Origin of the sequence: Novosphingobium bradum (assembly GCF_042646485.1) — a bacterium.
In the GTDB taxonomy this organism is placed as follows: Bacteria; Pseudomonadota; Alphaproteobacteria; order Sphingomonadales; family Sphingomonadaceae; genus Novosphingobium; species Novosphingobium bradum.
The window spans coordinates 6,620-111,183 of sequence record NZ_JBHRTQ010000007.1 but is presented as its reverse complement, the minus strand read 5'-3'; the positions used below and the strand labels follow the sequence as shown (position 1 = coordinate 111,183).

The following is a 104,564-nucleotide window of genomic DNA, read 5'->3' as shown; positions in this document are numbered from 1 at the left end:
CGTGGGTATCGTTGACCTGCTTGAAGTGATCGATATCGATGATCAGCAGGCGCAGCGGCTCGGGGCTGGCCCAGGCCACCACCTGATCGAGCAGGGCGCGGCGATTGAGGAGGCCGGTGAGCGAATCGACATTGGCGAGATGGCGCGCCGCCTGTTCATCGGCCCGCGCCCGGTCGCGTTCGGCGGAAATCAGCTTGATGCGGTAGGACATGGCCAGCGAGGCCAGCAGCGCCTCGCCCCCCATCCCGATCACCAACGAATATTGCACGGCGGGTCCGAACGGGATCAGGTGCAGCGCATAGGCCAGGCGGATGATCGCCGTGACCAGCGGCACTGCCCAGCCGATCGCCAGAACCCGCACGGCCTGGCTGCCGCGGCGCCAGGCCAAGAAGGTGAGCGCCATCACCATGAAGGGCAGCGGCACGAAGCAGTAAACATAGGCGCGATCGGCCAGATAGCGCCAATCGGCCGGCGCCATGGCCAGGCCCGCGCCGCCCAGCAGCATGAGCAGGCCATAATTGCGCGCGACCCACCGCAAGCGCGACGGGATCATTCCGGGCTCGATAACGTCGGTGATGAACTTCATCGTCAGCGCCGCCAGGCAGGCCAGCAGGGCGAAGCTGGTGGCCATGCGCCAATCTTGCGGAATGCCGGGAAAGGTGATCGCCATCATCCCCGAACTGGTCCAGACATAGGCCAGCTTCGTGACCAGCGAGGCGCAGTAGGTCAGCTGGAAGCGTTCGCGGATGGTCAGCCACAGCACGAAGTTGTAGCAGAACAGGCCAATGCCCAGGCCCGCGAATCCGGCGAAGATGGCGGTTGCGGCAAGTTCGTCGGCATGGGTCTGGCGGCTGCTGACCAGGTGGACCGGGCCGATCAGCCCGCGGTTGTTGACCGCCCCGTCAACCCGGAACAGCACTTCGCGCAGCGGCGCCTTGTGGCCTTCCAGTTCCAGGACCACCGCCCCGCCGATCCCCACCATGTGGGAGATGACCACATTGTCGAGATCGCGCGTGACGATCCGGCCGCTGGTGTCGCGGGCGTAGACCGCCAGCATCCGCTGCCATTGCGGCACGAACTGGATCCGGGGCACGCCGTCGTCTCCCGGAGGCGCCCATGACCGGCCCGGCGGCGGCGTCAGACGGACCCAGTAGCTGCCCGGCCCCCACTTCGCCTCCTGGCGGTCGCAATCGAACCGGGAGGGGGCGGCGAGCACGGCTTGCGGGGTGTCGCCCGCGCGCTGCGGGGCCACGCAGGTGGACAGGTGCATCGAATCGGAGGAGCCAACGCGCAGCAAGGCAAGCGTCGCCAGTCCCGCCGCCAGCAACAGCAGCAGGAACAGCACGCAACGCACGACGATTCCCGTGCGGACCGGATCGGTCGACATCCTCATGCGGACGGGATGTACCGTCTATTTGATAACAAGATTTTATGATCGTCACCTCATCCTTGCTTCAACTGGCGGATTGATACGGTTTTTCATGGAAATTCGTGCGGCACGCGCAGAATTTCAGCCCAGGTCGAGATCGTCCAGCACCGCGCGAATCGATTCGGCCGCCGCCGGGAAGCCCAGGTGCGAACAGCGCAGGGCCACCGCCCGGTCGCGCTCGCCCGGCCAGCCGCAGGCCGAACGCGGCGCGATCACGCCATCGGCCGGGCTCCACAAGGCCGTGGTCGGCACCGGCGGCTTGACCGCGAAATCGCCGCCCACCGGCGGCTGGTCGACCGAGTGACCGGTGATCACCTGGTAGGCGCGCCAGGCATTGTTGGCGCGCGGATCGCCGGAAAAGGGCGTGCCCATCGTGATGACCCGCGCCACCGCGCCCGGCGCCAGCTTGGCGATCTCGCGCGCGAACAGGCCGCCCAGGCTCCACCCGACCAGGGCCACCGGCTGCCCGCTCGCCCTGGCGATCCGCCGCACCCGGGCGAGAAGGAAGGCGAAGTTTTCCGGCGATGGCCCGAGATTGAAGCCCAGTCCCCAATCGAACACCAGGTGGCCCGCGCGCTCGATCGCCTCGGCCATCGGCCGCATCCGTGCGGGGTGGGCGCCGAAGCCGGGCACGATCATCACCGGCATCGGCCGACGCGCCGGCGCGACCGGGCCGGCCGGGTGGCGTTTGCCGCCCACCAGCACGGCCAGTTCGCGCAGCAGCAGGCCCAGCGGCGGGGTGGTCACGCCCTCGGGCCGCGGCTCGCGAGCGAGGCGCGCGCGGCGACGCAAGCCCTCGCCCGTGGCCGCCGCCGCATCGCGGATGGCCAGGAGGTTCATCATGCGATCAGTCTTGCCCCGCTTGCCTGTTCCAGGGCTGAACGACCGGCGGGCCATGCGGGTTCCGTCCGGGGACGGGAGCACCAGTCTCGCTCAGGCGGCCAGGCGCCGCGAGGCGGAGCGATAGGGCACCTCGGCGCCAAGGAAGGTGATGAAGCGGCGGTGGAGATGTTCGGCCACGGCCACGTGAAGCGGATGGTCGAACTCGATCCCGGCCTCGTTGGCCTCGCACCAGCGGACCACGCCCGGCAGGCTTTCCAGCCCCGCCGGGCGCAGCAGCACCCGTTCGCCCGCGCGCAGCCGCAGGGCATGGCTGGCGATCCGGCAGCCGCCCGGCGACACGTCGCGGACAACCACGTCCTCGGTGAAGCCGGACAGCATCCGGCACCGCGCCGGCATGGCCAGGGCCAGCCGCCGGGCGCGGCGCTCCTCGGTTTCGTCCCGTGGGCCGGCCTCGCCTGCCATGGTTGACTCGATTTCCGTGTTTGCCGTGCTTGCCATGGGGCTGCTCCTGCCGCGTGTCGCATGACCAAGGACGGCAGCGGCGCGGGCGCTTTCACCTTTTGCACCACGCCGGCAAACACGTGGTTAACGCCGGCTTGACCATCCCCTGAGGGCAGGCGCGAGGGCGTTGCGGAACCAAAGCGGAACGCCCATATTGCCGCCAGCATGAGCGAACTGATCATCCGCCGCGGCCTTGCCGAACCCGACACCAGCGGCGCCTTCGTCCCCCACAAGCCGCAGCGGCCCGAGAAATCGGACGGCGGGCGGCCGTTCCGCATCGTCTCCGACTACGCGCCGGCCGGCGACCAGCCCACGGCCATCGCCGACCTTGTTGCCGGCATCGGCGGCGATGGTGCGACCGAGGGCGAGAAGACCCAGGTCCTGCTGGGCGTCACCGGCTCGGGCAAGACCTTCACCATGGCCAAGGTGATCGAGCAATTGCAGCGCCCGGCGCTGATCCTGGCGCCCAACAAGATTCTCGCCGCCCAGCTTTATGGCGAGTTCAAGAGCTTCTTCCCCGACAATGCGGTGGAGTATTTCGTCTCCTACTACGACTATTACCAGCCCGAGGCCTATGTCCCCCGGTCGGACACCTACATCGAGAAGGAAAGCTCGGTGAACGAGGCGATCGACCGGATGCGCCATTCGGCCACCCGCGCCCTGCTGGAGCGCGACGACGTGATCATCGTCTCCTCGGTTTCGTGCCTCTACGGCATCGGTTCGGTCGAAACCTATTCGGCGATGATCTTCGACCTCAAGAAGGGCGACACGCAGGACCAGCGCGAGATCATCAGGAAGCTCGTTGCCCTCCAATACAAGCGCAACGATGCCGCCTTTGCCCGCGGCAATTTCCGCGTGCGCGGCGACAACCTGGAGATCTTCCCCAGCCACTACGAGGACATGGCCTGGCGGATCTCCTTCTTCGGCGACGAGATCGAGGAAATCGCCGAGTTCGATCCGCTCACCGGCAAGGCGGGGGCCAAGCTCGACAAGGTGCGGGTCTATGCCAATTCGCACTACGTGACGCCGGGGCCGACGATGAAGCAGGCGGCGGATGCGATCCGCTTCGAATTGGCCGAACGGCTGAAGGAACTGAACGCCGAAGGCCGCCTGCTCGAAGCCCAGCGGCTGGAGCAGCGCACCAATTTCGATCTCGAGATGATCGCCGCCACCGGAAGCTGCGCCGGGATCGAGAACTATTCGCGCTTTCTTACCGGCCGCCTGCCGGGCGAACCGCCGCCGACCCTGTTCGAGTATCTCCCCGACAATGCCCTGCTGTTCGTCGATGAAAGCCACCAGACCGTGCCGCAGATCGGCGCGATGGCCAAGGGCGACCACCGCCGCAAGATCACGCTCGCCGAATACGGCTTCCGCCTGCCCTCGTGCATCGACAACCGCCCGCTGCGCTTCAACGAATGGGACGCCATGCGCCCGCAGACGGTCGCCGTCTCGGCCACGCCCGGCCCGTGGGAGATGGATCAATCGGGCGGCGTGTTCGCCGAACAGGTGATCCGCCCGACCGGGCTGATCGATCCGCCGGTGGCAATCAAGCCGGTGGAAGACCAGGTGCAGGACTGCATCAACGAGTGCCGGGCCACGGCCAGGCAGGGCTATCGCACCCTGGTCACCACGCTCACCAAGCGCATGGCCGAGGACCTGACCGAATTCATGCACGAAGCGGGCCTGCGCGTGCGCTATATGCATTCCGACGTGGAGACGCTGGAACGCATCGAGCTGATCCGCGACCTGCGGCTGGGCGTTTATGACGTGCTGGTGGGCATTAACCTGCTGCGCGAGGGACTCGACATTCCCGAGTGCGGGCTGGTCTGCATCCTCGATGCCGACAAGGAAGGGTTCCTCCGCAGCGAAACCTCGCTGATCCAGACCATCGGTCGCGCCGCGCGCAATGTGGATGGCCGGGTGATCCTCTATGCCGACCGGATGACCGGCTCGATGGAACGCGCCATCGCCGAAACCGACCGCCGCCGCGAAAAGCAGCGCGCCTACAACGAAGAACACGGGATCACGCCGGCCACGATCAAGCGCAACATCCACGATATCGTCGCCGATACCGCCAGCCGCGACGGGGTGGTGATCGAGCTGGAAGACGATACGCGGAACAACCTCGTCGGCCACAACCTGCGCGCCTATATCGAGGACCTCGAAGGACGGATGCGGGCCGCCGCCGCCGATCTCGAATTCGAGGAAGCCGGCCGCCTGCGTGACGAGATCCGGCGACTGGAGGCAGAGGAACTCGGCCTGCCCGACGCCGAGCACGGTTCCGGCTCCCGGGCGCCCCGCGTGGGCCGCAGCAACGAGGGCAAGCCGGGAACGCGCAAGACCCGCTATGGCAAGGTGCAGAAGAAGTGGGGGCGGTGAACGCCCGGTTTGCAGCCATGGGCCGTGCAAAATCCCGGGCGATTCGTGGAACCGGCGGGATCCGGCTCTTGCCATCGCCGCGCGATGACTCCAGAACCTGACTGATGTCGGGTCGCAAGCCGCTTATCGCCTTCACGCTCCTGCTGGGCGCCTGTTCGCAGTCGCACAGCCGGGAAGTCGTCGAAACCGCTCCGGTTTCGGGCACCTATCCGGCGCGCCTGGCGCTGGATCAAGGCCCGCTGCCGGTCGAGGCGCCGCCGCCTCAGCCGCAAGGTGGCGCCTGGAGCGCCGCGGGTTCTTCCGCGAATGATGGCGTGGCTTTCGGCATTCCCGGGCAGCCGGCGCTGTTCACCCTCGCCTGCACCCATGATGCCGCCGGCGTGGCCCATCTTGCGATCAGCCGGCATACCCGCGCCGAGGCCGGCGCCAAGGCTCTGCTCGCGCTGATCGGCAATGGCCGGATCGCGCGCCTCCCGGTCGACGCGGCGCTGCCGGGCGAGGCCGGATCGTGGCAGGGCGCGATCCCTGCCACCGATGCACGGCTCGACGTGCTCAAGGGCGGCAACCGTATCGAGGCCACCCTGCCGGGCGGCGGCACCCTGCTGCTGCCGGCCAGCGGCGAGCCGGGCCACCTGCTGGAATCCTGCCGCGCGAGCGACCGCGCGCCCGCCGCCTGAACGGTTCGGCCCTGCCCCGCCCGGGCTGGCCGCATTGCTCCGCCAAAAACGCAAACAGCCCCCGGCCCGGTCTCGGGCGGGAGGCTGCTGGAGCGCGCAAGCGGCCGGACGGCCAGTTGCGCGGCGATCAGGCGCGGATCAATCTTCCGGCGCGATGGTGACGCGGGCGCCGGCCAGGGCGTCGGAAATCTGCACCTGGCACGACAGGCGCGAGTTGGCATTGCGGTTGTCCGAGCTGTCGAGCAGGTCGTTCTCGTCGTCGGAGATGGCCGGGATGTTGTCGGCGGAGACCGGATCGATGTAGACGTGGCAGGTGGCGCAGGAGCAGCAGCCGCCGCACAGCGCGAGCAGTTCGTCAAACCCGTTGTCCCGGATGGCTTCCATCACGGAAATCCCGTTCGCAACGTCGATTTCGTGCTCGGAACCCTGACGATCGACGACTACCAGCTTGGTCATTGCCTTATCCCTGAAAAAGATGATCCTGCCCGCCCGGGGGCCTGGTGGCGGCTGCTACAGCCTGGGATCGGCTTTGGCAAGAATGGCAAGGATGAAGCACGATGGGACTCCGCGCCGGCGATCTGAACCTTGCGCTCGACGCGCTGGCGGCGCGCGAACCGCGCCTTGCCGCGGCGCTGGCCCGGGTCGGCTATCCCGAGCCGCGCATCCGGCCGCGCGGCTGGCGCACCATGCTGCGAACGATCCTCGGCCAGCAGGTCAGCGTGGCGGCGGCTTCATCGGTGTGGCGCAGGCTGGAGGCGGCGCTGGGCGAGGACCTTCCCGCCGAAGCCTTGCTCGCCGCTGATTTCGACAGCTTGCGCGCCTGCGGCCTGTCGCGCCAGAAGCAGGGCTATGCCCGGTCGCTGTGCGAACTGGTCATAGCCGGCGAGCTGGATTTCGGCGCGCTGCCGGCCGACGACGAGGCGGCGATCGCGCTGCTCACCCGGATCAAGGGGATCGGGCGCTGGTCGGCCGAGATCTACCTGCTGTTCGCCGAAGGCCGGCCCGACATCTGGCCGGCGGGCGACCTTGCGGTGCAGGCGGGGATCGGGCGCATCCTGGGGCTGGCCGAGCGGCCCTCGGAGAAGCAGACCCGCGCCCTTGCGGAAGGCTGGAGGCCGCACCGGGGGGCAGCGGCGATCCTGACCTGGCACTGCTACAACAACGCCGCGTTGTAGCACCTCCCCCGATGGGGGAAGGGCTTCAGTACCGTCCCCAGACGAACTTGGAGCTGAGCGCGAAGTTCCACACCGAGCCGAGCACGATGCCGATGATCACGGCCACGAAATCGTGGAACCCCATGGCCTTGAGCGCGGCGGCCGCGCCCACGTTGGTGAGCAGGCCGAGCGAGCAGGTCATCGCGAACTTGGCCCAGCCGCGCAGCAGCGGGGCAAAGCCGCGCAGGCGCTTGTCGGAATAGGTCAGCTCGTTGTTGAGCACGAAGTTGAAGCTCATCGCCACGACGGCGGCCAGGGTATTGGCGACGTTGAAAGTCGTGTTGCTGGTCCAGTGGCCGTAGACGAAGCGTTCGCCCAGCAGCAGGTGCAGCACCAGGAACAGCGTGCCCATCTGGACGAACACGCCCAGCGCGCCCACCGTGCCGAACAGGGCGAAGCGGGTGGGGATGAACCGGCCCAGCCACTTGTCGTAAAGGCCGACGAGGAATTCGAACACCACGGTCTGGTCGAGCTTGCTCTCGCCTTCCGCGCGGGCGGCGAAGTTCATCGGGAACTCCTTGATCCGCAGCGGCTCATCGACCGTGGCGAGGATATCGAGCAGGATCTTGAAGCCTACGCCCGAAAGCCGGTGCGCGTCCTTGCGAAGGGCATCGGTTCGCAGCATGAAATAGCCGCTCATCGGATCCGACAGGGTGACGCCGGTCACCTTGCGGGCCAGCTTGTTGGCGAGGCCCGAAGCCTTGACCCGGTCAGGCCGGCCCCAGGCCTCGGTGCTGGCGCCTTCGGCGAAGCGGCTGGCATAGGACAGGTCGTACTGGCCGCCTTCGATGGCGGCGAGCATTTCGGGCAGCAGCGCCGGATCGTGCTGGTGATCGGCATCCATCACCGCGACCACCGGGGCCGAGGTGGCGCACATCCCCTCGATCGCGGCGGAGGAAAGCCCGCGCCGGCCGATGCGCTGGAGCACACGCACGCGGCGATCCTGCGCGGCCAGCGCGCGGGCTTCATCGGCAGTGCCATCGGGGCTGTTGTCGTCGACGACGATGACTTCCCAGGCGATCCCGGCGAGCGCGGCATCGAGCCGCTCCACCATCGAGCGCACATTGCCGCGTTCGTTGTAGGTCGGCAGGACAATGCCCAGCCGGATCGGGGCAGCCGTGCCTGCGGTGTCTTGCGTGGCCATCGTTCAGAGCCTCTCGAGCACGGCATCGCCGATCGCGGCGGTGCCGAAGGTGCCGCCCAGATCGCCGCCGAACACGCCATCGGCCAGGGCTTGCGCCACTGCCGCCTCGATCCGCTGGGCCTCGGCCTCGCGGCCGAAGGAGTGGCGCAGCAGCATGGCGACCGAGAGGATCGTGGCCATGGGGTTGGCCTTGTCCTGCCCGGCGATATCGGGCGCGGACCCGTGGATCGGCTCGTACAGCCCCTTGGTGCCTTCCGCCATCGAGGCCGAGGCGAGCAGGCCGATCGAGCCCACGCACATCGAGGCCTGGTCGGACAGGATATCGCCAAACAGGTTGCCGGTCACGATCACGTCGAAGGCGCCGGGGTTCTTCACCAGCTGCATCGCGGCGTTATCGACATACATATGGGTCAGTTCGACGTCGGGATATTGCGCGGAAACCTCGATCACCGTGTCGCGCCAGACCTGCGAGGTTTCCAGCACGTTGGCCTTGTCGACCGAGCACAGCTTGCCGTTTCGGCCCTGCGCGGCCTTGAAGCCGACATGGGCGATGCGCCGCACTTCGGCATCGGTGTAGCTCATCATGTCCCAGCCGCGACGGCCACCGTCGGGCAGGGTCTCGATCCCCTTCTCGCCGAAGTAGACGTCGCCGTTGAGCTCGCGCACGATCAGGAGGTCGATCGCGCCGGCCACTTCCGGGCGCAGCGCCGAATGGCCTTCAAGGCCGGCGAAAACCCGCGCCGGGCGCAGGTTGGCGAACAGGCCCAGTTCCTTTCGCAGGCCAAGCACGGCCTGTTCCGGGCGCAGGTGGCGCTCCAGGTGATCGCAGGAAAAATCGCCGACCGCGCCGAACAGGATCGCATCGGCCGAGTGGGCGATATCGAGCGTGGCCTGGGGCAGCGGATGGCCGTGCTTGCGCCAGGCCATGCCGCCGACATCGCCTTCGACCAGGTCCAGCCCGGGAAGGTCCAGCGCCTTGAGCACGCGCACTGCCTCGCGCGTGACCTCGGGACCGATGCCGTCGCCGGCGAAAACCGCAATCCTCATGCCAATGGCCCTGTTCAACCGATCCTGCCAAGCCGATCCCGCAGGATCGCGCGCGCCGCCATAACATCCGATTGGCGATGGGCAAGCGCATAGCGCGCCAGCCGCTCGCCCAGGCGATCAAGCAGGGCCAGTTGCGCGGGGGTATCATCCGGGTCGGGCAGGCGGGCCGGTGCGCCATAGCCCAGTTCGCGCAGGGTGAGCGCCTCGTAGGCCACCAGCCCGGGCAACCAGCCGCGCGCCGAGGGCGCGGCGCAGACCGCATCGAGCAGGGCGGCCAGCGCGCCATGCAGCGCGCGGAACGGCTGGCGTTCGGGCAGGGCAGTGGCGGCGAGCGCAGTGGCCCAGCCGATCGCGGCCGAGGCCAGCGGTTCGCCCAGCCATGGCCCACGGCTGGCGACCAGTTCGAGCCGGGCGAAGGGCAGCTGGCTTTCCGCGCGCGAGCGGATCTCGCCGGCCACCAGGTTGCCCGGGATCAGCACCGGCCGCAGCTGCCGCCCGCGCCCGCCCGCGACATAGGCGCCGACCAGCCCGGCGTCGCGGGTCAGGACGCGCACGATCACCGCCGTCTCGCCATGCGGCGCAACGGCGCAGACGATCCCCGGATCGGCGGTGGTGAGGGCAAGCTGCATCGTGGGCCACGGCTGTGGCGCAGGGGGATGGCTTGAGCAAGGGCGGCGCGCTATCTGGCGGAACATGGGAACCCTGTTCGGAAAGATGGGCCACAGGCCCGGCAGCGGCACGCGTCGTTCATGGCGGCGGCGGATCGCGACCTGGCTGGCCGCGGGCATCGCCGCCTTCATCGCTGCGAGCCTGTTTTTCGTGCTGCTTTACAAGTGGGTGCCGGTGCCGATCACCCCCACCATGATCATGGACCCCAACGGCTTCTCCAAGGACTGGACAAGGCTTTCGCAGATCGACCGCACCATGGTCGCCGCGGTGATCGCGGGCGAAGATTCGAAATTCTGCACCCACAACGGGTTCGATACCGCCGCGATCGAGCGGGCCTGGCAGCGCAACCAGCGCGGCGGGCGGATCCGCGGCGGCTCCACGATCAGCCAGCAGACCGCCAAGAACGTGTTCCTGTGGCAGGGCGGCGGCTATTTCCGCAAGGCGCTGGAAGCCTGGTTCACCGTGCTGATCGAGCAGGTCTGGGGCAAGCGGCGGATCATGGAGGTCTATCTCAACGTCGCGGAAACCGGGATCGGCACCTATGGCGTGGAGGCCGGCGCCCAGCGCTACTATGGCCATTCCGCCGCCCGGCTCGCCACGGTGGAGGCGGCGCGGATCGCGGCAGCCCTGCCCGCGCCCAAGAAGCGCGAAGTGATCGGCGCCAGCGGCTTCACCCGCCGCCACGGCAATGCCATCGCGGCGCGCAGCACGGTGGTCCGCCGCTCTGACTACGACGCCTGCGTCTATGACTGATCAGCCCCGGGGCGACGGGAATTCCCCTAAGCTCCCGCTGACCATGCCGAAAGGCGCCGATGCTAGACCAGTCTGGCCCGGCGCCCTGACGACGCCCAGCCTGTTCCCCCTGCCCCGGCGGCGGACAGGACGCCGGGCAAGCCCCGTCGCCGCAGCCCACGCGCGCGCTTAGCCGGACCGTCCCGATGACCCGCCCGTTCCGCCCCCTGCCGGCCCTGCCGCTTGCACTCGCCTGCGCGGCCCTGCCCGCCCTGGCCCGCGCCGAGGAAACGCCGCGCCCGCTCGACCTGGCCGCCAGCTACGTGGCCGATACGGTGGCCGTCGCCGACGGCCCGGCCCGGGGGACGCGCTTCGTCGATCTCCTGCGCGTCGATGCCGCTGCCGATCTTGACCAGGCGATCGGCTGGCACGGCGCCCGCGCGGTCCTCACCGTCGAGGCCGGCACCGGCGCCCAGCCCAATGCCCTGGCCGGAACCGTGGAAGGGATCGACAACGCCGAAACCAGCCTCAACCGCCCGCGCCTGTTCCAAGCCTATCTCGAACAGGGGCTGGGCGCGCTGGGCGCGGTGAAGCTGGGCTTCGTCGATCTCAACTGCGATTTCTACGCCACAGAGGCGTCCGGCCTGCTGATCGCCCCGCCTTTCGGGATCGGCAGCGAACTGGCGGCCAGCGGCCCCAATGGCCCGGCGATCTTTCCTTCCACCGCGCCCACCGTGTCGCTGCGACTGACCCCGGCGCCTGACGTCTATCTCCTTGCCGCGGCGCTGAATGCCGAGGCCCGCGTGATCGGCGATCCGGGCGGCCCGGCCCCGCTGCTGCGCGAAGGCGCGCTGCTGATCGGCGAGGCCGGATGGACCGCCGGGGGCGGCAAGCTGGCCCTGGGCGGCTGGGCCTATACCCGCCGCCAGGACGACCAGCGCGATACCGATGCCGCCGGCGCGCCGCTGCGCCGCCGGGCCTGGGGCGCCTATGCCCTGGCCGAACGACCGCTCGGCCCGCGGCTGACCGCCTTCGTGCGCGGCGGGATTTCCGATGGCGATACCACCGCCTTTTCGGGCAGCTTCCAGGCCGGCCTGCTGCTAACGCAGGCGCTGCCGGGCCGCCCGGCCTCGCGCCTTTCGGCGGGCTTCCATGCCGGGTTTATCGCGCCCAAGTATCGCGCCAACCTGGCCGACGCCGGCGATTCGCAGCGCCCGGTCGAGGCCGGCTGGGAGGTGACCGGCGAAGACCAGCTCGCGCCGTGGCTCACGATCCAGCCCGACCTGCAATTCATCCGCGACACCACCCGCCTGCCGGGCAGCCGCGATGCCCTGGTGATGACGCTGCGCCTGACCCTGACCCCGCCCGCGCAGGACTAGCCCCACCCGCCACTTCGCCCTCGCCGCCCTCGCCATCCTTGCCGCCAACCGCCCCTTGTGCGAGGACCGCGCGCAAGGAGACACCGCCTGGGCCTGCATCATCACGACCATGATCCCCGGCATGGGCATGGGCATGGCCATGCCCTGGGCCACGGGCACCATCATGCCCCGGCCAGCCATGGCCGCGCCTTCGCCATCGGGGTGGCGCTGAACACCGCCTTCGTGCTGGTCGAGGCGGTGTTCGGGGTGCTGTCCGGTTCGATGGCGCTGGTCGCCGATGCCGGGCACAACCTGTCGGACGTGCTCGGGCTGGTGGTGGCCTGGGGGGCCAGCGTGCTGGCCGCGCGGCCGCCCTCGGCCCGCTTCACCTACGGCTTCAAAAGCTCCTCGATCCTTGCCGCCCTGGCCAATGCCGCGATGCTGCTGGCGGCGCTGGGCGCGATCACGGTCGAATCGGTGCGCCGCCTGCTTACGCCGGAACCGGTCGTGGGCAGCACGGTGGTCGCCGTGGCGCTGGTCGGCATTCTCATCAACACGGCCACCGCCCTGCTGTTCGCCAAGGGCCGGCACAGCGACATCAACCTGCGCGGCGCCTTCCTCCACATGGCCGGCGACGCGGCGGTTTCGGCCGGCGTGGTCGTGGCCGGCCTGCTCACCCTGCGGACCGGCGCGCTGTGGATCGATCCGGCCACCAGCCTGGTCATCGTCGGCGTGATCGCCTGGGGCACCTGGGGGCTGGCCAAGGACGCGCTCAAGCTCGGCCTCGCCGGGGTTCCGCCGGGGATCGACGAGAGCGCGGTGCGCGCATTCCTGGCCGCCCGGCCGGGGGTGAGCGCGGTCCACGATCTCCACATCTGGGCGATGAGCACCACCGAAACCGCGCTGACCGCGCACCTGGTCATGCCCGGCAACCATCCGGGCGATGCCTTCCTCCACGACCTGGCCCACGAGCTGGAGCATCACTTCGGGATCGGCCATGCCACGGTCCAGGTGGAAACCAGCGCCGATGCCAGTTGCGCGCTGGAAAGTGACGGGGTGGTCTAGGTTCAGCCCCCCTTCAGCGCGGCGACCGCCAGCCCCTGCGAGGCCGCGCCGCGCGGGGTGGCGTGGAGCGCGCCGCCATCGGAAATCACCGTGTGCCCGGTCATGAAACCGGACAGCTTCGAGCCGAGGAACAGCGCCGCCCCGGCGGTTTCCTCCACCTCGCCCAGCCGGCCCAGGGGAATCGCCGCGCTCGACCGCGCGACGAAATCGGCCATGCCGGGATTGGCCGGATCGGCGATCTGCCGGGCCAGGCTGGGGGTAAGATGGGTGCCGGGCACCACGCAGTTCACCCGGATGCCATGGGGCGCCAGCTCGATCGCCAGGGTCTTGGTCAACTGGATCACCGCCGCCTTGGCCGCGCCGTAATGGGCCATGGTCGGCGAGGCCTTCATCCCGGCGCCCGAGGAGAAGGTGACGATCCGCCCCGGTGTGCCCGCCCGCGCCATGGCCAGCGCCTCGGCCTGGCAGCACAGCATGGTGGTGGTCAGGTTGTTGCGGATGGGAATGTCCCAGTCCTCGTCGGTGAGATCGAGGAACGGCCTGGGCTTCTGCCCGCCCAGCCCGCCCACCACGTTGACCGCCACCGCCAGCGGGCCAAGCCGCGCCTCGACCGCGGCAACCATGGCGAAAACTTCCGCGCGGTCGCGCATATCGGCCACCAGGTGGATCGCCTCGCCCCCGGCTGCGCGGATCTCGGCCGCGGTCGCCGCTTCATCGGCTTCCACGATCCCGCAGCAGGCCACCCGCGCGCCCGCCCGGGCATAGAGCAGCGCGGTGGCCTTGCCGATCCCCGAGCCCGCCCCGGTGACCAGCACCACTTCGCCCGCAAGGCCCAGCAATTCATTCATCGGCATTCCCTTCCCGGCCGGCCGCGCCTCAGGCGTGGATCACCACTTCGCAGGCATCGTTGAACACGATCTCGCGCGTGACATGGGCATTGCCGTGCGGCCCCCCGCCCCACGGCACCATGACCGTGGAATAGACCCCGCTGCCGCCGGCCACCAGCACCAGCACGTTGTCCGCGCTGGCGATCGCCGGCACGAAGCGATCGGGATCGGGCGATGGCCGGCCGGTGCGGGCGCGGCTGATCGCCTCGGCGCTCTGCCCGGCGCGGCGCACCAGGGCATCGATCACGCCCGCCCGGTCCAGCCCTTCGCGGGCCAGCGCCTGGGCATGATCGGGGTTGAGCACCACGACCACGGTCCCATGGGGAAAGCTGACATTGTTGTTGCCGATCCCGGCGATGGTGGCAGCGAGGCAATCGAGCAGCCGGTCGGCCATCGGCTCGCCATCGGGGCTGGGCGGGACCAGCACCGAGATCGGCGAACCCACGCAGGCCACCGTGACCGCGCTGGCTTCGGCGGCGAGGCCCAGGCTGGCGTGGAGCGGGGGAAACGGGCTGGCCTCGGCATCCTCGCCCAGGCAATAGGCGATCGAGCCGGGCTGGCCGAGCAGCGCCATGGCCGAAGCCCCGGGCCAGACCCCGCCCAGGTTGATCAGGCACAGCCGCACCGCGCGGCCGATGGCCAGGTTGGCGCGGTGGCCATAGCCCAGCGCCCCGAAGCCACTGGCAATCGCCAGGTCGCGCACCGCCGGGCCGCTTACCAGCAGCAGCGGGGCGACCTGGTGCGTGGTCACCTGCATTTCGGTGACGTCCATCCGCGGATCGCACAGCGCCGAAATCGCCGCCAGCACCACCGGGAAATGCTCGGGCAGGCAGCCGGCCATGACCGCGTTGACCGCGATCTTCTCCACCGTGGCGGCGCCCAGGTTCGGCCCGATTTCGCCGAGCAAGAGGTCGGCATCGTAGCCGGCATAGGCCGCCACCTCGATCATCGCCCGCACCCGCTCCTCGGTGGGCAGGATCACCGGCAGGCCATCGGTGGCGCGCAGGCGATAGAGTTCCTCCTGCAAGGCGTCTTCGCTGGCGCCGGTCAGGCGATTTGAAATCAGCTCAGGCTGCATCGGCCAGTGCTCCCTGCCAGGTGGCGATCAGGCGCGGCGCGGCTTCGCGGGCGATGGCCGCGATGCGCGCCGCGCCGGTCCCGGCCACCGGATGGGGCAGGCGCACCCGGGGCACGTCGGGCATCCCGACCGAGCGGGCAACGAAGTGCGAAGCCTCGTAGAACTTGTCGCTGATGAGCGTGCCCACCGGCAGGCCCGCCCGCGCCAGGTTCACCGCATCGCGCGTGGCGCTGGAGGTGCAGCTCCCGCAATGGCCCAGCGCGGTCACCGCCACGTCGTTTTCCGAGGCCACCCGGGCGATCAGCTCCGGCTCGGCGATCAGCGAGGCATTGGGGCATTCATAGAGCGAGACCCGCGCGCCGGGCAGCAGCTCGACCAGCACCTCGCCCAGGGCGCGCAGCAGGTTGGTCGCATCGAAGAAGCAGTTGGACAACAGCCCGATCCGCAGCCCATCCCGGCGCGGATCGCACGCCAGCGCATAGGGCGTGACCGTCGGCCCCCCCTGCCCGCGCGGATCGAGAATGGTGATGGTCATGCTGCTCTCCCGGCATGGGCCGCCTGGCGCGGCCTCGCTGGGGCAAGGGTAGCATGGCGCCATGGCCGGCAAAGAGCAAAAGCTGCCGCCGATCGCCCGCGCGATCTGCCAGGACGGCGGCCCGTCCGCTGCCCGGGTGGTGCGGCGCCCAATGCAAGACCGCCCCGGAAGCGGAGTTCCGGGGCGGTCCTGGTGATCTGGTTTCAGGAAGCGGGGATCAGGCCGCCTGTTCCTTGGCGCCGTGGACCCGCACCGGTTCCTTGCGGCCTTCCACTACGTCCTTGTCGACCACGACTTCGGAAATGCCTTCCTCGGTCGGGATATCGAACATGGTGTCGAGCAGCAGGCCTTCGACGATCGAGCGCAGGCCGCGCGCGCCGGTCTTGCGTTCGATGGCCTTCTTGGCGATCGCTTCGAGCGCATCGTCGGTGAAGGTGAGCGTCACGTCTTCCAGTTCGAACAGCTTGGCGTACTGCTTGACCAGCGCGTTCTTCGGTTCCTTGAGGATCTTGACCAGGGCCTCGATATCAAGGTCGTTCAGGGTCGCGATCACCGGCAGGCGGCCGACGAATTCGGGGATCAGGCCGAACTTGAGGAGATCCTCCGGCTCGGCCTTCTGGAGCAGTTCGCCCACCCGGCGCTTGTCGGGATCGGCTACGTGCGCGCCGAAGCCGATCGAGCGCTTCTGCAGGCGGTCGGCGATGATCTTCTCGAGGCCCGCGAAGGCACCGCCGCAGATGAACAGGATGTTGGTCGTGTCCACCTGCAGGAATTCCTGCTGCGGATGCTTGCGCCCGCCCTGCGGCGGAACCGAGGCCGTGGTGCCTTCCATCAGCTTGAGCAGGGCCTGCTGCACACCCTCGCCCGACACGTCGCGGGTGATCGAGGGGTTTTCGGCCTTGCGGCTGATCTTGTCGATCTCGTCGATGTAGACGATCCCGTGCTGCGCCTTTTCGACGTTGTAGTCGCTCGCCTGGAGCAGCTTGAGGATGATGTTCTCCACATCCTCGCCCACGTAGCCCGCTTCGGTGAGCGTGGTGGCGTCGGCCATGGTGAAGGGCACGTCGAAGGTTTTCGCCAGGGTCTGGGCGAGCAGGGTCTTGCCCGAGCCGGTCGGCCCGACGAGCAGGATGTTGCTCTTGGAAAGCTCCACCTCGCCGCCCTTGCCGCTGTGCTTCAGGCGCTTGTAGTGGTTGTGCACCGCCACCGAGAGCACGCGCTTGGCCCGGTCCTGGCCGATCACGTAATCGTTCAGGGTCTCGAAGATATCGCGCGGCGAGGGGACGCCGCCGTCCTTCTTGCCGGCGATGCCGGCCTTGGTTTCCTCGCGGATGATGTCGTTGCACAGCTCCACGCATTCATCGCAGATGAACACGGTCGGGCCGGCGATAAGCTTTCGCACCTCGTGCTGCGACTTCCCGCAGAAGCTGCAGTAGAGGGTGCTCTTCGCGTCTGATCCGCTCAGTTTGGTCATGCCTTTTCCTGTACGCCCGCCTGACGCGGAGACTCGCCGAGTCTAACCTCGCGAGAACGATAATCAATCCTGCGCTTCGAGACACCTGTCCTTGCGGATGCCTGAAGCGCCCTGCCTGACCAGATGCCTGCCCCGGCTAATGGTTTCTACCCGGTGACCCGTTCACCGCGGCAGCCCATCAGCCCGGGCGCTCACTCACCCGTCGCCTCGCCGACGGCGTCGGTCGCGGGACGGCTTTCGAAGACCTTGTCGACGAGGCCGAAGGCCAGCGCCTCCTCGGCCTCGAGGAAGGTATCGCGATCCATCGCCTTCTCGATCTCGTCAAGGCTCTTGCCGGTATACTTCACGTAGAGATCGTTGAGGCGCTTTCGCATCCGCAGGATCTCGCGCGCCTGGATCTCGATGTCGGAGGCCATGCCGCGCGCCCCGCCCGAAGGCTGGTGGACCATGATCCGCGCGTTCGGCAGCGCGATCCGCATCCCCGGCTCGCCGGCGGCCAAAAGGAACGAGCCCATCGAGGCGGCCTGGCCGATGCACACGGTGGACACGCGCGGGCGAATGTACTGCATGGTATCATGGATCGCCATGCCCGCCGTCACCACGCCGCCGGGCGAGTTGATGTACATCGAGATGTCCTTCGAGGGATTCTCGCTCTCCAGGAACAGGAGCTGGGCCACGATGACCGAGGCCATGTGATCCTCCACCTCGCCGGTGACGAAGATGATCCGTTCGCGCAGCAGGCGCGAATAGATGTCGAAGCTGCGTTCGCCGCGGCTGGTCTGCTCCACCACCATGGGCACGAGCGCGCCGGTGACGGGATCGACGGTGAACTTACCCTGCGCGCCGGCGGCGCCGAACAGATCGAGCATGAAGGTCCTCATTCGGTTGCCGGGCCTATGTCGCGTGATGGGGCGCGATGTTCAAGGGCATTAACCGCGAAAAACGGGGGAACCCGCGAATCCGGCGCGGATCGGCCACCATCGCCCCCAGCCCTCCGACCGGTCCGCTCCGGAACAATGCGACCCGCCTCGCCCCCCGAGTTCCACAGGGTCACCCTATCGCGCGATAGGCGGCTGGCGGCAACGGCGGGCGGACTGTTCCGATGTGGAGCGGTCATCTTGGGTGCAATGCACAAACCGGCGTAAACTGCCGCTTTGCAAGCATCACAGCGGAGATCGGGCATGGCCACCTTGGGCACCAGCGGCAACGATACCATCGTCGGCACGGCCGGCAACGACACTGTTTTCGCGGGCGGCGGCGGCGATGCCGTGGTCGGTTCGGCCGGGACCGACCAGATCTTTGGCGGCGACGGGCACGACACGATCTTCGGCGGCGCCGACAAGGATGTGATCAGCGGCGGCGCCGGCAACGACCAGCTCTATGGCGGCGGCGGGGACGACGTGATCGCCGGCGGCGAAGGCAACGATCTCATCAACGGCGGCGTGGGCGCCGATATCATCATCGGCGGCACCGGGGTCGACAAGCTGTGGGGCGGCGATGACCGCGACGTGTTCACCTACATCACCCGCGGCGATTCGGGGGTGGGCCTGGGCGCGCGCGACATCATCGCCGATTTCCAGCACGGGATCGATCGGATCGACCTGGTCGCGCTTCACCTTACCGCCGGGATGGTCAGCCTCTCGGCCTCCTATGGCGGCAGCTCGGCGGCAACCGCCTATGCCCAACTGCTCCAGGTCGATTTCGACGGTAACGGTTCGGTCGATTTCGAGGTCCAGCTCAATGCCTCCCACGGCGCCGTGACCCTGGCCGACCTCGTGCTCTGACGGCAGCGGGGCCACGGCCCCGCCCAAATCGCGCCAGCAAACGACGGCCAGCCCCAACGAAAAGGCCCCGGATCGCTCCGGGGCCTTTTTTCTGTCTGGCGATGGGCCGCTAGCGCCCCCAATCGCCCGGAGTCAGCCCTCAGGCCTTCTTCTTGGCCGGGGCCTTCTTCTTGGGTTCAGCTTCGGCTGCCGGGGCTTCATCAGCCTTCGCCGCGGCCTTCTTGGCCGGAGCCTTCTTCGCCGGCTTCACCTCATCGGCAGCCTCGGCGGCGGGCGCTTCGTCGGCGGCTTCAGCCTTCTTCTTGGCCGGAGCCTTCTTCTTGGCGGCAGGCTTGGCGCCGTGATCGTGGCCGCAGTCCGGGCCGTGGACGTGGCCCGACCCGGTGCCTTCTTCCGCCTCGATCGCGGCCTGGAGCTCGTCCTTGGTCACGGTCCGCTCGGTCACTTCGGCCTTGTCGAACAGGAAGTCGACGACCTTGTCCTCATAGAGCGGGGCGCGCAGCTGGGCGGCGGCGAGCGGCTCGGAGCGGACATATTCGAGGAACCGCTGGCGGTCTTCCGGGCGATACTGCTGGGCAGCCTGGCTGAGCAGCATCGACATTTCCTGCTGCGAAACTTCCACGCCGTTGGCCTGGCCGATTTCCGACAGCAGCAGGCCCAGGCGCACGCGGCGCTCGGCGATCCGCAGGTAGTCGTCCTTCTCGGCTTCCAGTTCCTTGACCGCGGCCTCCGGGTCTTCCTCGTGGCTGGCCTCGTGGGTGAGCTGCTGCCAGATCTGGCTGAACTCGGCCTCGACCATCGAGGGCGGCACGGCGAAGTCGTGGCCCTCGGCCAGGATGTCGAGCAGCTGCCGCTTCATCTGGGTGCGGGTAAGGCCGGCCGTTTCCTGCTCAAGCTGGCCGCGCAGCAAGCCCTGGAGCTGCTCGAGGCTTTCGAGGCCGAGGTTCTTGGCGAACTCGTCGTCGATCGTGGTCTCGCCGGCAACCTTCACCGCCTTCACGGTGACGTCGAAGGTGGCTTCCTGGCCCTTGAGGTTCTCGGCCGGGTAGTCTTCCGGGAAGGTGACCGTGATCTGGCGCTCCTCGCCGGCCTTCACGCCGACCAGCTGCTCCTCGAAGCCGGGGATGAAGCGGCCCGCGCCCAGTTCGAGCGCCACGTCCTCGGCCGTGCCGCCATCGAACGCCACGTCGCCGACCTTGCCGACGAAGTCGATCACGACCTGGTCGCCGTTCTCGGCCTTCTTGCCCTTCTTGGCATCGGTGAAGCTCTTGGCACCGGCGGCGATCCGCTCAACCGCTTCGGCCACGGCCTCGTCGCTCACCGGAACGACCAGCTTTTCCAGCTTCAGGCCTTCGAGCGAAGGCGCCTCGATCACGGGCAGCACTTCGAGCGTGATGGTCAGCTCGGCGTCCTGGCCCAGGTCATAGCCCTCGCCCAGGGTCACCGCCGGCTGCATCGCGGGACGCAGGCCATTGTCGGCCACCAGCTTGTCCATCGCCTCGCGGATCACCGCCTGGAGCGCATCGTTGTGCAGCGCCGGGCCGTGCATCTTCTTGACCAGGTTGGCCGGAACCTTGCCGGGGCGGAAACCGGGCATCCGCACCTGCGGAGCGATCTTGCTCACCTCGCCCTCGATCCGCTCGGCGATCAGCGTCGCGGCGATGGTGACCGTGTAGCCGCGCTTCAAACCCTCGTTCGTGGTCTCGACAATCTGCATGGTGATAAATGCCTTCTCAACAACGCGTTGCGGCTTCGCACGGCGCGGGAGACCCTGGGGAACTGGTGCGGGCGAAGGGACTCGAACCCCCACATCTTGCGATGGCAGGACCTAAACCTGCTGCGTCTACCAGTTCCGCCACGCCCGCGATCGACGAAGCCCGAATTCCAAGAGCCGTGGCCCGTAGCGATGTCGCGCGAAAAGGGCAAGCGCTGGCGGGAGAGCCGGCCTATATTGGGGGCAAGTCGCCGGATTCGTCCGGCACCATGCCGTTCCAGGAGACACTCATGGCCACCCAGCCCCCGCCCCGGCCCGACCAGGCCGACCCGATCGACCCCAGCCTGCCCGGTGAACTCCCCCCGGCGATCACCCCCGACGAGATGCCCGACGAACCGCAGGGCGTGCCCGAAGTTGCGCCGGATTTCGACCAACCCGACACCGGGCCAAGCGAGGTGCCCGAATACTGAGGCGGAGGCCTGGACCAGCGAAGCGGATGCCGCGCTGATTCACCGCACCAGCGCGGCCAGCCCGGCCCACCAGCCCGTGGGCGAAACCGTCGGCTGCGCCACCGGCAGTGCCGGACAGGCCAGGCACAGCGCCTGCGCCCCTTGCGCGCCCATCAGCCGCTCGGCCATGGTCATGGCCGAGCCCAGCCGCCCCTGCTGGAGCCGCGCAAGGCGGGCGACCGCATCGGTTTCGGGCGCGGCGCCGTCGTCCGATCCGGCCAGCCTTTCCAGCAGCGAGGCATAGGGATTGGCGTTCTCGCCGAGGTAGACCGGGTGCCAATCGCCCTTGCCCAGTTTCGCCTGGCCCGCGACCCATGCCAGCGCATCGTCAAGCGTGCCGAACTGGTCGACCAGCCCCAACTGGCGGGCGGTGCCCCCGTCCCACACCCGCCCTTGCGCGATCCGGTCGATCTCGGCGAAGCTCTTGCCGCGCGACCTGGCCACCAGGCCGACGAAGCGGGCATAGCCCGATTCGATGCCGGCCTGGAGCATCCCGTCGATCTGGGGCGTGAAGCCGCCCAGCACGTCGGGCTGGCCCGATAGCGGCGTGATCCGCACCCCGTCCGATTTTACCCCGATCGCGGCAAGCGAACGCTCGAACGAGGGCAGCACCGCGAAGATCCCGATCGAGCCGGTCACCGTGCCGGGTTCGGCGAAGATGCGGGCGGCGGGCGTCGAAACCCAATAACCCCCGCTCGCAGCATAGTTGGCCATCGAGACGGCCACGGGAATGCCCCTCGCCTTCGCCCGCACGATCGCCTTGCGGATCTGTTCGGAGGCCATGACCGAGCCGCCCGGCGAATCCACCCGGACCACCAGCCCGGCAAGGTCCCTGCCCTCCTTGCCGTCGATCAGGGCGGCCACCCGGTCGCCTCCGGCGGCGCCCGGCCCGGCCGCGCCATCGACGATGTCTCCGGCGATGGTCAGCACGCCGATCTTCCTGCCGCCGGTGGGCAGCGGATGGGCGGCCAGCAGGGCCGCCGCGCTGGAATGGGCGAACCGACCCGGCCGGTCGTCAACCGCGTCCTTGCCGGCGATCGCGGCGACGCGCTGGCCGAATTCCACCCGGTCGCCGATCCGGTCGACCAGCCCCGAGGCCAGCGCCGCGCGCGCCGGATCGCCGCCGGAGCCCTTCATCCAGCCAACCGGGTCCTTGATCACCAGATCGAGCCGCGCTTTCGGCCGGGCCGCGCGCACGTTGGCCTGCCACTGGCCGAACACCGCCTCGACCACCGCGGTGCGGGCCTGGCGCGAGGCATCGGACATGGAATCGCGCTCCCACGGCTCGATCGCGTCCTTGAAGGTGCCGACCTTGTAGACGTGGACAGTGATCCTGAGCTTGTCGAGCAGCGCCTTGAAATACTGCTGCTGCCCGCCGGGGCCGAGCACGTAGAGCGCGCCCATCGGGTTGATCCAGGCCTCGCTGGCATGGGCGGCCAGCAGCACGGCGGCATCGTCGTAGCCGGTCGCATAGGTCAGCACCGGCTTTTTGGCGGCGCGCACCCGGTCCATCGCCGCACCCAGTTCGGCCATGTGGACGAAGCCGCCGCCGGTGAAGTCCGACAGGTCGAGCACCACCGCCTTGATCCGCCGGTCGGCCACCGCCGCATCCAGCGCGCGAACGAGGTCGCGGGCGCGGTATTGCGGGCTGGGCAGGCTGCCGGACGACAGCACGGCAAGCGGTTCGGGGGAGGCGGGTTCTTCCACCACCGGCCCCTTCAGCCGCAGCAGCAACGCCCCGTCGGTCACCGCCCCCGGCCCCGGCCGCATCGCCAGCACGGCATAGAGCAGGCCAAAGAACAGCAGCATGAACAGCAGGACAAGGCCGTCCTTGATGCCTACGAGGAGGTGCCAGACCTTGCGCGCGAATATCATTATGAAGCCCGTCATCCCTCGTTCGGACCAGTCAGCCTAGCAGCCAGGACCACCACCGCAAGACAGCCCGGCCAACGAACCGGGGTGCTGGTCCGCCACTCCCAACTGGCGACGGGTCGGGTGCGGCAGACCGGCGAAACTCCGTCCATCCCAAATTGACACGGCTTCCCCGGCGACATTGACTAGGTTAAATGCGTAGGTATAAATCTCTAAGATAAACGTGCTTAATGGGCTGCACATTTTCCAAGTTGCCTGCATAGGGGATGATGGTCATGGCCGTGACAACAAGCATGACCCCAAGCTATCTTGGATCTGTTGGCGATACGGGCGTCTATTCACTCAGCCTCGGCGGGATCGGCCTGTCCACCATCCAGTCCATCACGATCCGCGATGACAACATCGTGTCCGGCGGGACCGGCGCGGCAAGCGGCTTCGACCTGGACTTCATCAAGCTGTCGAGCACAAGCACCACCAGCGCCTCCACGGCCTCGAGCCTGGCCGGCCTCGCGGTCTTTGACTTCGTGAGCCGGGTTTCGTTCCAGCGTGGCTTCGAGCAGGCATGGTCGGTGGGCGACACGGCGTCGTGGAACCGCTCCTACCTGTTCGGAACCAGTTCGGCGGGGGCGTTCCTTCCGGGCACAGCCTCACTCGCCGCGCTCGATGGCTCCAACGGCGCCGAATTCGGTGCGGTTTCGCTGGGCGAGGGCGGATACATCACGTTCACTTTCGCCCAGCCGGTCAGCACCTCTGGCCTCTATCTCTACTTCGGCGATGTCGGCGGCGGGAATGACGGCGTCTATGTCGTGGCCTCCGATGCCACCAGCACGACATCGGGCAGCGGCATTACCGTGACCGGGACGAGCGGAGCCGACGATATGCGGTTCGGCGTCGGCTTCAATGCGACGATCGGGGCCGGCGACGACAACATCTCGGGATCGGGCGGAAACGATTCGATCGGCGGCGCGGCTGGCAACGACACCCTGGCCGGCAATGCCGGAAACGATGTGATCGACGGCGGCACCGGCATCGACGTGGCTGCCTTCGGGTTTGCCCGATCCCTGGCAACGATCACCCATTTCAGCAATGGCGCCTTCCAGGTTTCATCGAACGCGGAAGGGATCGATCAGGTGACGGGCGTGGAGCAATTCCGCTTCAGCGACGGCCTCTACTCGTTCCAGTACAAGTCGCCAGGCGGTGTCGCCCTGGCCAATTTCGCCGCCGGAGCCGGCGGCTGGAGCAGCCAGGATGCCTATCCCCGCCACCTCGCCGACATGAACGGCGACGGCTATGGCGACATCGTCGGCTTCGGCATTGCCGGGGTCCTGGTATCCTATGGCGGCGCCGGCGGCACGTTTTCCCAAGCCAGCGTGGCCGTGGCCAATTTCGGCCAGAACGCCGGATGGACATCCGACAACCAGTTTCACCGCGAACTGGCTGACATCAATGCCGATGGCCGTGCCGATATCGTGGGCTTCGGCATCAGCGGGGTCTATGCCTCGCTGGGCAGCGCCGGCGGGTTCGGCAATGCCCAACTGGTGCTCGCCAACTTCAACCCCGGCAACGGATGGTCAAACCAGGACAGCTACACCCGCCTGCTCGCCGACGTGAACGGCGATGGACGCGCCGATATCGTCGGTTTCGGCCAGGCCGGCACGCTGGTCGCGCTGGCCCAGGCCGGCGGCACCTTCGGAGCCGCCAAGCTGGTCCTTTCCGACTTCGGCGCCGCTCAGGGGTGGACCAGCGACCGCACGTTCCACCGCGTTATGGCCGACGTCAACGGCGACGGGCGCGCCGATATCGTCGGCTTCGGCCAGGCCGGGGTCCTCGTGGCGCTGGCCGATGGCGCCGGCGGCTTCTTCGCGTCCAAGCTGGGTCTGGCCAATTTCAACCCCGGCTCCGGCTGGGCGAATCAGGACGCCTATCCCCGCCTTGCCGCCGACGTGAACGGCGACGGCAAGGCCGACATCGTCGGTTTCGGCCAGGCCGGCGTGCTGGTCGCCTTCTCGAAGGGCGACGGTACCTTTTCCGACGCGTCGCTCGACCTTGCCAACTTTGGCCAGGCAAGTGGTTGGAGCAGCGATGGCACCTACCACCGCGAACTGGCCGACATGAACCATGATAACCAGATCGACATCGTCGGATTTGGCCAGGCCGGCGTTTACATCGCCCAGCACGACATCATCCTCTAGCCCGCCGAACCTTCCCGCCCGCAAGGCGACAGGCCTTGGCCATGCGAAATCCAGCCAATCGGTGGACATCTTGCCACACCGCGCTTGTGACTGCGCCAGCCTGTCCCTAAGGCACCGTCTTCAATGACATCCGCGAAAAACCCCATGGGTGCGGGCTCCGGGCGCTATCCGGCCGGGAGCCTTGCCTTTCCCCATCGCAACCTGCTGGGCCTCGCCGGCCTTGCACCCCACGAGCTGTTGTTCCTGCTGGATGAGGCTGAACAATGGGTGGAACTGAACCGCCAGCCCAAGAAGCGCGCGGATCTGCTGCGCGGCCTGACGATCATCAACGCCTTCTTCGAAAACTCCACCCGCACCCTGCTCAGCTTCGAGATCGCCGGCAAGCGCCTGGGGGCCGACGTGGTCAATATGCACGCGGCAACCTCCAGCGTGAAGAAGGGCGAGACCCTGATCGACACCGCGCTGACGCTCAATGCCATGCGCGCCGATGCGATCGTGATCCGCCATGCCAGTTCGGGCGCGGTGCGGCTGATCGCCGACAAGGTCGATTGCCCGGTGCTCAACGCCGGTGACGGCCAGCACGAACACCCCACCCAAGGCCTGCTCGACGCGCTCACCATCCGCCGCGCCCTGCGCGCGCGCGGCGAGACAGAGGAAACCTTCAGCGGTCTCAAGGTGGTGATCTGCGGCGATATCCTGCACAGCCGGGTCGCCCGCTCCAACATCCACGCGCTCACCACGCTGGGCGCCGAGGTGCGGGTCTGCGCGCCGCCCGCGCTGATGCCGGAGGGGATCGAGCAGCTGAAGGTCAAGGCCTTCCACGATTTCGACGCGGCGCTGGCCGGAGCCGAAGTGGTGATGATGCTGCGCCTCCAGCTGGAACGGATGCAGGGCCAGTTCGTCCCCTCCCCGCGCGAATATCGCCACCTCTATGGCCTCACCCTCGATCGGCTCGGCAAGGCGGCGCCCGGCGCGCTGGTCATGCACCCCGGCCCGATGAACCGCGGCATCGAGATCGACAGCAACGTGGCCGATCTTGTTGGCGAGGTGGGGGCCATGCAATCGCTCATCACCACCCAGGTCGAAATGGGCGTGGCCATGCGGATGGCCTGCCTCGACGTGCTGACCCGCAAGGCGCGCGCCATGGAGGGCTGGGCATGATTTCCACCCCGCTGACCATCGTCAATGCGCGGCTGGTCCTCCCGGCCGGCGTGCCCGTTGCAGGCGCCTTGCGGACCGAGGGCGATCGCATCGTCGCGGTCGGCCCCCAGGTTGCCGCCCAGCCGGGCGATCGGGTGCACGATGCCAAAGGCCTGCTGGTCACCCCGGGGCTGGTCGATCTTGGCGTTTTCGCGGTCGACAAGCCGGCCTTCCACTTCGGCGGGATCACCCGCGCCGGCCTCATGCCCGACCAAGGCCCGCCGCTCGACCACCCGGCCCGCGTCCGCTTTGCCGCGCAGTCGGGCAAGCCGGGCCTGTGGGTCCACCCGCTGGCCGCCGCCACCCGCGCGCTGGAAGGCGCCGAGATCGCCGAGATCGCCCTGATGCGCGAGGCCGGGGCGCGGGCGGTCAGCACCGGGCGCGGGTGGATCGCCGATTCGGGCACCATGCTGCGCCTGCTGCGCTACTGCGCGATGCTCGACATGGTCGCCGTCACCCATGCCGAGGATGCCGGCCTTGCCGGCAGCGCGGTTGCGACCGCCGGCGAGATGGCCACTCGCCTCGGCCTGCCCAGCGCCCCGGCCGAGGCCGAAGCGCTGGCCGTCGCGCGCGACATTGCGCTGGCCGAAGTGGCCGGCGCGCGGCTGCATATCCGCCAGGTGACCACCGCCGCGGCGCTGGATCTCGTCCGCGCGGCCAAGCGGCGCGGCGTGGCGGTCACCGCCGGGGTGACGCCAGCCCATTTCATGCTCTCGGACACCGCGCTGGCCGATTTCCGCACCTTCCTGCGGCTCTCCCCGCCCTTGCGCGGCGAGGCGGACCGCAAGGCGGTGATCGCGGCCATCGCCGACGGCACGATCGACGTCATCGCCTCGGGCCACGATCCGCGCGGGCCGGAAGACAAGCGCCTGCCCTTCGCCGATGCCGAACCGGGCATGGCCGGCGCCGAAACGCTCCTGCCGATGACCCTCTCGCTGGTCCGCGACGGAGTGATCGATGTCGCCCGCGCGCTCGACCTCCTCGCCGCGACACCGGCCCGCCTGCTTGGCGTTGAGGCCGGCCGGCTGGAGGCGGGCTGCGAGGCCGACATCGCGGTGATCGACGCCGACCGGCCGTGGATCGTCAATTCCGACAAGATGGCGGCAAGCGCCGGCAATACGCCGTTCGACCGGCAGGGCGTCCAGGGCCGCTGCGTGGCGCTGTTCAAGGGCGCCGCGCAGGTCGCCTGAGGCCGGCGGGCGCTGCCGCCAGGCTGGCGCGCTACCAGCCGCGCCGCCAGCCGCCGTGGGCGGCGCCGTCCATCCAGCCCTGGATACGGTCGAAGCGCTGGGCGATGGACCAGATCGCCCGGCGATCGCCCTCGTCGCACTCGTCGCGCGAACGGTCTTCCAGGCGGTCGATGGCATCGTGGATCCGCTCGGCCGTGTCGGGGTCGATCTCGCCCTCGCGCTGCTCGTGGCGCAGCCGGCCTTCCAGTCCGCGCGCGCGCTCGCCCGAGCAGACCGAACGCATCGCCCAGTCGCCCCCGCCCGGCCCCGAGCCGAGCCATACGCCCCAGCTCTGCGCCTGGCCCGCCGTCGCGGTCATCAGCGCGCCGGCCGCCACGGCCAGCGCCATTCCCTTGTGCATATATTTCTCCTCACCTTCGCGTTTTCGCCCCGGAGAGATGGATATGCGCGGGATTTTGGAGCGAGCCTGAACAGGCCGGTCGGCAAGCGTTCAGGCAAGCGCCCCAAACAAGAGCCCCGCCGGTTTCCCGGCGGGGTCTGCAAGGTCGTTTCATGCAAGGCCCATCATGGGGCCGGCTTGCTGAGAAATGGTTAACGGCGCGCCCGTTGCGGCGCGCTCACGTCGCGGCCGGGCGCTGCGGGCAGCGGCAGGGGCCGGCTGGGCAGGGCATAGGCGAAACAGGCGCCCCCGCGCGACCTGACCTCGGCACACAGCCCATTGGCGGCAAACCGGCCGGACAGGCCACCGGCGGCGACCCGCCAGAGCTGACGGCCCTTGACCACGGCCGGCACGATCACCGGGCGGTAGGCTGCAAGTTTCGGGTTCTGGCGGGTATAGATGGCCCAGGCGCGGCGGGCGTTCTTCTCGCTCCCGAAGGCGCCAAGCTGGACCACGTGGTTGGCCCCGGTCAGCGGCCGGGCCATGATCGCGGCCACTGCCCGGGTGCGGGCCGGGGCGGTGACGGGCGCGGGCCGGAACCGGTTCGCCTGGAAATCGCGCGCAGTGAAGGCCTGGGCCACGCTCGCCATGGTCGGCGCATGATGCACCGCCACGGCCGGCGCCGGCGAAGGCGCCGACTGCGCGGCCAGGTTGGTCGCCACGCTGCTCGGCACCGGTGCGGCGGGGGCCGCGTCGGCCAGGACGGGGGCCACGGCGGGCAGTTCGCCGGCGGGCGCGGCATCGGCGGTGCGCGGCGCGGCGGCCCCGGTATGCAGGGCCAGCGCCTCGGGCTGGCCGGGGTCCATCCGCACCGGTGCGCCGATCAGGCCGGCCACGCGGTCGCGGTTGCGATCGGGCAGGGCGGAAATTGCCCAGATCGCCAGGCGGCGGTCAAGCTGGTCGGCGGGAACGTCCTGCGCGGCCAGCACCTTGGCCTCGGCCCAGCGGCCATCGAGCGCATAGGCATAGGCCAGGTTCTGGCGCAGCTTGGGCGTATTCTCGCCCCCGCGCACCGCATCGGCCAGGATCGCCACCCCGCGCGAGGTCTCGCCGGCCAGGGCCAGGGCCAGGCCCAGATCGCCGGCGGGAATATCGCCGCGGTGTTCGTCAAGCACGGCCACCGCTTCGCGCAACTGGCCGCCACCGATCCGGGCGAGCGCATAAGACAGCGCGGTGCGCCCCGAACCATCGCCCAGCGCCATCGCATCGCCCAACGCGGTGCCGGCGGATTCGAACCGGCCTGCCGCCAGGTAGGCGCGGCCCAGTTCGGCGCGCACAGCGGCATCGTCGGGCGTGCGGGCCACGGCGGCTTCGGCCTTGGCCACGGCGCGTTCGCCGCGCGCGGCCTCGGCGGAGAACTGCCGGTCCGCGGTTGCCGCGCTGGCCGAGCGGATCGCCCCCTGCCCGGTGCAACCGGCCAGCAGCGAGAAGGCCAGCGCCGATCCGACCGCCAGCGGCAGGCGGACACCCGACTGGCGGTTGCGGTAGAGCGGCTCGCGGTGAAGCGTGGCGTGGTAGGGGGTCGAGGCCATGGGGTTAACTCCTCGCAAAATTGTCAGGCTTTGGCCGAACGCGGCTTGCTGGCGCGCTGGCCAGCGCGCTGGCTCGCGGCATCGCTGGCCAGCGGTTCGAGATCGGGCATGGCCGCCAGCAGGCGATCGAGTGCGTCGGTCACCAGGGCCTGGGCGCTGCGGGCGTCGAGCGCGCAGGCCAGCCGCAGCCGCAGGTGCCGTTCGGGATCGAGCCGCAGGGTGAAGGCCGCCTTGCGCGCGCCCTCCCGCCGATCGCCTCGCGCCTGCGCGGCAGCGGCGCCGGACACCTTGGGCGCTGCCTTGGCAGCCCGCTTGGCGGCGGATCCGCTGGTGATCGAGACCACGCGGTTCGCGTCATCGGCTTCGGGACCGAAATCGTTCCAGCCCAGGTCATCCTCGGGAATTTCGCCGTAAACGGCTTCGAGCGCGGCAAGCTGCTGGCGCATGGCGGGCCTGGCCGCGCCCTTGCGGGCGAGCAGGGCGGGCTTGAGCGAGGCGAAGGCTCCCGGCCCGTCGATCGAGCGGCCCACGATCAGGACCCCGCCACCCGGCGGCCGAAGCCACCGACCGGGCGGGCCAGCCCCTGGGCCTGGGCCGGGCTCTGCGGCACGGCGAACACCGTGCGGCGGAAATTCTTTTCGAGCCGGTCGGCGATGTAGTTCCACAGCGCGGCGACTTCCATCGAAGACCGGCCGTTGGGATCGACCTCCATGACCGTGCGGCCATCGATCATCGAGGCCGCGAAATCGGTGCGGTGATGCAGCGTGATCGGGGCCACCGTGCCATGCTGCGAGAGGGCGACCGCCGCCTCGCTGGTGATCCGCGCCTTGGGGGTCGCGCCGTTGACCACGAACAGCAGGGGCTTGCCAGCGCGTTCGCACAGATCGACCGTGGCGCCCACGGCGCGAAGGTCATGCGGGCTGGGGCGCGTGGGGACCACGATCAGCTCGGCCACCGCGATGACCGACTGGATCGCCATGGTGATTGCCGGCGGGGTATCGATCACCGCCAGCTTGAAGCCCTGCTGGCGCAGGACCTGAAGATCGGCGGCCAGCCGCGCGACCGTGGTCTGGGCGAAGGCGGGGAAATCGTCCTGCCGCTCGTTCCACCAGTCGGCGAGAGAACCCTGGGGGTCGATGTCGATCAGCACGACCGGCCCCGCCCCGGCGCGCTGCGCCTGGACGGCAAGGTGGCCGGAAAGCGTGGTCTTGCCCGATCCGCCCTTCTGCGATGCAATTGCCAAAACGCGCAAAGTTCATTCCCCCGCCAAGATTGCGCCGCCTTTGCCCCTTCCCGGAAATCTGCCCCGGGAACGCGCATCAACTCGCGGCAACCAAAACATATGGTCCCTAAGATCGGGTTAACGCCGGACCGCCGGGTTACTTCCTGGAAGCTTGTTTTCACCGCCGCCGCTACCGGCGAACACTTTGCCCGGCGCCAGTCCTGTGGCACAAGCCGGCCCGGGGTCGCATCCGCATGGACGCAGGGGACATGATGAGGGCAACAGCTATCTGGACCGCGATTTCGGCAGGGACATTGCTCGCCGCCGGCATGGGAGCCGCGCCGGCAATGGCGGAGTTGAAACCCATGTCCGACGTCAAACCCCTTTCCGACGTCAGGGCCGGCGCCGATGCCTGGAGCCGGGGCGACTATCCCGGCGCGGTGGCGCAATGGCAGGGTCCGGCCGCCGCCGGCGATCCCGACGCCCAGTTCAACCTCGGCCAGGCCTATCGCCTGGGTCGCGGGGTGGAGCGGGACCTTGCCCGCGCCGAGGACCTGTTCGGCAAGGCCGCGGCCCAGGGCCATGTCCAGGCGGCCGACAACTACGGCCTGCTGATGTTCGATCGCGGCGCCCGCGCGGCGGCCATGCCCTATGTCCGCGCCGCCTCGGATCGCGGCGATCCGCGCGCCCAGTACCTGATGGGCATCGCCCACTTCAACGGCGACCTTGCGCCCCGGGACTGGGTTCGAGCCTATGCCCTGATGACCCTGGCGCAAGGCGCCGGCCTGCCCCAGGCTGCCCCCGCGCTCCAGCAGATGGACGGATTCATCCCGCTGGACCAGCGCCAGGAAGCCGCGCGCCTCGCCCCGCAGATCGCCCAGGCCGCAGACACCGCCCGCGCCACCCAGATCGCGGCGGGCGATCTTGGCGGACCGCCGGCCCAGCCCCTGCCCCTGCCCCTGCCCCTGCCCCAGCCCACCCCGCCACGGCCGGTCGCCGTGCCCGGGCAAGGGGCGGCCAGCGCCGGGGCTGATTATGCCCGCGCCGGCAATGTCCCGCCGCCGGGACTTCCCGCAGCGGCCTTCGCCCCGCCACCGCCCCGCCCCGCCCCGGCCGCGCCCACCGCCTCCGCCCACACCGCGCCTGGCGGCAGCCCGGCCACGGCCGGGGCGGACTATGCGCGCGCCGGCAATGTCCCGCCCCCCGGCCTTCCCGCCGCAGCTTTCGCCCCGCCGCGCCCCCGCCCGCCGGTCGCCGCCGCGCCAGCCCAACCTGCCAAGCCGGCCACCGCACCTGCCCCCGCAGCGAAGCCGCCAGCCGTCGCCGCGAAGCCCCAGCCCGCCCCCCATGCCGCCGCCAGCAGCCCGTGGCGGGTCCAGCTTGGCGCCTTCGGGGTTCCAGCCAATGCCGATGCGCTCTGGGCCAAGGTTTCGGGCCGCCCCGAACTGGCCGGCCATGCCCGGATCAACGTCAAGGTGGGCCGGGTGAGCAAGCTCCAGGCGGGCGGGTTCGCGAGCCAGTCGGCCGCCGCCGCGGCCTGCGCGGCGCTGGCCCGCTCCGGCCACACCTGCCTGCCCGCGCAGGACTGAGGCCTTGGACGCAGCCACCGGGCTGCTCTCCCCGGCTGGCGAGAGGCAGCGCCTCGCCAGCCTCGACCTGCTGCGCGGGCTGGCCGTTCTGGGCATCCTGGCGATCAACATCGGCGGCTTCGCCGGGCCGATCGCGGCCACCCTTTCGCCCAACCAGCCGGTAGCCGGCACCCTGGCCGACGAAGCCGCCTGGGCGCTGGCCCTGGTGGTGTTCGAGGGCAAGATGCGGGCGCTGTTCACCCTGCTGTTCGGCGCCTCGCTGCTGCTGTTCATGGACCGGGCGGAAAGCCGCGGCCGCAATGGCGAACGCCTGCAATTCCGCCGCCTCGGCTGGCTCGCCGTGGCCGGCTATCTCCATTACCTGCTGCTGTGGTGGGGCGACATCCTGTTCACCTATGCCCTGGCGGGCCTGTCCGCCCTTGCCTTCCGCCAGGCTCCGCCCCGCGCCCTGGCCACGGCGGCCCTGGTCCTGTTCGCCGGCTGGCACCTGACCCTGGCGGCCGCCATGGTGCCGCAGGTTGCCCGTGAGGACCGCGTGCTTGCCGGCCAGGCTCGCCCGGGCGAGGCCGCCGCCTATGCGGCCGACCGTGCCGAGGCCGAGGCCAAGACCACCCGCGAGCTCGCCCGCGACCGCGCGGGCCTGGCCGCGCAAGCCGCCGCCAAATGGCACGAAGCGCCCGGCGAGCCGATCGAGGCCGCGCTCACTTGCATGGGCGAAACCCTGCCACTGATGCTGCTGGGCATGGCGCTCTATCGCGGCGGCTTCTTTTCGGGGCGCTGGCCCCGGCCCGCTTTACGCCGCCTGGCCATTGGCGGGATCGCCACGGGCGGCGCGCTGACCATCGGCTTCCTCGCCTGCGCTTGGCCGCGCCATTTCCCGCCCGACCTGATGCAGGCCGCCCTCGCCTATGGCCTGGCCGTGCCCCACCTGCTGATGGCGCTGGGCTACGGCGCCGCCCTGCTCCTCGCCCTGCCCGCGCTCGCCCCCACGTCGCTGGGCCAGCGCCTGATCGCGGCCGGGCGCATGGCCTTCACCAACTATATCGCGATGAGCCTGGTGATGGGGCTGGTCTTCCAGGGCTGGGGGCTCGACCTGATCGGCACGGTGCCGGAGCGCTGGCAAGGCCCGTTCGTGGCGCTGGGTTGGGCGCTGATGCTGGGCTGGAGCAAGCCATGGCTCGCCCGCTTCCGCCATGGCCCGCTCGAATGGCTGTGGCGCTCGGCCACCTGGGGACGAATCCAGCCCTTGCGGCGTTGATCAGGTGATTGCCACCCCTTGTTATTGCGATCCATTCGCAATATCTAGGACAGGAACCCTGGACCGGAGCCATCGATGTTCATCTGCATCTGCAATGCCATCCGCGACTACGAGCTGCGCGACGCGGCCCTGCGCTGCGACGGGGATGCCGAGGCGGTCTATGCCCTGCTCGGCAAGGTTCCGCAGTGCCGGCAATGCCTGGAAGAGGCCGAGGAACTGATCGCCGAGGAACGCGCCCTGGCTGGCGTTGCGGGCGAATTGCTGGCCGGCTGACCGCCCCTGCCACGCGTGCTCCCGCAGGTCATTGCGAAATCGGCGCGCGCGGCGCATCATCCCGCGCGGGCGGGGGTACAAAGAGGAGTACCCGACGATGCAGGGCGATCCGCAGGTCATCGATTTCCTCAACAAGGCGCTGCTCAACGAGCTGACCGCCGTCAACCAGTACTGGCTGCACTACCGGATGCTCGATAACTGGGGCGTGCAGCGTCTGGCCGAGTTCGAGCGCCGCGAATCGATCGACGAGATGAAGCACGCCGATCGCCTGGCCGAACGCGTGCTGTTCCTTGATGGCCTGCCCAATTTCCAGGCCCTGGGCCGGCTCAAGATCGGCGAGAGCGTCGAGGAGATCCTGCGCGGCGACTTCGCCCTCGAACACGAGGCCATCCCCCTGCTCAAGGAAGCCATCGCCCATTGCGAGGCCGTGCGCGACTATGTCAGCCGCGACCTATTCGCCGATATCCTCGAGAACGAAGAGGAGCACGTCGACACGCTGGAAAAGCAGTTCGACATGATCGCGCGGATGGGCCTGGCCAACTACGTCCAGCTCAACAGCAAGCCGGTCGGTGAATAGCCCGCAACCGGAAATCCGGGCTTCGGCCCGGCATAGAGAAGTTTGCTCGCCATAACTCCACCAAATACGTAGAGATATTCCATCGCGCCGGTCCGCTCATGGCCCGGCGCGATCGCGGCTTTTGATCCTGTCAGCTTGCTCCGCGTCACCAACGGCTAAAGCGCACGAAGCCTACGCGACCGCGCGTGTTTTCGTGTTCCCTTCACGGAGAAGACGAAATGGCCCTGCATTCCCGATCACCCGCTTCCACCGCCGATGGCCACCGCGATGTGCGCCTGCGCCGCCGCGAGCCGCAGCCCGCCGCCATCCGCCTGCCCCACCCCTCGTGGCGCCGCGCGGTCGGCGGCCTGCCGGAAACCGGCGCCCAGCGCCTTTCCAGCGCCAGCGAATTCTGGGACCGGCTGGGAATCTGAGGGCAGCCGGCGCTACTTCTTCGTGGCGAAGGGGTTCTTCGGGCTACGCAAGGTCAGGCGGATCGGCACGGCCTCGAAGCCCAGCTCCCGGCGAATGCCGTTCACCAGGTAGCGCCGATAGCTTTCCGGCAGCATATCAAGCCGGGTGCCGAACAGCACGAAGCCCGGCGGGCGGGTTTTCGCCTGGGTGATGTAGCGCAGCTTGATCCGCCGGCCGCCGGGCGCGGGCGGAGGATTGGCGGCCAGGGCATCGTCGAACCAGCGGTTGAGCGCGGCGGTCGGCACGCGCTTCGACCAGGCGTCGCGGATGTCGAAGGCGGCCTGGATCATCGTGTCCAGCCCCTTGCCGGTCCGTGCCGAAACCGACAGCAACGGCACCCCGCGCACCTGGGCCAGCCCTTCGTCCAGCGCGGCGCGCACGCCGTTGAACAGGCCCGAGGCATCCTCGGCCACGTCCCACTTGTTGATCGCTATGATCAGGGCGCGGCCTTCTTCCAGCACGAGGCTGGCGATCTTGAGATCCTGGTGCTCCAGCCCGCGGGTCGCGTCGAGCAGCAGCACGACCACTTCGGCAAAGTCGATCGCGTGGCGCGCATCGGCGACCGACAGCTTCTCCAGCTTGTCGACCACCTGGGCCTTCTTTCGCATCCCCGCCGTGTCGATCAGGCGAACCGGGCGCTCGGCCTTGGTCTTGGGGTCGGTCCAGGTCCAGTCAACCGCGATCGAATCGCGGGTGATCCCGGCTTCCGGCCCGGTCAGCAGCCGGTCCTCGCGCAGCAGGGCATTGATCAGGGTCGACTTGCCGGCATTGGGCCGGCCGACGATCGCCAGCTTGAGGATCGCCTGGGGATCGTAATCCTCCTCCTCCTGGCTGGCCTCGACTTCCGCCTCGTGCTCGGCCTGCTTGTCGTCGAGGTGCGGCAGCAGCGCCTCGAACAGGTCGGCCATGCCCTGGCCGTGTTCGGCCGAAAGGGCTACCGGCTCGCCGAAGCCGAGGCTGAAAGCCTCGTAGATCCCCGGGTCGCCCGACCGGCCTTCGGCCTTGTTGGCAAGCAGCACGATCGGCACGGTGCTGGTCCGCAGATAGCGGGCGATTTCCTCGTCGAGCGGGGTGATCCCGGCGCGCGCATCGATCACGAACAGCGCCACGTCGGCACCCTTCAGCGATGCCTCGGTCTGCTGGCGCATCCGGCCGGGCAGACTGGCCGCGTCCTCGTCCTCCCAGCCGGCGGTATCGACGATGGTGAAATCGAGCCCCAGCAGGTGCGCTTCGCCGAACCGGCGATCGCGGGTTACGCCCGGCTGGTCATCGACCAGCGCGAGCTTCTTGCCGACCAGCCGGTTGAACAGCGTCGACTTGCCGACGTTGGGACGCCCGATGATGATGACCTGGGGGAGCATGATCTGCGCGCAGTGCCGGTTTTGCAGCGCTTGTGCAAGCGCGGTGGCCACGCGGGGGGCATGACGGGAGCCGGGGCCGGCTCATTGCCAACCTGTTGTTAACCATAATGGCAGAGGCTGCATTAACCGCAGATCACCAATGAGTTCGGACCATGAGGTGGAAATCCGCCCCCCTTCTAGCCCTGGCACTCGCTGCCCTGACGGCGCCCGCGCTTGCCGATACCGTGGTCGATACCGACCACCTGCTGGGCGGCGGCAGCGCCAGCCTGCCGCCCTATCTCCAGTGCGTGCCCTATGCCCGGGCGGTTTCGGGCGTGAATCTCTTCGGCGATGCGCGGACGTGGTGGGACCAGGCGGAAGGCCGCTATGCCCGGGGCTATCGCCCCAGGGTCGGCGCGGTGATGACCTTCAAGCCCTATGGCGCGATGGCCCTGGGCCATGTTGCCGCGGTCAGCCGGATCATCGATTCGCGCACCGTGCTGCTGCGCCACGCCAACTGGAGCCCGATCAACGGTCGGCGCGGCCAGATCGAGAACGACGTGGCCGCGGTCGACGTTTCGCCCGGAAACGACTGGAGCGAGGTGCGCGTCTGGTTTGCGCCCCTGCAGGACCTGGGCACCACCCACTGGCCGGTGCAGGGCTTCATCTATCCCAACAAGGCCGGGAAGGCGCAGCCCGCCACCAGCCTCGCCACGGTCGGGGTCGGGGTCGGGGTCGGGGGCGGAGTCGGGGCAGACCCGATCGGCGCGATCATCGCCGCGCGACTCAGGCTGCGCTGACCGCGATCAGGCCTTGGCGACCGGCGCGTCTTCGCCCAGGTCTTCGTACCAGGCTTCGACCGGCCCATTGAGCTTGATCGTCAGCGGCTGGCCCTTGCGGTCCATCGACTTGCCCGCCTGGACCCGCACCCAACCCTCGGAAATGCAGTATTCCTCGATGTTGGTCCGCACCACGCCCTTGAAGCGGATGCCCACGCCGCGACGCAGCTTGTCGCCATCGAAAAAGGGGCTGCGCGGGTTGATCGCGAGGTGATCGGGGGGCACGTCCGGCCCGGATGCGGCGGGGGAAACGGTTTCTTCGCTCATGCCCGGGCCTCTAGGGCGCTTTGCCCGCTTGTCAACGCGCGCGAAGGCCTCTAAGGGCGCCTCTCCCGACGGAATGGGCGCGTAGCTCAGTGGTAGAGCACACCCTTCACACGGGTGGGGTCGCAGGTTCAATCCCTGCCGCGCCCACCATTCCGGCGAAGCATCCCCTCCATTTGGCGTCATCGCCCACCTCGCCCTGGTGCTTGACCGGCATCAATGCCGGAGCGATCCTTTCGTCGCATCGTGGGGGCGCAGCGCTCTTGCGAGCGGCAACGGAGAGGACGGATCATGTTCAAGACCAATGTGGGCGGAATTGATCGCGTGTTGCGGATCGTGGTGGGCCTGGTGCTGATCGCGCTGGTGTTCATTGGCCCGAAGACCCCGTGGGGCTGGATCGGCATCATCCCGCTGGCCACCGGCTTCCTGCGGACCTGCCCGGTCTATTCCCTGCTCGGGCTGAATAGCTGCCCGCGAGAATAAACTTCGATAAATTCGATACTTGAAGGGTAATATTGGCATCTTCAAACTATCGAACGCAAACTCGTTTCGTCATTAACCAATTCACCAAACATAGGTGATACCCCTTATCCTCGCCAAATCAGGCGGCGCGGGTGCTGTTGCGCCCGCCCCTGCCGGACAGGCTGTTTGGGTAAATTCGGGGGTATCGTGATGACATTCGAGAACAATGTGGGAGGCACCGAGCGCACCGTGCGTATCGTGGTTGGTGCCGCGCTGATGCTGTTGGCCTTCGTCGGGCCGAAGACCCCGTGGGGCTGGCTGGGCATGATCCCGCTCGCCACCGGGTTCCTGTCGTTCTGCCCGCTCTACCACCTCACCGGCAAGAGCTCGATCCCGGCGGATACGACTGATGGCGAATAACGGCGCCGGCGAGTAATCGCCCCATGCTTGCGCTGCGTCCGTGCCTGCGGCATGGCGCAGCGCCATGCATGATATCAAGCTGATCCGCGAGCATCCTGAAGCATTCGACGCCGGCCTCGCCCGCCGCGGCGCCGAACCGCAAGCCGGCGCCATCCTCGCGCTCGACAGCTCCCGCCGCGCGGTCGCCACGAAAATGCAGGAAGTTCAAGGCCGTCGCAACGAGGCGTCCAAGGCGATCGGCGCGGCCATGGGCCGAGGCGACAAGGATGGGGCCGAGGCGCTCAAGGCCGAAGTGGCCAGTCTCAAGGATGTCCTTCCGCAGCTTGAGCAGGAAGAGCGTGAGCTGACCGCGCAGTTGCAGGATGCGCTGGCCCGCTATCCCAACCTGCCCGCCGCCGAGGTGCCCGAAGGCGCGGATGAGGCTGATAACGTGGAAGTTTCCCGCTGGGGAACGCCGCGCAGCTTCGATTTTTCGCCGAAGGAACACGCCGATCTCGGCCCGGCGCTGGGCCTCGATTTCGAGACCGGGGCGCTGATTTCCGGCGCGCGCTTCACCTTCCTACGCGGGGCAATGGCGCGTTTGCAGCGCGCGCTCGCCCAGTTCATGCTCGATACGCAGACCCTGCAAGCGGGCTACACCGAGTGTGCAGTGCCCCTGCTCGTCAAGGACGAGGCCGTGTTCGGCACCGGGCAATTGCCCAAGTTCGCCGAAGACCTGTTCCGCACCACCGATGGCCGCTGGCTGATCCCCACGGCCGAGGTCAGCCTCACCAATTCCGTGCAGGGCCAGATCCTCGCCGAAGCCCAGCTGCCCCTGCGGCTGACCGCGCTTACCCCCTGCTTCCGCTCCGAGGCGGGCGCGGCCGGGCGCGATACGCGCGGCTATATCCGCCAGCACCAGTTCGAGAAGGTGGAGCTGGTCACCATCTGCAAGCCGGACGACAGCGCGGCCGAGCACGAGAAGATGACGGCCGCCGCCGAGGCAATCCTCCAGGCGCTGGACCTGCCCTATCGCAAGGTCCTGCTCTGCGCCGGCGACATGGGCTTCACGGCGCGCAAAACCTTCGATCTGGAGGTCTGGCTGCCCGGCCAGGCCGCCTACCGCGAGATCAGCTCGATCTCCAACTGCGGCGATTTCCAGTCCCGCCGGATGAACGCGCGCTACCGGCCCGACGGCCAGAAGGGCACCGAATTCGTCCACACCCTCAACGGTTCGGGGCTGGCCGTGGGCCGCACCCTGGTGGCCGTTCTGGAAAACTACCAGGAAGCCGATGGCTCGGTCACCGTTCCGCCAGCGCTGCGGCCGTGGATGGGCGGGATCGAGCGGCTGGTCCCGGCCGCCTGATGCGTATCCTGCTCACCAACGACGATGGCATCAATGCCCCGGGCCTCAACGTGCTGGAACGCATCGCCCGCCAGTTTTCCGACGACGTGTGGATCTGCGCCCCGTCCGAGGAGCAATCGGGCGCGGGCCATTCGCTCACCCTCAATCGCCCGGTGCGCCTTACCGAACACGCCCCGCGCCGCTTCTCGGTCAGCGGCACCCCCACCGATTCGGTCACCATGGGCCTGCGAAAGGTCCTGCCCGGCCCGCCCGACCTGATCCTCTCGGGCGTGAACCGCGGCGCCAACCTGGGGGACGACGTGACCTATTCGGGCACGGTCTCGGCGGCGCTGGAAGGTTCGCTGGCCGGCATTCGCTCGATCGCGCTGAGCCAGGTCTATGCCAGGGAGGGCATGGGCCACGACGTATCGTTTTCCGCCGCCGAACAATGGGGCGCCAAGGTCATCGCGCCGCTGCTCGATGCGCCGTTTGCGCCGCGCACCCTGGTCAACGTGAACTTCCCCGCGCGGCCCGGCGGCGAGGTGCGCGGCGTCCGCGTGGTGCGGCAGGGCTTCCACGATTACGGGCGCGGCACGCTGGTCGAATCGGTCGATCCGCGCGGCTTTCCCTATTTCTGGTTCGGCCTTGACGGGATCGAACATACCCCGGCTCATGAAACCGATCTCGAAGCCATCCAGGACGGCTATATCGCGGTGACCCCGCTCCAGCTCGATCTCACCCACGGCCCCTCGCTGGCCGAACTCAAGGCCCGCTTCGGCTGATGCGCGGCGGCGCGCGGCGGGTGGTTCTGCTGGCGGGGGCGGTTCTCGCGCTGGCCCTGGCCCCGCCCCTGTCGGCCCAGGCGGCAAAACGCCCCGCGCCCGCCACGGCCGACGACGCCGATCCCGCCCGCGAAACCCGCCACACGGTGAAGCCCGGCGAGACGCTGGGCGGCATCGCGGCGCGGGCCGAGGTGTCACGAGTGCTGATCATCGAGGCCAATGGCCTCCAGCCGCCCCATGGCCTGCGCGCGGGCCAGGTGCTGGTGATCCCGCGCCGCCGCCAGCACGTGACCCGGCCCGGCGAGACCGGTTTTGCCATCGCCATGGACCATGGCGTGCCGTGGAGCGCGATCGCCGCGGCCAATGGCCTTGATCCGCAGGCCCGGGTGCGCGCCGGGCAGAAGCTGATCATCCCGGTCCTGACCAAGGCTCCGCCGCCGCCCGCCACCGGCCCCGGCCCCGCCAGCGCCGACCGCGAGGAGGATGGCGACCGGTCCGCCGCCGCGACCACCGCCGCGTCCGCCCCGGCCGACCAGCCCGCGCGCTTTGCCTGGCCGGCGGCCGGCAAGGTCCGCCGCGGCTTTGCCCCGCGCCGCGCCGGCGCCAGCAGCCGCGAAGCGGCGGCGCCACAGGGCGCGCGCGGCCCGCATGACGGGATCGACATCGCCGGAAACAAGGGCGATCCGGTCCGCGCCGCCGCGCCGGGCCTGGTGTGGTATGCCGGCAAGGAGCCGAACCTCTACGGCAACGTGGTGATCATCGATCACGGCAAGGGCTGGTTCTCCGCCTATGCCAAGCTTTCAAAGGTGACCGTGACGAAGGGCGAAACGGTCCGCGCGGGCGAACGGGTGGGCCTCGTCGGCAACACCGGCTCCACTCCCACCACCGAACTGCACTTCGAGATCCGCCGCAAGACCATCCCGGTCGATCCGCTGAAGCTGCTGCCCCAGCGCAAGTAACCGCCGGCCAGAAGCCTCACCCCAAGGCCCAGAACACCGTACCCATGGCGAGGAAGCTGACCAGCCAATAGCCCGCCTCCACCAGCGCCACGCGGCGGCCCTGGCCAAGCCGGGCGTGGTTCAGCCACAGGGCGGGCACGATGAAGAAGGCGGCGATCCCGCCGGTCTGCATCCAGTAGAGCCAGGGCTTGAGCGCGAGGGTTTCCGGCCCGATCCGCGCCAGCGCATGGCCGATCATCAGCGCGGGCAAGGCCAGCAGGATCAGCCCGCCCAGCGCGCTGCGGACCGGCCCGGCGCCGGGCTGCATATTGGCCTGGAACAGGGCGAAGGGCGGCAGCCCGCCGAACAGCGGGCCATACCAGACGAGCGCAATCGCCTGCATCAGCACCGGCGATAGCACCACCGCCGGCCAGTTGATCGGACCCATCGCGCATCTCCTCAAAAACCGTTCGCCGCGCGGTGGTAGCGAAAAGGCGCCATGCGGTGTAGGGGCGCGGGCCTATGGTCCCCGAAAATTCCCCGCTCGAGATCCCTTCTCCCCGCAAGGTCGGCATGGTCAGCCTGGGCTGTCCCAAGGCGCTGGTCGATTCCGAACGCATCCTCACCCGGCTGCGCGCCGACGGCTATGCGATGAGCGCCGACTATGCCGGGGCCGACGTGGTCCTGGTCAACACCTGCGGGTTCCTTGATTCGGCCAAGGAGGAAAGCCTGGCCGCGATCGGCGAGGCGATCGCGGAAAACGGCCGGGTGATCGTGACGGGCTGCATGGGCAACGAGGCCGAAGCGATCCGCGCGCGCTTCCCCGATGTGCTCGCGGTGACCGGCGCGCACCAGTACGAGGCCGTGGTCGAAGCGGTCCACGAGGCGGCCCCGGCCAGCCTTGGCCCCTATGTGGATCTCATCCCCCAGGCCGATCCGGGTGATGTGAAGCTGACCCCGCGCCACTACAGTTATCTCAAGATTTCCGAGGGCTGCAATCACGCCTGCGCCTTCTGCATCATCCCGCAACTGCGCGGCAAGCTGGCCAGCCGGCGGATCGATGCCGTGCTGCGCGAGGCGGAAAAGCTGGTGGCGGCGGGGACCCGCGAGCTGCTGGTGATCAGCCAGGACACCTCGGCCTATGGGGTGGACCTGCGCCACGAGGAGCGGCTGTGGAAGGGCCGCCCGGTCCGCACCCACATGACCGACCTGGCCCGCGAATTGGGCCAGTTGCGGACCCCCGATGGCCGGGCGCCCTGGGTGCGGCTGCACTATGTCTATCCCTACCCCCATGTCGATGCGGTGATCCCGCTGATGGCCGAGGGCTTGCTCACGCCCTATCTCGACATTCCCTTCCAGCACGCCAGCCCCAAGGTGCTCAAGGCGATGAAGCGCCCGGCCAACGAGGCCAGGGTGCTCGAACGGCTGCGCTCGTGGCGCGAAGTGTGCCCGGACATCGCGATCCGTTCCTCCTTCGTGGTCGGCTTCCCCGGCGAGACCGAGGAGGACTTCCAGTACCTGCTCGACTGGCTCGATGAAGCCCAGCTCGATCGCGTGGGCGCCTTCCGGTTCGAGCCGGTGGCCGGCGCCGCCGCCAACGATTTGCCCGGCCAGGTGCCCGAAGCGGTCAAGGAAGATCGCTATGCCCGGATCATGGCAAAGACCGAGGCGATCAGCGCGGCCAAGCTGGCCGCCAGGATCGGCCGGACCCTGCCGGTGATCATCGACGAGGTGGGCGAGCCCGACGAGGATGGCGACGTGGGCGCCACCGGCCGCAGCCAGGCCGATGCCCCCGAGATCGATGGCGCTGTCTACCTGCGGAATGTTCCCGCGGGCCTTGCGCCGGGCGCCATCGTCGATGTGGTGGTCGAGGATGCCGATGCCCATGACCTCTACGGGGTCATTGCTGGAAACTGAACCGAAAGTTGCATTTCATGCAACTCACGCGCCCTTTTTCGCACTTGCAGCAAAACCGATTCGCCAGCACATAGGGGGTGCCTTTCAGGCATCCTCTCCCAAAACTTCAAAGGCCCGGTCGGCAACGACCGGGCCATTTTTTTGCCCTGCGCGGGGGCAGTTCTTGCCCTGCGACACGCCAGGCCCGGCAAGCCCCTCCCCGGCGGGGAGGGGTTGGGGTGGGGGGCCGAGGCAAGTGCCACTGGCGCAACCCGGGAGCGATGGCCCGCGCGCGGCGGTTCAATCCTCGTTGCGGGGGATGCGTTCGGTGATGATCCGGTCACGCGCGGCGCGCAAGTCGCCCGATTCGACCTGCAGGGCCAGCCGCTCGCGGTCGCGCGCGCGGTACATGGTTTCGGCGCGGTTGATCGCCTCCAGCCCCAGACCGCCATCCTCCAGCGCGCGGCGGGCCATGGCCACGGCCGATTCCAGCACCTCGCGCACCACCTTTCGCACCGGCGCCTGGCCCAGCGCGATCACCGCGCGCCGATCATAGGCGCGCACATAGAGCGCGGCCCGCGGGAAGGCTTCGTGGACCGCTTCGAGGAATTCGGGCGAAAGCTGATCGCCATCGAGGCAGAACAGGATCATCTCGGCCTCGGCCGCCCCGGCCTGGCGCAGCACGTCGAGCCGGGTGCCGTCGCCGAAATAGACCTTGGACCCGAAGCTTCCGGCAAGGTCGATCATCTCGATGTCCGAATCGATCAGGGTCACTGGCACGTCGCTGGCCATCAGCATCTGCGCCGCCGTCTGCCCGAAGCGGCCATAGCCGACCACCAGCGCATTGGCCCCATCGCCCGAGGGGCCTTCGGGGGTGCCCGCCGGCCCGGCCTCGGCCTCCTCGCGGAAGCGGCGGGTGGCCGCCATCAGGAACGGCGTGGTCGCCATCGACAGGGTGACCACCGCGCCGAACAGGCTGGCCGCCTCCGGGTCGATCAGCAGGGCACCCTGGGCCTGGGCAAACAGCACGAAGCCGAACTCGCCGCCCTGGCTGAGCAGCAGCCCCAGCCCCAGCGCCGGGCGCGTGGCCATGCCCGCTGCCCGCGCGATGCCGAAGATCACCAGCGCCTTGATCGCGATCAGCGCCAGGGCCACCCCGGCCACGAACAGCGGCCGTTCGGCAATGGCGTGGAGGTTGAGCATCATGCCCACGGCGAGGAAGAACAGGCCCAGCAGGATCGAGCGGAACGGCTCGACATCGGCTTCCAGCTCATGGCGATAAGGCGAATCGGCCAGCATCACGCCGGCGATGAAGGCGCCCAGCGCGGTCGACAGCCCCAGCAGCTCCATCAGCGCGCCTGCGCCCACCACCGTGAACAGCGCGGCGGCCACGAACATCTCGCGCTCGCCAAGGTTGCCGATCAGGCGGAACAGCGGGCGGATCAGCCAGCGCCCGGCCAGCACCAGCCCGACGATCGCGCCCACCGTATACAGCCCCAGCAGCCAGCCCGGCGGGCCGCCCTGCTCGGCCGGATTGCGGCTCAATGCGGTGATGATCGTGATCAGCGGGATGATCGAGAGGTCCTGGAACAGCAGGATCGCGAAAGTCCGCTCGCCAAAGGGCGTCCGCAGCCGTCCGGCCGATTGCAGCATCGGCAGGACCTGCGCGGTGGACGACAGCGCCAGTGGCAGGCCCAGCGCGATTCCCGCCGCCCAGGTGAAGCCCAGCCCCAGCGCGACGAAAGCAGCAATGGCCAACCCGCACACCGCCACCTGCGCCAGCCCCAGCCCGAAGATCTCGCGCCGCATCCGCCAGAGCCGCCCGGGGTTCAGCTCCAGCCCGACGATGAACAGCAGCAGGGTGATCCCCAGCTCGGCAAAGCCCAGCTTGCCCTCGGCATCGCCCACCAGGTGCAGCGCCTGCGGGCCGACCACGGCGCCGGCCAGCAGGTAGCCCAGGGTGGCGCCGAGGCCGAGCCGGCGGAACAGCAGGACGAAGCCCAGCGCGAAGCCGAGCAGGATGACCCCGTCGCGCAGGAGCGAGGCATGGGCGGCGGGATCGGTCATGGCAGGCTCATGGCAGGGGCGGCGGATCGCGCGAATCGCGCGGCTCCACGAAGACCCGGGTCACGATCGGGAACTGCGCCCCGACCTCGCGCTGGATCGCGGCGACGATCCGCTCGACCGCGCGGGCGCTGATCGTGTCGTCGAAATCGGCGCTGATGATCGCGGTCACCATCTCGGGGGCGAGATGCAGGGTCAGCACCCGGTGGACCTTGACCACGCCAGGATGGGCCTCGGCGCTGCGCGAGATGGCCGCGACCAGGGCGGGATCGGCGCTTTCCCCGATCAGCAGCCCCTTCGCCTCATAGAGCAGGACCACGGCCAGCACCCCCAGCACGAGGCCGATCAGCACCGAGGCCAGCCCGTCCCAGAACGGATTGCCGGTCACCAGGCTGAGCGTCAGCCCGAGGGCCGCCACCGCCAGGCCGACCAGGGCGCCGGCATTTTCCAGCAGCAGCACCAGGGTGGAGGTATCCTTGCTCTTGCGGATTTCCGCCCAGATCGAGCGATCCCCCCGGGCGCGGTTGAAATCGGCCAGGGCGGCGAGCGTCGACCAGCCTTCAAGCCCGGCGGCGATGGCCAGCACCACGAAGGCGACCAACGGATTGCTGGCCGGTTCCGGCTCCAGGATGTGCAGCACGCCCTCGTAGACCGAAACCCCCGCGCCCAGCGCGAAGACCAGGATCGCCACGATGAAGCTCCAGAAATAGAGCTCGCGGCCATAGCCGAAGGGGTGCTGGGCATCGGCCGGGCGCAGGGCGCGGCGGCGGCCGTGGAGGAGGAGCAGCTGGTTGCTGGAATCGACCAGACTGTGCACGCCTTCGGTCAGCATGGCCGAGGAACCGGTGATCGCGGCGGCGGCGAATTTGGCCGCGGCGATGCCCACGTTCGCGCCCAGCGCGATCAGGATGGTCTTCGTGTTTCCGCCGGCCATGCGCTTACCCTCCCGTCACAGCCAGCCGATCCGCCGGAACCGCCACCACAGCCCGCCGCAGACCGCCGTGATCAGGCCAATCGCGGCGAAATAGCCGAAGCGCCAGTGCAGCTCCGGCATGAACTCGAAATTCATCCCATAGATCCCGGCGATGGCCGTGGGCACGGCAAGGATCGCGGCCCAGGCGGCGAGCTGGCGGGTCATCTCGCCCTGGCGGTGCTGTTCGAGCAGGCTGGCGGTTTCCACGATGGAGGCGAGGGTTTCCTTCAGCCCGTTCATCCGCGCCAGGGTGCGGCGGACGTGGTCGAGCACGTCGCGGAACCAGATATGGGCGGCCGGATCGATATTGGGCAGGTCGGTCGTCGCAAGGCGCTCGCACACCTCGTGCATCGGCCCGGCAAGGCGCTCGAACCGGCGGATCTGGCGGCGCAGGCGGAAGATGCGGCGGATGGTGGAGGGTTCGGGGAACGAATCGATCGCCCGCTCCTCCATCGCCTGGACCGCGTCCTCGAAGCGTTCGAGAATGGGCACGAAGCCATCGACGATGAAATCGAGGATGGCATGGGCCACATAGTCCCCGCCCTCGGCCAACCGCTCGCCATTGGCTTCCAGCCGGTTGCGGACCGGATGGTGGGCGCGGCTGGAGCCGAAGCGCACCGTGACGAGGTAATCGGGACCAAGGAACAGCGCGGTCTGGCCATAGGCGATCTTGTCGCCCACATCGAGTTCGGCGGTCCGCGCGACGATGAACAGCAGGGTGCCGTAGACGTCGATCTTGGGGAGCTGGGTGGGGTTGAGCGCATCCTCCACGGCCAGCGGGTGGAGGCCGAACTGGGTGCGAACCAGCTCCATCTCGGCCGGGCTGGGCTCGCACAGGCCGATCCAGTCGAACCCGTCGGCCATCGGCGTGCGGGGCGCGCCGTCAAGCGCGAGGGCGGCTTCCTCGGTGGTTCCGGCACGATAGCGGCGCGCGGCGATGATCGTCATGGCGGTGGTCTGGCAGGGTCGGGCGCGCAAGGCAACGCGCCGATGCGGAGGGCCGCCATACGGGCCTGCGATCACCCTGCGCTTCGTCCCCAAGGGCCATGCTTGCCCGGCGGCGCAGACCGGCCTAACCAGCCCTCCATGTCCCAGGCCACGCCCCCGTCCCGCATCTGGACCGCCGCGCTCATCGTGATCGGCGACGAGATCCTCTCCGGCCGCACCCATGACAAGAACATCGCCCAGGTCGCCGCCTGGCTTGGGGTCCAGGGCATCCGCCTGAAGGAAGTGCGGGTCGTGGCCGACGAAACCGCCGCCATCGTCGAGGCGGTCAACTCCCTGCGCGCCCGCAACGACTATCTGTTCACCACCGGCGGCATCGGCCCCACCCACGATGACATCACGGTCGATGCCATTGCCGAGGCGCTGGGCGTGAGCGTGGTGGTCCACCCCGAGGCCCGCGCCATCCTGGAAGGCTACTATGCCACGCGCGGCGGGCTGACCGAGGCGCGCCTGCGGATGGCCCGCGTGCCCGAAGGCGCCGAACTGATCCCCAACCGGATAACCGGCGCCCCGGGTATCCGCCACGGCAACGTGTTCATCATGGCCGGGGTGCCGGGCATCACCGCGGGGATGCTCGACCGGCTGTCGGGCACGCTGGAAGGCGGATTGCCGCTGCTCTCGGCCACGGTGGGCTGCTGGGTGGGCGAAAGCGAGGTGGCCGACCTCCTGCGCCAGACCGAGCAGGACCATGCCGCCTGCCAGATCGGCTCCTACCCGTTCTGGCGCGAGGGCCGGACCGGCGCCAACTTCGTGATCCGTTCGGTCGAGCTGGCGCAGCTCGAAGCCTGCACCGAGGATCTGGTGAGCGGCCTGGCCACGCTGGGCCGCGAGCCGGTGCGGGGCGGCATTTGAGCCGAGCCGCGCTTCCCGCCGGCGCCTTTGCCATGCTGGCCCTGGCCACGCCGCCGCTGGTCGGCTGCGCGCCGGTGCCGCCCGCGCCAGCCCGCAGCAGCAGCCGCTCGCCGGCACCCGAAGCCGATGCCGCGCTGGCCGAATTCGAAGTGGTGCTGGCCGCCAACCCCAGCGCGACCGCGGCCCTCGAACAATGGTGCGCGCGCCGGGGCATCGCTCCCGAGGCCGAGGTCCGCGCAACCATGATCACGGCCGGAGCCGACCGCGACGAGGCCGCCGCCCTGGCCAGCGCCGCGCGGCTGGCCCTTGGCCTTGGCGCCGACGAACCGCTGGGCTTTCGCCACGTGCGGCTGGATTGCGGCGGCGTGGTGCTCTCGGAAGCCTACAACTGGTATGCGCCGGCCCGGCTCACCCCTGACATGACCCGCGCCCTGGCGACCAGCCGGATTCCGTTCGGCAAGGTCGCCGCCCCGCTTCGCTATCGCCGTGAACTGATCGAAAGCCGGCGCGGCAGCGCGGGGGAATGCCCGCCGGGCGTGATCCTCTCGCACCGCGCCCTGCTGCGCCTGCCCGACGGGCATCCGCTGTCCCTGCTGGTGGAATGCTATACCGGGGCGAACCTGGGAGGGTAGAGTCGACCCCACGGAAGCGGAAACGCCTTTGGTGCGCGATGACATTGCGTTGAAGCGCAAAGCCCTTCCCCGTTGGGGAAGGGTTGGGATGGGGGTTGCCCGCCTGCGCGGCATCCCCACCCGCGGTACCCCCACCCCCAGCCCCTCCCCAATGGGGAGGGGAGACCGGCGCCTCAATCTCATGTCATCGGATTCTAGCGCCCGGTCCTTCCCATCATCCCGGTTCCGCCCCCGGTTGCGCTTCCATTGCCCACCAGTCCCTGCCCCTGCGGCACGATGGCCACGCGCCAGGAACGGTTCTTGCGGAGGAACTGGGCGGCAAGCGCCTGCATCGCGGCGGGCGTGGTCACGGTATAGTCGGTCAGGATCGAACGGAGCGCGGCGAAGCGGCCCGGATCGCCGGTGGCCCCCTCCAGCTGGTACATGAAGAAGGCGCTCGAGGTCGCCGCGCGGCTGATCTGCTGCTTGAGCGGCTCGGTGACGCGGGCCAGTTCGTCGGCCGTGGGCGGATTGGCGACGAGGTCGGCGGCGATCTCATCCGCCGTCTGGAAGAACATCGGCACGTCGCCCGGCTGGAGCTGGGCCAGCGCGGTGATCGAGCCGCCGCTGTCGAGATCGACCGGCCACGACGAAACAACCTGCGGCGCGTAGCTGGCCCCCATCTTCTCGCGCATCCGATCGAGCAGGCGGTTGGTGAACAGGTTGGTGAGGATCTCGAGCTGGCGGCTGGTCCGCAGGCCCGCGGTGCCCCCGCCGGTCGGCCACGAAACCAGCGCGGCGGCCTGGTTGGCATCGCCGCGATGGGCGATCACCACCGGCGCGCCGCCGCCGTCCGGAACCTGGGCCTGGGTGGAGGCGGCGACGGCGGGCGCCGGTTCGCGCGGGGGCAAGGCGCCGAAGGTGCGGCCCAGCGCCGCCACGGTCGCCGCCCGGTCGATATCGCCGAACACCTGGACCTCGACCGGCCCGGCCGCCAGCACCGGCGCCCAGACCTGGCGGAACCCCTCGGGCGTGGCGGCATCCAGCTCCTGCGGGGTGGGCGTGCGGTAGCGCGGATCGCGGTTGTGCTGGAGGAACTTGAGATCGCGGCTCAACACGCCCTGCGGGCTGGTGGCCAGGCCATCGTACTGGAGCCGCGCCGCCGCGCGGGCGCGCAGCACCGGCGCCGCATCCCAGCGCGGCATGGCCAGCTTGGCGGCGAACAGGTAGAGCTGGTCGGCCAGGTCCGCCGACCGGGTATCGGCCGAGAAGGTGAAATCGGCATCGTCGATCTTGAAATCGAAGCCCATCTTGCGGCCGGTGGAGATGCGGTCCAGCTCCTCCTGCCCCAGCGGCCCGACGCCCGAACCCACCAGCGCCGTTTCGCCCAGCGCGATATAGGGCGCATCGCCCGAGGCGAAGGCGCGATAGCCCGCGCCGAACCGGACCTTGACCGTGACCCGCCCCGGCTCGTCGGCGCTCGGCCAGATCAGCGCTTTCACCCCATTGGCGAATTCCACCTGCTCGATCCCGCCGATCCCGGTCTGGACATCGGCCGAAACCTTGCCCGGCTCGCCGATCGGCGGCAGCTCGGCGAAGGATACCGCCTTGGCCGACAGCCGCGCCGTGCCATCGGCGACGACCGGCGCGGCCAGCGCGGCGCGCAGGTTCGCATCGGTGGCATCCTGGCGCGGCGTGATCATGACCGCGCGGGTCACCGCCCCGGCAAACAGGGCGCGGGTATGCTCCAGCACGGCCTCGGGCGTGATCAGTGGCACGGTGCGGCGGAAGATCGCCAGCACGGCCTCGGGATTGGCGACCGTTTCGCGGATATCGACCGCGGTGGTGATATCGTCGGCCAGCCGCGCGCCGGGCAGCAGGGCGCGCTGTTCGACCTGGCTGGCGAAGGCCACGTCCATTTCGGCGATCTCGCGGGCGATCTCCTCGGGGCTGGGCGCGCTGGCCTGGGCATCGGCGATGACGGCGCGCACGTCCTTCACCGCGGTCTGCCAGTCATCCGTCAGCGGGGTGATCGCCACGAAGGTCACGTCGGCCGAACGCGAGACGTCCTGCTGGTTGACCTGGGCCACCAGATAGCTGCCCCCGGCCCGCGCCCGGGCTTCCAGCCGGCGGTTGATCACCGCCTGGGCCACCTGGTCCATCATCAGGCCCTGGTTGTAGACCACGGTATCGTTGACCTGCCGCCAGGGCCGCAGCGTGGCCCAAGTGATCGAGCGCGGCAGATCGGGTTCCACCGCTACCCGCGCCGCACCGATCGGGGTTTCGCCAGCGGGGCCGGCCCCGGCGGGGCGAAGCGCATCGGCCGGCGCCACCGGATCGCCGAAGCTGGGCGCGGGCACGCGCGGCCCTTGCCCGGTCCAGCCGGAAAACCACTTCTTCACCAGCGCGGCCAGCTCGGCCGGATCGCGGTCGCCGGCCAGCACCACCACGGTGTTCTCGGGCCGGTACCAGCGGGCATGGAAGGCGCGCACCGCATCCTGGCGCGCGGCGGTGAGCGAGGCCTCGGTGCCGATCGGGGCGCGGGTCGCCAGCGGCTGGCCGGCATAGAGCGCCTCGCGCAGGACATCCTGCGCCCGCGCCGCCGCGCCGCCGCGCTCGCGCATCTCGGCCAGCACGATCGGCAGGTCGGAGCGGATGTTCTGGTCAGACAGGGTCGGAGCGGCGACCATGCCCGACAGATACTTCATCGATTCGTCGAGGCCCGCGTCGGTCGCCTCGGGCAGGTCGATCTTGAAGGTGGTCCCGGTCGGCGTGGTCTCGGCATTGGTATCGGACCCGAAGGTCGCCCCCAGCCGCTGCCAGGCCGGGATCGCCTCGCCATCGCCGAGATATTTCGACTGGCGGAAGACCAGGTGTTCCAGGAAATGGGCAAAGCCGCGCTCGCTCTCGCTCTCGTTGAGCGAGCCGGCATCGACCCGGATGCGGATCGCCACCTGCCCGGGCGGCACCCCGTTGCGGCGCACCGCATAGCGCAAGCCATTGGGCAGTTCGCCGAAGACCCATTCCCTGTCCTGCGGCACGTCGCTGCCGCGATAGAGCCATGGCCCGGCAAGGGCGGCCCTGACAGGCGCGGCGGCGGCGGGCCTGGCCGGCTTGCGGGGCCTGGCATCAAGCGCGGGCGCGGCCAGCACGAGCAGCGGAAGGGCGAACAGGGCGGCGCGGGCATAGGCGGTCATCGCCGGCCGGTATAAGGGCGCCCTGCCTGAAGGGCCAGTGAATAGCCCCGGGCCACGGCACCTGCGCCTGCGCGCCTTTCGCCGGTAATGCTTGACCGGTGCCCACCCACCCCCATATCGGACCCATCATGTTCATCGAGACCGAAGCCACGCCCAACCCCGCCACGCTCAAGTTCCTGCCCGGGCAGGAAGTGATGTATGCCGGCACCCGCGAGTTCACCTCGCCCGAAGCGGCCGAGGCCTCGCCGCTGGCCCAGGCGCTGTTCGATCTGGGCGAGGTTACCGGGGTGTTGTTCGGGCGCGATTTCGTCTCGGTCACCGCCGCGCCGGGGGTGAGCTGGGCCGCGCTCAAGCCGCAGGTCGTGGCCATGCTGCTCGATCACTTCGTCTCGGGCGCGCCGCTGTTCGCGCAAGGGACCGCCGGCGCGATCAGTGTGGCCCCGGAGGACGACACCGATTTCGGCGACGATCCCGCCGATGCCGAGATCGTGGCCCAGATCCGCGACCTCATCGAAACCCGGGTGCGCCCGGCCGTCGCCAACGATGGCGGCGACATCGTCTATCGCGGCTTCCGCGAGGGTGTGGTCTACCTCTCGATGCAGGGCGCCTGTTCGGGCTGCCCCTCTTCCGCGGCGACCTTGAAGAACGGCATCGAAAGCCTGCTCAAGCACTACGTCCCCGAAGTCAGCGAAGTCCGCGCGGCCTGACCAGCGGCCGGATGACGCCGCCGGGCTCCCCCGATACGCTGGTGATCGACAGCGCGACCGAGGCCTGCTCGGTGGCGCTGGTGCGCGCCGGTGCCCAGGGCGACCAGGTGATCGCCGGCTCGTGGCAGATGATGGGGCGCGGCCACGCCGAGGCGCTGGTGCCGCTGATCGGCGCGCTTCCCGGCAAGGGCCGGGCGGGCCGCATCGCCGTGGCGCTCGGGCCGGGCAGCTTCACTGGCGTGCGGGTGGGCCTTGCCGCCGCGCGCGCCCTGGCCCTGGCCTGGGGGGCCGAGCTGGTCGGCTATCCCACCCTCGCCCTGATCGCGGCCCAGGCGCGCGCGCAAGCCGGCGTCCGGGCCAGCGCCCAGCCAGTCACCGTCGCCACCACCGGCGGGCATGGCGAATGGTTCGTCCAGGAATTCACCGCCGATGGCCTGCCCGCCGGGGCACTGGCCTCGCTCAGGCCCGAAGCCGCCGCCCTGGCCGCGCGCACCGCGCTGGTCGCCGGGAGCCAGGCCGAGGCGCTGGTCGCCGCGCGCGGCAGCGGCCATGCCCTGCCGCTGTGGAGCGATGCCCGCGCCTTCGCCCTGCTCCCGCCGGCGCTGCTCACGGCGGACACCGCGCCGCTCTATGGCCGCGCGCCCGATGCGAAACTGCCCGGGGGCGCCGGAGCCACGCCCCGGTGAGCCTGCCGGGCGACGATGTCGACCGGATCATGGCGGTCATGCACACCGCCTTCGATCCGGAATATGGCGAGGCCTGGTCCCGCCGCCAGGTCGAGGATGCGCTGATCCTGGGCAATTGCCACTATCTGCTGGCGGGCGAGAATGGCGAGGCACCGCCGCCCGATGCCCCCGCGCGCGACATCGCCGGCTTTTCTCTTTCCCGCAGCGGATTTGGCGAAGAAGAACTGCTGCTGTTCGGCGTGGCCCCGCGGTTTCGGCGGCGCGGGGTAGGCCATCGCCTGCTCGAACGCTTCGCCGCGGCGGCGCATGGGCGGGGCGCGCATCGGCTGCTGCTTGAAATGCGGCGCGGAAACGAAGCCGAGTCGCTGTATCTTCGCCACGGTTTCCGCCCGGTGGGACTACGCCGCAACTATTACCGCACGCTCAGTGGCCCCCGGATCGACGCCATCACTTTCGCCCGTGACGACGAGAATTGACCTTCCGGCACCAATAACCCCAATTTCGCGCCCGGAATCGGTTCCAATACCATTTTTGCGCTTGTTTCCGGGAACCAGCGGGAGCAAAGCTGATTAGCGCTGGACAAGACAAGAATTTGTCCGGCGTCCAACAAGAATAACGGTCGCACGAATTCAAGGAACCCCCACGATGGAAAATGCACAGAGCGACATGAACGAGACGCTCATCACGCTTACTTCCGACATCGTTGCCGCTCACGTCAGCAACAACAGCGTGTCGGTGGGTGATCTGTCCACGCTCATCACCAACGTCTACGGCGCGCTGGCTGGCCTTGGCCAGGCGGCCACCGTTGTGGAATCGCCGCCCGAACCGGCGGTCTCGATCCGCTCGTCGGTCAAGTCCGATCACATCGTCTGCCTGGAAGACGGCAAGAAGCTCAAGATGCTCAAGCGTCACCTGATGACCCATTACAACATGACGCCCGAACAGTATCGCAGCCGCTGGAACCTTCCGGCCGACTACCCGATGGTCGCGCCCGACTATGCCGAGAAGCGCCGCGAACTGGCCAAGAAGATCGGCCTCGGCCGCAAGCCCGGCGCCAAGGCGGCCCGTGGTCGCGCCAAGACCCCGGCCTGAACCGGGATAACCGGACCGGCCTCGGGGCTGGTCCGGCAGACACCGCTTGCGCGGTTGCGAAAAGGCCTCGTCCGGTCCATATCGGCGAGGCCTTTTTCACGTCCGGCACCCGGCTGCGGCGTGGTATTTCCCTGACTGCCCTGCGACGGACGACACGTGCACCAACCCATCGACATCGAAGCGCTCTGCGCCGAACGCGGCCTCAGGATCACGGACCAGCGCCGGGTGATCGCCCAGGTCCTGTCCGAGAGCGAGGATCACCCCGACGTCGACAAGCTGCATGAACGCGCGGCCGCGATCGATCCGGGCATCTCGATCGCCACGGTCTATCGCACCGTGCGCCTGTTCGAGGAGGCCGGCATCCTCGATCGCCACGATTTCGGCGATGGCCGCGCCCGCTATGAAGCCGCTCCCGAAGCCCATCACGATCACATGATCGACGTGGAGACCGGGCGGGTGATGGAATTCGTCGATCCCGAACTGGAAGCGCTCCAGCGCCAGATCGCCGAACGCCTTGGCTATCGCCTGGTCGATCACCGGATGGAACTGTTCGGGGTCCGCATCGGCGCCGAAAAGGCCGAAGGTGACACCGACACCTGATCCGGCCGCGCTGACGCCGCCGCCCACCCCTGCACCGGCCCCACCCGCTTTGGCCAGTTCCGGTCAATCCGGTTCCGTCCAGTCCGGCTCCGGCCCTGCGACGCCGGTCAGGGCGACGCGGATCGGCCTGGCGGAAAGCCTGCGGATCCAGGGGCGCCTCGCGCTCATCATCCTGGTCGTGCTCGCCAGCCTGCCGCTGCATTACCTGTGCCGCGCGGTCTCGCGCCATTCGCCGATGCCGCGCCTTGTCCTGCGGGCGATCGCCAGGATCGTGGGCGCGCGGGTGCGGGTGGTCGGCACCCCGCTGCGGCGCGACGCGTTCCTGCTGGCCAACCACGTCTCGTGGCTGGATATCCCGGCACTTGCGGGGGCCAGCGGGACGGCGTTCGTCGCCAAGGCCGAGGTGGCCCGCGTGCCGGTGGTCGGCTGGCTGGCGCGGCTCAACCACACGGTTTTCGTCCAGCGCGAGGCGCGCCTCGGCGTGGCCGCCCAGATCAACGCCCTGAGCGAGGCGCTGGCCGACAATCACGCCGTGGCGATCTTCCCCGAAGGCACGACCACCGACGGACAGTCGCTGCTCCCCTTCAAGACCGCGATGCTCAAGGTGCTCGAACCAGCTCCGCCGGGGATCTTGGTCCAGCCGGTGCTGATCGACTATGGCCCGATGGCCCCGATCATCGGCTGGGTGGGCGACGAGCCGGGCCTGGCCAATGCCCTGCGCCTGCTGGCCCGGCCAGGCTCCTTCCCGGTCGCCATCCACTTTCTCGAGCCCTTTTCGCCCGATGGCCACGCCGGGCGCAAGGCGATCGCCGCCGAAGCCCGCGCGCGGATCGAGGCGGCACTCGAACTGGCCCTGGGCCGGCCCCCGCGCCCCTTCGCCCTGCCGGTCGAGGCGGTGCGCTACGTCCCGCCCGCCGAAGCCCACGACCGCGCCGCGGGCGAGGACTGAACCCGCGCCAGCGCCAGCGCCAGGTGACAGGCCAGCCAGTGGGCAGGCAGCGCCGCGCACCGCGCCCGCCGCATCGAGACTCGAACAGCCGCCCGAAATCGCCTATGGGCGCCCCCCATGGCCACCACCCCCGCCCCCAAGACCTACCGCGTCAAGAGCTTCGGCTGCCAGATGAACGTCTATGACGGCGAACGCATGGCCGAACTGCTCGGCGCCCAGGGCATCGCCCCCGCGCCCGAAGGCGAAGAGGCCGATCTCGTCGTCCTCAACACCTGCCACATCCGCGAGAAGGCGGCGGAAAAGGTCTATTCCGACATCGGCCGCCTCAAGCGCGAGGATGGCTCCAGCCCGCTGATCGCGGTGGCCGGCTGCGTCGCCCAGGCCGAGGGCGAGGAGATCATGGCCCGCGCGCCCGCCGTGAAGATGGTGGTTGGCCCCCAGGCCTATCACCGCCTCCCCGAGATGATCGCGGAGGCCAGTGCCGGACGCCGCGCGGTCGATACAGATATGCCGGCCCAGGCCAAGTTCGACGCCCTGCCCGCGCGCCGCAAGGTTGGCCCCAGCGCCTTCCTCACCGTGCAGGAAGGCTGCGACAAGTTCTGCACCTATTGCGTGGTGCCCTATACCCGCGGCGCGGAAATATCCCGCCCGTTCAGCGCGATCGTGGCGGAAGCGGAGAGGCTGGTCGAAGCCGGCGCCAAGGAACTGACCCTGATCGGCCAGAACGTCAACGCCTGGACGGGCGAGGATGGCCAGGGCCGCGCGGTCGGCCTTGACGGGCTGGTGCGCCACCTTGCCGAGAACCCCGACCTGGCGCGCATCCGCTACACCACCAGCCACCCCAACGACATGACCGAGGGCCTGATCGCCGCCCACGGCGAAGTGGCCAAGCTGATGCCCTTCCTCCACCTGCCGGTGCAAGCGGGCAGCAACCGCATCCTCAAGGCAATGAACCGCTCGCACACCGCGCAATCCTATCTGGAGATCCTCGATCGCGTGCGCGCCGCGCGGCCCGACATCGCCCTGTCCGGCGATTTCATCGTCGGCTTCCCCGGCGAGACGGAGGAGGATTTCGCCGAGACGCTGTCGCTCGTGGCAGCGGTTGGCTATGCCCAGTGCTTCAGCTTCAAGTACAGCCCGCGCCCCGGCACCCCGGCCGCCACGATGGACGGCCAGGTTGCCCCCGAGGTGATGGACGAGCGCCTCCAGCGCCTCCAGGCCGCGCTGAATGCCAGCCAGCAGGCCTTCAACCAGGCCTCGGTCGGCCGGCGCTGCCAGGTTCTGGTCGAACGCAAGGGCCGGCACGACGGGCAGTGGCTGGGCAAGTCCCCCTGGCTGCAATCAGTCCATTTCGCGGGCGAGGCGGCGATCGGCGATCTGGTCGAGGTCGACATGGTGGAGGCCGGGCCGAATTCGCTCAGCGGGCGGCTGGTGGCAACGGCGACGGCCTGAGATCTTTTCCACATCGCCGCATCGCAGCGTGGCTTGTTTGCGGGGCGCACCGGCCTATCTTTCCTGTCGGGACTCGCCATCCGGCGGCCCGCATGAAAGGAGCGCCCTCAGCACCTTATGGCCCGCAAAACCGCTCGCGCCTCCGAGGGGATGGCGCATCCGTGGTCGTCTGATGCCCGCCGGGAAAGCCCGCGGCGCGCCAGGGCTGAACTGGAATTCGACGAGCCCACCGTGCTGGGCGCCCTGTTCGGGCAGTTCGATTCCAACCTCGTGCTGATCGAGAACCGGCTGGGGGTCTATATCGCCGCCCGCGGCAACCGCATCCAGATCGAAGGCGGCGAGGATGCCGTGGCCCGCGCCCGCGACGTCCTCAAGGGGATGCACCAAAGGATCATGAGCGGGCAGGAGATCGACGCCGGCGCGGTCGAATCGCTCATCGCCATGTCGAACGAGCCGACGCTCGAAGGCATCATCACCGGCGGCACCGATGCGCCCCCGATCATGATCCGCACCCGCCGCAAGACCATCGTGCCGCGCTCGGCCACCCAGATCGACTATATGCGCTCGCTCGCCCGGGACGACGTGATCTTCGCGCTCGGCCCGGCCGGCACCGGCAAGACCTATGTCGCCGTGGCCCAGGCCGTTTCGCAGCTGATGAGCGGCTCGGTCCAGCGCCTGATCCTCTCGCGCCCGGCGGTGGAAGCGGGCGAGCGGCTGGGCTTCCTGCCCGGCGACATGAAGGAGAAGGTCGATCCCTATCTCCGCCCGCTCTACGATGCCCTCTATGATTGTATGCCGCCCGAACAGGTGGAACGGCGCATGGCGAGCGGCGAGATCGAGGTGGCGCCGATCGCCTTCATGCGCGGCCGCACGCTGGCCGATGCCTTCGTGATCCTTGATGAAGCGCAGAACACCACGCCCGCCCAGATGAAGATGTTTCTCACCCGCTTCGGCCAGAACAGCCGGATGGTGGTCTGCGGCGATCCGCGCCAGGTCGACATTCCCGGGGGCGACAGTTTCAGCGGCCTGGCCGACGCGGTGAAGCGGCTCGAAGGGGTGGATGGCATCTCGGTGGTCCGCTTCAACGCGGCCGACGTGGTGCGCCACCCGATCGTCGGGCGGATCGTGGAAGCCTATGAAGGCAAGGATAGCTGATCCTGACCTCCCCGCCGACCGCCCCGCTTGCGCCCCATGTCCTCATCATCCACGAGGTGGCGGACTATCCGGCGTGGAAGGCGATCTTCGACGGGGCGGCGGAAATTCGTCGCCAAGCCGGCGAGATCGCCTATCAGGTGCTGGCGTTCGACACCGATCCGACGCGCGTGGTCCATTTCTCCCGCTGGACCGATCTTGCCTCGGCCCGGGCGTTCTTCGAATCCCCCGAACTGGTTGAAATCCGACGAAAGGCCGGCGTGCGCGCCCCTGAATTCCACTATCTCAACCAGTTGGAAGCGGGCATCCTCGCCTAAACGCGAAGCGATGCCCTTGCCGAAGGCGCCGCGCTGGCTTAGCCCGATGCCATGCTGTCGCTTGAAATCGAGATCGAGGATCCCTGGCCCACCGCAACGGACTGGGCGGACCTGGCCGAGGCTGCTGCACAGGCCGCCGCGGCGGTCGCGCCGGAGTTGGGGAACCCGCGCCTGTCCGCCTCGGTCCTGCTCACCAGCGATGCCGAGGTCCACGTGCTCAACCGCGAATGGCGGGCCAAGGACAAGCCGACCAACGTGCTCTCCTTCCCGATGATCGGGCGCGAGCAACTGCTGGACCTGCCGCGCGATGGCGCGCCCGAAATGCTCGGCGATCTCGCCCTTGCCTGGGAAACCTGCGCGCGCGAAGCGGCCGACAAGGGCATCGCGGTGGAGGCCCATGCCGCCCACCTGATCGTCCACGGCCTGCTCCATCTCGCCGGCCACAATCACGAGCTGGGCGAGGCCGAGGCCGAGGCGATGGAAGCGCTCGAAACAAAGGCGCTTGCGAAGATGGGCCTGCCGGACCCATATCAAGCCTGAAACAGCCCGCCCCGAGGCACCTTGGGGCGCGGGGCAGACACAAGGATAGCGAACCCGATGGCCGAACATGGCCGCAACGGCGATGGCGCCGGCTCAGAGGCGGACAGTAGACGCAGCCTGTGGAAGGGCCTGCGCCGGCTGTGGACGGGCGAGCATGACCAGTCGCTGCGCGCCGCGCTCGAAGAAGCGATCGACGAGCACGAGGGCGAGGACGACGCGGCGGCGGGCGATCTTTCCCCGCTCGAACGCCAGATGGTCCGCAACCTGCTCCACTTCAGCGAACACGATGCCGATGACGTGGCGATCCCGCGCGGCGAGATCGTCGCCGTCCCGGCCTCGGCCTCGTGGGAGGAGCTGGTCGCCATGTTTGCCGAACACGGCCACAGCCGGATGCCGGTCTACCGCGATTCGCTCGACGAGATCGTGGGGATGATGCACCTCAAGGACGTGTTCCCCTTCCTTGTCGCCGGCCGCGGCGGAGCCAAGGCGCCCCCGCGCGACTGGACCGTGCTGATGCGCCAGCCGCTGTTCGTGCCCCAGGCGCGCGGCGCGCTCGACGTGCTGGCCGATATGCGCGCCAGCCGCGTTCACCTGGCGGTCGTGATCGACGAATATTCGGGCACAGACGGGATCATCACGATCGAGGACCTGGTCGAGGAAATCGTCGGCGAGATCGAGGACGAGCACGACGACGCGCCGACCGACCTGCTGGTGGCGCTGGATGACGGCACCTGGGAAGCCGATGCCCGCGCCGAGCTTGACGATGTGGGCGAGCGGATCGATCCGCGCCTTGCCGAGGTCGAGGAAGATATCGACACCATTGGCGGGCTGGCCTTCCTGCTTGCCGGCCAGGTTCCGCCGGTCGGCGCCCGCCTGGCCCATTCAAGCGGCTGGAAACTCGAGGTCACTGCGGGTAACGAACGCCATGTCACCCGCCTGCGCCTGCATCCGCCGGGCGCACCGGAACCGCAACCAGCCTGAAACCAGCCCGCCCCGATCCTGTTCGCCCGAAATCCGCCCTTCCCCGCCCCTCCCCAGCGAGTAAGCCCTCTGTCCATGCGCCGCCTGCCGCCCCTCCGTGCGCTCGAAGCCTTCGTGCGGGTCGTCCGCCTCGGTTCGGCCAAGGCCGCGGCGGCCGAGCTGGGCCTGAGCCCCTCGGCGCTCTCGCGCCGGGTCCAGGCGCTGGAGGATTTCACCGGCAAGAAGCTGTTCCACCGCCAGCACCAGGCCATGCGACTGACCGAGGACGGGCAGGCCTTCTTCGATGCGGTCAGCCCCAGGCTCGACGAACTGGCCGAGGCGGTCGAAAGCCTGGTCGATACCGGGCAGGTCCTGCGCCTGCATCTCGGCGTCATGCCGCTGTTCGGCAGCCAGCGGCTGTTCCCGCGCCTGGCCGAACTCCGCAAGCTGCATCCGCGCCTGCACATCGATATCGATACCAGCCCCCACCAGGAAGCCCGGGTGGGTGATAGCCTCGATGCCGCGATCCTCCTTTCAAAGGCGCCCGATCCCTCGCTCTACGCGGTGCGGCTCGATCACAACCGGGTCTATGCGATCACCTCGCGCACCGTGGCCGAGGAACTGGGGCCGGTGCCCGATCTCGGCAAGCTGTCGAAGCAGACCTTCCTCATCCACCATGACCTGCCCGACAGTTTCGTGGCCTGGAAGGCGGCGACCGGGATCGGCGATTTCACCCCGGCGGCGGTGGACCAGTTCGATTCGGGCCAGCTGATGCTGGAAGCGGCGGCCAATGGCCTGGGCATCGCGATCATGCACGATGACCACTTCACCCGCTCGGGCGACGAGCGGCTGGCCCGGCTCTATGATTTCGAGGTCGAAAGCCCCTATTCCTACTGGTTCGTGTGCAAGCCCCGCGCGCTGGAAACCCGGCCGGTGCGCTTGTTCCACGATTGGCTGGTCAAGGCCGGGCTATAAGGGCGAATCCTTAGGCGCCCCTTGGCAAAGCCTTGGGCGGAACCGCGCCACGATCGGGCGATGACCCTTGTCGACAAGTCCCTGTTCACCGCCACGCCGGTGTTCCGCGCCCGCCGCCGCAAGCTGACCGTTCGCGTGCAGGTGGCCGGCGGCACCGGCGCCGCGCTCGATGCGATCGCCCGCGATGTCTCGCCCCAGGGAATGAGCGCCATCGCGCAAGGCAGCCCGCCGCCCGCCGGCGAGGTGATCACGGTCGCCCTGCCCGATGGCAGCAGCCTGTGGGGCGTGGTGCGCTGGGCCGAGGGCAAGGCCTTCGGCGTGGAATTCGATCCCGGCTCGCACGAAGCCCCGGCGGCGGGCCTGCTCGCCCCCTGATCCCGCCCCCTCAAGCCGCCACCTGAGCCCCGCGAACCCGTGGCAACCAGCGCGCCCACGAAAAAGGGGGCGGATCGCTCCGCCCCCTCCTGTCTGTCCGTCGTGGCGACAGGCTTCAGCCTTCCGACACGGCGGCCTTGACGATCTTGCCCGGCTCGCGCGGCGGCTCGCCCTTGGGCAGGGCGTCGACGTGTTCCATGCCTTCGACCACCTGGCCCCAGACGGTGTACTGGCGATCGAGGAAGGTCGCATCGTCGAAGCAGATGAAGAACTGGCTGTTGGCCGAGTGCGGATAGGAGGTGCGGGCCATCGAGCAGACGCCGCGCACGTGCGGCTCGGCGTTGAATTCGGCCTGGAGGTCGGGCTTGTCCGAACCGCCGGTGCCGGTGCCCTGCGGGCAGCCGCCCTGGGCCATGAAGCCGGGGATCACGCGGTGGAACTTGATCCCGTCGTAGAAGCCTTCGCCCACCAGTTCCTTGATCCGGGCGACGTGGCCGGGGGCAAGGTCGGGGCGCAGCTTGATCTTGACATCGCCACCCTGGCCATTGCCGGCATCGAGGGTGAGGGTGAGGAATTCGTCGGCCATCGGGCGGTCTCCTTGGGTCTTGGCGTTGGTCGTCATCCGGGGCCGATATAGGCCGGCGGGGGACAAAGTCACGCGCCGCGCGCACAATCGCCTTCGCAAGGGCAAGGCGCGGTTGCAATTGCGAACGAGGGCAATAGACCGGGCCGATGACCGTCGAGGATCGCGCCCCCGAACTGCTGGAGCAGGCCACCGCCGTTGCGGGCACGGAACCCTTGCGCGAAACCTCCGAGCGGACCGGCGAGTCCGACCGGCTCGATGGTGAAAACCGCCTGAAATCAGACTTCGTGCGCCGGGTCCGCGACGCACTGGACGAGGGCGAGCGCGACCAGGTCTACGATCTGGTCGAACCGCTCCACCCGGCCGACATCGCCGACCTGTTCGAACTGCTCGACGGCGACGAGCGCCCGCTGCTGGCCCGCGCGATCACCGACCTGCTCAGCGCCGACGTGATCGCCGAGCTCAACGATCACGTCCGCGAGGCACTGGTCGAGGACCTGCCGGCCGAAGACATCGCGCTCATCGCCGAACAGCTCGAGACCGACGACGCGGTGGCGATGCTGGAAGACCTCGACGAGGAAGACCAGCAGGCCGTCCTCGCCGAGCTTGACCCGGAAGACCGCGCGGCGATCGAAAGCGCGCTGTCCTTCCCCGAGGAGAGCGCCGGCCGCATCATGAGCCGCGATTTCATCGCGGCGCCCGAATTCATGCGCGTGGGCGACCTGATCGACTACCTGCGCCGCGACCACGACCTGCCGACCGAATTCTGGGAAGTCTTCGTGGTCGACCAGGGCCACCACCCGGTGGGCACCTGCGCGCTCTCGTGGATCCTGCGCGCCCCGCGCGACGTGGCGCTGGCCGACGTGATGAAGCGCGACCAGACCCTGATCCCGGTGGCGATGGACCAGGAAGAGGTCGCCCTGCGCTTCCAGAAATACGCGCTGATCTCGGCCGCGGTGGTCGATGATGCCGGGCGGCTGGTCGGTCAGATCACGGTCGACGACATCGTCCACATCATCCAGGAAGAAGCCGGCGAGGACGCGCTGCTGCTTTCGGGCGCCGGCGATGGCGACATCAACGAACCACTGCCGGCCACGATCCGCACCCGCCTGTGGTGGCTGTTCATCAACCTGGGCACAGCGATCCTCGCCTCGGGCGTGGTCGCCGCCTTCGAGGGCACGATCACCCGCCTGGTCACTCTGGCCGTGCTGATGCCGATCGTCACCGGCATGGGCGGCAATGCCGCCACCCAGACCATGACCGTGACCGTGCGCGCGCTGGCCACCAACCAGCTCACCAGTTCCAACACCTGGCGCATGATCGGGCGCGAATGGTGGATCGCCTCGGCCAATGGCCTGGGCCTGGGCCTGCTGATGGCGATCGGCTGCCAGGTGGTCTATGGTGACTGGTGGCTCAGCTTCGTCCTGCTGCTGGCGATGATCCTCAACAGCCTCAACGCCGGCCTGTCCGGCGTCCTGATCCCGGTGACGCTCAACCGGATGCGGATCGATCCGGCGGTCACCTCCACGGTCTTCGTCACCACGATGACCGATACGCTGGGTTTCTTCTTCTTCCTCGGCCTGGCCGACCTGTTCAAGCTCAGCGCCTGAGGCGGGCCGGATGCCGCTCAACATGACCAAGGTCGCCTTCGGCGCCAAGTCGCTGGAGGAGGTCCATGGCTGGTTCGCAAGCCGCGGCGAGACCCACCTGCTGACCACCCGCTACCTTCCCAAGCGCCATGCCGAGATGATCGGCGGCTCGGTCTACTGGATTCTCAAGCACCAGCTGGTCGCCCGCTCCGAGATCCTCGGCTTCGAGGAAAGCGAGGGCGGGCGCACGGCCATCGTCATTTCCGGCACGCTTATCGACGTGCACCCCAGGCCCCGCCGCGCCCACCAGGGCTGGCGCTATCTCGAACAGGCCGATGTCCCGGCGGACCTGGCCGAGGGCGAGGCCGGCGCGGTCATCCCCGGCCATCTCGCTCATGAACTGGGCAAGCTCGGCCTCCTCTGAGCGCGGCTTGTCCTCGGCCGCCCGGCTCGCCTAGACTGAACCGATGACCACCCTGCCCCCGCAGCTCAAGCTCAAGCTCCAGGTCTATTGCGGCGCACAGATCGCCATGGGTCCGGGCAAGGCCGACCTGCTCGAGGCGATCGACCGCACCGGCTCGATCTCGGCCGCCGGGCGCCTGCTGGGCATGAGCTATCGCCGGGCCTGGCTGCTGGTCGATACGATGAACCGCTGCTGGGACCAGCCGCTGGTGGCCACCCGGCCCGGCGGCGCGCCAGGCAGCGGCGCGGCCCTGACCGAGAGCGGCCGCCGCATCCTTGCCCACTATCGCGGCTTGCAGCAGGCCGCCGCGCACGCCGCGCACGGGGCCGACTGGGCCGCGCTGGCCGGTGCCCTGCGCGACAGCCCGCGCGAAGGCTAGGCCGCCGGTCGCCGGGTCAGTGGCCAGCCTGCATGGCGACAAGCGGCCGGGGCCGCGGCGCCAGCCACACCAGCCCCAGCGCAAGCAGCCCGGCAATGCCCGACAGCATGAAGGTATGGTCCATCGCCAGGGTCAGCGCCTGCTCGTCGACCAGGTTGTTGACATAGCCGCGCACCATCTCCGGGCTGAAGCCCACGCCCGACAGGGTATGCACCGTGGCATCGGGATTGAGCGTATCGGCAAAGCCGTTGTGCTTGATCCGCTGCTCGTTGCCCCAGTCGGTCAGGATCAGCGAGGTCGCAACGGCGACCGCGATGGTCCGCAGGAAGTTCTGCAGGCCGGCCGCCGCGGCCACTTCGCGCGGCTCCACCGCGCCCAGCGCCATCTGGGTAAGCGGCATGATGAAGAACGACATCCCGAAGCCCTGGATGATCTGCGGGCGCGACAGCGACCAGAAATCCATGCCCGTGACCCAGCCGGAGCGGTTGAAGCACTGGATCACGAACCAGACCGTGCCGATCGAAATGAGCAGGCGCAGGTCCACCTTGTCGACAATCCGGGGCATGAACACGGCGGTCAGGATCGAGGTCATCGCGGTCCAGGCGGTGACCAGGCCCGCGGTCTGGGCCGAATAGCCCTGGCTGGACTGCAGCCATTGCGGCAAGACCACCACGCTGCTGAAATAGGCGCCGAACATCACGGCCAGGGCCACGACCCCCACGGCAAAGCCGCGATGCCGGAAGATCCGCAGGTCGACGATCGGATGGTCGTCGGTCAGCTCCCAGATCACGAAGGCAACGAAGCCGATGCCCGCGCCCACCGCCAGGGCAACGATCCTCCAGTCCCCGAACCAGTCATGATCGCGGCCGATGTCGAGCATGATCTGGAGGCAGCCGATCCAGAACACCAGGAGGCCCAGGCCAACCGCGTCGATCGGCATCCGCTCGGTCCGCGTTTCCACCGGCCGCAGGACCATCCCGCCCACCACGGTGCATCCGATCGCGATCGGCACGTTGATCAGGAAGATCCACTGCCACGAGAAATTGTCGGAGATGTAGCCGCCCACGATCGGCCCCAGCGCTGGGCCGAGCAGGACGGTCATCGACCAGCCGACCATGGCCTTGGCCCGCCGTTCGGGCGGGAACACCCGCAGCATCAGTGCCTGGGTTATCGGCATGATCGGCGCGCCGCACAGCCCCTGGCCGATCCGCGCCATGACCAGCACCCCGAGGCTGCGCGACAGGCCGCAGACCAGCGAGAAAGCGCCGAAGGCCAGCATGGCCACGATGAACACGCGCACCGTGCCGAACCGCGCGGCCAGCCAGCCGGTCAGCGGCACGCAGATCGCCTCGGCCACGGCATAGGAGGTGATGACCCAGGCGCCCTGGTCAAGCGTGATCCCGAGATCGCCGGAAATGTGCGGCAGCGAGACATTGGCCACCGTCAGGTCGAGGATGACCATGAAATTGCTCAGCGCCATGACCATCCCGGCCACGACCTGGGCGCGGCTGGACAGCATCACTGGCTGGGCCGGGCCTGATCCGGGTTCGCCTGGCTGGGCCGTGGCCGCGTTCGCCATCGTCCCGGCCTAGTTGGAGGAAATGTCGATCTCGACCTCGGTGGACAGGCCCACGCGCAGCGGGTGCGCGGCCAGCTCCCGGGGGTCGAGCGCGATGCGGACCGGCAGGCGCTGGACCACCTTGATCCAGTTGCCGGTTGCGTTCTGCGCCGGAATCAGCGCCATCGACGAGCCGGTGCCGCCGGAAATGCCCGCGACGCGGCCGTGATAGACGACATCCCCCCCATAGATATCGGCCGTGACCGTGGCCGGCATCCCGACGCGAACCCGGCGCAACTGGCGTTCCTTGAAATTCGCGTCGATGTAGAGCTGGCCGACCGGCACGATGGTCATGATCGAGGCGCCCTGGGCCACGCGCTGGCCAACCTGGACCTTGCGCTGGGTGACCACCCCGTCCATCGGGGCGCGGATCACGGTGTTGTTGACGTCAAGCCGGGCCTGCTGGACCCTGGCGATGGCCGCGCGCACCGCCGGATCGGTATCCTCGGTCGATCCGGCGACGACCGCGACGCTGGCCTGGTACTGGCCCTGGGCGGCGCGCTGGGCGGCAATGGCCTGGTCAAGCCCGGCGCGGGCCTGGGCCACGGCGGCCTGGGCCGATTCGAAGGCGCGGCGGGCCGTGGTCAGCTCCTCGCCGGACACGGCGCCGCTGGCGGCGAGCGCCTGGCGGCGGGTCCAGTCGGTCCGGGCCTTGTCGAAATCGGCCTGGGCCGAGCTGACCTGGGCGCGGGCGCGGGCAATATCGGCATCCGAAGCGCCAACCTGCGCCGAAGCGGCCCCGGCGCTGGCCTCGGCCTGACGGAAGCGGCGGCGGGCGGCGGCGAGATCGGCCTCGGCCTGGGCCAAGGCGATCTGCGGCGTGGCCGGATCGAGCACCACCAGCACGTCGCCGCGCTTGACCGGCTGGGTGTCGCTGACCCTGACCTCGGTCACGGTGGCGGAGATTTGCGGCGTGACCTGCGCCATTTCCGCGCTGACATAGGCATTGTCGGTGCCGACATGGTTGCGGCCGAACAGGAGGTACCATCCGGTCCACAGCGCACCGACCACGGCGATGGCGATGGCCAGGCGGGTCAGCCACAGCCGGCGCGCCGCCGCTCGCCGGAACGCCGCTTCATCGGCGCTGCTGTCCGCGCTCGCTGCGATCGGCTCGGAAACGGCGGCATCAGCCATGGACTTCGTCTTTCATGCTTGCGGTCATGCCGGAAGAAGCGGCGGCGGCGCCGGCCGGCGCATAGCCGCCGCCCAGCGCGCGAACCAGGCCCACGTCGGCATTGCGGGCGGCCTGTTCGAGCAGGGCCACGGCAAGCTGCGCGCGCAGCAGCCGGTCCTGGACCTGGAGGACATCGAGATAGGTGACCAGCCCGCCCTGATAGCGCAGGTTGATCTCGCGGAAGCCCAGTTCGGCGGCTTCGCGCGCGATCCGGGCATCGGCCAGGCGCTGGCCGACCAGGCGGGCGGTGGTCAGCGCGTCGGCCGCCTCGCGGTAGCCGGCGAGGACCGCGCCGTTGTAGGCGGCAACCGCCCCATCGTAGTCCGCCCGGGCGCCGCGATAGCGCCCGGCCAGTTCGCCGCCGTGGAAGATCGGCAGGCTGAAGGCCGGACCGGCGAACCCGGTCTGCGAATTCCGGTCAAACAGCAGGTCCAACCCCACCGTTTGCAGGCCATACATCGCCGACAGGCGCAGGGCCGGGAAGAAATCGGCCCGCGCCACCTTGATCCGGCTGGCCGCCGCTTCCACCCGTTCGCGCGCGGCGACGACATCGGGGCGACGGCCGACCAGATCGGTGGTCACATCGTCGGGAACGCCGCGCGCCGCAGGAATGGCAAGCCGGGGGCGGGTGATCGCCAGCCCACGATCGGGGCCGGCGCCGACCAGCGCGGCCAGCTGGTTGCGGCGCAGGACCACGGCTTCCTCGGCCGAGCTGAGCGCGATCCGCGCCTCGGCGAGATCGGCTTCCGACACGGCGACGCCGCCGCGCGTTTCCAGGCCATTGGCCTGCCGCTGGCCGAGCAACTGGCGCGCCCTGGTGGCCGTTTCGAGTTGGCCGGCGCGCACCTCGCGCTCGGCCTCGAGGCGGGCGAGATCGACATAGGCCGAGGTGACCGCCACGGCGAGCACCAGCCGGGCCTGCTCGGCATCGAGCGCGGCAGCGCGCCGTTCCGAGGTGGCCGCCGCCAGGGCCGCGCGATTCTTGCCCCACAGGTCGAGATCGAACCCGAGATTGACCGACAGCTGGCCGACATCCTGCCAACCATGCGGGAACAGGTTGGCGAAGGTCGAGGGCAGGCCGATGTTGGTGCTGTTGCGCTGTTCGCCCGCCTGGCCCTGAACATCGACCTTCGGCAGCAGCGGCGCGCCGGCCTGGCGGGCCAGGGCCGCGGCGCGATCGAGCCGGGCCTGGGCCGCGGCGACATCAGGCGCTTTGGCCAGCCCTTCGGCGATCAGGGCATCGAGCTGGGGATCGCCATAGGCGCGCCACCAGCCTTCGGTGGGCCATTGCGCGCCGGGCGTGGCGGGCAGGCTCTGCGCGGCGGCCACCTGCGCCGGGGCCAGCGGCTCCGGCCGGGGACCAAGCCGGGGCACGGCCGCGCAGCCCGCGAGCAGCAGCGCCGCGCCAAGCGCCACGGCGCCCGCGCGCCGGGCCGATGGGGAGCAAAGTGCTGATCGGGAAGGGTGGGAGACGGTGCTTGCCATGAAAAGTGTACTGGTTGGTATGGATTGTGCAGATGCAACGCCGGCCCGTCATTGTCAACCGCCAAACCGTACCCTATAGTACGGTTGCGATGAATGGCCTGACCGCCCCCCCCTGTTGCCCGCCGCTGACCCGGCGCGAAGCCCGGCGCGAGGAACGCCGCGAGGCGATTCTCGATGTCGCCACGCAATCGTTCCTCGAACATGGCTATGCCGGAACGACCATGTCGGGAATCGCCGCGGCCCTGGGCGGATCCAAGGGAACGCTGTGGAACTACTATGCGTCGAAGGAACTCCTGTTCAGCGACGTGCTGGAACGCGCCACCCGAGAATTCCGCGAACAACTCAGCCTCGCGCTCAACCCGGACGAGCCGGTGGAAGTGGCCCTGCACAGCTTCTGCTCGCGCTATCTCGAACGGCTCACCCTGCCCGAAGGCATCGCCCTGCACCGGCTGGTCATGGGCGAGGTCGTGCGCTTTCCCGAGGTGGGCCGGATCTTCTACGAGCGTGCGCCGCTGGGCGTTCAGCGGCTGCTGAGCGAATTTCTCGATCAGGCGATGGAGCGCGGCGACCTGCGCCGGGCGGATCCGTTCGATGCCGCCCAGTTCCTCACCGCCCTGTGCATGGCCCGCTCGCACGTGAAGATGCTGGCCGGGGTCATTCCGGTGCTTGAAGCCAGCCAGGCCGAGGCCGATGCCCGCGCCGCGCTCGAGGTGTTCCTGCGCGCCTACGCCTGAGCCGATCCCCGCGATTCGCCGCCCGGCCCCTCCCCGATGACGGCGATTCACCGCCCGGCCCTTGCTCCGGCGAGGAAATTGGGCAAGGGAGCGCTCGAGATGCGGCAGCGCGCCGGCGCGCCGCACACTATTGGACAAGCCAGCGCCATGACCACCACCGAAACCCTCGCCCGCCCCGCGTCCGCACCCCAGGCTCCCGCCTTGCCGCCCGTGCGGACCGACTGGACCCGCGCCGAAATCGCGGCCCTGTTCGACCTGCCCTTCACCGAACTGGTGTTCCGCGCCGCCGAGGTCCACCGCGCCCACCAGGCCGCGGGCGAAGTGCAACTGGCCACCCTGCTCTCGATCAAGACCGGCGGCTGCCCCGAGGATTGCGGCTATTGCGCCCAGTCCTCCTCCGCCGAGGCGGGCGTGAAGGCCACCAAGCTGATGGACGTGCGCGAAGTGCTCCAGAACGCCGCCCAGGCCAAGGACAACGGCAGCCAGCGCTTCTGCATGGGCGCCGCCTGGCGCAATCCCAAGGAGCGCGATATGCCCGCGATCGTCGAGATCGTGAAGGGCGTGCGCGCCATGGGCCTGGAAACCTGCATGACCCTGGGGATGCTCACCCCGGGCCAGGCCGAACAGCTCGCCGAGGCCGGGCTTGATTATTACAACCACAACATCGACACCGCGCCCGAACGCTATGCCGAGGTGATCACCACCCGCACCTTTGAAGACCGGCTGGAAACCATCGCCAATGTGCGCGCCGCCGGGATCAACGTCTGCACCGGCGGGATCGTGGGCATGGGCGAAAGCCGCGAGGACCGGGTCGGCTTCGTCCACGCGCTCGCCACCATGGCGCAGCATCCCGAAAGCGTACCGGTCAACGCGCTGGTCCCGGTCAAGGGCACGGTGCTGGGCGATATGCTGGCCGATACCCCGCTGGCCAAGATCGACGACATCGAATTCGTCCGCACCGTGGCGGTCGCCCGGATCACCATGCCGCTCTCGATGGTGCGCCTCTCGGCGGGCCGCGAATCGATGAGCGAGGCGACCCAGGCCCTGTGCTTCCTGGCCGGTGCAAATTCGATGTTCACCGGCGACAAGCTGTTGACCACGCCCAATGCCGGCGACGATGCCGATGCGGCCATGTTCGCCCGGCTCGGCCTCAAGCCGCTGTCCGGTCCGGAACCGCTGCGCGCCGGCTCCTGCGGCAGCGGCTGCGGCTGCGCCTGACGCCGGAGCGCATGGCCACCTTCGATGACCGGCTGGCGGAGGCTCTTGCCGCCGTCCGTTCGCGCGGGCGCTGGCGCGAACTGAAGCCGGCAGCGCTGGCCCCGGGCGGGCGGATCGTCCGCGATGGCCGGGCGCTCGTCGATTTTTCCAGCAACGACTATCTCGGCCTCGCCAGCCATCCGCTGCTGGCCGAGCGCGCCGGCGAATGGGCGCAGCGGCTGGGCGCGGGCGCGGGTGCCTCGCGGCTGGTCACCGGCACCGGCGACGCGCACCTTGCCGTGGAGGCGCGGATCGCCGCGTTCAAGGGCACCGAGGCCGCGCTCCTGTTCGCCTCGGGCTGGCAGGCCAATGCCGCCGTGCTGCCCGCCCTGCTGGCCGCCCTGCCCGGCGCGGCGGTCTTCACCGACCGGCTGGTCCATGCCTCGATGCACGCCGGCCTGGCCGGGGTCCGCCAGCACCGCTTCCGCCACAACGATCTCACCCACCTTGCCGAACTTCTCGAACGCCATGGCCAGGCGACCCCGGCCCGGCTGATCGTGGTCGAAAGCGTCTATTCGATGGACGGCGACCGGGCCGACGTGGCCGCCCTCGCCCAGCTCGCCCGCCAGCACGACGCCATGCTGATGGTCGACGAGGCCCATGCCACGGGCGTCCTGGGCGATCGGGGCGCGGGCCTGTGCGCCGGGGTGGCCGGTGTCGACGTGGTGATGGGCACCTTCTCCAAGGCGTTCGGCGGCTTCGGCGCCTATATCGCGGGATCGGCGGCCTTGCGTGACTGGCTGGTCAACGCCGCCTCGGGCTTCATCTTCTCCACCGCCCCGCCACCAGCCGTGCTGGGTGCGATCGACGCCGCGCTCGATCTGGTGCCGGCAATGGATGCCGAGCGCGCCCACCTGGCCGCCCTTGGCGATCGCCTGCGCGCGGGCCTGGCCGCGCAGGGGTTCGCTTGCGCCGGTTCCTCCACCCAGATTGTCCCCGCGCTGGTCGGCGGCGAGGCCGATGCCCTGGCCCTGGCCGAGCGGCTGGCCGCGCACGGAATGCTGGCCGCCGCGATCCGCCCGCCCACAGTTCCCGCCGGCACCAGCCGCCTGCGCCTGGCCCTGCGCGCCACCCATTCCGCCGCCGACATCGACGCCCTGCTCGCCGCCCTGCCCGCCGCCAGCGCCGCCGGGCGCGCACCATGAAGATCGCCCTGTTCCACGGCTGGGGGTTTGACCGGAGCATCTGGGATGCGGTGATCCCGCTGCTGCCCGGCCACGACTGCGAGGCCGATAATCGCGGCTATTTCGGCACCCCGGCCACGGCGGGGCCGGCCGATCTTGCCGTCACCCACAGCCTCGGCACCCTGCGCGCGCTGGCCGCGCCGCCGGCGGGCTGCCGCGCCCTGCTCGCCCTCAACGGGTTCGACCGCTTCGCCGCCGGGGCCGATTTTCCCGCCGGCGTGCCGCTGCGGGTGATCGACCGGATGCTGGCCAGGCTGGACGCCGCGCCCGCTGCCGTCGTCGGCACCTTCCGCGAAACCTGCGGCGCCGATGCCGGCCCGCCGATTGCCGATCCCGCCCGCCTGCACGCCGATCTGGCCCTGCTGCGCGATGGCGACGGGCGCGGGTGCTGGGCCGGGCCGCTGGTGCTGCTGGAAGGGGCCGAGGATCCGATCGTCTCGGCCGGGCACCGCGCGGCCTGTTTTGCCGACCGGCCCGACGCCCGGCGCCACGTGCTGCCCGGCCACGGCCATCTCCTCCCGCTGACCGCGCCCGAGGCCTGCGCCCGGGCTATCGCCGCCCTGGCGGAAAGCCTGCGATGAGCGCCACCGAAAGCCTTGCCCGCCGTGCCCGGATCGGCGCCGCCTTTGCCGCGGCCGGGGAATACGACCGCCATGCCCGCGTCCAGCACCAGGTGGCCGAGCGGCTGGCCCTGCGGATCGGCGCCTGCGCCCTGCCCCGCCGTCCCCGCGTGCTGGAAATCGGCTGCGGCACCGGCTTCCTCACCGCGCAACTGGTCCGCCACCTCGCCGGCGGCTCGCTGCTGGTCACCGATCTTGCCCGCCCGATGGTCGAGCGCTGCCGCGCGCGGATCGGCGAGGCGCCCGGCCGCACCTTTCGCGTGCTCGACGGCGAACATGGCGAGCAGCCGCCCGAAGCCCCCTTCGATCTCATCACCGCCAGCCTCGCCTTCCAGTGGTTCGACGACCTGGCCTGCGCCCTCGCGCGCCTCGCCGGCTGGCTGGCGCCGGGCGGGGTCCTCGCCTTCACCACCCTGGCCGACGGCACTTTCGCCGAATGGCACGAAGCCCATGCCGGGCTGGGCCTTGTCGCCGGAACCCCGGCCTTTCCGGATGTCATGACCCTGTCCGCGATGGTGCCGCCCGGCCTGCGCCGCGAGATCATGCTCCAGACCATCACCGAGCCGCAGGGGTCGGCCCGCGCCTTCCTCCACGGGCTGAAGGCGATCGGCGCCGGAACGGCCGCGCCGGGCCACCAGCCCCTGGCACCGGGCGCCCTGCGCCGGGCCATGGCCCGGTTCGAGAAAGCCGGAGCCATGGCGACCTACGAAGTGGCCAGTTGCGTGCTGGTGCGGGAGGAATCATGACCGCGCCCGCCCGCACCCTGATCGTCACCGGAACCGATACCGGGGTCGGAAAGACCGTCTTTGCCGCAGCCCTCGCCGGCGCGCTGGGCGCGCGCTACTGGAAGCCGGTCCAGTCGGGGCCGGACGACGAGGGCGGGAGCGATTCCTTGCGCGTGGCGCGCCTCGCCGGCATCCCCGCCCACCGCATCCATCCCGAGGCCTATCGGCTCACCCAGCCGCTCTCGCCCCACCGTGCCGCCGAGCTTGATGGCGTGGCGATCGATCCCGCCCGCCTCGCCCTCCCGCAGGAAGATGGGCCGCGGGGCGATGGGCCGCTGGTGGTCGAAGGGGCGGGCGGCGTGCTGGTCCCGCTGACGCGCGACTGGCTCTATGCCGATCAGTTCGCCCGCTGGCAGGCGCCGGTCGTGGTCGTGGCGCGCACCGGCCTTGGCACGATCAACCACACCCTGCTCAGCCTGGAGGCGCTGCGGGCGCGCGGCGTGCCCGTGCTGGGCGTGGCCTTCGTGGGCGAGGCCAATGCCGACAACGAGGCCACGATCTGCGCCATGGGTCAGGCGAAACGGCTCGGGCGGCTGCCGATCCTGCCCGCCATCACCCCCGCCGCGCTGGCCGCAGCCTTCGCCGCAGCCTTCCGGCCCCAGGATTTCCTCGGGGAGGACATCGCATGACCACCTCAGCCATCTGGCATCCCTTCACCCAGCACGGCCTGGCCGAACCGATCCCGCTGATCGAGCGGGCTGAAGGCGCCTTCCTGTTCGGCACGGACGGGCGGCGGTGGATCGATGCGATCTCCTCGTGGTGGGTGACCACCCACGGCCATTGCCACCCCAAGATCATGGCCGCGATTGCCGAACAGGCGCAGCGGCTCGACCAGCTGATCTTCGCCGGCTGGACCCACGAACCGGCCGAAAGGCTTGCGGCGGGCCTGCGCGCGCTTCTGCCCGAGGCGCTGACGCGGGTGTTCTTCTCCGATTCCGGCTCCACCAGCGTGGAAGTCGCGCTCAAGATGGCGCTGGGCTACTGGCGCAACATCGGCGTCGATCGTCACCGGATCGTGGTGATGGAGCATTCCTACCACGGCGATACCATCGGGGCGATGTCGGTCGGCGCGCGCGGGGTGTTCAACCAGGCCTACGAGCCGCTGCTGTTCGATGTGGCCACGGTGCCCTTCCCCGCCGAGGGCCGCGAACAGGCCACGCTCGATGCGCTGGAAGTGGCTTGCCGGGCCGGCGCAGCGGCCTTCATCGTGGAGCCGCTGGTGCTCGGCGCGGGCGGGATGCTGGTCTATTCGCCCTCCGTGCTGGCGCAGATGCGCGCGATCTGCACGGCCCACGGGGTGCTGTTCATCGCCGACGAGGTGATGACCGCCTGGGGCCGCACCGGCACCCTGCTGGCCTGCGAGCAGGCCGGCATCGTGCCCGATCTGCTGTGCCTGTCCAAGGGGCTGACCGGCGGGGCGATCCCGCTGGCGGTGACCATGGCCAGCGAGGCGATCTGGGCCGCGCATTATTCGGCCGATCGTTCGCGGATGTTCTTCCATTCCTCCAGCTACACCGCCAACCCGATCGCCTGCGCGGCGGCCAATGCCAACCTGGCTATCTGGCGCGAGGAGCCGGTGCTGGAGCGGATCGCCACCCTGACCGCCCGCCAGGCCAGGCGGCTGGAAGGGCTGGAAAACGTCGAAAATCCGCGCCTTTGCGGGACCATCGCGGCGGCCGACCTGCCCGGTCAGGCCGGCTATCTCGCCGACATGGCCCCGCGCCTGATGGCCACCGCGCGCGAGGCCGGGGTTCTCCTGCGTCCGCTGGGCAACACGGTCTATGTGATGCCGCCCTATTGCGTGGACGAGGCCGCGCTCGACGCGGTTTACGCAGTGATTTCACAGTTTTAGATAACCCAACGGGAATGGGAGAAATCAGGCGTTGCCCACCACCCAGCAGGCCAGGGCCATGAGCAGGCCGGCAAGGCGGTTGGCGCGGAACCGGGCAAGGGCGTTGTCGGCATCATCGGGCTTCAGCGTGGCGACCTGCCAGACCAGGTGGCCCGCCATGGGAACCAGCGCCAGCAGCGCCACGCCGTCGGGCCGCAGCAGCCAGAAAGCCAATGACCACAAGGCGATGGCGGCAAGATAGAAGGCGGCGACCCCGCCTGTGACATGGGCGCCCATCGCCCGGGCGCTGGAGCGGATGCCGACCAGGGCATCGTCCTCGCGGTCCTGGAGGGCGTAGATCGTGTCGTAGCCGATCACCCAGCAGATCGATCCGGCATAAAGCGCTGCCAGAACAGCAAGATAATCGCCGCGCAGTTCCACCCAGCCGACCAGCGCGCCCCACGAGAAGACCATGCCGAGCCAGGCCTGGGGCCACCAGGTCAGGCGCTTCATGAAGGGATAGGCGGCCACCGGCAGGACCGATCCCAGCGCCACGGCCTGCGCGGCGGGCCGCAACTGCAACAGCACTGCAAGGCCGATGCAACACAGGAACACCAGCCAGGCCCAGGCCATGCGCTGGCCGATCCGGCCAGATGCCACCGGACGGGCGGCGGTGCGCGCCACCTGCCGGTCGAGATCGGCATCGACCAGATCGTTGTAGACGCAGCCCGCCCCGCGCATGGCCACGGCGCCGACCAGCAGCCAGGCGATCAGGCTCCAGCGCCCTTCGCCGCCGGCGAGCAGCACACCCCAGGCGCAGGGCCAGAACAGCAGCCACCAGCCGATCGGCCGATCCAGCCGGGCCAGTTGGGCAAGATCGCGCGGAACCTGCGGCAGGCGCGCCACCAGTCCGCGATGCTCGCTATCGGGAACGATCTGGGCGGAGGCAGGCTCGGGGCGCATCGGCGCGGCATAGCGGGCCGGCGCGTCATCGGCTAGGCTGGAGCGATGTCTGCCCACCATCACCCCATGACCCCCGCCTGGCCGCCCCGGTCTGCCCCGCGCCTGTTCGTCCACGTGCCGCTGACGGACGGCGTGCCCGTGCTGATCGAAGGGGCGCAGGCCCATTACCTTGTCCGGGTGATGCGGATCGCGGTGGGCGATGCGGTGATCCTGTGCGACGACCTGACCGGCGAATGGGCCTGCCGGGTCAGCGAGGCGGGCAAGCGCGAGGTGGTGGTGGTGCCCGAGCTGCACAGCCGGATGCGCGAGGCGGTGCCCGATTTCCTGCTGGTCCCCGCCCTGCTCAAGAAGGACCGGTTTGACCTGGTGCTGGAAAAGGCCACCGAACTGGGCGTGGGGCGGATCCAGCCGGTGATCACCCGGCGCTGCGTGGCCGACAAGCTCAATGGCGAGCGGGCGCGGACCATCGTGGTGGAAGCGGCCGAGCAATGCGCGCGCACCGCCCTGCCCGAACTGGACCTGGTGGTGAAGCTGGATGTCCTGCTCAGGGACTGGAACCCGCACCGCACCCTGTTCTTTGCCGACGAGACCGGGGGCGAGCCGGCGATGGCAGCCTTCGCCGCCCATTCCGGCCCGGCGGCGCTGCTGACCGGCCCGGAAGGCGGGTTCGACGAGGCCGAGCGCGCGGCGATCCGCGCCCTGCCCCAGGCGGTGCCGATCTCGCTGGGTCCGCGCGTGCTGCGCGGCGAAACCGCGGCCATCGCCGGGACGGCGCTATGGATGGCGGCGGCCGGAGACTGGAAATAATGGTGGCGCGCGGCGCGCCGCTCACCTAACTGGCCCGCCATGTCCACCCGGCAGGCCTCCGACAAGAACGATCCGGTGATCGAATCCCGCGACCAGCTGGTTGCGCCCATGGCCGCCGGCGAAAAGCCGCGCGCGGCCTGGCGGATCGGCACCGAGCACGAGAAGCTGGTCTACCGCACCGCCGATTTCCGCGCGCCCAGCTATGACGAGCCGGGCGGCATCCGCGACCTGCTGCTCTCGCTGCGCGAATTCGGCTGGGAGCCGATCGAGGAGGGCGGCAAGGTCATCGCCATGGGCGGGGCCGATGGCACGGTGAGCCTGGAGCCGGCCGGCCAGCTGGAGCTTTCGGGCGCGCCACTGGAAAACCTGCACCAGACCTGCGCCGAAACCGGACGGCACCTGCAACAGGTCAAGCAGATCGGCGACAGGCTGGGGCTGGGCTACCTGGGCCTGGGGATGTGGCCCGACAAGCGCCGCGACGAGCTGCCGGTGATGCCCAAGGGCCGCTACGACATCATGCTGCGCCATATGCCGCGCGTGGGGACCATGGGTCTCGACATGATGCTCCGCACCTGCACGATCCAGGTCAACCTCGACTATGGCAGCGAGGCCGACATGGTGCAGAAGTTCCGCACCAGCCTGGCCCTGCAACCGCTGGCCACCGCCCTGTTCGCCAATTCGCCGTTCACCGAAGGCAAGCCCAACGGGTTCCTTTCCTATCGCAGCCACATCTGGTCGGACACCGACCCGCACCGCACGGGGATGCTGCCCTTCGTGTTCGAGGACGGCTTCGGCTACGAGCGCTATGTCGACTATATGCTCGACGTGCCGATGTATTTCGTGTTCCGCGAGGGGCGCTACATCGACGCCGCCGGGCAGTCTTTCCGCGATTTCCTCGATGGCCGGTTGCCGGCCCTGCCAGGCGAGAAGCCGCTGGAATCGGACTGGATCGACCACCTGTCCACCGCCTTTCCCGAAGTGCGGCTCAAGAGCTTCCTTGAAATGCGCGGGGCCGATGGCGGCCCGTGGAACCGGATCTGCGCGCTGCCCGCGCTGTGGGTGGGCCTGCTCTATGACCAGGGCGCGCTCGATGCGGCCTGGAACCTGGTCAAGGACTGGGACATGGCCGGGCGCGAGGCGCTGCGCGCTTCGGTGCCGAAGCTGGGGCTGGATGCGCCCATACCGGGCGGTGGAACCCTGCGCGACATTGCCGGGCAAGTGCTGGCGATCGCCCGGCAAGGCCTGAACGCGCGCGGCCAGCTCAACGCGGTGGGTGACAACGAGGCCGGGTTCCTCGGCCCGCTCGATGACGTGGTGGCGAGCGGCAAGGTTCCGGCGCAAGTGCTGCTCGACAAGTTGGGCGGCGCCTGGGGCGGCGATCTGGCGCGGGTCTACGACGAGCATTTCTGAGGCACGACATGACGGCGATGATTCAACCGGGCGCCGCCTTCGCGGACAATCTCCGGCTCCTGCCGCCAATTGACGGGGTGGCGCGGATCGACCTGATCGATGCGGGCGGCAGCGTGGTGGCGAGCATTCCCAACCAGCCGGGCAAGCAGGGCTCGCTGGCGGTCTACGCCTATCTCGCGCAGGCCTTCGGCACGGTGGACCGAACGGCCGCCGAGCATGGCCTGGCCATTTTTGCCGAACACACCGCCGATGCGCGTGCCCGGCCGGGGGCGCATCCGAATGTCGACCTGTTGCTGGCGATCGTGGCCGGCGGTCCGGCGCTGGAAATCGCGGTGGTGCGCTGAAGCCCACGCCGTCCCGTTCCTCTCCATATTTGCCGCAGGCACAAATGGGGAGGTGGCAGGCGCCGTCAGGCGGCTGACGGAGGGGCAATCGCACCGTCCTGCCCCTCCACCACGACGGCTGCGCCGTCGCGGTCCCCCTCCCCATTTGCACTTCGTGAAAATGGGGAGGATCGTGCGGAACTTACTCCGCTGGTTGCAGCGCCGGGCGCCGCCGTGCCGCGCCGAGCAACCGGCCAAGCGCCCGAGTCAGCGTTGGTGCCTGTTCCATCCACGCGTGGTATTCGCGGTATTTCGGGTCTTCGGCCAGGAGGTGGGCTTCCTCGGTTTTCGCCCGCCAGAAATAGACCGCGCTGACCAGAGCCATGATCGCGGTGTTGCGGACCGCATCGTTGACGTTGTGGGTGGTTACCAGGAACGGCAGGGTGGAAAGCCACCAGAACAGGTTCTTCGACAGGTAGGCGGGGTGGCGGGTCCAGCGGTATGGGCCGTTGGTCAGCGTACCGCGCCAGGTGAGGTTGGAGAAGCGCAGGCCGAAGGCCACCGTCGCCCAGGCATAGACGGCGGTCAGCGCCACCAGCACCCCCCCCCACAGCCACAGCAGCGGCGCGGGCCAGCCCGCCAGCCAGACCGACCAGTCGGCCGTGCCATAATGGTAATCGAGCGGGCTGCCCGGCCCCATCAGGATGAACGGCGGATAGCAGACCAGCGCGGCCACCCAGCCGGCAAGGTGGGGATTGGCGCTGCGGATCTGGGCATCGAGGGGTTTGCACGTCAGCAGGTAGCCGACCATGGCGATCTGGACATCGACCAGGAACAACAGTTCGGTGAGCCAATGGGTCATGGCAAAGGGGCTGGCGAAGACCTCCGCCCAGTCGAGCCGGGTGAGTTCGGCCCAGCCAGGCGGGAGGATCGAGATCATGAAGGCGCAGAAGAAGCCCTTCACCGCCCAGGCGCGCCAGTGAATCCTGACCTGTTCGGGATCGCAGGCCTCGCGCCCGATCAGCATGGCGCCGAAGTGCCAGGCGCCATCGCGTGGATCGACCAGCACCCGATCGAGCCACAGCACATAGGGCACCGAGAGGACGAACAGCGGCAGCATGGCGGCGCCCAGCACCTCCATGGCGAAGACATATTGGCCCTGCCAGTACCAGCGCGCCACGCAATAGGCGAAGCCGATGACCGCCCAGGTGGCCCACAGGCCGGCGATCTTGGTGATGGAAATATCGATGACTTCATCGAGCGGGCGGGGCCTGGTCCAGTCGATCCCGGTGGAGGGGCGGCGGTGGACCTTGTCGACCAGCACCGACCAGAGGGCCATGGCAAGGCCGGAAAACAGCACGGCGGCCAGCGCGGCAGTGGGGCCGGAGAGCGGTTCGAGCGGGGTGGCGAGGCCGAGGTGGAAGGCGATGGCCGGCCAGGCGCGGCAAACCGCCAGCCACGCGAACAGCCCCACGAGGCCGGCAAGGCCGACGCCGGCGGAAACGTCGCTTGGGGGGCGCGAGGGCGCGGTCATGCCCGCCGGATTAGCGCGCAAGGGTGAGGAAAGGGTGAAAGGGAGGCGGCCCCTTGCCCCCTCCCCGTTCCGGTTGGCGTGGTCGCGCCCTTAGCGGAAGGCGCTGATCTTGCCGCCGTCATCCAGCACGTAGAGCGTGCGGCCAGCGACCACCGGGGCCAGGCTCACGCCCTTGCCCAGGCGGGTGGATGGCCGCACCGAGCCATCTTCCACCGCGGCCGATAGGACCTCGCCCCGGCTGTTGGCGATCCACAGGCGGTTGCCGGCAAGCACCGGGCCGGTCCAGAAGATCGCGTTCTTCTTCTTCTTTTCGTTCTCGAAACGGGGAAGCTGGGTGGACCAGCGGGCGCGGCCGGTGGCGCGCGCCAGGCAGATCAGCTTGCCATCGTCGGTCAGGGTGAAGATCCACTCACCCGCGATGGCCGGGGTGGAAATGCCGGCCAGGTTCAATTCCCAGATGCGCTGGCCGGTGACCAGTTCATAGGCGGCCATGCGCCCGCCCTGGCCCAGAGCGAAGACCTGGCCGCGATCGATGATCGGATCGGCGTCGATATCGGTGAGCACGCCGACCGAGGTGGACAGCGAAGTGCGCGCAAGGGCATCAGACCACAGCGTGCGGCCGTTTTCATAGCGATAGGCGACCAGTTCGCCGGTGGAGAAACCGGCAACCAGGGTGCCCTGGCCCACGGCCGGGGCGGCGACGCCGAACACGCCGGACTGGCCAGTGGAGGCCGAGACGTTCCACAGGACCGAGCCATCCTGGGCGTTGAGGGCCAGGACCTGGTTGTCCTGGGTCATCGCGTAAACCGCGTTGAAGGCCACGGTGGGCGAGCCGCGCAGCGGACCGGCGGGCTTGACCCGCCACAGCAGCTTGCCGCTGGCCGCTTCGAGCGCGGCGACTTCGCCAAGGCCGGTGGTGACATAGAGCTTGTCGCCATCGAAGCTGGCGCCGCCGCCGAAGACCGCGGCCGCGCTATCGCCCTTGATGCGGAAGGCCTGGGTCCACTGCGCCCGGCCGCTGGCGGCATCGAAGGCATGGACCACGCCATCGGTATCCATCACGAAGAGCCGGCCCCCGCCGATCACCGGCGAGGCGGCAAGGCGCTGGCGCTTGCTGGAGCCGGTGACCCCGGCGCTCCACGCGCGGACCGGCGCATCGGCGAGACCGAGGTTGCCATAGGACTTGCCCGGCGTGTTGCCGGCCTGGGGCCAATCGGCATTGTCGATCGCCGGGGGGACGATGACCGCGACCTGGTTCAGCGCCGGATCGACCTTGGCGCCGCTTTCCACGCGCGAGAGGATGGGCACGCGATTGCCCAGCGTGGGCGTGGTCGGCCCCTTCTTGCCGCCGCAGGCCGAAAGCGCGAGGGCAAGGGCAACCGGCGCGGCCCAGAGCAGGGCGGCGGCGGCACCGGAGGCGGTGGGGCGACGGAGCGAAAGGGTGGTCATGCGGGGCATCTCTCCTGGCCGCTCAGCGGGCCGGTGCGGCGGCAGCGGGGGCTTGTTCGGGCGCCGGGGCCGGAGCCACGGCACCGCCCGTCTGGCCATTGGCGGCGGCGTTCACATCATCGACCGCATCGACCCCGAGCAGGCCCGCCATCTGGCGGGCGCGGCGACGCAGGGTTTCGGGCACGGTCTTGTCACGCGCGATCGCGGCGAACAGGGGGCCGGCCAGATCGGTGCGGTTCTGCTTCATGTAGGCGACGCCCAGCAGTTCGCCGGCATTGCCGAAGAAGGGCTTGCCCGGGACCGCCAGCGGCTTCAGCCGGGCGACGACCTGATCGGCCGGCAGGGCATCGAAGCCGAGCGCAATCTCGCGGATCGCGGCGAGATCGCGGTAGGGCTGGGGCGCCTTATCATCGGCGGCGACGGCGGCGAAGGCCTGCTTCGCTTGCGGCACCTTGTTCTGTTCGACGAGAATGCCCGCTGCCAGCATCTGGGCGGCGGCGCTGACCCCGTCCTTGCCATCGGCCAGCCTGGCAAGATCGGCGCGGGCGGCATCGAGCTTGCCGGCTTCCACCTGATCGAGCGCCAGGGTGAGCTGTTCGCCGCGTTCGCCGGCCTTGGCGGTCTGCGCGTGTTCCCACCACAGGTAGCCGGCCAGGACCACCAGGAACAGCACGATCGCGGAGGCGGCCAGCTTGCCGTAGCGCCGGAAGGCATCGAGCATTTCCTGTTCGCGCAGGGCATCGTCCACCTCGCGCAGGAAGCCCTCGCCCTGGGGGGCGCCCTGGGCGCCGCCGGGAGCGGCAGGAGCGCCGGCGGGGACCGGGGTGCGGGGACGGTTGCTGTGCGGACGCAGGACCAAGTTCGCAGGCTTTCTGTGAGGACTGGCGCGGTAAGTTGCGAGGTTGCCGGGTTCTTAGCGGATGGCGGGTGCTTTTCAACGGCAATCGTGGTGAAGCCCGCCTGAATGCCGGGCACAACTGTGCCTCAGGGGAACGCCGCTCGCCCCAGGGCGTGGGCATAGGCGCGGGCATAGGCGGCGAGCATGGCCTGTTCGTCATATTCGGCGCGGGCCTTGGCCCGGTTGGCCGCGCCGATCCGGCCGCGCATGGCCGGATCGGCGGCAAGGGCGAGGAGCGCATCGGCCAGCGCATCGTCCCGGCCCGGCGCGACGATGAACGGCGCGTTTTCGGGCGCGACCATGGTGGCCACGTCGCCCACGGCGGGCGAGGCCACGGCCAGGCCGGCGGCCATCGCTTCCACCACCGAGATCGGGAACTGCTCACTGTCGGACGAGAGCGCGAACAGATCAAACAGGCCAAGCACGGCGGCGGGATCGGCGACGAAGCCGGGCAGGTGGACGCGGTGGCCGATCTCCAGCGCGATCGCCGCCGCGCGGATCGCCTCGCGCTCCGGCCCCTCGCCCAGGATGACCAGGTGCCAGTCATCGGGCAGGGCGGAAAAGGCGCGGACCAGGCGCGGCAGGTTCTTGACCGCGCGCAGGCCGGCGAGCGTGCCCAGCCAGCGCTCGCCCGGGCGCTTGATCACGCGCGGCAGGGCATCGGGGCGCGGGGCAGCGGCGCCTTCCCCGGCATAGGCGTCAGTGGGAATGCCGTTGGCGATGCGCCGCACCCGCCAGCGCGGCTGGTGCCACACCTCCAGCGCGATCCGTTCGAGCCGCGCGGAGGGCACGATCAGCCCGGCGGCGCGGCCAAGGCCGATCCGGCGATACCAGTTGCGTAGCGGCTTGAGCCGCTCGGCCTCGTCCTCGTTGAAGCCATCCTCGTGGTGGACCAGCGGGGGCAGCCCAAGCCGCTGTCCGAACAGGGTGTGGGCCATGACCGCGTCCATCGCCCCCCAATTGTAGGTGAGCACCAGGTCGTGGCCGGCCATGGCCCGGGCCAGGGCGAGCAGGCGCCCCGGGCGCGGCGGCCCGGCAAGCGCGGGAAAATCGGCCGGATAGGCCACGCTGATCCCCGGATCGACCGCCGCCGCCGCGCCGAAGGCGCCGGGCTGGGCGGACACCACGGCATGATCGAGCGCGGGACCGAACAGGTTCATCAGCCGGACCGCGCGCAGTTCCTTGCCGCCGGCATCGAAGCCGGAATGCAGATGGAGGACGCGCAAGGGCGCCGGCCCGGCCACGCGCGCGCCGATCAGCCGCAGCGGTCGAGCAGGCGCTCGATCGCGGCGGCCGCTTCCGGCTCGTCGAGCGTGGGGGCATGGCCGCGCCCGACGACCGTGACCACCTCGGCCTCGGGCATCCGCCGGGCCATTTCCGCCGCCGTTTCCGCCGAGAGCAGGTCGGACAGTTCGCCGCGCAGCACCAGCACCGGCCGGCCGGCCAGGGCCGCGAAGGCGGGCCACAGATCGACCCCGGCCTCGCCGCCGGGCTGGGAGAAGGGCTCGGCGATCTTCATGTCATAGTCGAAGGCGATGCGCCCGTTCTGGCCCACGGCCATCATCCGCTTGGCCATCCGCAACCAGTCGGTTGCCATGAAGCCGGGATAGGCGGCGGCGTGGGTTTCCTCGAGCGCGCGGGCCGCGTGCATCCAGGTGGGAAAGCTGCGCCCGGTGCCGACATAGCCGCGGATGCGGGCCAGCCCTTCGGCCTCGATCACCGGGCCGACATCGTTGAGCACGGCCCCGGCCAGCCGGCGCGGATCGCGCAGCGCCAGCAGCATGGTGACCAGCCCGCCGAGCGAGGTGCCCACCGCGACGAACCGTTCGATCCCGGCTTCGGCCAGCAGCGCCTCGACATCCTCGACATATTGGAGCGGGTTGTAGGTGGCCGAATCCTTCGCATAGGCGCTATCGCCCCGCCCGCGCATATCGGGGCACAGCACCTGGCGGGCTTGCGCCAGGCGCGGCGCGAGATCCTCGAAATCGCGGGCATTGCGGGTCAGCCCGGGCAGGCACAACGCCGGGGCGCGGCCCGGCTGGGCCTCGCCATAGGCGCGATAATGGAGGCGCAGCCCATCGGGGCTGGTCCAGTGACGGTCCTCGAATGCGGTCATTTCGCCTGTTGGCTTCCCTCGGTTGGGGCGTCGGCGACCTTGCGCCCCGGTTCACGAGCCCGCACTATTGCCCGATGTGCACCGAACCGCAAGCCGGCGACTATCGCCCCGATCCGCAGATCCTTGCGCTCGCCCCCTGGCTGGCCGACCCGGTGCGACCCGCGCCCTTCCCCCAGGCGATCCTGCGCTTCCGCAACGACCGCTGGGCGCCGGCGGTCGGGCTGGGCGGGCTGACGGACGGGGCATGGATCGACCGCTTCGCCCGCTTCGCCCCCCTGCCCGACAACCTGCCCGAGCCGCTGGCCCTGCGCTATCACGGCCACCAGTTCCAGGCCTACAATCCCGAGATCGGCGATGGCCGGGGCTTCCTCTACGCGCAGCTGCGCGGCAGTGACGGGCGACTGCTCGATTTCGGGACCAAGGGATCGGGTCAGACCCCGTGGTCGCGGTTCGGCGACGGGCGGCTGACCCTGAAGGGCGCCATGCGCGAAATCCTCGCTACCGAACTGCTCGAAGCGCTGGGCACCAATACCAGCAAGACCTTCTCGGTGATCGAGACCGGCGAGGCGCTGGAGCGCGGCGACGAACCCTCGCCCACCCGCTCGGCCGTGCTGGTGCGGCTCTCCCACGGGCATATCCGGATCGGCTCGTTCCAGCGCCTGCTCGCGCTGGACGAGCCGGAACACATGGCCGAGCTGGTTGGCTATTGCCTGCGCCTCTACCCCGGCCCGCCCCCGCCCGCCGATGCGCCGGGCCGCGAGGAGCCGGCGGTGATCCTGCTGCACCAGGTAGTGGAGCGGCTGGCCGACATGGCCGCCGCCTACATGGTGGCCGGCTTCGTCCACGGCGTGCTCAACACCGACAACATGAACGTGACCGGCGAGAGCTTCGACTATGGCCCGTGGCGCTGGCTGCCCCGCCACGATCCCCAGTTCACCGCCGCCTATTTCGACCATTCGGGGCTCTATGCCTATGGCCGCCAGCCGCAGGCGATCCAGTGGAACTGCGGGCAGCTGGCCGTGGCGCTGCGCGCGCTGGCCGAAGCGCCGCCGCTGATCGCCGCGCTGGAGCGCTTCGCCCCGCTTTACCGCGCGGCCCTGGCGCGGCGGTTCTGCTGGCGGCTGGGGATCGCGGGGCACGAGGAGGAGGCCGACCTCGCCCTGGTGGTGGCCGCGCAGGAGCACATGGTGGCCGCCGGCCTTTCGCCCGACATCCTGCACTTTCGCCATCGCGGCGGGCGGGCCGCGCCGGACGACGGCTTTGGCCGGATGCTCGCCGCCCGCACGCCCCTGCCCGGCGCGACCGATGATCCGCTGTGGGCCGAGGCCGGCCCGCCCACCAACCATATCGACGTGGTGGAAGACCTGTGGGCCGCGATCGACCAGCGCGACGACTGGGCGCCGCTTCACGCCCATGTTGCCGCCATCCGCCGGCTGGGCGCGGCGCTGGGCGAGCCGCCGATGCCGGCGGGGCACCTTTAAGCCCCTTTGCCGGCAATCTTCGCCATTCCGGAGGCGATGGGATTGTGAGATCGGTTGCGGCGGCCCTATGAAGACCGGGAATCCGCAGCCGGACAAGCCATGGCAAACCGCACCCGATGAACGAACAGATCGTTTCCATCGCCCCCGCCTCGGGGGAAGAGCTGTGGCGCGGCCCGCCCGGCGACGTGGACGATTGCCTTGAACGGGCGCGCCGGGCCTGGCCGTCATGGGCCGCCCAGTCGCTGGCCAACCGGATCGAGCTGACCCGCCGCTTCGCCAACGAGGTTCGCAAGGAAGCCGAAGCCCTGGCCGAACTGGTCGCCCGCGAAACCGGCCAGCCGCTGTGGCTGGCGCGCGGCGAGGTGGATGGGGTGATCGAACGGGTGGAGCTGGCCGTGCGCGGCTATGCCGAACGCTCGGCCCAGCGCCGGCTCGACAATGCACTTCAGGGCACCAGCGCCCTGCGCCACAAGCCGCACGGGGTGGTGGTGGTGCTTGGCCCCGCCTCCTCGCCGCTGGCCGTGCCCGCCTCGCACCTGATCCCGGCGCTGATCGCCGGCAATGCGGTGATCCTCAAGCCCAGCGAGAAGGTGCCGGCATCGGCCGAAGTGCTGGTGCGCTGCCTGCACCGTGCCGGGGTTCCGGCCAATGCCGTGCAGGTCTGCCCGGGCGGGCCGGACACCGGCCTCGCGCTGGCGCTCCACGAAGGGGTGGACGCGGTGCTGTTCACCGGCTCCTCGCACAACGGCATCGCGCTCAATCGCAAGCTTGCCGCCACGCCGAACAAGCTGGTGGCGCTGGAGATGGGCGGCAACAATGCCATCGTCGCCTGGGACACGCCCAAGCTGGCCGATGCGGCGGCGCTGATCGTGCAATCGGCCTTCACCTGGTCGGGCCAATCATGCGCCAATGCCCGCCGCCTGATCGTGCGCGACAGCCTGTTCGATGATCTGGTGGGCGAAGTGAAGCGCCTGGCGGACCGGCTGATCGTCGGCGGCCCGCTTGATGATCCGGCCCCCTTCATGGGTCCGGTGATCGACAATGCCACCGCCGAAGGGCTGACCGAAAGCTTCGTCTACCTGCTCTCCAACGGTGGGCGGCCGATCAAGCACATGGTCCGCACCGTGCCCGGTCGCCCGTTCCTCTCGCCCGCGATCATCGAGACCACGGGCATGGCCGAGAGGCCCGATGTCGAACTGCTCGGCCCGCTGCTCCAGGTGATCCGCGTGCCCGATTTCGACACGGCCATCGCCGAGGCCAATGCCACCCGGTATGGCCTGGTCAGCGCGCTGATCGGCGGATCGCCGCAGGATTACAACCGTTTCTGGGCCAATGTCCGCACCGGCGTGGTCAACTGGAACCGGCCGACCACGGCGGTTGCGCCGGGCGCGCCGTTCGGGGGAACCGGGCTTTCCGGCAATCACCGCCCGGGTGGGTTCTATGCCGCGGATTTCTGCGCTTACCCGGTCGCCTCGGCCGAACTGGAGCAGCCGCGCGCGACGATCGGGCTGGGCCTGGCCGAAGGCTGAACCGGCGGCGCCTCACAGCCCGCTGGTGACGAGGTCCACTTCACTGAGGCCATCCTCGCGCGCATGGATGATGGCCGCGCCCGCGCGCCGGCCCGCGCGCCCGGCGATCACGTGGTCGGCGCCCGCAAGGCGATGGTCCGGGGCAAGGCCGGCGCGGCGGGCCATGGCCCAGTAGAACCCGGCCAGCTCCGCCGCCGGCACCGGGCTGACGAAATTGACCACGCGCAAGCCGCAGCCATCGCGGTCGGTCCCGGCGGCCTGCTGGGCATGGCCGCGCGGGTAGATCGGCATGGCCGCGGGCAGCCGCGCGGCCCAGGCGAAGCCGGGTTCGAGCTTGCCCGCGCAGGCCCGCGCGCCGGGGCCGAGCGCGGCCACGGCGGCCAGCGCCGGGCTGTCGCGCCGGGCGGGCGCAAGCGGGGCGGCGGCCGCCGGCGGAGCCACGGCCTGAGCCGGGGGGACCAGCCGGGCGGCATCGGCGCGGGCGCGGGCCAGAGCCTGGGGTGAACGGTCGTCCAGCGGAATCCGCGCGGACGGCGGGCCGCCGCCGGCCAGGACGCGGTTTTCGGGGTTGATCCGGGCGAGATCGGGATCGGTCATCAGTTGCTCGGCCAGGGCGGCGGCCACGGCCGGGTCCTGGTCGGCCCGGCGATCGGCCGGCTTTTCGCCCGAGCAACCGGCCAGCGCCGCCGCCAGCAGCAGAGCGGGCAGCGCCATGCCGCGCGCGGCACAACCGGAAAGGGGGTGAACCATGGCCTGTCCTAGCAAGCGGCCGGGCGCGCGCCAATCCGGCATGGCGGCGCTCACCTCCTGCCCCAATCGGCCCCGGTGAAGGAACCGGCTTGCCGCGCCGGCCATTGCCCGGCCATAAGCCCTGCCATGGCCCCAGAAAATCGCGCAGTGACCCGCCCATGAGTGCAACCCGCCTGTTCTCGCGCGCCGTGGTGCGGCTTTCCCCCGAACCGGGCGAGGATGCGGTCGGCTTTCTCCAGGGGCTGGTCACCCATGACGTGGCCGGGCTGCTCCCGGTGTGGTGCGGCCTGCTGACCCCGCAGGGCAAGGCGCTGTTCGATTTCATCGTCTGGCCTTCGGGCGCCGACCTTCTGCTCGATTGCGAGGCCGATGCGGCCGACGCGCTGGTGCGGCGGCTCTCGCTCTACCGGCTGCGCCGCAAGATCGCGATCGGGGTGGACCGGGACGTGGCCGTGCACTGGCGCGGCCACATCGGCGACGGCGCCTCGTCCGACCCGCGCATGGCCGCGCTGGGCGAGCGCTGGGTGGCGCCGCTCGATGCCGACGATGCCGAAAGCGCCGATGCCGAATGGCTGGCCCACCGCCTGCGCCTGGGGGTGACCGAGGGCCGCGCCGAACTGGGCGACGGGCAGACGCTGTGGCTCGAATGCAATGCCGCCGAGCTGAACGGGGTGAGCTTCACCAAGGGCTGCTACGTTGGCCAGGAAAACACCGCGCGGATGAACTGGCGCCAGAAGGTGTCCCGCCGCCTGCTGGTGGTCCCCCTCGCCCGGTCCGATCCCGAGCGTCGGCGCATGGCCTATCCCGAACTGGGGCTGGCGGTCGATCACCTGCGGGTGGCCGACGTTGCGCCCGAATGGCTGCCTGCGTGGCTGCGATCGGGTGAGGAAAACTAGAAGCCGGCGGAAAGCGTCAGCGCGGGGCCGGAGCCGGGATGGGCGCGGCCGGCAATGCGGAAGCGCCAGTCCGCCTCGAGGCGGGCGCTGGTCGTATCGCCCAGTGAAACCCTGACGCTGGCGACCGGGCCGACATCGAGCCGGGCGGCGCCGCGCTGCTTCGCGCCCCAGGCGCCGGCACCGGCGCGCAGGTCCAGCCCGTGCCCTGTCATCACCCCGCGCTCGGCCCGCACCAGGCCATCGACATAGGCCGTGGCCGCACGCCCGCCGACCCAGCCGGCCTGGACATAGGCCTCGCCGGTGAAGCCCAGCGGCAAGGTCTGCGGCGCGAGTTCGCTGACCAGCGCAACGGCCGGGCGGGCGGACAGCCCCTGGCCATCGCGGGTGGCGCGCAGTTCGGCCATGGCCGCCACGGGAAGGCGCGGCATCAGGCGCGCCGAGGCGCCCAGCGCCACCTCCTGTTCGCGCGTGCCGTTGAGCGCGCCCGCGCCGCGCAGGTAAAGCGCCGGGCGGTGGGGGCTATCGGGCGCGATGCGGTAGCGCAGGACCGCGCCCATCTGGCTGGAGCCATAGTTGCCGCCGCCGCTGAGCCGCGGGAAGGTGATCGGATCGCCGCCGCCGCGCCGCAGGAACACCCAGCCATCGGCCGACCAGCGCGGCAGGCCGGCCCCGCGCGGACCGGGGCGGCGGACGGTCGGCGCGGCGAGATCGGCCGGCATCGGCAGCATGGCCGCCGCCGCCAGCCACAGCATCTGGTGGCCGCCGGCCGCCATCATGCGCCGGGTGGCGGCAGAGGCGGGAGCGACCGGGCCGGCCAGTGTTCCAGAGGCCAGCGTTTCGGGAGCCAGCGGCACTGGTTCGGGAAGCGGGCGGACGGCCGGCACGGGCGTGGCGACCGGCGCCAGCGGCGTGGCGTCGCGCTGCCAGGCCGGCGGCAGGAGCGCGGGCGCGGCCGGCGCCTGCGCGACCGGATTCGCGCCATGAGCCTGCTTGTGCGGCGCGGGTTCGGCAAGGTGCGCGGGCTGGGCCGGCGCCGCGTCGGGCACGGCCGCCACCACGGCATATTCCGGCGCGTCGGGCAGCAGGTTCCAGGCCAGCGCCCGCGCGCCGATCCAGCCGGACAGCAGCACGGCCAACACCAGCAGCGGCTGGCCCCGGGCGCGGCCATGGGCCATCAGGCGCTGGCCGTGGTGGGCAGGCGCAGGGCCGGGTGGCCGTGATGCGCGGTCTTTTCCCAGCGCACCGCGCTGCCGGCAAGGCTTTGCACATAGGCGGTGATGGCGCGCCGCCCGGCAACGATGGCGATGATATTGGCCACCGGGATCCGCAGAACCGCCAGCAGCCCCTCCTTCGCGCCATATTCGCGGGCGGTGAACACGAAGCGCATGGCCATGCGCCAGCACAGCCCGGCCAGGCACAGCACGATCAGCGCCCTGAGCTCGGGCGGCTGCGGCAGGGGCCGGACCAGCCCGGCCACTTCCGCCGCGGCCAGCACCCCGCCGGTCACCACCAGCACATAGGCGACGAACAGGACCAGCGCGACCAGCGGCCCGCGCCGGTCGCGCGCGGCCATCCACAGGTCGACCGCGCGGCCGCCCCAGCCCAGCCGGTCCCAGCCCTGGAAGGCGATGCCATGGACCCAGCGCGCCTTCTGGCGCACCGCCGCATCGATCGTGGCGGGAAAGTAGGAGCGGGTGGCGATCAGCTGCCCCTCGCCATCGCGCAGGCGCAGGAACCGGGCGACATGGCCGCCGCGCGCGATCCGCCAGCCCATCTCGTAATCCTCGGTCAGGCATTCGGAGGCGAAGGGGCCAGCCTGTCGGGTGAGGATCACCCCCTGCTCGCGGGCCAGTTCGCTCTTGCGCTCGCGCGCCAGGTCCGTGAGCACGTTGCGGGCGATCGCGCAGCCCACGCCCGCGGCCGGCAGCGCGGCGCCCAGCGCATCGCGCACCACCATCGCCTTGGCATGGCTTTCGGTGAACTCGTCGCCATAGTGCCCGGCCACCCAGCGCGAGCCGCGCTGCGGTTCGGGACGCACCGGCAACTGGACGAAGCTGGCCTCGTGCAGCGCGGCATCGAGCACGAACAGGGCGGCGGGATGCACCATGTCCTCGGCATCGTGGAGCACGACCGAGCGGGCGCGCTGGCCCTGGCGCAGTTCATCCTCGCACAGCGCGCCGTAAAGCCGGTTGAGGCAATCGGCCTTGGTCGTCGGGCCATCGCGGTCATGGACCACCAGCCGCAGCCGGGAATCGCCGCCCGCCGCCGCCATGACCGCCGCCACCGTGTCCGGATCGTTGCGGTAGCAGCCGACATAGAGCCTGAGGTTCGCCTGAGGCCAGGCTTCAAGCGCATGGGCGACGGTGGCCCCGATCACGCCGGCTTCCTGCCAGGTGGGGATGAACACCGCCGCGATCCCGGCCAGCTCGCGCCGGGCGAGGCCATCGGCGAGGCGCGGCGAGCGGACCCGGCCGCGCAACAGCAGCCAGCCCCAGACGGCATCGACCGCCATCTCGTCGGCCATGCCGACCACGAACCAGAAGCCCGCGAACAGGGTGAGCTCGTACTGGACGACTTGCAGCCACGGCAGCGCGCCCACGGCGAAGGCAGCCGCGGCCAGCGGAACCGTCACCAATGCATGGGCCGCAAAGGCCATGCCACCAACCCCCTGTAAAAACCCCTAGAGCGGACCGTAATCCATTGCAGACTCCTTGCAAACCCTTAACGCCTCCACCATGACGGCACGATGATCAGGCACCGCCGGCATATTCTTTCGCGCAGCGCGACCCGGCTGATGGTTCTGGCGGGTGGCGAGGCCGGGGCCGGGCTATTGCTGATCGCGGCGGCGGCGGCGGCGCTGGCCCTGGCCAATTCGCCACTGGCCCATGGCTACCACGCGCTGTTTGCCGCACCCCTGCCGTTCAGCCCGATCCCCAGGCTCGCCACGCTGGACCTGTGGATCAACGATGCCTTGATGGCAGTGTTCTTTTTCGTCGTCGGCCTCGAAATCAAGCGCGAGGTGCTGGATGGCGAACTGGCCACGGCGGCGCGGCGGCGCCTGCCGGTGCTGGTGGCCGGGGCGGGCATGGCCATGCCGGCGCTGGTCTATCTCGCGCTGGCGGGCGGCACGCCGGGGCTTGGCGCCGGCTGGGCAATTCCCGCCGCCACCGACATCGCCTTTGCCGTGGGCGTGCTGGCGCTGGCCGGGCGCCATGTTCCGCCCGCGCTGCGGCTGCTGTTGTTGACCGTGGCGATCGTCGACGATCTTGGCGCCGTGGCGATCATCGCGCTCGCCTATACCCCCGCGATCCAGCCCGGCTGGCTGCTGGGCGCGGCGGGGGTTCTGGCGCTGATGGCGCTGATCGGCCGGCTCAGGGTGGATCACGCCCTGCCCTTTGCCCTGCTGGGCGCGGTTCTATGGTATTGCACGCTGTGTTCGGGCGTCCATGCGACGGTGGCCGGGGTGCTCGCCGCCTTCACCGTGCCGCTCAGGCCCGGCCGCTGGCGGGGCGACAGCCTGCTCCTGCGCTTCGAGCATGGGCTGGCGCCGTGGAGCGCCTACCTGATCGTGCCCTTGTTCGGCCTGGCCAATGCCGGGGTGGCCCTGTCGGCCACGGGCATGGCCGGGCCGCTTTCCTCCCTGCCATTGGCGGTGGGCGCGGGCCTGTTCCTGGGCAAGCAGGCGGGCGTGCTCGGCGCGCTGGCGCTGGCCCGCGCCACCGGCCTTGCCGCCCTGCCGGCGGGGGCAAGCTGGCTTCAGCTCTGGGGACTGGCCGCGCTGTGCGGGATCGGCTTCACCATGAGCCTGTTCATCGCCACGCTCGCCTTCCCCGCCGCGCCGGCGCTGGTCGAACAGGCCAGGCTGGGCATCCTGGGCGGATCGGCGCTGTCGGCCCTGCTCGGCTACGGCCTGCTGCGGTTCAGCCGGCCGCGCTGATCACCAGGCGCCCACGTTGGGCAGCGAGGCCCAGGGCTCGGCCGGGGCCAGCCGCTCACCGGCCTGGAGCAGTTCCACGGAGATCCCGTCGGGCGTGCGAACGAAGGCCATGTAGCCATCGCGCGGAGGGCGGTTGATCGTCACCCCGCCATCCATCAGGCGCTGGCAGGCTTCATAGATATTATCCACCCGGTAAGCGAGGTGCCCGAAATTGCGCCCGCCGGTGTAGGCCTCGGGCGCGGAGCCATCTTCCGGCGGCCAGTTCCAGGTCAGTTCCACCTCGGCCTGCCCGGCCTGGCCCGGCGCGGCGAGGAAGATCAGGGTGAAGCGGCCCTTCGGGTTATCGTTGCGGCGCACTTCCTCCAGCCCGATCAGCTGGAAGAAGCGCACGGTGGCCTCGGGATCGGTCACGCGGATCATGGTGTGCAGGTAGTGGATCATGGCAGGCTTTCCGGGATGGCGGGGGATCAGAAGGCGACCGAGAGGGTGCCGACCAGCTGGTCGTCGGTCACTCCGGGCAGCGACGGTCCGCTGGTGCCGACATAGCTGGCCCCCAGGGTCAACCGGCCCAGCACCGTGGCGCTGGCGCCCACCGACCAGTCCCACCCGTGGCGCTGTGCGCCGCCGCTGGCCAGCCACGCCCCGGCCAGCGCGCCGTCCTGCCAGCCCAACCGGGCGTTGAGGGTCAGCGGGGTGGAGGGGATTGCCGCATCGGCGCTGCCATAGAGGTAGACATTGTGCCGGCCCGCCAGGCTATCCTGCGGCCAGGCATAGTTGACCCCCAGCTTGAGCCGCGCCGGGCCATAGGTGGTGGCGAGCGAGCCATAGGTTTCGAAAAAATCGGCCTTGCCCAGGTGGCCGCCGGGATAGGCATAGAAGCCCAGCCCCAGGTCGGCGGTCAGCCCCGAGGCGATCTCGCGGCTCCAGCCGGCGGTGAGGTCCAGTTCCTGGCTGCCATAGACCGCGCTCGCCCCCAGCCTGGAGAAATCGATCGAGCTTGACCAGACCGCGGCATAGATTCCGCTCTGGTGGGTGGCGGTGATCCCGCCCTGCACCGCCGCATCCCCGCCCGACTGCGAAACGCCGCGAAACCGGTAGTCGCTGACCAGCGCGACATTGCCCGACCAGGTGAGCGCCGCGCTCTCGGGCACGTCCTGGGCCATGGCGGCGGCGGGCGCGAGCAGAGTGGGAAGGAGCAGGCAGGCAAGGCGGTTCATCGCGGAGTTCCAATGGTGCATCGGCGCCTGTCTAGCCTGAGCGCCGCGCCGCACAAGCCCGCGTGGTTGCCGCCAGCCGTCGCCGCCCTACGCAGTTCCACCCGGGCGGTTGTGCGCTTGGCCTTGGCTCCCTATACCGCACCGCAACGCCCGACCGCCAAGCTGCCCATTTTCATGCTGAACGCCCTCAAGACCTTGCTGCGCGCCCAGCCGGAGCGCCGGAGCGCCGCCGTTCCCGCGGGCCAGCGGGCCTATGCGCTGGGCGACATCCACGGCCGTGCCGACCTGCTGGAGCCGCTGATCGCCGCGATCGAGGCCGATGACGCCGCCGCCGGTCCGGCGCAAACCACCGTGATCCTGCTGGGCGACCTGGTCGATCGCGGGCCGGACAGCGCTCGCGTGATCGCCCTGGCGCGCGAATGGGCCGGGCGGCGGCCGGTGCGGTTCATTGCCGGCAACCACGAGGAAATGCTGCTCCAATCGCTCGGCAGTGTCGACGTGCTCCGCACCTTTCTCAAGCACGGCGGGCGCGAGACCCTGTTATCCTACCCGGTGAACGCCGAGGCCTTCCAGGCGGCCAGCTTCGAAGAGGTTCAGGGGCTGATGGCCGAGGCGATCCCACCGGCCGACCTCGCCTTCCTCGCCGGGTTCGAGGACTGGATCCGCCTGGGCGACTATCTGTTCGTCCATGCCGGCATCATGCCGGACGTGCCGATCGAGCGGCAGCGGCAGGGGGACCTGCGCTGGATTCGCGAGCCGTTCCTCAGCCATCCCGGCGATCACGGGGCCATCGTGGTCCACGGCCACACCATCACCGACGAGGCCGAAGTCCTGCCCAACCGGATCGGCATCGATACCGGCGCCTATTTCTCGGGCCGTCTCACCGCCCTCGCGCTTGAGGGCACCACCCGCCGCCTGATCGAGGCGCGCGAGGAGGCGGGTCGCATCGCCATTCACACACGGAGTATTGCATGAAGATCGCGATGGTCGGATCGGGCTATGTCGGCCTGGTCTCGGGGGCGTGCCTGGCCGATTTCGGCCACGACGTGGTCTGCATCGACAAGGACCCGGGCAAGATCGAGCGCCTCGATGCCGGGGTCATGCCGATCTACGAGCCGGGGCTGGCCGAACTGGTGTCCAGCAACGTCAAGGCCGGGCGCCTCTCGTTCACCACCTCGCTGGCCGAGGGGATCGACGGCGCCCAGGCGATCTTCATCGCGGTGGGCACCCCCAGCCGGCGCGGCGATGGCCATGCCGACCTGTCCTATGTCTATGCCGTGGCGCAGGAAATCGCGGAGAACCTGAAGAACCCGGCGGTCGTGGTCACCAAGTCGACCGTGCCGGTCGGCACCGGCGACGAGGTGGAGCGGATCATCGGCGCAGCCGGGCTGCCGCACCGGGTCTCGGTCGTCTCCAACCCCGAATTCCTGCGCGAGGGCGCGGCGATCGGCGATTTCAAGCGCCCCGACCGGATCGTGATCGGCGCCGAGGACGAATTCGGCCGCGAGGTGATGCGCGAGGTCTACCGCCCGCTGTTCCTCAACCAGGCGCCGCTGCTGTTCACCAGCCGCCGTTCCTCCGAGATGATCAAGTACGCGGCCAACGCCTTCCTCGCCACCAAGATCACCTTCATCAACGAGATCGCCGACCTGTGCGAGAAGGTGGGCGGCGACGTGCAGGACGTGGCGCGCGGGATCGGCCTCGACAACCGCATCGGCGCCAAGTTCCTCCACCCCGGCCCCGGCTATGGCGGCTCGTGCTTCCCCAAGGACACGCTGGCCTTGCTCAAGACGGCGGAGGACTACGACAGCCCGCTGCGGATCGTGGAGGCCGTGGCCAAGGTGAATGAAACCCGCAAGCGCGCGATGGGCCGCAAGGTGCTCGAAGCGCTGGGCGGCGCGGAGGCGGCGCGCGGCAAGAAGGTTGCCCTGCTCGGCCTGACCTTCAAGCCCAACACCGACGATATGCGCGACGCCCCCTCGATCGCCATTGCCCAGACCTTGCAGGATGCCGGCGTGGACGTGGTCGCCTATGATCCGGAAGGCATGGACATGGCCGCCCCGCTGATGCCCGGCGTGGCCATGGCCCAAAGCACCTACGAGGCGGTGACCGGCGCCGATGCCGTGGCCCTCGTCACCGAATGGGACGCCTTCCGCGCCCTGGACCTCGACCGGGTGAAGACCCTGGCGAGGGCGCCGGTGCTGGTCGATCTTCGCAACGTCTACCGGCCCGACGAAGTGCGCGCCAAGGGCTTTGCCTACAGCAGCGTCGGGCGGGTCTGACGCAAAGGGAGCAGGAACCATGGAAGCAGATGGCGGATGCTATTGCGGGGCGGTGCGCTATCACCTCTCGGGCGAATTCCTGATGAAGATGCTGTGCTATTGCCGCGAGTGCCAGCACGCCTCGGGCGGCGCGGGCACGGTGGCGGCGGTCGTGCCGCAAAGCGCCTTTGCCTATACCCGGGGCGAGCCGGGCCGCTTCACCCGCTCCGACATCGCCGCCCCGGTGACGCGCGAGTTCTGCCGCGATTGCGGCACCCCGCTGCTCAGCCGCTCGCCCCAGGTGCCGGGCGCGGTCATCGTCAAGGCCGGGACGCTCGATGATCCGGCCCTGTTCGGCCAGGCCGATTCGGTGATCTTCGCCGGCGAGAAGCAGGTCTACCACGCCTGCCCGGAAGGCGTGCCGGTGTTCCAGACCGTCCCCTCGCGCGGCTGAGGAGCGCGGCGGCGCCGATGGCTTCAGCCCAGCCCGCGCACCACCACGTAGGCGCCGACCGCCACGACCAGCAGGGCGAAGCCGATTTCCATCGCCCGCTTGGCGCCGGCCAGCCGCTTGCCCGCGGCAATCCCGATGAGCGCGCCGGCGAGGCCGCCGGCCACCAGCAGGGCCACCAGCCCCCATTCGACATAGCCCGAGAGGGCATAGGAGGCGGCGGTCGTCAGCCCCAGCGCCGCGACCGAAACCAGCGAGGTGCCGACCGCGCTTCGCAGCGGCATCCCCGTGGCCGCGATCAGCGCCGGCACGATCAGGAAGCCGCCGCCGATCCCGAAGAACCCGGCCAGCAACCCCACGCCCAGCCCGGCCGGGACCAGCCGGGGCAGCAGGCTGCCGGCACTGGCCCGGGTCAGGCGGACGTCGGGATTTTCGGGCGACCGGCGCGGGCGCAGCATGGCCAGGCCCACCACCACCATCATCGCCCCGAACAGGGCCAGCAGGCGCTGGCCGTCCATCGCCTTGCCCAGGTGCGCGCCCATGGTGGCCCCCGCCACCCCGGCCAGCGAAAAGGTGAGCGCACAGGGCCACTTGACCGTGCCCGCCCGAGCATGGCCGGCCAGCCCCGCCAGCGCGTTGAGCGCGACCGCGACGGCCGCCGTGCCGATCGCCGCATGGGGCGAGGCCACGCCGACCAGGTAGACCAGCAGCGGCACGGCGATGATCGACCCGCCGCCGCCCACCAGGCCGAGGACAAGACCGATCGCCGCGCCGGCGGCGAGCCCTGCGGCGATCATCTGCGGGTCCATCGGCTCACCCCGACAGGCCCCGGCGGTTCCATGGCATCAAGGCCAGCAGGCGGGCCATGCCGCACCAGCCGGTCAGGCCGGCCACGAGCAGCCCCGCCCCCACGAAGGCCGACAGGCCGAATCCGGCCGGCGACACGGTCAGGCCGAGCAAGACTCCGAGAAGCGCAAGGGTGCCGGCTCCGATCTGCACCTGGCGCATGATCTCCAGCGGCTGCCCGCGATCGACGCGGCAATCGAGCCCGGCCCGGCGCCAGGCATCGAGGCCGCCTTCCATGAGATAGACCGGGGCGTCGGTACAGGCGGCAAGGGCCTGGGCACTTGCGGTCGTCCGCATCCCGGAGCGACAATGAAAGATGACTTCCGGCGCATCCTCGATACGTCCGAGCCGGGCGAGCGGAACATTGCGCGCGCAGGGAATGTGCACACGGGCATATTCGTCCGGATCGCGGATATCAACCAGCAGCGCGCCGGCTTCGATGCGGCGGCGCGCTTCGTGAGGTGTTAGGGTGGTGGGCACGGGCAAGTCTCCTGGCACTGTGGGCGGTCCTCCCGCCCCGCATTTCAATAACTGTTTGCTAATTTAGGTTATACGAATATAAAGTCAACGGCCGCACAGGAGGATTTCATGCCCGCCCAGCCCTACATCCAGGCCTTCTTCGACGAGGCGACCTTCACCGTCAGCTACCTGGTCGGCGATCCGGCCACGCGCCAGGCCATGGTGATCGACCCGGTTCTGGACTTCGAGCCCGCCTCGGGCCGGATCGAGACTCGCTCGGCCGATACGATCCTGGCCGCGGCAGAGGCCGGGGGCTGGCAGATCGTTCTGGTCGTCGAAACCCATGCCCATGCCGATCACCTGACCGCCGCGCCCTGGCTCAAGGCACGGACCGGGGCCGAGTTGGGTATCGGCGACCGGATCGGACTGGTCCAGGATGTGTTCCGCCCGATCTTCGCCATCGCCGATCTCAAGCCGGACGGCGGCGATTTCGACCGCCTGTTCGCCGATGGGGAGCGCTTTGCCCTGGGCGAACTGGAGGTGGAGGTGATCGCCACGCCCGGCCACACCCCCGCCGACGTCAGCTACAAGGTGGGCGACGCGGTCTTCGTGGGCGATACCCTGTTCATGCCCGACTACGGCACGGCGCGGACCGACTTTCCCGGCGGCGATGCGGCCACGCTCTACCGCTCGATTCGCCGCCTGCTGGCGCTCCCGCGCGAGACCCGCCTGTTCATGTGCCACGACTACAAGGCACCCGGGCGCGACCACTATGCCTGGGAGACCACGGTCGGCGAGCAGCGCGACCACTCGGTGCAGGTGGCCGACGAGGTCAGCGAGGAGGCATTCGTTGCCATCAGGCAGGAGCGCGATGCCGGGCTTGCCGCGCCGCGCCTGCTGCTGCCCTCGATCCAGGTGAACGTGCGTGCGGGCCGGTTTCCGCCGGCCGCGCCCAACGGCACGCGCTACCTGCTGATCCCGGCGCGCCTTGATCCCGCGCTCGACCGCGCGATTGGGGATTGAAGCGCCGGAACAGCCGCGCCAAATTCCGATTCAATCTAGTTCCCGTGCGGCACCACTTCGGCCGGTTGTCCTGGCTGGAGCAAGCCCTGTTCAACGCCCGTCGGACGCTGGCCAGTGGCACTGCGGTAAGTCCAGTACGTGAAATAGAACGCGCCTGGCGTTGCTACCGCCGTCTTCTCCAGTGGGCGGAACGGGCCGACGTTGATCCAGCCTGCCTGCGGGACGAGGTTGATATCGGTGCCTCCGCCCAGCGTGTGCGGGATGGCGTGGCCGCGATGGTACCCTTCCGGCCCGCCCAATGGCGCGCCGGCCATGCGCGAGGCAGGGCGCGGCTCGGTATTCTTGCCGCTGCTCACGCCCCAGGCCGCGATCAGACGCTGTGCTGCAATGTCGAAGAGGTAGGAGAACCCTTGGTTGGTGGTTTCCACCACCTCGCCACCGGGCGAATAGGACCCGTAGTCGAGCAGCCACATATCGACCAGGGCATCGACCACGGCCTGCCACTGATTCGATCCGGCCGGCATCTGGGTCACCAGCGAACTGACGTGAACGTAGGACAGCAAGAGCCTCTCCTTTTCAAATCCGCAGTTTGGCGCGACCCCTGGCGTTGAAAAAGGACTATACCCTAGCCCGGCGGCAAACAAGGCGCACCGATTGTTCGCTGCGCGCGCTGCGCTGGCCCATTCTCGAAATCCTAACGCCAGGGAGCCTGTAAGCCGGGTTCTGTCCCGCCGACGGTATCCCATGAGAGACCGTATCGGCGGGGGCAGCCATTCCTCTAGGCGGCGCATTGCTGCGACGCTCAAGCGACCAACCCGGGCGGTCCGGCGCGAAACACGCCTGTCCCCGAAGGAACGCGCCGCCCCTATTCGGTCTTGCTCCGGGTGGGGTTTGCCATGCGGGCCTTGTTGCCAAGACCCCGGTGCGCTCTTGCCGCACCCTTTCACCCTTGCCTGTGGTCTTGCGACCCATCGGCGGTCTGCTCTCTGTGGCACTTTCCCTTGCCCCGGATTGCTCCGGAGCCGGCGGGCGTTACCCGCCACCCTTGTTTCGTGGAGCCCGGACTTTCCTCGTCCCCCAACCCGCTCATCCTGAGCTTGTCGAAGGACGCGGCTGCCCGGCCCCCTGGCGCGGCCTCGCCCTAGCACGCGCTAGCGCGCACGTCCAAGATCGCGTTCGAGCAGGAGTTCGAACAGCAGGGCACCGCATTCGCCGTCGATCTCGCCATCGATCAGGCGCGGGCGGAAGCGGCGCTGGAAGGCGCGGACGGCGGCCGTGGCATCGGTGATGTCATACCCGAAGCGTTCGAGCGCGAGGGTGAAGGCGCCGGGATTGTCGAACATCAGGCGCATCTTGAGCGCCGGGACCGGCAGGGCCAGGCGCAGCCGCGCGAGGCGCTCCCACGGGAACAGTTCGCCCGGATCCTGCTTGCGCGCCGGGGCAATGTCGGAATGGCCCACCACGTTGGCGCGCGGCACGTCGTGGCGCTTGACGATATCGGCGAGCAGCGGGAGCAGCGCCTCGATCTGGGCTTCGGGAAAGGGGCGGTAGCCGAATTCGTGGCCCGGGTTGACCAGTTCGATCCCCACGCTGGCCGAGTTCACGTCGGTCGTCCCGCGCCACCACGACTTTCCGGCGTGCCAGGCGCGGTGGTCCTCGTCGACCAGCTGGGTGACCGTGCCATCCTCGTCGATCATGTAATGGGCGGAAACCTCGGCGGCCGGATCGCACATCCGCTCCAGCGCCTCGGCCGCGCTTCGCATCCCGGTATAGTGCAGCACCACCATGCTGACCGGCGCCCGGCGCGCGTTGAAATTGGGCGACGCGACCTCGCGGTGGACGAGCCAGCGGCGAAGGTCCACGCCCGGCCGCCTACCGGATCGGAAGGACCGCGCCCAGCAGGAGCGCGTCTTCGGTGAGGATCGACTGGACTTCGCCGCCCAGCCCCCGGGCGAGCTGGCGCAGCATGGCGGCCGGCGCCGTTTTGCTTGACAGGTCGGCCGGGGCGAGCGTGCCCTGGAGCGCCTTGCCGACCAGCGGATCGAAGGCGAGGCGCGGGCCGGCGGCGCGCACCACGATCTCGCTTTCGCCTTCCCTCAGTTCGGCCCCCAGATCGAGCGTGCCACCGCGCACCAGCGCCTCGATCCCGATCAGCGCGAGGTTGAGCAGCGTCTTGATCGCCGGCTTGGGCAGCATCCCGCCATCCATCGCCCAGCGCGCCTCGATCCGGCCGTTGTTGCCGACCAGCGCATCGATCACGCCGCGCGCCTCATCGACCGGGACCATGTCGCCGAAGCCGCCGGCGGCGCCGAAGGCAAGACGGAAGAACTTGAGCTTGTCGGCGCTGGCCTTGGCGCTCTGTTCGAGCAGGTCGACGATGCGGCCGCGCATATCGGCGTCCTTTTCGTCGGCCAGCAGTTCCAGGCCGTTGCTGAGCGCCCCCACGGGGCTGAGCATATCGTGACACAGGCGCGAACAGAGCAGAGCGGCCAGATCGAGCGAGGCATCATTCATCTGGAGTACGGCCCTGCTGAACAAGTTGACGAAGTTGACACGGTTCAAGGGCCGAATTGCGCCCCCTTCGCGGGGGTGCGGCTTCCCGCCCTGCCTGCCCGCCTTAACCGCCCTCTGCCGACTAGGAAAGCGCCGCGAAACCGTTCGGCCCGTCAACCCACAGGCTGATCGCTCCATTTGCGACGATTGCCCAGGCCCGGCCATCGCCACAGGCATGGGCGCGGTCGGTATCGGAGGGCCGCGCCAGGCCATTGGGGTGGGAATGCCAGTAGCCCAGCACCTGCGGCCCGCCACCCCGCGCGGCCTTGTGGGCGGCAATGAGCGCGACAGGATCGATCTCGAAATGGCGCAGGGGTTCGGGGTGGACATTGGCGGCCCGGGTGGCGGCAAGGATGCGCGCGCCCTCGCCCAGCAGCAACCCGCAGGCTTCGCGCGGGTGCGCGGCGCGGGCGGCGGCGAGCATGGCCTGTGCGGCGGCGGGGGCGAGGGAGAGGGGCATGGGCGGCCAATGTGCTCGTCGCAGGGGGCTTCGACAAGCTCAGCCTGAGCGGAGTCAAAATCGGATTCCGTCCTCCGCTCGGCCTGAGCTTGTCGAAGGCCCACGCGCGGCATATCCCCTGCCCCATGGCCTTCTATGCCTACCTCCTGCGCTGCGCCGACGGATCCTACTACGCTGGGCATACCGACGATCTGGAGCAGCGCATGGCCCAGCACGCAACCGGTGCGCTTGGCGGGTACACGGCGAAGCGGCGGCCGGTGGCATTGATCTGGTCGGACAGCTTCCAGACGCGCGATGATGCCTTTGCCGCCGAGCGCAAGCTCAAGGGATGGAGCCGGGCGAAGAAGGAGGCGCTGGTCGCGGGGGACTGGCAGCGGATTTCCGACTTGGCAAAGTCGCGTTCGGGGCCATGATTGGGGGAGGCGTGGCTCGTGGGCCTTCGACAGGCTCAGGCCGAGCGGAACTTGGCTAGACCCGAATTTCCGGCGCCGGACTGTGACATTCGCGCCACTTGCGCGCTCCGGAAACCTCCCCATATGGCCGGAACAATGGGGGGACAGGACAGCATTCTTGATGGCGTGATCGCCACCGGCGGGCAGCGGCTCGACCGGGCGCTGGCGGACGCGACCGGACTGAGCCGCGAGCGGGTGAAAGCCCTGCTCGGCGAGGGCCGGATCACGCTGGGGGGCAAGGTCGTTTCGCAGGCCTCGCTCAAGCCCGATGCCGGCACCGCCTTTGCCATTACCGTGCCCGAGGCAGTGCCGGCCGAGGCCGCCGCCCAGGACATTCCGCTGGCCATCGTGTTCGAGGACGAACACCTGGTGGTGGTCGACAAGCCGGCCGGGCTGGTGGTCCATCCGGCCGCCGGCAATCTCGATGGCACGCTGGTCAACGCCCTGCTCCATCACTGTGCCCAGAATGGCGGGGGCCAGCTTTCCGGCATCGGCGGGGTGGCGCGGCCCGGGATCGTCCACCGGATCGACAAGGATACCAGCGGCCTGCTGGTGGTGGCCAAGAGCGATGCCGCGCACGAGGGGCTGGCCCGGCAATTTGCCGACCATTCGATCGAGCGGGCCTACCTGGCGATCACCGCCGGGGTGCCATCGCCCCTTGCGGGCACGGTGCGCGGCAACATCGGGCGGTCGGATTCCAACCGCAAGAAGATGGCGCTGGTGGGCGACAATCGCGGCAAGCACGCGGTCACCCATTACAAGGTGCTCGAAGGGCTTGGCCCTGCGGCGCTGGTCGAGTGCCGGCTGGAGACCGGGCGAACCCACCAGGTGCGCGTTCACCTTGCGTCAATCGGCCATGCGCTACTGGGCGATCCGGTCTATGGACGCACACCTTCGCGATTGCGCCCCCTTCTCGGCAAGCTCGGCTTCCAGCGGCAGGCGCTTCATGCCGCCACACTGGGGTTCATCCATCCGGTTACCGGCACGCCCCTGCGGTTCACCAGCTCTGTCCCTTCGGATATGCGGGAACTGCTGCGGCAACTCGGCAGTAACCGATCAGAGTGATCATGTTTTCCATTGCCCCGAAAGGTGGCCGGAACCGTCGATGCCTGCTAGGGTCGACCCCTCCGGCCGACACGGAAAGGACGGGTTGGTACAGTGAGTAAGCAACGCAATCTTCCGGTGGTTCCGGCACTGGGCGGCGAGGCCAGCCTCAACCGCTACCTGTCGGAAATCCGCAAGTTCCCGGTGCTGACCGCGGAACAGGAATATATGCTGGCCAAGCGGTTCTCCGAACATGGAGACACCGATGCCGCCGCCCAGCTGGTGACCAGCCACCTGCGGCTCGTCGCCAAGATCGCCATGGGCTATCGCGGCTATGGCCTGCCGGTGTCCGAGCTGATCAGCGAGGGCAACATCGGCCTGATGCAGGGCGTCAA

General features: G+C 69.6%; 109 protein-coding genes, 2 tRNA genes and 1 other RNA gene. 64 read left to right on the top strand and 48 right to left on the bottom strand.

The features are described from left to right. The 3 genes from ACFOD9_RS06465 to ACFOD9_RS06455 all read right to left on the bottom strand — a co-directional run. Window positions 1–1,387, bottom strand: a 1,387-nt coding sequence (locus ACFOD9_RS06465; protein ID WP_379509272.1) for a 7TM diverse intracellular signaling domain-containing protein, incomplete at its 3' end; no start/stop codon positions are given. A 123-nt stretch (window positions 1,388–1,510) separates the two neighbouring features. Beyond that, on the bottom strand, window positions 1,511–2,272 hold the full coding sequence (locus ACFOD9_RS06460) for an esterase/lipase family protein (RefSeq protein ID WP_379509271.1): 762 nt from the start codon (window positions 2,270–2,272) through the stop codon (window positions 1,511–1,513). A 90-nt stretch (window positions 2,273–2,362) separates the two neighbouring features. Continuing rightward, on the bottom strand, window positions 2,363–2,770 hold the full coding sequence (locus tag ACFOD9_RS06455; RefSeq protein WP_379509270.1) for a PilZ domain-containing protein: 408 nt from the start codon (window positions 2,768–2,770) through the stop codon (window positions 2,363–2,365). Between the two features lie 168 nt (window positions 2,771–2,938). Here ACFOD9_RS06455 and uvrB point away from each other — a divergent pair, with 168 nt between their 5' ends. Both uvrB and ACFOD9_RS06445 read left to right on the top strand, forming a co-directional pair. Next, window positions 2,939–5,152, top strand: a complete 2,214-nt coding sequence (gene uvrB / locus ACFOD9_RS06450; protein ID WP_379509269.1) for an excinuclease ABC subunit UvrB — start codon at window positions 2,939–2,941, stop codon at window positions 5,150–5,152. A 104-nt stretch (window positions 5,153–5,256) separates the two neighbouring features. After that, window positions 5,257–5,829: a hypothetical protein gene (locus tag ACFOD9_RS06445; RefSeq protein ID WP_379509268.1), complete on the top strand. Its 573-nt coding sequence runs from the start codon at window positions 5,257–5,259 to the stop codon at window positions 5,827–5,829. Between the two features lie 138 nt (window positions 5,830–5,967). On the opposite strand, the gene ACFOD9_RS06440 is transcribed toward ACFOD9_RS06445, so the two are convergent. Beyond that, complete coding sequence (locus ACFOD9_RS06440; RefSeq protein WP_379509267.1) at window positions 5,968–6,285, bottom strand: 2Fe-2S iron-sulfur cluster-binding protein; 318 nt, start codon at window positions 6,283–6,285, stop codon at window positions 5,968–5,970. A gap of 101 nt (window positions 6,286–6,386) precedes the next feature. Between ACFOD9_RS06440 and ACFOD9_RS06435 the strand changes: the two genes are divergently transcribed. After that, the gene (locus tag ACFOD9_RS06435) at window positions 6,387–7,004 is read left to right on the top strand and encodes a DNA-3-methyladenine glycosylase family protein (protein WP_379509266.1); all 618 of its coding nucleotides are present in this window, start codon (window positions 6,387–6,389) and stop codon (window positions 7,002–7,004) included. A 25-nt stretch (window positions 7,005–7,029) separates the two neighbouring features. Here the strand turns inward: ACFOD9_RS06435 and ACFOD9_RS06430 are convergent, their stop codons facing one another. Genes ACFOD9_RS06430 through ACFOD9_RS06420 form a run of 3 tightly spaced genes read right to left on the bottom strand, consistent with a single transcriptional unit; the run spans window position 7,030 to window position 9,863 of the window. Further along, entirely contained in the window at window positions 7,030–8,187 is a 1,158-nt protein-coding gene (locus ACFOD9_RS06430; protein WP_379509265.1) for a glycosyltransferase, read from the bottom strand. Between the two features lie 3 nt (window positions 8,188–8,190). Continuing rightward, window positions 8,191–9,234, bottom strand: coding sequence for a 3-isopropylmalate dehydrogenase (leuB, locus tag ACFOD9_RS06425; RefSeq protein ID WP_379509264.1), 1,044 nt, complete (start codon window positions 9,232–9,234; stop codon window positions 8,191–8,193). A 14-nt stretch (window positions 9,235–9,248) separates the two neighbouring features. After that, window positions 9,249–9,863 (bottom strand): recombination protein O N-terminal domain-containing protein, encoded by a 615-nt coding sequence (locus ACFOD9_RS06420; RefSeq protein WP_379509263.1) that lies wholly within the window; start codon window positions 9,861–9,863, stop codon window positions 9,249–9,251. Between the two features lie 85 nt (window positions 9,864–9,948). On the opposite strand from ACFOD9_RS06420, the gene mtgA reads away from it, so the two are divergent. The 4 genes from mtgA (at window position 9,949) to ACFOD9_RS06400 (ending at window position 13,058) form a co-directional block, all read left to right on the top strand. Next, complete coding sequence (gene mtgA / locus ACFOD9_RS06415) at window positions 9,949–10,656, top strand: monofunctional biosynthetic peptidoglycan transglycosylase (protein WP_379509950.1); 708 nt, start codon at window positions 9,949–9,951, stop codon at window positions 10,654–10,656. Between the two features lie 185 nt (window positions 10,657–10,841). Then, window positions 10,842–12,014 carry a carbohydrate porin gene (locus ACFOD9_RS06410; protein ID WP_379509262.1) on the top strand — a complete coding sequence of 391 codons (1,173 nt, stop codon included), beginning with the start codon at window positions 10,842–10,844 and terminating at the stop codon, window positions 12,012–12,014. A gap of 55 nt (window positions 12,015–12,069) precedes the next feature. Continuing rightward, complete coding sequence (locus ACFOD9_RS06405) at window positions 12,070–12,225, top strand: hypothetical protein (RefSeq protein WP_379509982.1); 156 nt, start codon at window positions 12,070–12,072, stop codon at window positions 12,223–12,225. Next, window positions 12,159–13,058, top strand: a complete 900-nt coding sequence (locus ACFOD9_RS06400; protein ID WP_379509949.1) for a cation diffusion facilitator family transporter — start codon at window positions 12,159–12,161, stop codon at window positions 13,056–13,058. Before ACFOD9_RS06405 ends, ACFOD9_RS06400 begins: the two co-directional genes overlap by 67 nt. A gap of 2 nt (window positions 13,059–13,060) precedes the next feature. Here ACFOD9_RS06400 and ACFOD9_RS06395 read toward each other — a convergent pair whose 3' ends face one another. From ACFOD9_RS06395 to clpP, 5 genes are all read right to left on the bottom strand, one after another. Next, window positions 13,061–13,906, bottom strand: a complete 846-nt coding sequence (locus ACFOD9_RS06395) for an SDR family NAD(P)-dependent oxidoreductase (RefSeq protein WP_379509261.1) — start codon at window positions 13,904–13,906, stop codon at window positions 13,061–13,063. Between the two features lie 28 nt (window positions 13,907–13,934). Further along, window positions 13,935–15,023 (bottom strand): hypothetical protein, encoded by a 1,089-nt coding sequence (locus ACFOD9_RS06390; RefSeq protein ID WP_379509260.1) that lies wholly within the window; start codon window positions 15,021–15,023, stop codon window positions 13,935–13,937. Then, window positions 15,013–15,558, bottom strand: a complete 546-nt coding sequence (locus tag ACFOD9_RS06385; RefSeq protein ID WP_379509259.1) for a UGSC family (seleno)protein — start codon at window positions 15,556–15,558, stop codon at window positions 15,013–15,015. Before ACFOD9_RS06385 ends, ACFOD9_RS06390 begins: the two co-directional genes overlap by 11 nt. Before the next feature lie 217 nt (window positions 15,559–15,775). Next, window positions 15,776–17,032: an ATP-dependent Clp protease ATP-binding subunit ClpX gene (gene clpX / locus ACFOD9_RS06380; RefSeq protein WP_379509258.1), complete on the bottom strand. Its 1,257-nt coding sequence runs from the start codon at window positions 17,030–17,032 to the stop codon at window positions 15,776–15,778. 191 nt (window positions 17,033–17,223) lie between these two features. After that, window positions 17,224–17,901, bottom strand: coding sequence for an ATP-dependent Clp endopeptidase proteolytic subunit ClpP (clpP, locus tag ACFOD9_RS06375; RefSeq protein ID WP_379509257.1), 678 nt, complete (start codon window positions 17,899–17,901; stop codon window positions 17,224–17,226). Window positions 17,902–18,213: 312 nt separating this feature from the next. Between clpP and ACFOD9_RS06370 the strand changes: the two genes are divergently transcribed. Then, window positions 18,214–18,816, top strand: coding sequence for a calcium-binding protein (locus tag ACFOD9_RS06370; protein ID WP_379509256.1), 603 nt, complete (start codon window positions 18,214–18,216; stop codon window positions 18,814–18,816). A gap of 139 nt (window positions 18,817–18,955) precedes the next feature. Here ACFOD9_RS06370 and tig read toward each other — a convergent pair whose 3' ends face one another. Both tig and ACFOD9_RS06360 read right to left on the bottom strand, forming a co-directional pair. Beyond that, on the bottom strand, window positions 18,956–20,533 hold the full coding sequence (gene tig / locus ACFOD9_RS06365; RefSeq protein WP_379509255.1) for a trigger factor: 1,578 nt from the start codon (window positions 20,531–20,533) through the stop codon (window positions 18,956–18,958). 63 nt (window positions 20,534–20,596) lie between these two features. Then, a tRNA-Leu gene (locus ACFOD9_RS06360) sits at window positions 20,597–20,681 on the bottom strand. 139 nt (window positions 20,682–20,820) lie between these two features. Between ACFOD9_RS06360 and ACFOD9_RS06355 the strand changes: the two genes are divergently transcribed. Then, window positions 20,821–21,000, top strand: coding sequence for a hypothetical protein (locus ACFOD9_RS06355; protein WP_379509254.1), 180 nt, complete (start codon window positions 20,821–20,823; stop codon window positions 20,998–21,000). 39 nt (window positions 21,001–21,039) lie between these two features. Here the strand turns inward: ACFOD9_RS06355 and sppA are convergent, their stop codons facing one another. Next, window positions 21,040–22,914 carry a signal peptide peptidase SppA gene (gene sppA / locus ACFOD9_RS06350; protein ID WP_379509253.1) on the bottom strand — a complete coding sequence of 625 codons (1,875 nt, stop codon included), beginning with the start codon at window positions 22,912–22,914 and terminating at the stop codon, window positions 21,040–21,042. A gap of 290 nt (window positions 22,915–23,204) precedes the next feature. On the opposite strand from sppA, the gene ACFOD9_RS06345 reads away from it, so the two are divergent. From ACFOD9_RS06345 to ACFOD9_RS06335, 3 genes are all read left to right on the top strand, one after another. After that, the gene (locus ACFOD9_RS06345; protein ID WP_379509252.1) at window positions 23,205–25,103 is read left to right on the top strand and encodes an FG-GAP-like repeat-containing protein; all 1,899 of its coding nucleotides are present in this window, start codon (window positions 23,205–23,207) and stop codon (window positions 25,101–25,103) included. A 123-nt stretch (window positions 25,104–25,226) separates the two neighbouring features. Next, window positions 25,227–26,264 (top strand): aspartate carbamoyltransferase catalytic subunit, encoded by a 1,038-nt coding sequence (locus ACFOD9_RS06340; protein ID WP_379509251.1) that lies wholly within the window; start codon window positions 25,227–25,229, stop codon window positions 26,262–26,264. Further along, window positions 26,261–27,493, top strand: coding sequence for a dihydroorotase (locus ACFOD9_RS06335; RefSeq protein ID WP_379509250.1), 1,233 nt, complete (start codon window positions 26,261–26,263; stop codon window positions 27,491–27,493). The genes ACFOD9_RS06340 and ACFOD9_RS06335 overlap by 4 nt, the downstream gene beginning before the upstream one ends. A gap of 31 nt (window positions 27,494–27,524) precedes the next feature. Here ACFOD9_RS06335 and ACFOD9_RS06330 read toward each other — a convergent pair whose 3' ends face one another. The 4 genes from ACFOD9_RS06330 to ACFOD9_RS06315 all read right to left on the bottom strand — a co-directional run bounded on the left by ACFOD9_RS06330 (window position 27,525) and on the right by ACFOD9_RS06315 (window position 30,716). Then, complete coding sequence (locus ACFOD9_RS06330; RefSeq protein ID WP_379509249.1) at window positions 27,525–27,893, bottom strand: histidine kinase; 369 nt, start codon at window positions 27,891–27,893, stop codon at window positions 27,525–27,527. A gap of 191 nt (window positions 27,894–28,084) precedes the next feature. Further along, entirely contained in the window at window positions 28,085–29,464 is a 1,380-nt protein-coding gene (locus tag ACFOD9_RS06325; protein WP_379509248.1) for an SPOR domain-containing protein, read from the bottom strand. 23 nt (window positions 29,465–29,487) lie between these two features. Continuing rightward, window positions 29,488–29,994 carry a hypothetical protein gene (locus ACFOD9_RS06320; RefSeq protein WP_379509247.1) on the bottom strand — a complete coding sequence of 169 codons (507 nt, stop codon included), beginning with the start codon at window positions 29,992–29,994 and terminating at the stop codon, window positions 29,488–29,490. A 2-nt stretch (window positions 29,995–29,996) separates the two neighbouring features. Beyond that, entirely contained in the window at window positions 29,997–30,716 is a 720-nt protein-coding gene (locus ACFOD9_RS06315) for an AAA family ATPase (RefSeq protein WP_379509246.1), read from the bottom strand. 335 nt (window positions 30,717–31,051) lie between these two features. Here ACFOD9_RS06315 and ACFOD9_RS06310 point away from each other — a divergent pair, with 335 nt between their 5' ends. From ACFOD9_RS06310 to ACFOD9_RS06290, 5 genes are all read left to right on the top strand, one after another. Then, a complete protein-coding gene (locus tag ACFOD9_RS06310; RefSeq protein ID WP_379509245.1) occupies window positions 31,052–32,275 on the top strand; it encodes an SPOR domain-containing protein in 1,224 nt (407 codons plus the stop codon). A 4-nt stretch (window positions 32,276–32,279) separates the two neighbouring features. Further along, window positions 32,280–33,533 (top strand): DUF418 domain-containing protein, encoded by a 1,254-nt coding sequence (locus ACFOD9_RS06305; RefSeq protein WP_379509244.1) that lies wholly within the window; start codon window positions 32,280–32,282, stop codon window positions 33,531–33,533. 75 nt (window positions 33,534–33,608) lie between these two features. Then, entirely contained in the window at window positions 33,609–33,806 is a 198-nt protein-coding gene (locus ACFOD9_RS06300) for a (2Fe-2S)-binding protein (RefSeq protein WP_379509243.1), read from the top strand. Between the two features lie 97 nt (window positions 33,807–33,903). After that, window positions 33,904–34,383: a bacterioferritin gene (gene bfr / locus ACFOD9_RS06295; RefSeq protein WP_379509242.1), complete on the top strand. Its 480-nt coding sequence runs from the start codon at window positions 33,904–33,906 to the stop codon at window positions 34,381–34,383. Window positions 34,384–34,601: 218 nt separating this feature from the next. After that, the gene (locus ACFOD9_RS06290; RefSeq protein WP_379509241.1) at window positions 34,602–34,796 is read left to right on the top strand and encodes a hypothetical protein; all 195 of its coding nucleotides are present in this window, start codon (window positions 34,602–34,604) and stop codon (window positions 34,794–34,796) included. A gap of 12 nt (window positions 34,797–34,808) precedes the next feature. Here the strand turns inward: ACFOD9_RS06290 and der are convergent, their stop codons facing one another. After that, window positions 34,809–36,197: a ribosome biogenesis GTPase Der gene (gene der, locus ACFOD9_RS06285; protein ID WP_379509240.1), complete on the bottom strand. Its 1,389-nt coding sequence runs from the start codon at window positions 36,195–36,197 to the stop codon at window positions 34,809–34,811. Between the two features lie 152 nt (window positions 36,198–36,349). Here der and ACFOD9_RS06280 point away from each other — a divergent pair, with 152 nt between their 5' ends. After that, on the top strand, window positions 36,350–36,976 hold the full coding sequence (locus tag ACFOD9_RS06280; protein ID WP_379509239.1) for a CHAP domain-containing protein: 627 nt from the start codon (window positions 36,350–36,352) through the stop codon (window positions 36,974–36,976). A gap of 6 nt (window positions 36,977–36,982) precedes the next feature. Here ACFOD9_RS06280 and ACFOD9_RS06275 read toward each other — a convergent pair whose 3' ends face one another. Further along, window positions 36,983–37,282 (bottom strand): DUF3297 family protein, encoded by a 300-nt coding sequence (locus tag ACFOD9_RS06275; RefSeq protein WP_379509238.1) that lies wholly within the window; start codon window positions 37,280–37,282, stop codon window positions 36,983–36,985. A gap of 75 nt (window positions 37,283–37,357) precedes the next feature. Here ACFOD9_RS06275 and ACFOD9_RS06270 point away from each other — a divergent pair. The 6 genes from ACFOD9_RS06270 (at window position 37,358) to ACFOD9_RS06245 (ending at window position 41,226) form a co-directional block, all read left to right on the top strand. Then, window positions 37,358–37,432, top strand: a tRNA-Val gene (locus tag ACFOD9_RS06270). Between the two features lie 138 nt (window positions 37,433–37,570). Next, window positions 37,571–37,762, top strand: a complete 192-nt coding sequence (locus ACFOD9_RS06265; protein WP_379509237.1) for a YgaP family membrane protein — start codon at window positions 37,571–37,573, stop codon at window positions 37,760–37,762. Between the two features lie 189 nt (window positions 37,763–37,951). Then, window positions 37,952–38,161, top strand: coding sequence for a YgaP family membrane protein (locus ACFOD9_RS06260; RefSeq protein WP_379509236.1), 210 nt, complete (start codon window positions 37,952–37,954; stop codon window positions 38,159–38,161). A gap of 64 nt (window positions 38,162–38,225) precedes the next feature. Further along, window positions 38,226–39,506, top strand: a complete 1,281-nt coding sequence (gene serS, locus ACFOD9_RS06255; protein WP_379509235.1) for a serine--tRNA ligase — start codon at window positions 38,226–38,228, stop codon at window positions 39,504–39,506. Next, window positions 39,506–40,267 (top strand): 5'/3'-nucleotidase SurE, encoded by a 762-nt coding sequence (gene surE, locus ACFOD9_RS06250; protein ID WP_379509234.1) that lies wholly within the window; start codon window positions 39,506–39,508, stop codon window positions 40,265–40,267. Before serS ends, surE begins: the two co-directional genes overlap by 1 nt. Beyond that, the gene (locus ACFOD9_RS06245) at window positions 40,267–41,226 is read left to right on the top strand and encodes a peptidoglycan DD-metalloendopeptidase family protein (RefSeq protein ID WP_379509233.1); all 960 of its coding nucleotides are present in this window, start codon (window positions 40,267–40,269) and stop codon (window positions 41,224–41,226) included. Before surE ends, ACFOD9_RS06245 begins: the two co-directional genes overlap by 1 nt. 16 nt (window positions 41,227–41,242) lie before the next feature. On the opposite strand, the gene ACFOD9_RS06240 is transcribed toward ACFOD9_RS06245, so the two are convergent. Next, complete coding sequence (locus ACFOD9_RS06240) at window positions 41,243–41,653, bottom strand: DUF1761 domain-containing protein (protein ID WP_379509232.1); 411 nt, start codon at window positions 41,651–41,653, stop codon at window positions 41,243–41,245. 74 nt (window positions 41,654–41,727) lie between these two features. On the opposite strand from ACFOD9_RS06240, the gene rimO reads away from it, so the two are divergent. Next, window positions 41,728–43,122 (top strand): 30S ribosomal protein S12 methylthiotransferase RimO, encoded by a 1,395-nt coding sequence (gene rimO / locus ACFOD9_RS06235; RefSeq protein ID WP_379509231.1) that lies wholly within the window; start codon window positions 41,728–41,730, stop codon window positions 43,120–43,122. Window positions 43,123–43,401: 279 nt separating this feature from the next. On the opposite strand, the gene ACFOD9_RS06230 is transcribed toward rimO, so the two are convergent. From ACFOD9_RS06230 to ACFOD9_RS06220, 3 genes are read right to left on the bottom strand one after another with little or no spacing between them, the layout of a single operon-like run. Then, window positions 43,402–45,168 (bottom strand): monovalent cation:proton antiporter-2 (CPA2) family protein, encoded by a 1,767-nt coding sequence (locus tag ACFOD9_RS06230; RefSeq protein WP_379509230.1) that lies wholly within the window; start codon window positions 45,166–45,168, stop codon window positions 43,402–43,404. A gap of 7 nt (window positions 45,169–45,175) precedes the next feature. Next, window positions 45,176–46,099, bottom strand: coding sequence for a cation diffusion facilitator family transporter (locus ACFOD9_RS06225; RefSeq protein ID WP_379509229.1), 924 nt, complete (start codon window positions 46,097–46,099; stop codon window positions 45,176–45,178). Between the two features lie 15 nt (window positions 46,100–46,114). After that, window positions 46,115–47,086, bottom strand: coding sequence for a magnesium and cobalt transport protein CorA (locus ACFOD9_RS06220; RefSeq protein WP_379509228.1), 972 nt, complete (start codon window positions 47,084–47,086; stop codon window positions 46,115–46,117). A 138-nt stretch (window positions 47,087–47,224) separates the two neighbouring features. On the opposite strand from ACFOD9_RS06220, the gene ACFOD9_RS06215 reads away from it, so the two are divergent. After that, entirely contained in the window at window positions 47,225–47,995 is a 771-nt protein-coding gene (locus ACFOD9_RS06215) for a competence/damage-inducible protein A (protein ID WP_379509227.1), read from the top strand. After that, entirely contained in the window at window positions 47,992–48,627 is a 636-nt protein-coding gene (locus ACFOD9_RS06210) for a hypothetical protein (RefSeq protein WP_379509226.1), read from the top strand. Before ACFOD9_RS06215 ends, ACFOD9_RS06210 begins: the two co-directional genes overlap by 4 nt. A gap of 194 nt (window positions 48,628–48,821) precedes the next feature. Here the strand turns inward: ACFOD9_RS06210 and ACFOD9_RS06205 are convergent, their stop codons facing one another. After that, window positions 48,822–51,803: a M16 family metallopeptidase gene (locus ACFOD9_RS06205; protein WP_379509225.1), complete on the bottom strand. Its 2,982-nt coding sequence runs from the start codon at window positions 51,801–51,803 to the stop codon at window positions 48,822–48,824. A 128-nt stretch (window positions 51,804–51,931) separates the two neighbouring features. Here ACFOD9_RS06205 and ACFOD9_RS06200 point away from each other — a divergent pair, with 128 nt between their 5' ends. The 13 genes from ACFOD9_RS06200 to ACFOD9_RS06140 all read left to right on the top strand — a co-directional run bounded on the left by ACFOD9_RS06200 (window position 51,932) and on the right by ACFOD9_RS06140 (window position 61,608). Then, on the top strand, window positions 51,932–52,510 hold the full coding sequence (locus tag ACFOD9_RS06200) for a NifU family protein (protein ID WP_379509224.1): 579 nt from the start codon (window positions 51,932–51,934) through the stop codon (window positions 52,508–52,510). An 11-nt stretch (window positions 52,511–52,521) separates the two neighbouring features. Continuing rightward, window positions 52,522–53,196: a tRNA (adenosine(37)-N6)-threonylcarbamoyltransferase complex dimerization subunit type 1 TsaB gene (tsaB, locus tag ACFOD9_RS06195; protein WP_379509223.1), complete on the top strand. Its 675-nt coding sequence runs from the start codon at window positions 52,522–52,524 to the stop codon at window positions 53,194–53,196. A gap of 38 nt (window positions 53,197–53,234) precedes the next feature. Then, on the top strand, window positions 53,235–53,672 hold the full coding sequence (locus ACFOD9_RS06190) for a GNAT family N-acetyltransferase (RefSeq protein ID WP_379509222.1): 438 nt from the start codon (window positions 53,235–53,237) through the stop codon (window positions 53,670–53,672). Window positions 53,673–53,841: 169 nt separating this feature from the next. Beyond that, on the top strand, window positions 53,842–54,288 hold the full coding sequence (locus tag ACFOD9_RS06185) for a MucR family transcriptional regulator (protein ID WP_379509221.1): 447 nt from the start codon (window positions 53,842–53,844) through the stop codon (window positions 54,286–54,288). Window positions 54,289–54,444: 156 nt separating this feature from the next. Beyond that, complete coding sequence (locus ACFOD9_RS06180) at window positions 54,445–54,888, top strand: Fur family transcriptional regulator (protein ID WP_379509220.1); 444 nt, start codon at window positions 54,445–54,447, stop codon at window positions 54,886–54,888. A gap of 49 nt (window positions 54,889–54,937) precedes the next feature. Beyond that, window positions 54,938–55,837: a lysophospholipid acyltransferase family protein gene (locus tag ACFOD9_RS06175; protein ID WP_379509219.1), complete on the top strand. Its 900-nt coding sequence runs from the start codon at window positions 54,938–54,940 to the stop codon at window positions 55,835–55,837. Between the two features lie 117 nt (window positions 55,838–55,954). Continuing rightward, the gene (gene miaB / locus ACFOD9_RS06170) at window positions 55,955–57,289 is read left to right on the top strand and encodes a tRNA (N6-isopentenyl adenosine(37)-C2)-methylthiotransferase MiaB (protein ID WP_379509218.1); all 1,335 of its coding nucleotides are present in this window, start codon (window positions 55,955–55,957) and stop codon (window positions 57,287–57,289) included. A 117-nt stretch (window positions 57,290–57,406) separates the two neighbouring features. After that, entirely contained in the window at window positions 57,407–58,444 is a 1,038-nt protein-coding gene (locus ACFOD9_RS06165; RefSeq protein WP_379509217.1) for a PhoH family protein, read from the top strand. Between the two features lie 56 nt (window positions 58,445–58,500). Beyond that, on the top strand, window positions 58,501–58,758 hold the full coding sequence (locus tag ACFOD9_RS06160; protein WP_379509216.1) for an antibiotic biosynthesis monooxygenase: 258 nt from the start codon (window positions 58,501–58,503) through the stop codon (window positions 58,756–58,758). Window positions 58,759–58,812: 54 nt separating this feature from the next. Next, complete coding sequence (gene ybeY, locus ACFOD9_RS06155) at window positions 58,813–59,298, top strand: rRNA maturation RNase YbeY (RefSeq protein ID WP_379509948.1); 486 nt, start codon at window positions 58,813–58,815, stop codon at window positions 59,296–59,298. A 57-nt stretch (window positions 59,299–59,355) separates the two neighbouring features. Continuing rightward, the gene (locus tag ACFOD9_RS06150; protein ID WP_379509215.1) at window positions 59,356–60,279 is read left to right on the top strand and encodes a hemolysin family protein; all 924 of its coding nucleotides are present in this window, start codon (window positions 59,356–59,358) and stop codon (window positions 60,277–60,279) included. A 75-nt stretch (window positions 60,280–60,354) separates the two neighbouring features. Beyond that, on the top strand, window positions 60,355–61,233 hold the full coding sequence (locus tag ACFOD9_RS06145; RefSeq protein WP_379509214.1) for a LysR substrate-binding domain-containing protein: 879 nt from the start codon (window positions 60,355–60,357) through the stop codon (window positions 61,231–61,233). A gap of 60 nt (window positions 61,234–61,293) precedes the next feature. After that, window positions 61,294–61,608, top strand: a complete 315-nt coding sequence (locus ACFOD9_RS06140) for a PilZ domain-containing protein (protein ID WP_379509213.1) — start codon at window positions 61,294–61,296, stop codon at window positions 61,606–61,608. 115 nt (window positions 61,609–61,723) lie between these two features. Here the strand turns inward: ACFOD9_RS06140 and ACFOD9_RS06135 are convergent, their stop codons facing one another. Continuing rightward, on the bottom strand, window positions 61,724–62,194 hold the full coding sequence (locus tag ACFOD9_RS06135; protein ID WP_379509212.1) for a peptidylprolyl isomerase: 471 nt from the start codon (window positions 62,192–62,194) through the stop codon (window positions 61,724–61,726). A 146-nt stretch (window positions 62,195–62,340) separates the two neighbouring features. Here ACFOD9_RS06135 and mgtE point away from each other — a divergent pair, with 146 nt between their 5' ends. Genes mgtE through ACFOD9_RS06120 form a run of 3 tightly spaced genes read left to right on the top strand, consistent with a single transcriptional unit; the run spans window position 62,341 to window position 64,622 of the window. Next, complete coding sequence (mgtE, locus tag ACFOD9_RS06130) at window positions 62,341–63,801, top strand: magnesium transporter (RefSeq protein WP_379509211.1); 1,461 nt, start codon at window positions 62,341–62,343, stop codon at window positions 63,799–63,801. 10 nt (window positions 63,802–63,811) lie between these two features. Further along, complete coding sequence (locus ACFOD9_RS06125) at window positions 63,812–64,204, top strand: DUF1489 family protein (RefSeq protein ID WP_379509210.1); 393 nt, start codon at window positions 63,812–63,814, stop codon at window positions 64,202–64,204. A gap of 43 nt (window positions 64,205–64,247) precedes the next feature. Continuing rightward, the gene (locus ACFOD9_RS06120; RefSeq protein WP_379509209.1) at window positions 64,248–64,622 is read left to right on the top strand and encodes a winged helix-turn-helix domain-containing protein; all 375 of its coding nucleotides are present in this window, start codon (window positions 64,248–64,250) and stop codon (window positions 64,620–64,622) included. Window positions 64,623–64,638: 16 nt separating this feature from the next. Here the strand turns inward: ACFOD9_RS06120 and ACFOD9_RS06115 are convergent, their stop codons facing one another. The 3 genes from ACFOD9_RS06115 to ACFOD9_RS06105 form a co-directional block, all read right to left on the bottom strand. Further along, on the bottom strand, window positions 64,639–66,102 hold the full coding sequence (locus ACFOD9_RS06115; protein ID WP_379509208.1) for a DHA2 family efflux MFS transporter permease subunit: 1,464 nt from the start codon (window positions 66,100–66,102) through the stop codon (window positions 64,639–64,641). 108 nt (window positions 66,103–66,210) lie between these two features. Beyond that, entirely contained in the window at window positions 66,211–67,374 is a 1,164-nt protein-coding gene (locus ACFOD9_RS06110) for an efflux RND transporter periplasmic adaptor subunit (protein WP_379509207.1), read from the bottom strand. Next, window positions 67,367–68,830, bottom strand: a complete 1,464-nt coding sequence (locus ACFOD9_RS06105; RefSeq protein ID WP_379509206.1) for an efflux transporter outer membrane subunit — start codon at window positions 68,828–68,830, stop codon at window positions 67,367–67,369. The genes ACFOD9_RS06110 and ACFOD9_RS06105 overlap by 8 nt, the downstream gene beginning before the upstream one ends. 158 nt (window positions 68,831–68,988) lie before the next feature. On the opposite strand from ACFOD9_RS06105, the gene ACFOD9_RS06100 reads away from it, so the two are divergent. The 7 genes from ACFOD9_RS06100 (at window position 68,989) to ACFOD9_RS06070 (ending at window position 75,331) form a co-directional block, all read left to right on the top strand. Beyond that, entirely contained in the window at window positions 68,989–69,633 is a 645-nt protein-coding gene (locus tag ACFOD9_RS06100; RefSeq protein WP_379509205.1) for a TetR/AcrR family transcriptional regulator, read from the top strand. A gap of 147 nt (window positions 69,634–69,780) precedes the next feature. Beyond that, a complete protein-coding gene (bioB, locus tag ACFOD9_RS06095; protein ID WP_379509204.1) occupies window positions 69,781–70,851 on the top strand; it encodes a biotin synthase BioB in 1,071 nt (356 codons plus the stop codon). 11 nt (window positions 70,852–70,862) lie between these two features. Continuing rightward, window positions 70,863–72,035 (top strand): aminotransferase class I/II-fold pyridoxal phosphate-dependent enzyme, encoded by a 1,173-nt coding sequence (locus ACFOD9_RS06090; protein ID WP_379509203.1) that lies wholly within the window; start codon window positions 70,863–70,865, stop codon window positions 72,033–72,035. After that, window positions 72,032–72,655, top strand: a complete 624-nt coding sequence (locus ACFOD9_RS06085) for an alpha/beta fold hydrolase (protein ID WP_379509202.1) — start codon at window positions 72,032–72,034, stop codon at window positions 72,653–72,655. Before ACFOD9_RS06090 ends, ACFOD9_RS06085 begins: the two co-directional genes overlap by 4 nt. Then, window positions 72,652–73,440 (top strand): methyltransferase, encoded by a 789-nt coding sequence (locus ACFOD9_RS06080; RefSeq protein ID WP_379509201.1) that lies wholly within the window; start codon window positions 72,652–72,654, stop codon window positions 73,438–73,440. The genes ACFOD9_RS06085 and ACFOD9_RS06080 overlap by 4 nt, the downstream gene beginning before the upstream one ends. Next, window positions 73,437–74,108 (top strand): dethiobiotin synthase, encoded by a 672-nt coding sequence (bioD, locus tag ACFOD9_RS06075; protein WP_379509200.1) that lies wholly within the window; start codon window positions 73,437–73,439, stop codon window positions 74,106–74,108. The genes ACFOD9_RS06080 and bioD overlap by 4 nt, the downstream gene beginning before the upstream one ends. Further along, window positions 74,105–75,331, top strand: a complete 1,227-nt coding sequence (locus ACFOD9_RS06070; protein ID WP_379509199.1) for an adenosylmethionine--8-amino-7-oxononanoate transaminase — start codon at window positions 74,105–74,107, stop codon at window positions 75,329–75,331. Before bioD ends, ACFOD9_RS06070 begins: the two co-directional genes overlap by 4 nt. 24 nt (window positions 75,332–75,355) lie before the next feature. On the opposite strand, the gene ubiA is transcribed toward ACFOD9_RS06070, so the two are convergent. Beyond that, window positions 75,356–76,273 (bottom strand): 4-hydroxybenzoate octaprenyltransferase, encoded by a 918-nt coding sequence (gene ubiA, locus ACFOD9_RS06065; protein WP_379509198.1) that lies wholly within the window; start codon window positions 76,271–76,273, stop codon window positions 75,356–75,358. A 66-nt stretch (window positions 76,274–76,339) separates the two neighbouring features. On the opposite strand from ubiA, the gene ACFOD9_RS06060 reads away from it, so the two are divergent. From ACFOD9_RS06060 to ACFOD9_RS06050, 3 genes are read left to right on the top strand one after another with little or no spacing between them, the layout of a single operon-like run. After that, a complete protein-coding gene (locus ACFOD9_RS06060) occupies window positions 76,340–77,080 on the top strand; it encodes a 16S rRNA (uracil(1498)-N(3))-methyltransferase (RefSeq protein WP_379509197.1) in 741 nt (246 codons plus the stop codon). A gap of 39 nt (window positions 77,081–77,119) precedes the next feature. Then, window positions 77,120–78,490 (top strand): glutamate--cysteine ligase, encoded by a 1,371-nt coding sequence (locus ACFOD9_RS06055; RefSeq protein ID WP_379509196.1) that lies wholly within the window; start codon window positions 77,120–77,122, stop codon window positions 78,488–78,490. A gap of 17 nt (window positions 78,491–78,507) precedes the next feature. Next, window positions 78,508–78,834 (top strand): DUF2322 family protein, encoded by a 327-nt coding sequence (locus ACFOD9_RS06050; protein ID WP_379509947.1) that lies wholly within the window; start codon window positions 78,508–78,510, stop codon window positions 78,832–78,834. A gap of 181 nt (window positions 78,835–79,015) precedes the next feature. Here ACFOD9_RS06050 and ACFOD9_RS06045 read toward each other — a convergent pair whose 3' ends face one another. From ACFOD9_RS06045 to ACFOD9_RS06025, 5 genes are all read right to left on the bottom strand, one after another. Next, window positions 79,016–80,347: a methyltransferase family protein gene (locus ACFOD9_RS06045; RefSeq protein WP_379509195.1), complete on the bottom strand. Its 1,332-nt coding sequence runs from the start codon at window positions 80,345–80,347 to the stop codon at window positions 79,016–79,018. Between the two features lie 90 nt (window positions 80,348–80,437). After that, on the bottom strand, window positions 80,438–81,796 hold the full coding sequence (locus tag ACFOD9_RS06040) for an outer membrane protein assembly factor BamB family protein (protein ID WP_379509194.1): 1,359 nt from the start codon (window positions 81,794–81,796) through the stop codon (window positions 80,438–80,440). 22 nt (window positions 81,797–81,818) lie between these two features. Then, window positions 81,819–82,655, bottom strand: coding sequence for a tetratricopeptide repeat protein (locus ACFOD9_RS06035; RefSeq protein WP_379509193.1), 837 nt, complete (start codon window positions 82,653–82,655; stop codon window positions 81,819–81,821). A 125-nt stretch (window positions 82,656–82,780) separates the two neighbouring features. After that, the gene (locus tag ACFOD9_RS06030; protein WP_379509192.1) at window positions 82,781–83,920 is read right to left on the bottom strand and encodes a glycosyltransferase; all 1,140 of its coding nucleotides are present in this window, start codon (window positions 83,918–83,920) and stop codon (window positions 82,781–82,783) included. Between the two features lie 29 nt (window positions 83,921–83,949). Continuing rightward, the gene (locus ACFOD9_RS06025; RefSeq protein WP_379509191.1) at window positions 83,950–84,810 is read right to left on the bottom strand and encodes an alpha/beta fold hydrolase; all 861 of its coding nucleotides are present in this window, start codon (window positions 84,808–84,810) and stop codon (window positions 83,950–83,952) included. 74 nt (window positions 84,811–84,884) lie between these two features. Between ACFOD9_RS06025 and ACFOD9_RS06020 the strand changes: the two genes are divergently transcribed. Continuing rightward, entirely contained in the window at window positions 84,885–86,291 is a 1,407-nt protein-coding gene (locus ACFOD9_RS06020) for a protein adenylyltransferase SelO family protein (protein WP_379509190.1), read from the top strand. A gap of 116 nt (window positions 86,292–86,407) precedes the next feature. Further along, entirely contained in the window at window positions 86,408–87,820 is a 1,413-nt protein-coding gene (locus tag ACFOD9_RS06015) for a succinylglutamate-semialdehyde dehydrogenase (RefSeq protein ID WP_379509189.1), read from the top strand. Window positions 87,821–87,832: 12 nt separating this feature from the next. Here the strand turns inward: ACFOD9_RS06015 and ACFOD9_RS06010 are convergent, their stop codons facing one another. Further along, the gene (locus ACFOD9_RS06010; RefSeq protein ID WP_379509188.1) at window positions 87,833–88,534 is read right to left on the bottom strand and encodes a hypothetical protein; all 702 of its coding nucleotides are present in this window, start codon (window positions 88,532–88,534) and stop codon (window positions 87,833–87,835) included. Window positions 88,535–88,728: 194 nt separating this feature from the next. Between ACFOD9_RS06010 and ygfZ the strand changes: the two genes are divergently transcribed. Further along, window positions 88,729–89,466 (top strand): CAF17-like 4Fe-4S cluster assembly/insertion protein YgfZ, encoded by a 738-nt coding sequence (gene ygfZ / locus ACFOD9_RS06005; RefSeq protein ID WP_379509187.1) that lies wholly within the window; start codon window positions 88,729–88,731, stop codon window positions 89,464–89,466. Here ygfZ and ACFOD9_RS06000 read toward each other — a convergent pair. Next, window positions 89,463–90,641, bottom strand: coding sequence for a hypothetical protein (locus ACFOD9_RS06000; protein ID WP_379509186.1), 1,179 nt, complete (start codon window positions 90,639–90,641; stop codon window positions 89,463–89,465). The two genes, ygfZ and ACFOD9_RS06000, sit on opposite strands and share 4 nt — an antisense overlap. Continuing rightward, window positions 90,641–92,122, bottom strand: coding sequence for a glycosyl transferase family protein (locus ACFOD9_RS05995; RefSeq protein WP_379509185.1), 1,482 nt, complete (start codon window positions 92,120–92,122; stop codon window positions 90,641–90,643). Before ACFOD9_RS05995 ends, ACFOD9_RS06000 begins: the two co-directional genes overlap by 1 nt. 90 nt (window positions 92,123–92,212) lie before the next feature. On the opposite strand from ACFOD9_RS05995, the gene nhaA reads away from it, so the two are divergent. Then, window positions 92,213–93,403 carry a Na+/H+ antiporter NhaA gene (gene nhaA, locus ACFOD9_RS05990; RefSeq protein ID WP_379509184.1) on the top strand — a complete coding sequence of 397 codons (1,191 nt, stop codon included), beginning with the start codon at window positions 92,213–92,215 and terminating at the stop codon, window positions 93,401–93,403. Here nhaA and ACFOD9_RS05985 read toward each other — a convergent pair whose 3' ends face one another. Together ACFOD9_RS05985 and ACFOD9_RS05980 are read right to left on the bottom strand one after the other, a co-directional pair. Beyond that, on the bottom strand, window positions 93,404–93,844 hold the full coding sequence (locus ACFOD9_RS05985) for a VOC family protein (protein ID WP_379509183.1): 441 nt from the start codon (window positions 93,842–93,844) through the stop codon (window positions 93,404–93,406). Between the two features lie 26 nt (window positions 93,845–93,870). Further along, window positions 93,871–94,620 (bottom strand): TorF family putative porin, encoded by a 750-nt coding sequence (locus ACFOD9_RS05980; RefSeq protein ID WP_379509182.1) that lies wholly within the window; start codon window positions 94,618–94,620, stop codon window positions 93,871–93,873. Window positions 94,621–94,794: 174 nt separating this feature from the next. Here ACFOD9_RS05980 and ACFOD9_RS05975 point away from each other — a divergent pair, with 174 nt between their 5' ends. From ACFOD9_RS05975 to ACFOD9_RS05965, 3 genes are read left to right on the top strand one after another with little or no spacing between them, the layout of a single operon-like run. Further along, window positions 94,795–95,595 carry a metallophosphoesterase gene (locus ACFOD9_RS05975; protein ID WP_379509181.1) on the top strand — a complete coding sequence of 267 codons (801 nt, stop codon included), beginning with the start codon at window positions 94,795–94,797 and terminating at the stop codon, window positions 95,593–95,595. Continuing rightward, entirely contained in the window at window positions 95,592–96,902 is a 1,311-nt protein-coding gene (locus ACFOD9_RS05970; RefSeq protein WP_379509180.1) for a UDP-glucose dehydrogenase family protein, read from the top strand. The genes ACFOD9_RS05975 and ACFOD9_RS05970 overlap by 4 nt, the downstream gene beginning before the upstream one ends. 19 nt (window positions 96,903–96,921) lie before the next feature. Then, window positions 96,922–97,335: a GFA family protein gene (locus ACFOD9_RS05965; protein ID WP_379509179.1), complete on the top strand. Its 414-nt coding sequence runs from the start codon at window positions 96,922–96,924 to the stop codon at window positions 97,333–97,335. Window positions 97,336–97,358: 23 nt separating this feature from the next. Here ACFOD9_RS05965 and ACFOD9_RS05960 read toward each other — a convergent pair whose 3' ends face one another. Together ACFOD9_RS05960 and ACFOD9_RS05955 are read right to left on the bottom strand one after the other, a co-directional pair. Further along, window positions 97,359–98,141 (bottom strand): sulfite exporter TauE/SafE family protein, encoded by a 783-nt coding sequence (locus tag ACFOD9_RS05960; RefSeq protein WP_379509178.1) that lies wholly within the window; start codon window positions 98,139–98,141, stop codon window positions 97,359–97,361. A 4-nt stretch (window positions 98,142–98,145) separates the two neighbouring features. Continuing rightward, window positions 98,146–98,658: a rhodanese family protein gene (locus ACFOD9_RS05955; RefSeq protein WP_379509177.1), complete on the bottom strand. Its 513-nt coding sequence runs from the start codon at window positions 98,656–98,658 to the stop codon at window positions 98,146–98,148. Window positions 98,659–98,766: 108 nt separating this feature from the next. On the opposite strand from ACFOD9_RS05955, the gene ACFOD9_RS05950 reads away from it, so the two are divergent. Continuing rightward, window positions 98,767–99,660, top strand: coding sequence for an MBL fold metallo-hydrolase (locus tag ACFOD9_RS05950; protein WP_379509176.1), 894 nt, complete (start codon window positions 98,767–98,769; stop codon window positions 99,658–99,660). 35 nt (window positions 99,661–99,695) lie between these two features. Here ACFOD9_RS05950 and ACFOD9_RS05945 read toward each other — a convergent pair whose 3' ends face one another. The 5 genes from ACFOD9_RS05945 to ACFOD9_RS05925 form a co-directional block, all read right to left on the bottom strand. Beyond that, window positions 99,696–100,223: a hypothetical protein gene (locus ACFOD9_RS05945; RefSeq protein ID WP_379509175.1), complete on the bottom strand. Its 528-nt coding sequence runs from the start codon at window positions 100,221–100,223 to the stop codon at window positions 99,696–99,698. 133 nt (window positions 100,224–100,356) lie between these two features. Next, an RNA gene (gene rnpB / locus ACFOD9_RS05940) (RNase P RNA component class A) lies at window positions 100,357–100,789 on the bottom strand. Window positions 100,790–100,811: 22 nt separating this feature from the next. Next, window positions 100,812–101,522 (bottom strand): N-acetylmuramoyl-L-alanine amidase, encoded by a 711-nt coding sequence (locus ACFOD9_RS05935; RefSeq protein ID WP_379509174.1) that lies wholly within the window; start codon window positions 101,520–101,522, stop codon window positions 100,812–100,814. A gap of 10 nt (window positions 101,523–101,532) precedes the next feature. Next, window positions 101,533–102,174, bottom strand: coding sequence for a histidine phosphotransferase family protein (locus tag ACFOD9_RS05930; protein ID WP_379509946.1), 642 nt, complete (start codon window positions 102,172–102,174; stop codon window positions 101,533–101,535). Between the two features lie 121 nt (window positions 102,175–102,295). Continuing rightward, complete coding sequence (locus ACFOD9_RS05925; RefSeq protein ID WP_379509173.1) at window positions 102,296–102,673, bottom strand: M67 family metallopeptidase; 378 nt, start codon at window positions 102,671–102,673, stop codon at window positions 102,296–102,298. A gap of 125 nt (window positions 102,674–102,798) precedes the next feature. Between ACFOD9_RS05925 and ACFOD9_RS05920 the strand changes: the two genes are divergently transcribed. The 3 genes from ACFOD9_RS05920 to ACFOD9_RS05910 form a co-directional block, all read left to right on the top strand. Then, window positions 102,799–103,086 carry a GIY-YIG nuclease family protein gene (locus ACFOD9_RS05920; protein ID WP_379509172.1) on the top strand — a complete coding sequence of 96 codons (288 nt, stop codon included), beginning with the start codon at window positions 102,799–102,801 and terminating at the stop codon, window positions 103,084–103,086. A gap of 135 nt (window positions 103,087–103,221) precedes the next feature. Beyond that, window positions 103,222–104,190, top strand: coding sequence for an RluA family pseudouridine synthase (locus ACFOD9_RS05915; protein WP_379509171.1), 969 nt, complete (start codon window positions 103,222–103,224; stop codon window positions 104,188–104,190). Between the two features lie 93 nt (window positions 104,191–104,283). After that, a partial coding sequence (locus ACFOD9_RS05910; RefSeq protein WP_379509170.1) for a sigma-70 factor domain-containing protein occupies window positions 104,284–104,564 on the top strand: 281 nt, incomplete at its 3' end.

Coding starts and splice junctions, on each gene's coding strand:
- ACFOD9_RS06460 (WP_379509271.1), bottom strand. CDS start 2,272: ATGATGAACCTCCTGGCCATCCGCGATGCGGCGGCGGCCACGGGCGAG.
- ACFOD9_RS06455 (WP_379509270.1), bottom strand. CDS start 2,770: ATGGCAAGCACGGCAAACACGGAAATCGAGTCAACCATGGCAGGCGAG.
- uvrB (WP_379509269.1), top strand. CDS start 2,939: ATGAGCGAACTGATCATCCGCCGCGGCCTTGCCGAACCCGACACCAGC.
- ACFOD9_RS06445 (WP_379509268.1), top strand. CDS start 5,257: ATGTCGGGTCGCAAGCCGCTTATCGCCTTCACGCTCCTGCTGGGCGCC.
- ACFOD9_RS06440 (WP_379509267.1), bottom strand. CDS start 6,285: ATGACCAAGCTGGTAGTCGTCGATCGTCAGGGTTCCGAGCACGAAATC.
- ACFOD9_RS06435 (WP_379509266.1), top strand. CDS start 6,387: ATGGGACTCCGCGCCGGCGATCTGAACCTTGCGCTCGACGCGCTGGCG.
- ACFOD9_RS06430 (WP_379509265.1), bottom strand. CDS start 8,187: ATGGCCACGCAAGACACCGCAGGCACGGCTGCCCCGATCCGGCTGGGC.
- leuB (WP_379509264.1), bottom strand. CDS start 9,234: ATGAGGATTGCGGTTTTCGCCGGCGACGGCATCGGTCCCGAGGTCACG.
- ACFOD9_RS06420 (WP_379509263.1), bottom strand. CDS start 9,863: ATGCAGCTTGCCCTCACCACCGCCGATCCGGGGATCGTCTGCGCCGTT.
- mtgA (WP_379509950.1), top strand. CDS start 9,949: ATGGGCCACAGGCCCGGCAGCGGCACGCGTCGTTCATGGCGGCGGCGG.
- ACFOD9_RS06410 (WP_379509262.1), top strand. CDS start 10,842: ATGACCCGCCCGTTCCGCCCCCTGCCGGCCCTGCCGCTTGCACTCGCC.
- ACFOD9_RS06395 (WP_379509261.1), bottom strand. CDS start 13,906: ATGAATGAATTGCTGGGCCTTGCGGGCGAAGTGGTGCTGGTCACCGGG.
- ACFOD9_RS06390 (WP_379509260.1), bottom strand. CDS start 15,023: ATGCAGCCTGAGCTGATTTCAAATCGCCTGACCGGCGCCAGCGAAGAC.
- ACFOD9_RS06385 (WP_379509259.1), bottom strand. CDS start 15,558: ATGACCATCACCATTCTCGATCCGCGCGGGCAGGGGGGGCCGACGGTC.
- clpX (WP_379509258.1), bottom strand. CDS start 17,032: ATGACCAAACTGAGCGGATCAGACGCGAAGAGCACCCTCTACTGCAGC.
- clpP (WP_379509257.1), bottom strand. CDS start 17,901: ATGCTCGATCTGTTCGGCGCCGCCGGCGCGCAGGGTAAGTTCACCGTC.
- ACFOD9_RS06370 (WP_379509256.1), top strand. CDS start 18,214: ATGGCCACCTTGGGCACCAGCGGCAACGATACCATCGTCGGCACGGCC.
- tig (WP_379509255.1), bottom strand. CDS start 20,533: ATGCAGATTGTCGAGACCACGAACGAGGGTTTGAAGCGCGGCTACACG.
- ACFOD9_RS06355 (WP_379509254.1), top strand. CDS start 20,821: ATGGCCACCCAGCCCCCGCCCCGGCCCGACCAGGCCGACCCGATCGAC.
- sppA (WP_379509253.1), bottom strand. CDS start 22,914: ATGATATTCGCGCGCAAGGTCTGGCACCTCCTCGTAGGCATCAAGGAC.
- ACFOD9_RS06345 (WP_379509252.1), top strand. CDS start 23,205: ATGACCCCAAGCTATCTTGGATCTGTTGGCGATACGGGCGTCTATTCA.
- ACFOD9_RS06340 (WP_379509251.1), top strand. CDS start 25,227: ATGACATCCGCGAAAAACCCCATGGGTGCGGGCTCCGGGCGCTATCCG.
- ACFOD9_RS06335 (WP_379509250.1), top strand. CDS start 26,261: ATGATTTCCACCCCGCTGACCATCGTCAATGCGCGGCTGGTCCTCCCG.
- ACFOD9_RS06330 (WP_379509249.1), bottom strand. CDS start 27,893: ATGCACAAGGGAATGGCGCTGGCCGTGGCGGCCGGCGCGCTGATGACC.
- ACFOD9_RS06325 (WP_379509248.1), bottom strand. CDS start 29,464: ATGGCCTCGACCCCCTACCACGCCACGCTTCACCGCGAGCCGCTCTAC.
- ACFOD9_RS06310 (WP_379509245.1), top strand. CDS start 31,052: ATGTCCGACGTCAAACCCCTTTCCGACGTCAGGGCCGGCGCCGATGCC.
- ACFOD9_RS06300 (WP_379509243.1), top strand. CDS start 33,609: ATGTTCATCTGCATCTGCAATGCCATCCGCGACTACGAGCTGCGCGAC.
- bfr (WP_379509242.1), top strand. CDS start 33,904: ATGCAGGGCGATCCGCAGGTCATCGATTTCCTCAACAAGGCGCTGCTC.
- ACFOD9_RS06290 (WP_379509241.1), top strand. CDS start 34,602: ATGGCCCTGCATTCCCGATCACCCGCTTCCACCGCCGATGGCCACCGC.
- der (WP_379509240.1), bottom strand. CDS start 36,197: ATGCTCCCCCAGGTCATCATCATCGGGCGTCCCAACGTCGGCAAGTCG.
- ACFOD9_RS06280 (WP_379509239.1), top strand. CDS start 36,350: ATGAGGTGGAAATCCGCCCCCCTTCTAGCCCTGGCACTCGCTGCCCTG.
- ACFOD9_RS06275 (WP_379509238.1), bottom strand. CDS start 37,282: ATGAGCGAAGAAACCGTTTCCCCCGCCGCATCCGGGCCGGACGTGCCC.
- ACFOD9_RS06265 (WP_379509237.1), top strand. CDS start 37,571: ATGTTCAAGACCAATGTGGGCGGAATTGATCGCGTGTTGCGGATCGTG.
- ACFOD9_RS06260 (WP_379509236.1), top strand. CDS start 37,952: ATGACATTCGAGAACAATGTGGGAGGCACCGAGCGCACCGTGCGTATC.
- serS (WP_379509235.1), top strand. CDS start 38,226: ATGCATGATATCAAGCTGATCCGCGAGCATCCTGAAGCATTCGACGCC.
- surE (WP_379509234.1), top strand. CDS start 39,506: ATGCGTATCCTGCTCACCAACGACGATGGCATCAATGCCCCGGGCCTC.
- ACFOD9_RS06245 (WP_379509233.1), top strand. CDS start 40,267: ATGCGCGGCGGCGCGCGGCGGGTGGTTCTGCTGGCGGGGGCGGTTCTC.
- ACFOD9_RS06240 (WP_379509232.1), bottom strand. CDS start 41,653: ATGGGTCCGATCAACTGGCCGGCGGTGGTGCTATCGCCGGTGCTGATG.
- rimO (WP_379509231.1), top strand. CDS start 41,728: ATGGTCCCCGAAAATTCCCCGCTCGAGATCCCTTCTCCCCGCAAGGTC.
- ACFOD9_RS06230 (WP_379509230.1), bottom strand. CDS start 45,168: ATGACCGATCCCGCCGCCCATGCCTCGCTCCTGCGCGACGGGGTCATC.
- ACFOD9_RS06225 (WP_379509229.1), bottom strand. CDS start 46,099: ATGGCCGGCGGAAACACGAAGACCATCCTGATCGCGCTGGGCGCGAAC.
- ACFOD9_RS06220 (WP_379509228.1), bottom strand. CDS start 47,086: ATGACGATCATCGCCGCGCGCCGCTATCGTGCCGGAACCACCGAGGAA.
- ACFOD9_RS06215 (WP_379509227.1), top strand. CDS start 47,225: ATGTCCCAGGCCACGCCCCCGTCCCGCATCTGGACCGCCGCGCTCATC.
- ACFOD9_RS06205 (WP_379509225.1), bottom strand. CDS start 51,803: ATGACCGCCTATGCCCGCGCCGCCCTGTTCGCCCTTCCGCTGCTCGTG.
- ACFOD9_RS06200 (WP_379509224.1), top strand. CDS start 51,932: ATGTTCATCGAGACCGAAGCCACGCCCAACCCCGCCACGCTCAAGTTC.
- tsaB (WP_379509223.1), top strand. CDS start 52,522: ATGACGCCGCCGGGCTCCCCCGATACGCTGGTGATCGACAGCGCGACC.
- ACFOD9_RS06190 (WP_379509222.1), top strand. CDS start 53,235: ATGCACACCGCCTTCGATCCGGAATATGGCGAGGCCTGGTCCCGCCGC.
- ACFOD9_RS06185 (WP_379509221.1), top strand. CDS start 53,842: ATGGAAAATGCACAGAGCGACATGAACGAGACGCTCATCACGCTTACT.
- miaB (WP_379509218.1), top strand. CDS start 55,955: ATGGCCACCACCCCCGCCCCCAAGACCTACCGCGTCAAGAGCTTCGGC.
- ACFOD9_RS06165 (WP_379509217.1), top strand. CDS start 57,407: ATGGCCCGCAAAACCGCTCGCGCCTCCGAGGGGATGGCGCATCCGTGG.
- ACFOD9_RS06150 (WP_379509215.1), top strand. CDS start 59,356: ATGGCCGAACATGGCCGCAACGGCGATGGCGCCGGCTCAGAGGCGGAC.
- ACFOD9_RS06145 (WP_379509214.1), top strand. CDS start 60,355: ATGCGCCGCCTGCCGCCCCTCCGTGCGCTCGAAGCCTTCGTGCGGGTC.
- ACFOD9_RS06140 (WP_379509213.1), top strand. CDS start 61,294: ATGACCCTTGTCGACAAGTCCCTGTTCACCGCCACGCCGGTGTTCCGC.
- ACFOD9_RS06135 (WP_379509212.1), bottom strand. CDS start 62,194: ATGGCCGACGAATTCCTCACCCTCACCCTCGATGCCGGCAATGGCCAG.
- mgtE (WP_379509211.1), top strand. CDS start 62,341: ATGACCGTCGAGGATCGCGCCCCCGAACTGCTGGAGCAGGCCACCGCC.
- ACFOD9_RS06125 (WP_379509210.1), top strand. CDS start 63,812: ATGCCGCTCAACATGACCAAGGTCGCCTTCGGCGCCAAGTCGCTGGAG.
- ACFOD9_RS06120 (WP_379509209.1), top strand. CDS start 64,248: ATGACCACCCTGCCCCCGCAGCTCAAGCTCAAGCTCCAGGTCTATTGC.
- ACFOD9_RS06115 (WP_379509208.1), bottom strand. CDS start 66,102: ATGGCGCTGAGCAATTTCATGGTCATCCTCGACCTGACGGTGGCCAAT.
- ACFOD9_RS06110 (WP_379509207.1), bottom strand. CDS start 67,374: ATGGCTGATGCCGCCGTTTCCGAGCCGATCGCAGCGAGCGCGGACAGC.
- ACFOD9_RS06100 (WP_379509205.1), top strand. CDS start 68,989: ATGAATGGCCTGACCGCCCCCCCCTGTTGCCCGCCGCTGACCCGGCGC.
- bioB (WP_379509204.1), top strand. CDS start 69,781: ATGACCACCACCGAAACCCTCGCCCGCCCCGCGTCCGCACCCCAGGCT.
- ACFOD9_RS06090 (WP_379509203.1), top strand. CDS start 70,863: ATGGCCACCTTCGATGACCGGCTGGCGGAGGCTCTTGCCGCCGTCCGT.
- ACFOD9_RS06085 (WP_379509202.1), top strand. CDS start 72,032: ATGAAGATCGCCCTGTTCCACGGCTGGGGGTTTGACCGGAGCATCTGG.
- ACFOD9_RS06080 (WP_379509201.1), top strand. CDS start 72,652: ATGAGCGCCACCGAAAGCCTTGCCCGCCGTGCCCGGATCGGCGCCGCC.
- bioD (WP_379509200.1), top strand. CDS start 73,437: ATGACCGCGCCCGCCCGCACCCTGATCGTCACCGGAACCGATACCGGG.
- ACFOD9_RS06070 (WP_379509199.1), top strand. CDS start 74,105: ATGACCACCTCAGCCATCTGGCATCCCTTCACCCAGCACGGCCTGGCC.
- ubiA (WP_379509198.1), bottom strand. CDS start 76,273: ATGCGCCCCGAGCCTGCCTCCGCCCAGATCGTTCCCGATAGCGAGCAT.
- ACFOD9_RS06060 (WP_379509197.1), top strand. CDS start 76,340: ATGACCCCCGCCTGGCCGCCCCGGTCTGCCCCGCGCCTGTTCGTCCAC.
- ACFOD9_RS06055 (WP_379509196.1), top strand. CDS start 77,120: ATGTCCACCCGGCAGGCCTCCGACAAGAACGATCCGGTGATCGAATCC.
- ACFOD9_RS06050 (WP_379509947.1), top strand. CDS start 78,508: ATGATTCAACCGGGCGCCGCCTTCGCGGACAATCTCCGGCTCCTGCCG.
- ACFOD9_RS06045 (WP_379509195.1), bottom strand. CDS start 80,347: ATGACCGCGCCCTCGCGCCCCCCAAGCGACGTTTCCGCCGGCGTCGGC.
- ACFOD9_RS06040 (WP_379509194.1), bottom strand. CDS start 81,796: ATGACCACCCTTTCGCTCCGTCGCCCCACCGCCTCCGGTGCCGCCGCC.
- ACFOD9_RS06025 (WP_379509191.1), bottom strand. CDS start 84,810: ATGACCGCATTCGAGGACCGTCACTGGACCAGCCCCGATGGGCTGCGC.
- ACFOD9_RS06020 (WP_379509190.1), top strand. CDS start 84,885: ATGTGCACCGAACCGCAAGCCGGCGACTATCGCCCCGATCCGCAGATC.
- ACFOD9_RS06015 (WP_379509189.1), top strand. CDS start 86,408: ATGAACGAACAGATCGTTTCCATCGCCCCCGCCTCGGGGGAAGAGCTG.
- ACFOD9_RS06010 (WP_379509188.1), bottom strand. CDS start 88,534: ATGGCGCTGCCCGCTCTGCTGCTGGCGGCGGCGCTGGCCGGTTGCTCG.
- ygfZ (WP_379509187.1), top strand. CDS start 88,729: ATGAGTGCAACCCGCCTGTTCTCGCGCGCCGTGGTGCGGCTTTCCCCC.
- ACFOD9_RS06000 (WP_379509186.1), bottom strand. CDS start 90,641: ATGGCCCATGGCCGCGCCCGGGGCCAGCCGCTGCTGGTGTTGGCCGTG.
- ACFOD9_RS05995 (WP_379509185.1), bottom strand. CDS start 92,122: ATGGCCTTTGCGGCCCATGCATTGGTGACGGTTCCGCTGGCCGCGGCT.
- nhaA (WP_379509184.1), top strand. CDS start 92,213: ATGATCAGGCACCGCCGGCATATTCTTTCGCGCAGCGCGACCCGGCTG.
- ACFOD9_RS05985 (WP_379509183.1), bottom strand. CDS start 93,844: ATGATCCACTACCTGCACACCATGATCCGCGTGACCGATCCCGAGGCC.
- ACFOD9_RS05980 (WP_379509182.1), bottom strand. CDS start 94,620: ATGAACCGCCTTGCCTGCCTGCTCCTTCCCACTCTGCTCGCGCCCGCC.
- ACFOD9_RS05975 (WP_379509181.1), top strand. CDS start 94,795: ATGCTGAACGCCCTCAAGACCTTGCTGCGCGCCCAGCCGGAGCGCCGG.
- ACFOD9_RS05970 (WP_379509180.1), top strand. CDS start 95,592: ATGAAGATCGCGATGGTCGGATCGGGCTATGTCGGCCTGGTCTCGGGG.
- ACFOD9_RS05965 (WP_379509179.1), top strand. CDS start 96,922: ATGGAAGCAGATGGCGGATGCTATTGCGGGGCGGTGCGCTATCACCTC.
- ACFOD9_RS05960 (WP_379509178.1), bottom strand. CDS start 98,141: ATGGACCCGCAGATGATCGCCGCAGGGCTCGCCGCCGGCGCGGCGATC.
- ACFOD9_RS05950 (WP_379509176.1), top strand. CDS start 98,767: ATGCCCGCCCAGCCCTACATCCAGGCCTTCTTCGACGAGGCGACCTTC.
- ACFOD9_RS05930 (WP_379509946.1), bottom strand. CDS start 102,174: ATGAATGATGCCTCGCTCGATCTGGCCGCTCTGCTCTGTTCGCGCCTG.
- ACFOD9_RS05925 (WP_379509173.1), bottom strand. CDS start 102,673: ATGCCCCTCTCCCTCGCCCCCGCCGCCGCACAGGCCATGCTCGCCGCC.
- ACFOD9_RS05920 (WP_379509172.1), top strand. CDS start 102,799: ATGGCCTTCTATGCCTACCTCCTGCGCTGCGCCGACGGATCCTACTAC.
- ACFOD9_RS05915 (WP_379509171.1), top strand. CDS start 103,222: ATGGGGGGACAGGACAGCATTCTTGATGGCGTGATCGCCACCGGCGGG.